The organism is Candidatus Enterovibrio escicola, assembly GCF_002464935.1.
GTDB classification, from domain to species: domain Bacteria; phylum Pseudomonadota; class Gammaproteobacteria; order Enterobacterales; family Vibrionaceae; genus Enterovibrio; species Enterovibrio escicola.
On record NZ_NBYY01000009.1, the window covers coordinates 115,344 to 230,686 of the forward strand.

The 115,343-nt window shown below is 40.2% G+C and carries 72 protein-coding genes, 1 tRNA gene and 29 pseudogenes (1 of these 102 only partly in view); 47 read left to right on the forward strand and 55 right to left on the reverse strand.

What is annotated here, in order from left to right:
- From carA to murJ, 8 genes are all read right to left on the reverse strand, one after another.
- Positions 1 to 346 carry the start of a glutamine-hydrolyzing carbamoyl-phosphate synthase small subunit gene (gene carA / locus BTN49_RS02190; RefSeq protein ID WP_097355826.1) on the reverse strand. 794 nt of this gene lie to the left of the window's left edge, so 346 of the gene's 1,140 nt are visible here — the first part of the coding sequence; it begins with the start codon at positions 344 to 346; the stop codon falls past the left edge of the window.
- 463 nt (positions 347 to 809) lie between these two features.
- Positions 810 to 1,628 (reverse strand): 4-hydroxy-tetrahydrodipicolinate reductase, encoded by an 819-nt coding sequence (gene dapB, locus BTN49_RS02195; RefSeq protein ID WP_097355827.1) that lies wholly within the window; start codon positions 1,626 to 1,628, stop codon positions 810 to 812.
- A gap of 208 nt (positions 1,629 to 1,836) precedes the next feature.
- Positions 1,837 to 2,781: a 4-hydroxy-3-methylbut-2-enyl diphosphate reductase gene (gene ispH, locus BTN49_RS02200; RefSeq protein ID WP_097355828.1), complete on the reverse strand. Its 945-nt coding sequence runs from the start codon at positions 2,779 to 2,781 to the stop codon at positions 1,837 to 1,839.
- A gap of 18 nt (positions 2,782 to 2,799) precedes the next feature.
- Entirely contained in the window at positions 2,800 to 3,231 is a 432-nt protein-coding gene (fkpB, locus tag BTN49_RS02205; RefSeq protein WP_097355829.1) for an FKBP-type peptidyl-prolyl cis-trans isomerase, read from the reverse strand.
- 148 nt (positions 3,232 to 3,379) lie between these two features.
- Positions 3,380 to 3,898: a signal peptidase II gene (lspA, locus tag BTN49_RS02210; protein ID WP_097355830.1), complete on the reverse strand. Its 519-nt coding sequence runs from the start codon at positions 3,896 to 3,898 to the stop codon at positions 3,380 to 3,382.
- 15 nt (positions 3,899 to 3,913) lie between these two features.
- A complete protein-coding gene (gene ileS / locus BTN49_RS02215) occupies positions 3,914 to 6,760 on the reverse strand; it encodes an isoleucine--tRNA ligase (RefSeq protein WP_097355831.1) in 2,847 nt (948 codons plus the stop codon).
- A gap of 31 nt (positions 6,761 to 6,791) precedes the next feature.
- Positions 6,792 to 7,724 (reverse strand): bifunctional riboflavin kinase/FAD synthetase, encoded by a 933-nt coding sequence (gene ribF, locus BTN49_RS02220; RefSeq protein ID WP_097355832.1) that lies wholly within the window; start codon positions 7,722 to 7,724, stop codon positions 6,792 to 6,794.
- Between the two features lie 60 nt (positions 7,725 to 7,784).
- On the reverse strand, positions 7,785 to 9,344 hold the full coding sequence (murJ, locus tag BTN49_RS02225) for a murein biosynthesis integral membrane protein MurJ (protein WP_097355833.1): 1,560 nt from the start codon (positions 9,342 to 9,344) through the stop codon (positions 7,785 to 7,787).
- Between the two features lie 297 nt (positions 9,345 to 9,641).
- Between murJ and rpsT the strand changes: the two genes are divergently transcribed.
- Positions 9,642 to 9,902 (forward strand): 30S ribosomal protein S20, encoded by a 261-nt coding sequence (rpsT, locus tag BTN49_RS02230; protein WP_097355834.1) that lies wholly within the window; start codon positions 9,642 to 9,644, stop codon positions 9,900 to 9,902.
- A 468-nt stretch (positions 9,903 to 10,370) separates the two neighbouring features.
- Here the strand turns inward: rpsT and BTN49_RS02235 are convergent, their stop codons facing one another.
- Entirely contained in the window at positions 10,371 to 10,619 is a 249-nt protein-coding gene (locus BTN49_RS02235; RefSeq protein ID WP_158523569.1) for a helix-turn-helix domain-containing protein, read from the reverse strand.
- Between the two features lie 391 nt (positions 10,620 to 11,010).
- Between BTN49_RS02235 and BTN49_RS02240 the strand changes: the two genes are divergently transcribed.
- A complete protein-coding gene (locus tag BTN49_RS02240) occupies positions 11,011 to 11,583 on the forward strand; it encodes a YajG family lipoprotein (protein ID WP_097355836.1) in 573 nt (190 codons plus the stop codon).
- 338 nt (positions 11,584 to 11,921) lie between these two features.
- Here BTN49_RS02240 and BTN49_RS13730 read toward each other — a convergent pair whose 3' ends face one another.
- Entirely contained in the window at positions 11,922 to 12,107 is a 186-nt protein-coding gene (locus BTN49_RS13730) for a hypothetical protein (protein WP_097355837.1), read from the reverse strand.
- Positions 12,108 to 12,626: 519 nt separating this feature from the next.
- Between BTN49_RS13730 and BTN49_RS02250 the strand changes: the two genes are divergently transcribed.
- Positions 12,627 to 12,809 (forward strand): hypothetical protein, encoded by a 183-nt coding sequence (locus tag BTN49_RS02250; protein WP_146679027.1) that lies wholly within the window; start codon positions 12,627 to 12,629, stop codon positions 12,807 to 12,809.
- A gap of 110 nt (positions 12,810 to 12,919) precedes the next feature.
- On the opposite strand, the pseudogene BTN49_RS21715 reads toward BTN49_RS02250, so the two are convergent.
- A pseudogene (locus BTN49_RS21715) lies at positions 12,920 to 13,666 on the reverse strand (transposase).
- On the opposite strand from BTN49_RS21715, the gene BTN49_RS14755 reads away from it, so the two are divergent.
- The 5 genes from BTN49_RS14755 to lgt all read left to right on the forward strand — a co-directional run bounded on the left by BTN49_RS14755 (position 13,603) and on the right by lgt (position 19,139).
- Positions 13,603 to 13,851, forward strand: coding sequence for a hypothetical protein (locus tag BTN49_RS14755; RefSeq protein WP_190319194.1), 249 nt, complete (start codon positions 13,603 to 13,605; stop codon positions 13,849 to 13,851). The pseudogene BTN49_RS21715 and the gene BTN49_RS14755 overlap by 64 nt on opposite strands.
- Before the next feature lie 313 nt (positions 13,852 to 14,164).
- Entirely contained in the window at positions 14,165 to 15,472 is a 1,308-nt protein-coding gene (gene brnQ, locus BTN49_RS02260; RefSeq protein ID WP_097355839.1) for a branched-chain amino acid transport system II carrier protein, read from the forward strand.
- A 261-nt stretch (positions 15,473 to 15,733) separates the two neighbouring features.
- Positions 15,734 to 15,994: a hypothetical protein gene (locus tag BTN49_RS12660; protein WP_146679029.1), complete on the forward strand. Its 261-nt coding sequence runs from the start codon at positions 15,734 to 15,736 to the stop codon at positions 15,992 to 15,994.
- A 1,520-nt stretch (positions 15,995 to 17,514) separates the two neighbouring features.
- A complete protein-coding gene (locus BTN49_RS02270) occupies positions 17,515 to 18,324 on the forward strand; it encodes a sulfite exporter TauE/SafE family protein (RefSeq protein ID WP_097355841.1) in 810 nt (269 codons plus the stop codon).
- Positions 18,325 to 18,338: 14 nt separating this feature from the next.
- On the forward strand, positions 18,339 to 19,139 hold the full coding sequence (gene lgt / locus BTN49_RS02275) for a prolipoprotein diacylglyceryl transferase (RefSeq protein ID WP_097355842.1): 801 nt from the start codon (positions 18,339 to 18,341) through the stop codon (positions 19,137 to 19,139).
- A 90-nt stretch (positions 19,140 to 19,229) separates the two neighbouring features.
- On the opposite strand, the pseudogene BTN49_RS14760 reads toward lgt, so the two are convergent.
- Together BTN49_RS14760 and nhaA are read right to left on the reverse strand one after the other, a co-directional pair.
- Positions 19,230 to 20,058: pseudogene (locus BTN49_RS14760) on the reverse strand (IS5 family transposase).
- Between the two features lie 152 nt (positions 20,059 to 20,210).
- Entirely contained in the window at positions 20,211 to 21,401 is a 1,191-nt protein-coding gene (nhaA, locus tag BTN49_RS02290; protein WP_097355845.1) for a Na+/H+ antiporter NhaA, read from the reverse strand.
- Between the two features lie 379 nt (positions 21,402 to 21,780).
- On the opposite strand from nhaA, the pseudogene BTN49_RS02295 reads away from it, so the two are divergent.
- Positions 21,781 to 22,125: pseudogene (locus BTN49_RS02295) on the forward strand (transposase); the annotation flags it as partial.
- On the opposite strand, the pseudogene BTN49_RS21720 reads toward BTN49_RS02295, so the two are convergent.
- Positions 22,113 to 22,514: pseudogene (locus BTN49_RS21720) on the reverse strand (transposase); the annotation flags it as partial. The pseudogenes BTN49_RS02295 and BTN49_RS21720 sit on opposite strands and share 13 nt — an antisense overlap.
- A 579-nt stretch (positions 22,515 to 23,093) precedes the next feature.
- On the opposite strand from BTN49_RS21720, the gene BTN49_RS02305 reads away from it, so the two are divergent.
- Entirely contained in the window at positions 23,094 to 24,239 is a 1,146-nt protein-coding gene (locus tag BTN49_RS02305) for a Na/Pi symporter (RefSeq protein ID WP_097355848.1), read from the forward strand.
- A 124-nt stretch (positions 24,240 to 24,363) separates the two neighbouring features.
- Here BTN49_RS02305 and BTN49_RS02310 read toward each other — a convergent pair whose 3' ends face one another.
- Positions 24,364 to 25,203 carry a thymidylate synthase gene (locus tag BTN49_RS02310; protein ID WP_097355849.1) on the reverse strand — a complete coding sequence of 280 codons (840 nt, stop codon included), beginning with the start codon at positions 25,201 to 25,203 and terminating at the stop codon, positions 24,364 to 24,366.
- Positions 25,204 to 25,610: 407 nt separating this feature from the next.
- Positions 25,611 to 26,478, reverse strand: a pseudogene (locus BTN49_RS21725) (IS982 family transposase).
- 43 nt (positions 26,479 to 26,521) lie between these two features.
- Between BTN49_RS21725 and BTN49_RS02320 the strand changes: the two are divergent.
- Positions 26,522 to 27,501 (forward strand): annotated as a pseudogene (locus BTN49_RS02320) (IS5 family transposase).
- A gap of 330 nt (positions 27,502 to 27,831) precedes the next feature.
- Here BTN49_RS02320 and ung read toward each other — a convergent pair.
- Both ung and BTN49_RS20045 read right to left on the reverse strand, forming a co-directional pair.
- Positions 27,832 to 28,512 carry a uracil-DNA glycosylase gene (gene ung / locus BTN49_RS02325; protein ID WP_097355850.1) on the reverse strand — a complete coding sequence of 227 codons (681 nt, stop codon included), beginning with the start codon at positions 28,510 to 28,512 and terminating at the stop codon, positions 27,832 to 27,834.
- Between the two features lie 305 nt (positions 28,513 to 28,817).
- Positions 28,818 to 29,727 (reverse strand): annotated as a pseudogene (locus BTN49_RS20045) (IS982 family transposase).
- A gap of 125 nt (positions 29,728 to 29,852) precedes the next feature.
- Between BTN49_RS20045 and BTN49_RS17090 the strand changes: the two are divergent.
- Positions 29,853 to 30,059 (forward strand): annotated as a pseudogene (locus BTN49_RS17090) (transposase); the annotation flags it as partial.
- Positions 30,060 to 30,279: 220 nt separating this feature from the next.
- Here BTN49_RS17090 and aceK read toward each other — a convergent pair.
- On the reverse strand, positions 30,280 to 32,007 hold the full coding sequence (gene aceK / locus BTN49_RS02340; protein WP_097355852.1) for a bifunctional isocitrate dehydrogenase kinase/phosphatase: 1,728 nt from the start codon (positions 32,005 to 32,007) through the stop codon (positions 30,280 to 30,282).
- A 407-nt stretch (positions 32,008 to 32,414) separates the two neighbouring features.
- Here aceK and thrA point away from each other — a divergent pair, with 407 nt between their 5' ends.
- Genes thrA through thrC form a run of 3 tightly spaced genes read left to right on the forward strand, consistent with a single transcriptional unit; the run spans position 32,415 to position 37,117 of the window.
- Positions 32,415 to 34,874, forward strand: a complete 2,460-nt coding sequence (gene thrA, locus BTN49_RS02345) for a bifunctional aspartate kinase/homoserine dehydrogenase I (protein WP_097355853.1) — start codon at positions 32,415 to 32,417, stop codon at positions 34,872 to 34,874.
- A gap of 3 nt (positions 34,875 to 34,877) precedes the next feature.
- Positions 34,878 to 35,837: a homoserine kinase gene (thrB, locus tag BTN49_RS02350; protein ID WP_097355854.1), complete on the forward strand. Its 960-nt coding sequence runs from the start codon at positions 34,878 to 34,880 to the stop codon at positions 35,835 to 35,837.
- Positions 35,834 to 37,117 carry a threonine synthase gene (gene thrC / locus BTN49_RS02355; protein WP_097355855.1) on the forward strand — a complete coding sequence of 428 codons (1,284 nt, stop codon included), beginning with the start codon at positions 35,834 to 35,836 and terminating at the stop codon, positions 37,115 to 37,117. The genes thrB and thrC overlap by 4 nt, the downstream gene beginning before the upstream one ends.
- A 216-nt stretch (positions 37,118 to 37,333) precedes the next feature.
- On the opposite strand, the pseudogene BTN49_RS17095 reads toward thrC, so the two are convergent.
- Positions 37,334 to 37,772, reverse strand: a pseudogene (locus BTN49_RS17095) (transposase); the annotation flags it as partial.
- A gap of 89 nt (positions 37,773 to 37,861) precedes the next feature.
- Here BTN49_RS17095 and BTN49_RS02360 point away from each other — a divergent pair.
- Positions 37,862 to 38,764 (forward strand): annotated as a pseudogene (locus tag BTN49_RS02360) (IS982 family transposase).
- Positions 38,765 to 38,805: 41 nt separating this feature from the next.
- On the opposite strand, the pseudogene BTN49_RS02365 reads toward BTN49_RS02360, so the two are convergent.
- Positions 38,806 to 39,239: pseudogene (locus BTN49_RS02365) on the reverse strand (transposase); the annotation flags it as partial.
- A gap of 729 nt (positions 39,240 to 39,968) precedes the next feature.
- Here BTN49_RS02365 and gltB point away from each other — a divergent pair.
- Positions 39,969 to 44,516 carry a glutamate synthase large subunit gene (gltB, locus tag BTN49_RS02370; protein WP_097355857.1) on the forward strand — a complete coding sequence of 1,516 codons (4,548 nt, stop codon included), beginning with the start codon at positions 39,969 to 39,971 and terminating at the stop codon, positions 44,514 to 44,516.
- The gene (locus tag BTN49_RS02375) at positions 44,509 to 45,978 is read left to right on the forward strand and encodes a glutamate synthase subunit beta (protein WP_097355858.1); all 1,470 of its coding nucleotides are present in this window, start codon (positions 44,509 to 44,511) and stop codon (positions 45,976 to 45,978) included. The genes gltB and BTN49_RS02375 overlap by 8 nt, the downstream gene beginning before the upstream one ends.
- A 47-nt stretch (positions 45,979 to 46,025) precedes the next feature.
- On the opposite strand, the gene BTN49_RS20050 is transcribed toward BTN49_RS02375, so the two are convergent.
- Positions 46,026 to 46,232: a transposase gene (locus BTN49_RS20050; protein WP_223823991.1), complete on the reverse strand. Its 207-nt coding sequence runs from the start codon at positions 46,230 to 46,232 to the stop codon at positions 46,026 to 46,028.
- Between the two features lie 713 nt (positions 46,233 to 46,945).
- Here BTN49_RS20050 and BTN49_RS20055 point away from each other — a divergent pair.
- Positions 46,946 to 47,245 carry a transposase gene (locus BTN49_RS20055; protein WP_158523571.1) on the forward strand — a complete coding sequence of 100 codons (300 nt, stop codon included), beginning with the start codon at positions 46,946 to 46,948 and terminating at the stop codon, positions 47,243 to 47,245.
- On the forward strand, positions 47,226 to 47,492 hold the full coding sequence (locus BTN49_RS20060; RefSeq protein WP_394336622.1) for a transposase: 267 nt from the start codon (positions 47,226 to 47,228) through the stop codon (positions 47,490 to 47,492). The genes BTN49_RS20055 and BTN49_RS20060 overlap by 20 nt, the downstream gene beginning before the upstream one ends.
- Positions 47,493 to 47,743: 251 nt before the next feature.
- Here the strand turns inward: BTN49_RS20060 and rppH are convergent, their stop codons facing one another.
- Together rppH and BTN49_RS21730 are read right to left on the reverse strand one after the other, a co-directional pair.
- Positions 47,744 to 48,223, reverse strand: coding sequence for an RNA pyrophosphohydrolase (rppH, locus tag BTN49_RS02395; RefSeq protein WP_097355860.1), 480 nt, complete (start codon positions 48,221 to 48,223; stop codon positions 47,744 to 47,746).
- 411 nt (positions 48,224 to 48,634) lie between these two features.
- Positions 48,635 to 49,420, reverse strand: a pseudogene (locus tag BTN49_RS21730) (IS982 family transposase); the annotation flags it as partial.
- 310 nt (positions 49,421 to 49,730) lie between these two features.
- On the opposite strand from BTN49_RS21730, the gene mutH reads away from it, so the two are divergent.
- Positions 49,731 to 50,411: a DNA mismatch repair endonuclease MutH gene (gene mutH / locus BTN49_RS02410; RefSeq protein WP_097355862.1), complete on the forward strand. Its 681-nt coding sequence runs from the start codon at positions 49,731 to 49,733 to the stop codon at positions 50,409 to 50,411.
- A 93-nt stretch (positions 50,412 to 50,504) separates the two neighbouring features.
- Here the strand turns inward: mutH and BTN49_RS21735 are convergent.
- The 3 genes and pseudogenes from BTN49_RS21735 to BTN49_RS02425 form a co-directional block, all read right to left on the reverse strand.
- Positions 50,505 to 51,327: pseudogene (locus BTN49_RS21735) on the reverse strand (IS982 family transposase).
- Positions 51,328 to 51,571: 244 nt separating this feature from the next.
- On the reverse strand, positions 51,572 to 51,805 hold the full coding sequence (locus BTN49_RS02420) for a hypothetical protein (protein ID WP_097355863.1): 234 nt from the start codon (positions 51,803 to 51,805) through the stop codon (positions 51,572 to 51,574).
- Between the two features lie 234 nt (positions 51,806 to 52,039).
- Positions 52,040 to 52,243, reverse strand: coding sequence for a transposase (locus tag BTN49_RS02425; protein WP_146679031.1), 204 nt, complete (start codon positions 52,241 to 52,243; stop codon positions 52,040 to 52,042).
- Positions 52,244 to 52,365: 122 nt separating this feature from the next.
- On the opposite strand from BTN49_RS02425, the gene BTN49_RS02430 reads away from it, so the two are divergent.
- On the forward strand, positions 52,366 to 52,575 hold the full coding sequence (locus BTN49_RS02430; protein WP_241896436.1) for a transposase: 210 nt from the start codon (positions 52,366 to 52,368) through the stop codon (positions 52,573 to 52,575).
- Positions 52,576 to 53,562: 987 nt separating this feature from the next.
- Here BTN49_RS02430 and BTN49_RS02435 read toward each other — a convergent pair.
- Complete coding sequence (locus tag BTN49_RS02435; RefSeq protein WP_097356053.1) at positions 53,563 to 54,003, reverse strand: PACE efflux transporter; 441 nt, start codon at positions 54,001 to 54,003, stop codon at positions 53,563 to 53,565.
- 484 nt (positions 54,004 to 54,487) lie between these two features.
- Between BTN49_RS02435 and BTN49_RS12670 the strand changes: the two genes are divergently transcribed.
- Together BTN49_RS12670 and BTN49_RS20070 are read left to right on the forward strand one after the other, a co-directional pair.
- Positions 54,488 to 54,790, forward strand: coding sequence for a hypothetical protein (locus tag BTN49_RS12670; protein WP_146679033.1), 303 nt, complete (start codon positions 54,488 to 54,490; stop codon positions 54,788 to 54,790).
- Positions 54,791 to 54,797: 7 nt separating this feature from the next.
- Positions 54,798 to 54,854 (forward strand): hypothetical protein, encoded by a 57-nt coding sequence (locus BTN49_RS20070; protein ID WP_394336628.1) that lies wholly within the window; start codon positions 54,798 to 54,800, stop codon positions 54,852 to 54,854.
- Positions 54,855 to 55,205: 351 nt separating this feature from the next.
- Here the strand turns inward: BTN49_RS20070 and BTN49_RS12675 are convergent, their stop codons facing one another.
- Entirely contained in the window at positions 55,206 to 55,409 is a 204-nt protein-coding gene (locus BTN49_RS12675) for a hypothetical protein (RefSeq protein WP_146679035.1), read from the reverse strand.
- Between the two features lie 266 nt (positions 55,410 to 55,675).
- On the opposite strand from BTN49_RS12675, the gene recJ reads away from it, so the two are divergent.
- From recJ to yaaA, 5 genes and pseudogenes are all read left to right on the forward strand, one after another.
- A complete protein-coding gene (gene recJ, locus BTN49_RS02445) occupies positions 55,676 to 57,403 on the forward strand; it encodes a single-stranded-DNA-specific exonuclease RecJ (protein WP_097355866.1) in 1,728 nt (575 codons plus the stop codon).
- Positions 57,404 to 57,671: 268 nt separating this feature from the next.
- Positions 57,672 to 58,770, forward strand: a protein-coding gene (prfB, locus tag BTN49_RS02450; RefSeq protein ID WP_097355867.1) for a peptide chain release factor 2 whose coding sequence is annotated in 2 segments (ribosomal slippage) — positions 57,672 to 57,746 and positions 57,748 to 58,770 — 1,098 coding nt in all. Because the reading frame shifts where the segments join, the coding sequence is not laid out codon by codon here.
- A gap of 26 nt (positions 58,771 to 58,796) precedes the next feature.
- A complete protein-coding gene (gene lysS, locus BTN49_RS02455; protein WP_097355868.1) occupies positions 58,797 to 60,305 on the forward strand; it encodes a lysine--tRNA ligase in 1,509 nt (502 codons plus the stop codon).
- 301 nt (positions 60,306 to 60,606) lie between these two features.
- A pseudogene (locus tag BTN49_RS02460) lies at positions 60,607 to 61,343 on the forward strand (IS982 family transposase).
- A gap of 506 nt (positions 61,344 to 61,849) precedes the next feature.
- The gene (gene yaaA, locus BTN49_RS02465; protein ID WP_097355869.1) at positions 61,850 to 62,632 is read left to right on the forward strand and encodes a peroxide stress protein YaaA; all 783 of its coding nucleotides are present in this window, start codon (positions 61,850 to 61,852) and stop codon (positions 62,630 to 62,632) included.
- Positions 62,633 to 62,879: 247 nt separating this feature from the next.
- Here yaaA and BTN49_RS02470 read toward each other — a convergent pair whose 3' ends face one another.
- The 4 genes and pseudogenes from BTN49_RS02470 to BTN49_RS02485 form a co-directional block, all read right to left on the reverse strand.
- The gene (locus BTN49_RS02470) at positions 62,880 to 64,400 is read right to left on the reverse strand and encodes an alanine/glycine:cation symporter family protein (protein ID WP_097355870.1); all 1,521 of its coding nucleotides are present in this window, start codon (positions 64,398 to 64,400) and stop codon (positions 62,880 to 62,882) included.
- Between the two features lie 242 nt (positions 64,401 to 64,642).
- A complete protein-coding gene (gene srmB / locus BTN49_RS02475) occupies positions 64,643 to 65,872 on the reverse strand; it encodes an ATP-dependent RNA helicase SrmB (RefSeq protein ID WP_097355871.1) in 1,230 nt (409 codons plus the stop codon).
- A 152-nt stretch (positions 65,873 to 66,024) separates the two neighbouring features.
- Positions 66,025 to 66,792: pseudogene (locus BTN49_RS02480) on the reverse strand (IS30 family transposase).
- Between the two features lie 123 nt (positions 66,793 to 66,915).
- Positions 66,916 to 67,836: pseudogene (locus BTN49_RS02485) on the reverse strand (IS5 family transposase).
- 421 nt (positions 67,837 to 68,257) lie between these two features.
- On the opposite strand from BTN49_RS02485, the gene BTN49_RS17115 reads away from it, so the two are divergent.
- Positions 68,258 to 68,362, forward strand: coding sequence for an IS1 family transposase (locus tag BTN49_RS17115; RefSeq protein WP_146679074.1), 105 nt, complete (start codon positions 68,258 to 68,260; stop codon positions 68,360 to 68,362).
- A gap of 334 nt (positions 68,363 to 68,696) precedes the next feature.
- Here the strand turns inward: BTN49_RS17115 and BTN49_RS13735 are convergent, their stop codons facing one another.
- Together BTN49_RS13735 and BTN49_RS21740 are read right to left on the reverse strand one after the other, a co-directional pair.
- Positions 68,697 to 68,864 (reverse strand): hypothetical protein, encoded by a 168-nt coding sequence (locus BTN49_RS13735; RefSeq protein ID WP_158523572.1) that lies wholly within the window; start codon positions 68,862 to 68,864, stop codon positions 68,697 to 68,699.
- Between the two features lie 270 nt (positions 68,865 to 69,134).
- A pseudogene (locus BTN49_RS21740) lies at positions 69,135 to 69,944 on the reverse strand (IS982 family transposase).
- 662 nt (positions 69,945 to 70,606) lie between these two features.
- On the opposite strand from BTN49_RS21740, the gene BTN49_RS02495 reads away from it, so the two are divergent.
- On the forward strand, positions 70,607 to 71,311 hold the full coding sequence (locus BTN49_RS02495; RefSeq protein WP_097355872.1) for a 5'-methylthioadenosine/adenosylhomocysteine nucleosidase: 705 nt from the start codon (positions 70,607 to 70,609) through the stop codon (positions 71,309 to 71,311).
- A gap of 86 nt (positions 71,312 to 71,397) precedes the next feature.
- Here BTN49_RS02495 and BTN49_RS02500 read toward each other — a convergent pair.
- A pseudogene (locus BTN49_RS02500) lies at positions 71,398 to 72,241 on the reverse strand (IS5 family transposase).
- A gap of 651 nt (positions 72,242 to 72,892) precedes the next feature.
- Here BTN49_RS02500 and tyrS point away from each other — a divergent pair.
- Both tyrS and BTN49_RS21745 read left to right on the forward strand, forming a co-directional pair.
- Positions 72,893 to 74,080: a tyrosine--tRNA ligase gene (tyrS, locus tag BTN49_RS02505; RefSeq protein WP_097355873.1), complete on the forward strand. Its 1,188-nt coding sequence runs from the start codon at positions 72,893 to 72,895 to the stop codon at positions 74,078 to 74,080.
- A 112-nt stretch (positions 74,081 to 74,192) separates the two neighbouring features.
- Positions 74,193 to 74,971: pseudogene (locus BTN49_RS21745) on the forward strand (IS982 family transposase); the annotation flags it as partial.
- A gap of 11 nt (positions 74,972 to 74,982) precedes the next feature.
- Here BTN49_RS21745 and BTN49_RS17125 read toward each other — a convergent pair.
- The 6 genes and pseudogenes from BTN49_RS17125 to BTN49_RS13745 all read right to left on the reverse strand — a co-directional run.
- Positions 74,983 to 75,800 (reverse strand): annotated as a pseudogene (locus tag BTN49_RS17125) (IS5 family transposase); the annotation flags it as partial.
- 125 nt (positions 75,801 to 75,925) lie between these two features.
- On the reverse strand, positions 75,926 to 77,956 hold the full coding sequence (gene recD / locus BTN49_RS02520; protein WP_097355876.1) for an exodeoxyribonuclease V subunit alpha: 2,031 nt from the start codon (positions 77,954 to 77,956) through the stop codon (positions 75,926 to 75,928).
- Positions 77,940 to 81,500: an exodeoxyribonuclease V subunit beta gene (recB, locus tag BTN49_RS02525; RefSeq protein ID WP_097355877.1), complete on the reverse strand. Its 3,561-nt coding sequence runs from the start codon at positions 81,498 to 81,500 to the stop codon at positions 77,940 to 77,942. The genes recD and recB overlap by 17 nt, the downstream gene beginning before the upstream one ends.
- 232 nt (positions 81,501 to 81,732) lie before the next feature.
- Positions 81,733 to 81,990, reverse strand: a pseudogene (locus tag BTN49_RS20075) (transposase).
- A 583-nt stretch (positions 81,991 to 82,573) separates the two neighbouring features.
- Complete coding sequence (gene recC / locus BTN49_RS02535; RefSeq protein ID WP_097355878.1) at positions 82,574 to 85,972, reverse strand: exodeoxyribonuclease V subunit gamma; 3,399 nt, start codon at positions 85,970 to 85,972, stop codon at positions 82,574 to 82,576.
- A gap of 845 nt (positions 85,973 to 86,817) precedes the next feature.
- On the reverse strand, positions 86,818 to 86,964 hold the full coding sequence (locus BTN49_RS13745) for a hypothetical protein (RefSeq protein WP_158523575.1): 147 nt from the start codon (positions 86,962 to 86,964) through the stop codon (positions 86,818 to 86,820).
- A gap of 514 nt (positions 86,965 to 87,478) precedes the next feature.
- Here BTN49_RS13745 and BTN49_RS02540 point away from each other — a divergent pair.
- Entirely contained in the window at positions 87,479 to 87,853 is a 375-nt protein-coding gene (locus BTN49_RS02540; protein WP_223823645.1) for a YebG family protein, read from the forward strand.
- A gap of 33 nt (positions 87,854 to 87,886) precedes the next feature.
- Positions 87,887 to 88,918: a 2,3,4,5-tetrahydropyridine-2,6-dicarboxylate N-succinyltransferase gene (dapD, locus tag BTN49_RS02545; protein ID WP_097355879.1), complete on the forward strand. Its 1,032-nt coding sequence runs from the start codon at positions 87,887 to 87,889 to the stop codon at positions 88,916 to 88,918.
- Positions 88,919 to 88,958: 40 nt separating this feature from the next.
- Here the strand turns inward: dapD and dnaJ are convergent, their stop codons facing one another.
- From dnaJ to grpE, 3 genes are all read right to left on the reverse strand, one after another.
- Positions 88,959 to 90,059, reverse strand: coding sequence for a molecular chaperone DnaJ (gene dnaJ / locus BTN49_RS02550; RefSeq protein WP_097355880.1), 1,101 nt, complete (start codon positions 90,057 to 90,059; stop codon positions 88,959 to 88,961).
- A 246-nt stretch (positions 90,060 to 90,305) separates the two neighbouring features.
- A complete protein-coding gene (gene dnaK, locus BTN49_RS02555) occupies positions 90,306 to 92,219 on the reverse strand; it encodes a molecular chaperone DnaK (RefSeq protein WP_097355881.1) in 1,914 nt (637 codons plus the stop codon).
- Between the two features lie 209 nt (positions 92,220 to 92,428).
- Positions 92,429 to 93,028 carry a nucleotide exchange factor GrpE gene (grpE, locus tag BTN49_RS02560; protein WP_097355882.1) on the reverse strand — a complete coding sequence of 200 codons (600 nt, stop codon included), beginning with the start codon at positions 93,026 to 93,028 and terminating at the stop codon, positions 92,429 to 92,431.
- Positions 93,029 to 93,221: 193 nt separating this feature from the next.
- On the opposite strand from grpE, the gene nadK reads away from it, so the two are divergent.
- A complete protein-coding gene (gene nadK / locus BTN49_RS02565) occupies positions 93,222 to 94,103 on the forward strand; it encodes an NAD(+) kinase (RefSeq protein ID WP_097355883.1) in 882 nt (293 codons plus the stop codon).
- Positions 94,104 to 94,329: 226 nt separating this feature from the next.
- Here the strand turns inward: nadK and BTN49_RS21750 are convergent.
- Both BTN49_RS21750 and gshA read right to left on the reverse strand, forming a co-directional pair.
- Positions 94,330 to 95,055: pseudogene (locus BTN49_RS21750) on the reverse strand (IS982 family transposase); the annotation flags it as partial.
- A 648-nt stretch (positions 95,056 to 95,703) separates the two neighbouring features.
- Entirely contained in the window at positions 95,704 to 97,260 is a 1,557-nt protein-coding gene (gene gshA / locus BTN49_RS02580; RefSeq protein ID WP_097356055.1) for a glutamate--cysteine ligase, read from the reverse strand.
- A gap of 510 nt (positions 97,261 to 97,770) precedes the next feature.
- Between gshA and BTN49_RS21755 the strand changes: the two are divergent.
- The 3 genes and pseudogenes from BTN49_RS21755 to BTN49_RS20090 form a co-directional block, all read left to right on the forward strand.
- Positions 97,771 to 98,560: pseudogene (locus BTN49_RS21755) on the forward strand (IS982 family transposase); the annotation flags it as partial.
- A gap of 29 nt (positions 98,561 to 98,589) precedes the next feature.
- A complete protein-coding gene (locus BTN49_RS02605) occupies positions 98,590 to 98,727 on the forward strand; it encodes a DDE-type integrase/transposase/recombinase (protein WP_097355888.1) in 138 nt (45 codons plus the stop codon).
- A gap of 486 nt (positions 98,728 to 99,213) precedes the next feature.
- A pseudogene (locus BTN49_RS20090) lies at positions 99,214 to 99,438 on the forward strand (IS1 family transposase).
- A gap of 409 nt (positions 99,439 to 99,847) precedes the next feature.
- Here BTN49_RS20090 and mutS read toward each other — a convergent pair.
- Complete coding sequence (mutS, locus tag BTN49_RS02615; protein ID WP_394336629.1) at positions 99,848 to 102,379, reverse strand: DNA mismatch repair protein MutS; 2,532 nt, start codon at positions 102,377 to 102,379, stop codon at positions 99,848 to 99,850.
- Positions 102,380 to 102,520: 141 nt separating this feature from the next.
- On the opposite strand from mutS, the gene BTN49_RS02620 reads away from it, so the two are divergent.
- The 4 genes from BTN49_RS02620 (at position 102,521) to BTN49_RS02635 (ending at position 105,162) form a co-directional block, all read left to right on the forward strand.
- Positions 102,521 to 103,021 carry a CinA family protein gene (locus BTN49_RS02620; protein WP_097355890.1) on the forward strand — a complete coding sequence of 167 codons (501 nt, stop codon included), beginning with the start codon at positions 102,521 to 102,523 and terminating at the stop codon, positions 103,019 to 103,021.
- Positions 103,022 to 103,572: 551 nt separating this feature from the next.
- The gene (locus BTN49_RS02625) at positions 103,573 to 103,908 is read left to right on the forward strand and encodes a DDE-type integrase/transposase/recombinase (protein WP_146679037.1); all 336 of its coding nucleotides are present in this window, start codon (positions 103,573 to 103,575) and stop codon (positions 103,906 to 103,908) included.
- Positions 103,909 to 104,658: 750 nt separating this feature from the next.
- Complete coding sequence (gene csrA, locus BTN49_RS02630) at positions 104,659 to 104,871, forward strand: carbon storage regulator CsrA (RefSeq protein ID WP_097355892.1); 213 nt, start codon at positions 104,659 to 104,661, stop codon at positions 104,869 to 104,871.
- Between the two features lie 198 nt (positions 104,872 to 105,069).
- Positions 105,070 to 105,162 (forward strand) — tRNA-Ser (locus tag BTN49_RS02635).
- Positions 105,163 to 105,251: 89 nt separating this feature from the next.
- Here BTN49_RS02635 and BTN49_RS17135 read toward each other — a convergent pair.
- Positions 105,252 to 105,567 (reverse strand): annotated as a pseudogene (locus tag BTN49_RS17135) (IS5/IS1182 family transposase); the annotation flags it as partial.
- A 201-nt stretch (positions 105,568 to 105,768) separates the two neighbouring features.
- On the opposite strand from BTN49_RS17135, the gene BTN49_RS20095 reads away from it, so the two are divergent.
- Entirely contained in the window at positions 105,769 to 105,984 is a 216-nt protein-coding gene (locus BTN49_RS20095) for a hypothetical protein (protein ID WP_150141200.1), read from the forward strand.
- A 265-nt stretch (positions 105,985 to 106,249) separates the two neighbouring features.
- Positions 106,250 to 106,564, forward strand: a pseudogene (locus BTN49_RS20100) (IS66 family transposase); the annotation flags it as partial.
- A 198-nt stretch (positions 106,565 to 106,762) separates the two neighbouring features.
- Here the strand turns inward: BTN49_RS20100 and BTN49_RS02645 are convergent.
- The 3 genes from BTN49_RS02645 to alaS all read right to left on the reverse strand — a co-directional run bounded on the left by BTN49_RS02645 (position 106,763) and on the right by alaS (position 110,240).
- Positions 106,763 to 106,918 (reverse strand): transposase, encoded by a 156-nt coding sequence (locus tag BTN49_RS02645; protein WP_097355894.1) that lies wholly within the window; start codon positions 106,916 to 106,918, stop codon positions 106,763 to 106,765.
- 346 nt (positions 106,919 to 107,264) lie between these two features.
- Positions 107,265 to 107,396 carry a hypothetical protein gene (locus tag BTN49_RS18885; RefSeq protein WP_263363538.1) on the reverse strand — a complete coding sequence of 44 codons (132 nt, stop codon included), beginning with the start codon at positions 107,394 to 107,396 and terminating at the stop codon, positions 107,265 to 107,267.
- 264 nt (positions 107,397 to 107,660) lie between these two features.
- A complete protein-coding gene (alaS, locus tag BTN49_RS02650; RefSeq protein WP_097355895.1) occupies positions 107,661 to 110,240 on the reverse strand; it encodes an alanine--tRNA ligase in 2,580 nt (859 codons plus the stop codon).
- A gap of 238 nt (positions 110,241 to 110,478) precedes the next feature.
- Between alaS and BTN49_RS21760 the strand changes: the two are divergent.
- Both BTN49_RS21760 and BTN49_RS02665 read left to right on the forward strand, forming a co-directional pair.
- Positions 110,479 to 110,966 (forward strand): annotated as a pseudogene (locus BTN49_RS21760) (transposase); the annotation flags it as partial.
- A 346-nt stretch (positions 110,967 to 111,312) separates the two neighbouring features.
- Positions 111,313 to 111,508, forward strand: a pseudogene (locus BTN49_RS02665) (transposase); the annotation flags it as partial.
- A 515-nt stretch (positions 111,509 to 112,023) separates the two neighbouring features.
- Here the strand turns inward: BTN49_RS02665 and BTN49_RS18890 are convergent.
- From BTN49_RS18890 to BTN49_RS02685, 3 genes and pseudogenes are all read right to left on the reverse strand, one after another.
- Positions 112,024 to 112,494: pseudogene (locus BTN49_RS18890) on the reverse strand (transposase).
- Between the two features lie 750 nt (positions 112,495 to 113,244).
- The gene (rpoS, locus tag BTN49_RS02680) at positions 113,245 to 114,219 is read right to left on the reverse strand and encodes an RNA polymerase sigma factor RpoS (RefSeq protein ID WP_097355900.1); all 975 of its coding nucleotides are present in this window, start codon (positions 114,217 to 114,219) and stop codon (positions 113,245 to 113,247) included.
- A 54-nt stretch (positions 114,220 to 114,273) separates the two neighbouring features.
- Positions 114,274 to 115,188: a peptidoglycan DD-metalloendopeptidase family protein gene (locus BTN49_RS02685; RefSeq protein WP_097355901.1), complete on the reverse strand. Its 915-nt coding sequence runs from the start codon at positions 115,186 to 115,188 to the stop codon at positions 114,274 to 114,276.
- Positions 115,189 to 115,343 lie beyond the last annotated feature (155 nt).

Sequence of the window (115,343 nt, forward strand, 5' to 3'; positions counted from 1 at the left end):
GAGTATCGATATCTGCGATACCAACAACATTTTGAGACATTAGGTAATCTGACAGAGATTGTTGACTACGGAAATTAGAGGCGATTAGGGTGAGATCGCGAATTACTAAGCCTTTAGCGTGTATTTTAGTGGATTCTTCGTCTTCAGTATTAATACCGGTATTACCAATGTGGGGATAAGTCAGTGTAATTATCTGTTGGAAATAGGAAGGATCAGTGAGAATCTCTTGGTATCCCGTCATCGACGTATTAAAAACAACTTCACCAACGGCAACCCCATCAGCACCTATGGACACACCGTAGAAAACGGTTCCATCTTCGAGGACTAAGAGCGCGGACTTACTCAAAACAACCTCCAAATAAAAATGCAAAAAGGTAAATAAGTGCGCATCTAATCATTCCCGATTAGTTGACAATACAACTTCAAGCCAAAATTTGACAAATTGTGCGAATTCTAGAGATGGATACCTGATGTGTCAATAACCTTGATACAAATGAGTATTACTTTTTGGTAAACTGACAAGTTTTAACCCCAAAACATATAAAAATCATACTAATACATGAAATGACAACAAATGCTTCGTTATGTACTTAATATGTTTCTAATCAAATTAAACTGCGTTAAGAGAAATTTCCTTTTCTTATCACACAGTAATTCTACACTCAGAATATAAATGCTAATTTATTGACGAATCACCGACGATCCTGTCATTCAACCATAAGAAATAATGAAACTATGTGTTTGTCTCTTAGAAAGGGAAAGTAGCTTACACTTAGAAAGACATAATAATGAAACAATGAAAAAAACATTTACTTACTGCATAGTAAATCTAGATCCAACACATCTTTCATAGTGAATAATCCTGTTTTCTTGGTTGCAATCCAAATTGCAGCACGTACTGCCCCGTTAGCAAACGTCATTCGATTCGTAGCTTTATGCGAGATCTCAATTCTCTCACCAATATCAGCAAACATCACTGTATGTTCACCCACAATATCGCCAGCACGGATCGTAGAAAAACCGATTTCATTTCTACGCCGTCCATTAGTTATACCTTCACGAGCATAAACAGCCACATCACTGAGCTTATTGCCCATAGCACCCGCAATTGCTTCGCCCATACCGATAGCAGTCCCTGATGGTGCATCAACTTTATAGCGATGATGTGCTTCAATTATTTCTATATCACAGTAATTCCCCATAACCTTCGCTACTTTTTCTAGCAAGTTGAAAACAAGGTTGACGCCTACACTGTAATTGGGTGCCATCACGATCCCAACCTCATTAGCAACAGCATCTATCTGTGCTTTTTGTTCATCGGTAAAGCCCGTGGTACCAATCACCAATTTTTTACCGTATCGTTGGCAAAGTACCAGACTCCTCAACGTCACAACAGGAGTTGTAAAATCAATAATCACATCAAACGTGTCCACCACCTTCTCTAAATCGGCGACAAGAGTGATGTCCCGTTTTCCAATACCCGCTAATTCGCCTACATCAGTTCCAATTAACGTCGATTCCGAACACTCACTTGCCGCGACTAGACTTGCACCTTCGATACCATCCGTCGCTTTAATTAACCGTAGTCCCATTCGTCCGGCAGCACCCATAATTGCAATTTTAACCATATGCATCCTCTTTTACACTACCTCTTTTGCTACCTTTATTGCCTTCAATTCCCCGTAGTCACAATGTTAACTACGCTTTACGTATTAAAGAAATAGGAACAATGCTTATAGAAAGTATAGTTTTCACTATACTATGTTCACTCAACAATGCATATTTAAGCCTCGTTGCGACAAGAAAATATACTATTTATTCACTTAATACGGTATATTAATTGACTCGCTTCATTTGAAGTTCACGGGGCACCTCAAAGAACATATTTTCCTCTCGACCTTTCACCTCTTCCACTTCCAGACCACCATACAATTTAATTTGTGAAATGATCAAGTTGACCAACTCTTCCGGCGCAGATGCACCTGCAGTTACACCAATTTTGACCTTATTTTTAAACCACTCTGGATTAACGTCTTCAGGACAGTCAGTTAAATAGGCAGGAGTACCTAGTTTTTTGCTCAGTTCACGCAGACGGTTTGAGTTAGAACTGTTCCTTGACCCTACGACCACCAGGACATCGCATTGCATCGCTAATTTACGAACCGCATCCTGACGGTTTTGCGTTGCGTAACAGATGTCATCTTTATGTGGGCCATGAATATTTGGAAAAACTTTTCTCAGCTCATCAACTACACTGATAGTTTCATCAACTGATAACGTTGTTTGACTCACATAATGTAACTCAGAAGGGTTTTTAACATGCAATGAATACACATCCTTGGTTGTTCCCACAAGGTACATACCTCCGTTTTTACTAGCATACTGACCCATAGTACCTTCTACTTCTGGATGTCCAGCATGACCAATTAACACCACTTCCATATCGTGGCGACTGGCTCTTGCAACTTCCATATGAACCTTTGTTACTAATGGACAAGTTGCATCAAACACTGTCAAAGTACGTGCTTTTGCCTCATTACGAACTGTTTGTGAAACACCGTGCGCAGAAAAAATCACGATGCTGCCATCAGGGACTTCTCTTAATTCTTCTACGAAGATAGCACCACGTGCTTTCAGCCTTTCCACTACAAAGCGATTGTGCACCACTTCATGGCGCACATAGATAGGGGGATGATACAATTCCAGTGCACGTTCAACAATGCTAATAGCACGATCGACACCTGCACAAAACCCTCGTGGGTTAGCTAGCAAAATCTTCATAAGAACATACTAGTCAGTTTAACTGACACTGATAATTTCCACATCAAATATGACCCGCTGACCAGCAAGCGGGTGGTTAAAATCTACCGTGACTGACTCACCAATTACGGCAGCAATGACGCCTATACTTTCCTTACCACTGGGTCCAGAAAATGAAACGATAGTCCCTTCGTCAACAGGAATATCACCTACAAACTTACTGCGATCCATATGTTTAACATTGTCTGGATTTGATACACCAAAAGCATAACTAGGTTCCAAGGTAAAACTTGCTATTTCTCCTTGTTTCAGTCCAAGTAGACATTCCTCAAAATTGTCTGTCAGATTACCGTCTCCTATGTTAAATTTAGCAGGTTTACCCACATTATGGGTACTGTCTGCGACCGAGCCATTTTCCAATTTAATGGAAAAATGCATAACCACTTCACTGTTAAAGCTAATTTGTGTCATTGATTACATCCTTAGCACTAACTAGAACAACTTAGCCCGTAAAATTCCAACGTCAATGAGGCTATCAACAAATTTATACGACACAAAGTTACCTTCAAAACGGACAGCGCTATTAATGTTATTTCTTTTACTATTACAGTACAGTAAATTACTTATTCGACCTCATTTTCCTGTTTTTTTTCGAGGTCAACACGCTATCCAGCATGATAAGACTCGCACCGATACAGATATAGGCATCAGCTAGATTAAATGTAGGCCAATGGCTACTACCTATATAAAAATCAAGGAAATCAACAACATACCCATACAAAAGACGATCGCGCATATTACCCAACGCACCACCAATAACCATTGCATAAGCGACATTGAGAACTCGGTTACTTGCAGGTGTTCGTCGCATCCAGTAGACTATAATTACTGATACGCTAAGCGCGATTGTAGAAAAGAACCAACGTTGCCAACCGTCAGCATCACCTAAGAAATTAAATGCTGCTCCATAGTTATGGACATACAGGAAGTTAAAGAAAGACAATACCTCAATACGGTTTGCCTCTCCATACGCCATAGCGTTCATTACCCAAAATTTACTACTAATATCTAACACGAACACCAGTAACGCCAACAAGAGCCAGTACACACCTGATTGCTTTGCTGTCAGAGATTCCATCTAGACCTCCTGTCCTTATACGAATTTACGTGTTTCGCCTTCCCCTATGATGTTGTTAAGGCAACGGCCACACAATGCTTCATAACCTTCGATAGTACCGACATCTGATACATGATGCCAACAACGCCCACACTTGTTGGCATCAGACTTAGTAACAACAATTGACAGTCCATCAGTTGTTGTTGACTGTGTAACGTCTGCCACTGTATTTATAGCAATAACGTCGGCTTTTGATGTCAGAAGGGCAAAACGTAATTCATTATCCATGCTTTGAAGCTTGGCTGCAAAACTAGGTTTCATATACAATGTGACTTCAGCTTCCAGAGAACTACCAATTTTCTTATCACGACGCGCTTGTTCCAACACTTTGTTTACCACACCACGAACACGAAGTAACTCTGACCAAAATGCGTTATTCAATGGTTCATTATCATTCAAACAAAACAGACCGTCATACCATACTTCAGTAAAAACAAACTTACTACGTACTGTTTTATCAGACTGAAACAATGGCATTTCATTCCAAATATCATCAGCTGTAAACGACATAATGGGTGCCATCCAACGCACCAATGCTTCCATGATATGGAATAATGCTGTTTGACAACTTCGGTGCGCATTACTACCTGCTTTTGCAGTGTATTGACGGTCTTTGATGATGTCTAAATAAAATGAACCCATTTCTACCGAACAGAATTGCATTAACCGCTGTGCCACTTGACGGAAGTTACACTCTTCGAATGCTTTTAAGACTTCTTGCTGTACTTCTAGAGCTTTACCCACAGCCCAGCGATCGATAACCATCATATTTTCTGCAGAAACCATATCCGTTTCTGGATGAAAACCATTTAAGTTTGCCAGCAAGAAGCGAGCTGTGTTACGAATGCGACGATACACGTCGGCACTACGATTCAATATTTCATCAGAAACAGTCATTTCTCCAGTGTAATCTGTTGAGGCAACCCATAATCGCAGGATATCACCACCCAATTTATTCATGATTTCTTGTGGAGAAACCACATTACCAATTGATTTGGACATCTTACGACCATGACCATCCACAGTAAAACCATGCGTAAGGACTTGCTTGTAAGGTGCTTTATTTTTAATTGATACCGATGTGATCAACGAAGACTGAAACCAACCACGATGCTGATCCGCACCTTCTAAGTACATATCAGCCTCGTAGTCACCAAACTCTTTATCTTGGTTTATAACAGCAAAATGTGTTACGCCTGAGTCAAACCAAACGTCGAGTGTATCCAACACTTTCTCATAATCGTCAGCATCGGCACCCAACATGACTGTTGCATCAAGATCCCACCATGCTTGCACACCCACTTTTTCTACTTCTAAAGCTACTTTTTCAATAAAATTAATAGTATTTGGGTGAAGTTCAGCCGTTTCCTTGTGAACAAATAGAGCCATTGGCACACCCCAAGTACGTTGACGTGAAATACACCAATCTGGACGGCCTTCCATCATCAATTCAATACAGTTTTGACCCCATTCAGGAATCCATTGAACATTTTTGATCTCTTTTAGTGCTTTTACACGCAACTCTGATTTTTCCATTGAGATAAACCATTGTGGTGTCGCACGGAAAATGATCGGTGTTTTATGACGCCAGCAATGTGGGTAACTGTGCTCATACATATGATGGTGCAACAATCCGCCATGCTCTTTCAATACTTGAATAACATGATCATTCGCTTGCAACACATGCTGGCCAGCAAACAATTCGGTATCTAAGAGATATATACCATTCCTATCAACAGGATTAGCCACTTCTAGGTTATATTTTTTACCTACTACGAAGTCTTCCTGACCGTGACCAGGCGCCGTATGAACCGCACCTGTACCTGTTTCAATAGTAACGTGCTCCCCTAAGATAACCGGCACGTCAAATTTATAGAATGGGTGATTAAAACGCAGTAATTCCAACGCATTTCCCTTACAGAAACCAAGATTATGGAAGTGATCAATACCCACACGATCCATCACTTTTTTTGCAAGTTCTGACGCCATGATCAACCGACGAGGTCTACTACCGTCAACTTGGAGCAAAACATATTCCCGATCACCAGAGACAGCTACAGCACGGTTTGCTGGTAACGTCCAAGGTGTAGTTGTCCAGATAACAATCGAAATCTCACCTTTCCCGTCATAATCTCTAGTTAAGTTGAACTTTGACAATACAGTCACTTCATCAGCCGCACGAAACATCACGTCAATTGACGGTGATACTATATTTTCATATTCCACCTCTGCTTCTGCAAGTGCAGAGGCACAGTCAGTACACCAATGAACAGGTTTAAAACCTTTTTCTAAATGGCCGTTATTCGCAATCTTACCTAGTGCACGTATGATGTTGGCTTCAGTATGGAAATCCATGGTTAAGTATGGCTTGTTCCATTCACCCAACACACCCAAACGTTTGAAATCTACCTTTTGACCTTCAACTTGTTGTTCTGCATATTCACGGCATTTCTGGCGAAATTCTGCTGCTGATACTTTTTTCCCAGGTTTACCAATTTCCTTTTCAACCATTAGTTCGATTGGTAGACCATGACAGTCCCAACCTGGGATGTAAGGCGCATCAAAGTTCGATAATGTCTTTGCCTTAATAACAATGTCTTTGAGGATTTTGTTTACAGCATGACCAATGTGAATATTGCCGTTCGCATAAGGTGGTCCATCATGAAGGATGAAAGATTTCTTGCCTTTTTTTACTTTACGGATCTCGCCATAAAGATCTTCTTCATACCAATGCTTGAGAATTTCCGGTTCACGCTGTACAAGATTACCTCGCATTGGAAATGCTGTTACTGGCAGGTTCAACGTATCTTTAAAGTCACTCATTGATTGTTCATCCGCATGGATATTGTAAACATTATTGACCAATCAGCCACGAACGGGCGGTCTGAGCATCAAATTCAATTTGGGTTTTTAGCTCATCAATTGAGCTAAACTTTTTCTCATCTCTCAGCTTATGCAGAAATTGCACTTCAACATGTCGACCATAGAGGTCTTTTGCAAAATCAAATAGGTGAACTTCCAATTGTTGGCATACACCATTTACAGTTGGTCGTGTACCTACATTGGCCACACCACTTAACCATTGATTCTTTTTGATACCACATACGTTTACCACGTAAACGCCTGAAACAGGAGATACAAGACACTTAATCGGTATATTTGCCGTAGGAAACCCCATCGCACGCCCAAGCTTCTTGCCATGAGATACTCTACCGCTGATACTGTAACGTCGACCTAACATTTGCTCGGCTGCATCTTGTTTACCAAGTGCCAACTCATGTCGAATAGCAGTACTACTGACACGCCGATCAAAAACACAGCAACTTTGCGTACTCGCCACTTCAAATTGTCCGGAATTTGCCTCTTGCTCTAAGTAACAAAAATCACCTTGACGCTTAGCGCCAAAGCGAAAGTCATCACCAACAACGAGGAACTTAACACCCAACTGTTCCATCAACAAGCAATGCACAAAATCATAAGGCGTCATCTCAGCAAATTTAGTATTGAAATCCACAACTAAAAGCCGCTTGACACCTAATTTCGCAAATTGCGTGTATTTGTCACGTAAACGAGTCAGCCTAGCTGGCGCTTGATCAGCGGAGAATAACTCTTCAGGTTGAGGTTCAAAAAGCATTACCGTAGACGGTAACCCTAATTCATGAGCCTTTGAGACCACTTGGTTTAATACTTGTTGATGTCCCAAATGAACACCGTCAAAATTACCGATTGTCAGTACACAGCCTTGGTGTTTGTCGCATATGTTATGAATACCCCTGATTAATTCCATAATGGTAAAATTACTTTCTCCTAGAAAGCAGAGAGATTATATATTACACGCGCAGATCGTTCAGCCGTTGGTGCGGAGTTGATGTGGACGTACACCTAAAATGAGTAACGATACAAAATAAGTGATAATTCCTGCACCAATTAGACCTGCACAAATTTGCTCGCGACCTCTCAACCCCATAGACAACCACTCAGTATTAGTGGGCATCCACCAGTACAACAGACACCCCATCAGCACAGAACCAAACATTAAACGAACAGTGAAGATGATCGTCTCCTTTCTCATGCGGTATACACCCTGATTATGCAGACCTTGATACAACAAGGCTGCGTTCACTAACGCTGATACCGACGTTGACGTGGCCAAGCCGATGTATCCATAAAATAAAGCACAAATCGGATTAAGCATTATATTGGTAACCATAGCAATAATGCCATAGCGCACAGGGCTTTTGGTGTCTTGGCGCGCAAAATAACCGGATGCTAATACTTTAATCAACATAAAACTCAGCAGACCCGAAGTGTACGCCATCAAAGACAGGGATACTGCATCCACATCTGCCTCCCTAAACTCACCACGCATAAAAAGCACCATCAGCAATGGCTTTGCCAGCAACAAAATACCCACCATCGCGGGAAGACCAAGCAGGAAAACCATTCTTATCCCCCAATCCATGGTGTTGGTGAATTGTTCTACAGATTGCTCAATATGCCTTTTAGATAATGTAGGTAAAATTACAGTTGCAATAGTAATACCAAACAATCCCAGTGGGAACTCCAGTAAGCGATCAGAGTAATAGAGCCAACTTATAGAACCCGTAGATAAAAAACTCGCAATAAAAGTATCGAAAAGCAAGTTTACTTGGCTCACAGAGACACCAAATAATGCAGGGATCATTAAGGTACGGATCTTAACCACAGCTGGGTGCATCCAACCCCACTTAGGTCGAACTAACATCCCTTCTCGATAAAGAAAGGGTAATTGAAATGCAAACTGAGTCATACCCCCTAAAAACACACCTATTCCCAACCCTATCTCTGGTTGTTCAAGGTTGGGAGCAATCCAGATAGCCGCTGAAATCATGCCTACATTTAAGAAAACAGGAGTGAACGATGAAACAGCAAACCGTCCAAGAGTGTTCAAAATTGAGCATGACAACGCTACGAATGAAATAAACCACAAATACGGAAACGTGATTTTTAATATGAGCGAAGCAAGTTCAAATTTGTATGCAGAGGAACCCTCGTTAACCCAATCAATAAACCATCCTGCACCAAATAACGCCGCAATCACTGGCGATGCAATAACACCCATTAAGGTGACCAGCGTAACTAATACCCCGAGTGTACCAGACACGTACGCAATTAATTCGCGAGTTTTATTTTTATCTTCACTGGCTTGATATTCTGAGAGTACAGGCACAAATGCTTGCGAGAAGGCACCTTCAGCAAATAATCGACGCAGGAAGTTAGGAATTTTATTGGCGAAGAAAAACACATCAGCAGTAGCCCCTGCTCCCAAAAGGTTCGCAATCACCACATCCCTCACCAAACCCATGATCCTAGATACCATCGTCATGCAACTAACAACTATTCCAGAACGAAGCAATTGTTTTGACACATATATCTCCTTAAAATGGTCGCCCTCTTATTAATTCCCTAGTGGTTTACTTCCACCATACTGACGATAACTTTTTTGAAAAAATAGTTCATTTTACTCATAGACGGCTTACTTCAGGCGAATAATCTTGATAGGGTTTTTCGCCATATTAACCGCGATAGTCACTATCCGCCAATGCTAGAGAGTCTAGCGTGCGTATGGTTGATCTCTGCATAAATGAATTGACAACACAAGTGTTCCGAGGCATATTCCTTGACCTAAACTGTCACCGAATATAATAATATTGGAGTTATACCCTTGGCGAATATTAAATCTGCTAAGAAGCGGGCAATTCAATCAGAGAAGTGCCGCCAGCATAATGCAAGTCGTCGCTCAATGATGCGCACCTACATGAAAAAAACCATCGCAGCCATCGTAGCGGGTAACAAAGAAGTGGCCACTATAGCATATAGTGAAATACAATCTATTCTTGACCGGATGGCTACTAAAGGCCTGATCCACAAAAACAAGGCTGCTCGTAATAAAGCAAACTTAATTGCTAAAATTAAAGCTATGTGATAACTCTTAGTGTTTAAATAAAAAATTGCAGAAAGCCGTTTTTTATTTATTTTTCATAATGCAGTACTCATTTAGGCACTAATCTTACCTCCAATAGAGTATTGTAATGTTAGAGTACGATAATACAGAATCACAGCGATAAAATAGCATTTCAGTATAAATTAGATAAGGAGCGTTAAAGCATAGCATCCGTCAGATGAAATACACAGGTGTTATATCGTGCATCGCCATCAAAGACTCTAAAAAATAACGTTTGGAGAGCTATATCTAAAACTCGCTCTAACACGTGTATTGAAGATGTGATCTATCTCGGCAATTTCCTCATCATTGACCTCGTTGTGGTCAGTTTCCTTTATCTGACGTTAGGGTTGTGAACTCATGGAAAGTGTGGAATTGACAATATCAACAAACGTCTCCATCACTGTACCTGCCTGCTTATTTGGTATCTTTAACTAAGGGCAGCAGCATTTATTGGCTGTACCCACCACAATAGTTGTGCCTAGGTGTAGAGTTGGAGCGGGTTCCTTTATCCTGTTTTAGTGCAAAGCGATGATAGCATACGCCTTGAAAATTGTTTGGGATATGGCTCTTTCTTTCTCGACTGATAGTGGAGTGAACACAAGCAAGTATTTGAGCAATCTGGTTAAATGAATCACCCTCAACTAATCGTTTCTCAATATAAAATCGGTCATTATCATTTAACTGTTTACGAACCATGCACATCTCCAAGCAAAAATGAGGATACGGAGGTGTACTTTAGTCTGGCTGATTCACCGCTAGGTTGTGCATTCCAGATGACGGAGGACGTTTTAATAGTGTTTATTATAATGACAAGAAATAGGAATTTTACACATGAAAAAGCTATCGAAGACATCACTCGCTATGGTCAAATCTGGTATACAGCTTCCATAGCAGTATCCTGATAATTGACGTTTGTTTTACGAATGTCATCTCTGAATTTCACGCCTTTGATAACCTCCGCGAGTAATTTAAAACCTCGCAGCCTACGTCAGTTAACCTCAGATCTGCATACGTCATTGTCTCCCACAGAAAATTTGTTATTATCGTATCTCTTCAAATGGACAAAATTAAAGGGATCTGTTAACCCATGAAAATAATTCTACTTGTCTCAGGGCTGGTTTTCGGTCTGAATGCTTGCTCTACACCTCCGGTGTATCCGATAACTATAGCACCCCAACCAACCATATCGTCTGCTCCTGTCGCTCAAAATAAATCCGTCATGGTCGATAGTCGTGATCTACGTATCGCACAATTTGTGGCTTTCGTCGATAATGGTCGAGAAAATGTCCAACCTATTCATGCCACATCAAACATTCTTGACGTCCTTGAAGATGTATTAATTCGTCAGCTGAACTCTCAAGGTTTTTATGTGAATACCGATGGTATTGGAAAACTTCGTCTAGATTTGCTTGATGCACTTGTCAAAGTAAAAAACTCCGTGTTTTCACATGAAATGACCACAAATGTACAAATTCAGCTCGTTGCAGAAACTAAAAATAATAAGCTGGTTAAGCGTTATACTGGGAGATCAACCATAGAAGGAACAATGAATGCGTCGGTTGAAGACATTGGAGTTGCATTAAACAGCCTGCTTGAAGTGGTACTAAAGGACATTGCCCGTGACGAACAGATGATAACCTTCCTAAACGAGAATTTCTAATGCATATAATACTTAAATCCGTGTTTACAAAACTCCTATTGTTTGGTGCCACAATACCCTCAACCCTCATGGCCTGTATACTTTATCATAAAAGTCAACGCACAGTCATGTAGCTTAATACAGAAACTTTGCCCTCCATCATTTGAAATGCACAGATATCATATCTTAAACCACCATTAAATACTTTAAAAAATATCGTTAGGAAAGCAATATCCAAGACTCACTCTACCACGTGTATTCACGATATGTTCTATCTTAATCAATTTCCTCATTATTGACCTCGTTGAAATTAGTTTTCTTTGACAAAAATCGCCTTATCAGACCATTGATATGCTAATTTAGCCCTGATCATTTGATCTATAAAGGTCTAGCAAAACAGAAATAATCGTCTTTGATTTTAGCGCTCTCTTCATGACCTCTGTACGCTGTATCGTTGTCTGACGTGATGGTTTTAAGTCATGGAAAGTGGAATTTACAATATCAATAAACGTTTCCACCACTGTACCCCCCTGCTTATTAGGCATCTTTCTGATGCAGCAGAGTTTATTGGCTTTATCCACCAAGGTAAGCAGAAAAGATTTCTGTCACGTTCCGACGACCGTGTCATTACTAACTAACCAAACTCGACCTTATCGTCTGCAATATCAGTCCATTTCTCAATGCAAATACGGTTCTTTATATTTTACCTTATCGTCGCTGCTCATTTTAATTTTGTAGGGTTTGCTATGCCAAGGAATGTCCTTGTATAGGACACCGTCATTACTTCTGTCATGCCATATACACCGGTACATCGTGCTTTAGGCGGTCTAAGTTCACCTCTAATCACATAGGGTAACGTATGCGTGCTGAGACGCTCATGAATGCACCTCCCTCCGTTACCTGAAATATACATGTGTGTAAACAGGATAGTGTTTATCACAAACGTTTATTAACCGAAACAGAAATGTATCGTTATAAGCAGTTGCTCAGGGCGTTGTTTCCCCAAATATTTGCACTAATCACAATTCCTACGATTAGATCATTATGGAATTAAGTGGAAGGTGATGATGGGAAAGGTCAAGCACAAAATCAACAACTGGAAACAATATAATCAAGCATTAGTAAACCTTGGCTCAATGACTTTTTGGATAAACGACGCTGCCATTAAGGCATGGCTTTGCCAAAGCATCACGGTCATCATAACAGTGAATTTATATCTTTCTATATTACGATTAAAACGACATTGATGGTAAAAGATATTTTCACTCTCCCACTTCGTGCGTTAACAGGCGGCCTCAATTCGGTTTTACGTTGAAGAATATCCCGCTGAAATTCCATAGATACACTTGCATTAACCTCAGATTTGCATAAGCGCTTGCTTATCAAACCAACTCATCTTGATGCTCAGCTTCTTTGGTTGAAATGAATACGCGATACGCCCCACCAGCAAATTGACCATTAAAGATGATATAACTACACGGTGCCGAGAATTCTCGATTTGAGATATATGTTTTAGTTGGCCAAAAACGGTTTCAATAATAAATCGTTTCTGGAGCATCAGGCGGTTACAAAGTTTCATCACTTTGGGTTTCATATTTTTTCACACCCGTTATCAGTGTAACTCCCTTATCTACAAGTTCCCGCTACAATGGATCAGAGATATAAACTTTATCCCCGTAGAACCACCCCGTCGTTTCTTCTCATCTCTTCGCGTTACCTTTAAAAAACTGATGTTTAAGAATGCGTAGGTTGTAACAAACCTATAGCTTGGATGAATCAACGAAGGTAATCACTGACGGTGAGTGAGGTAAAAGCAAAGCGGAACCAAAAAATCTTGCATGAGCTTGAGCATCCTTGTGTAGCTAACTAATTTAGGAAATTCGTTCGTGAGGTAACGGCAAACAAAGTGGATAAAATAGGTCTTGCAGTCTCAATACCCAGATTGATAGAAAGCTATCACTATCGTCATCACTTCGCTAACTGAGAGGCGAAAAGGCTTGTTTCTTTGTTTGATATCGGAAGAAATTAGGTGTTTTTCCTATGCAGGGAGGAAACTCTGGTAGAAGTCGTCGACATCGACGAAAACAGCGGCTAAGTTATTCATTCCCAAGTCCTTCGGAAGTCAATAGTTTATTTCAAACGATCAGATCGCGACTTGGGTATTTAGTTCATTTCTTATCTGCAGTTCAGGTTAATTATAATGCTCAAGTTAGTGAACCACTTGAAAATATGAAAGTGATAAATAAAATTTCAAGACTCGGTATTCCTGTTAGCCAGCAGACAAATTAAGACTATAAAAAATATTGGGATTAGTTCGTTATAGGCCTGATTTAATCAACAACGCTGTTTGACTGGACAGTGGCGGATTTCAAACCTGAATTCAGGTATTCTCCCTTAATTCTTCTACAAAGAATTGAATAACAGGATAAAAATTACTTTCTTAACTAAAAGTTTTGCTATCACTATTTTTAATAATCTATTGTCTGTATGGTCATAATCGGGCATCATCTTGTGCAACAAATCCTACGATTAGTACATACAATTAGAACTTTTAGGCAATTGATGACAAATCAATTATACGCACACACGAAGGTAGTACGAAGTGAGAGATAATTTAAAGGCTAATGATATACTGGCACTAGGGTTTATGACTTTCGCGTTTTTCCTCGGGGCAGGCAATCTAATTTTCCCACCGCAAGCAGGATTGCTCGCAGGTGAGCATATGTTTTCAGGTATGCTAGGTTTTCTGATTACAGCAGTGGGTCTTCCCTTGATTGGTATCATCGCAATCGCTGTATCCGGAGGTTGTTGGAAGGGATTAACCCGTGATCTTCCTGTCTCAGTGGCTACATTGATGGCGGTATTAATTTTTATCATCATCGGTCCTGCATTCGCGGCGCCACGTGCGGGTCTAGTTGCTTACGAAATGGGATTTAAGCCGTTTCTGAGTGATGAAAGTGAGCTTGAATTGGTACTCTTCTCTGTCTCGTTTTTCACCATTGTCATGTTTTTATCTCTGTTTGAAGGAAAATTGATTGACACTATTGGTAAACTATTAACACCCATCTTGTTTGTGTCACTGTCTATTCTTGCTATTTCCGTCATAGTAAACCCCTTAGGTGATATCGGTGCCGCACAAGGCACGTACATTGATCAAGCATTTACCACAGGTTTCCTTGAAGGTTATAATACTATGGATACCTTAGCTGCCTTGATGTTTGGCATGTTGATTGTGGATGTAATCCGTAAAAAAGGCATCAACTCTGATGCACAGACGTGCAGGTATCTAATATTGGCAGGGGTGATTGCCGCAGTGGGTCTGACGATTGTTTACGTATCACTATTTTATTTAGGCGCAACCGCATCAACTGTAGCGATTGGTGCAACAAATGGTGGCTCAATTTTGTCTTCATACGTGACGGTTCTGTTTGGTTCTACGGGACAAATTGTCTTATCAACCATTATTATTCTGGCATGTCTGACCACGGTTATAGGCCTTGTATCAGCATGTGCTGATTACTTTAGTATCTTAAGTGATAAATTCAATTATCACCAATGGGTTGTGATTCTGTCGATTGCTTCTGCAGTTGTGTCAAACGTAGGTTTGACACAATTGATTGCAGTTTCAATTCCTGTATTATTTTGCTTATATCCAGTTGCGATCGCTCTGATTGCGTTGACCTTCCTTCGTAGCTTCATGCCTAACCCAATCCTAACATATCGTGTAGTGTTGGGGGTGTCATTAATGTTTACATTGATTGATGCTGCGAAAGTTGGTGGTGTTGATATGTCAATGTTTAGTGGTTTGCCACTGTTTAACTATGGCATGGTATGGCTGGTTCCGACTTTGATTGCTATGATTGTGATGCGCTTTGTCGATCCAAAAAAATGCCAGTCATCTTACGCTTAACCTTATGCCTATCGCGTTTGATTGTAAATTCGGTAACAAGCTAAAAGTGAGAACCTACTATTGTGCTTAATACCAGTTCATCAATTGGTAGATTCGTCGATTTTATCAAGGATTAATAATATCCTCAGATGTATGTTTTTTTGCATGCATCTGGATGCTATACTCGCGGTAATTGGCTTTATTTTCATAACAGGAGGATCAGTCTACGCGTTATGAAAGTGAGATTGACAAAGAAAAAACTAGGGACTCAACGTGTGAAGGTTGAGTACGCTTCCGCGTAAAAATACAACTGTTTACATCAGTAGGTTGGAACACTGCAAAGATTTCTTAAAATCAGCGCATCCGTTAAACGACTTTCAGGCACTGTCCAAAAGACTACGAATAGCTGGAGAAGCTAAAGCCATTGAAAATAAGGATTCAAACGGCTACTTTTCAACCACTGCAACCCTAAAGATCATCAAAAATTTCATCAATTTTACTTATCAGCACACCTTTCAAGGTGCCACCTATGTTGAACAGTAATTTGGCGTAAAGTATATAATTATAGGCATGAATAAATTCCTCCATCACAATGACTTCCGACATAAAGTGCCTAGAAATATTCCCCGAAATTTTTACGTAAAAAACAACGGGATTACATCCGTCACTATGATAAACACAAAGTACACTGCAGCAAGTATGAAATCATTGTATTCATTTATGCTGTCCATCTAGTGTAAATGATAAAGATCACCCATGGATGGATATGTACAGGATAAGATAAAGCACTTGAAACCACAACTCTATGCAGTAGACTGAGCATTATTGATGCGTTAAACATTGCTAATATTGAAAGTACAGTTATAAGCGGATATGACATCATCGATGGTCTAAATATTGTTAGTCTTTTCTGCAAGTTAAAAACTGACTTACCCATTGACTCATACACTGCATATAATCTCGGATCGAATGGGATATTACCGAAGTGACTTCATTATCCCAAAGCGACTACCTAAAGATCTGAGCGAAGAATAAATTAAGAAGCTGTCTGAAGACTATGATGTAGGTAATATGAAAAAGCGCAAAAAGAAAGAATTATGGAGTTGTTGTATAACCACTGGTGGTTTATTTGAACTTCTCATCCTAACCATGGAAAATGTAAGTTTGCGCTATGGGATGGTGCGAGTAATTGTTAAATGAGGAAAAAAACTGTTAAATGAGGAAAAAAATATTTGGCGACTCTAGCATTTAGTTCATTTCTTATCGCAGCTCAGGTTATTTATTTCGAGTTATCAGAAGAACAAAGGTGCGATATTTTCATGCAAAGAGTCTTGTAGACTACAAAGTAGAAGTCAATAAGATTGTTGCTGATAAAGGTTATGACAGCACATTATTCAAAAAATATGTAGAGCTTAAAGGTGGAAAGAGCATCGTTGCTAAACAAAATTATGGGAGAGATATCGATAAAAGTGGTATAGACTTATCTCTATATAAGTATCGTCATTTAGTAGAGAACTCCTTTGGGAAATTCGACCCTATCATTCAGTTCTAACTATAAATGACAAATTAGGAAGAAATTGTGTCAGCATAGTATCATTGGCATTTATATTAATGTGGTTGTTGTTATATTGTTGGACGAATTTTGTACAGAAAAGATCAAAAGCATCTAATAACCTGAAACAATGATTATCAGGTACTCATCGGAAAAATGTTCTCTTTAACTGATCTATATCATACATGTCATCTTCCAGATTTTGTCGTACTGGTTCAAATAGTAAGGTATCGAAAGCAGTACAACGGCCTATTTGTATCTGTGTTGAATTTTCGGTTGATCTAATTGGTGCAATGCTACTGGTGGCTATCGCCAGCTTAGTATGGATACTGACAGTATGGCCAAGATTAATTATCTTACTTAGTCACATCCCTTGTGATGCGTGATAGCAACATGTTAACGCGGTACTTGATCTTTCAGTGGCTAGTGATGCTACTTTATAGGTTAGAAGATGTATTTAAGCGGTATAAGTTTGGTGACATCACGAGGGTAGGAAAACAGGAATACACTCATGATGGATACTACCATGTGGTTTTTCGTTGTTTGTCTAGTTTTAGGCTGCTGTGTAGGATTACTAGCGGGATTACTGGGAATCGGCGGCGGTTTGCTCATTGTGCCCACATTGTCATCTGTACTGCCATGGGCGGGTATTTCTTCACCAATACTAATTATGCCTATGGCGTTGGCGACTTCTTTAGCTAGCATTGTTATCACTTCCTTGTCTTCTGCTTTGTCCCACTATCGATTGGGAAATGTACAGCCTTATGTGATTAAGGCCCTCCTGCCAAGTCTTTTGATGGGTGGGGTTATAGGTAGTGTGATTGCCGACCGTTTACCTGTCAATTACCTACCACGTATATTTGGTGGGATCGTGTGGATGTTGGCGCTTCAAATGATGTTTTCATTACGTGCTGAAACAGCACGAGCACTTTCCTTCACTACAGCCCATGTATTAAATGGCTGCATTATAGGGATTCTTTCTAGTTTAGTGGGTATCGGTGGTGGTTCTTTTACTGTGCCTTATTTGACTTACTGTGGTATTAAAATGCATAAAGCTATTGGTACAGCATCTTTTTGTGGGGTATTCCTTGCTGCGGCAGGCATGTCTAGCTTTATCGTTCTTGGTCTATCACAACCGGAACCGTTATTCAAGTACAGTGTTGGATATGTTTACTTACCCGCATTGATTGGTATCACAACCACTTCAGTATTTACAACGAAATATGGTGCTAAACTTGCTTCACGTTTATCAACTTCCATTATTAAGCGAATATTTGCTGTATTTTTGCTTTTGGTGGGAGCTCGTATGTTTTTAACCTAAGGAAAATATAATTAATGTCTTTAAAATTTCCGCAAATAGATCCAATTGTGATTGAAATTGGTTCAGTCGCTGTTCGCTGGTATGGATTGATGTATCTGGCTGGATTGGTCTTTGCTTTCTGGTTGGCAAACTGTCGTGCAGATAAGCTGGGTAGTGGTTGGACACGTGATGAAGTCAGTGATCTTCTTTTTGCTGGGTTTCTTGGGGTAGTTTTCGGTGGTCGCATTGGTTATGTGTTGTTTTATCAATTTGATGTCTTCCTCAACAATCCCTTATTCTTGTTTAAGGTCTGGATGGGAGGAATGTCTTTTCATGGTGGTCTATTGGGCGTGATATTTGCCTTAGTATGGTTCTCCTCCCGCACAAACCGTAATTTATTCGTGGTTTCCGATTTTATCGCACCGCTCGTACCATTTGGCTTGGGTGCCGGTCGATTAGGTAATTTTATCAATGGCGAACTTTTGGGACGTAAAACTGATGCGGCGTGGGGCGTAGTATTTCCAATCGACAATCCTATTGTACGTCATCCGTCACAACTCTATGAATTGATGCTTGAGGGTGTTGTATTGTTTTTTATCCTAAATTGGTTTATTCGTAAGCCACGTCCAATGGGGGCAGTATCAAGCTTATTCTTGATTGGGTATGGTGCATTCCGTATTATTGTGGAGTTTTATCGAGAGCCAGATGCGCATTTGGGGTTGTTTGGAGATTGGATTAGCATGGGACAAATCTTATCAGCTCCGATGGTTATAACTGGAATCTTGATGATGGTATGGTCTTATCGTTGTCACCTAAATACACAGGATGCTACCTAAAACCGTATTCTAGATGTAGTTTGTCTTGGGCTTTCTCTTGAATTAAGGAAATAGCCTCAAATCTGTATAAGAGAGTCTTTTTCAAGTTGGTTAATTACGAAGAATAAGTTTAGGGCTGAGCAACTGTTTATAGCGAAGCATTGCTGTCTCTGCTAATGAGCGTTTATGATAATCCTTGTTTTTTTTCCACTCCACCAGTTTAGCCTCTTTTAAAGCCTTGACAGCTTCATTTCTAGAATGCCCTTTCTCCCAGTACCCCGCGTTGCTTCGAGGTGGAATACAGGGCGTTATTTCTTTGTTCTTCAGTACGTGGTGACACGCTCTTGTGTCATAGGATCTATCAGCACTTACTTGCTGTATCTTTCGTCGTAATGAGTTAAGCAATATAGGTAAAACCTCACTTATCACCCACAAAAACTAGGATAACTTCTGCAGCAATAAACTCCTGAGTAGACACATTAACGGCAAGATGCTGTTTGCGCCAGATCCGTCGCTTCTCCTTCCCATGTTTACGCGTTTCTCATTCACCTTCGTCGTATAATTTTAAGCTTGTGGCATCAATAACGATGTGGGAGACTGCTCCTCGACTCGGCAAAGGGTACTTAACTTCTATGATCTTCGAACGCTTACTAATGCAAGTGTATGTAGGGGATTCCAGCGGGACATTCATCAACGTAAAAACTGAATTGAGAAAGCCTTCTAATCCATGAAGTGGGAGCTTGAAAATACCTTTCACCATCAGTACCGTTTCAATTTTGGTATCCGAAAATATAAAGCCACGGTTACGATGACCGTGATGCTTTAGGCGACACCACGCCTTAATAGCAGCGACGTTTATCCAAAAAGTCACTGAGCTACGGTTTACTAATGCTTGATGATATTGTTTCCAGTTTTTGATCTTGATCTTTCCATTTCCCACCATCACCTCCCACTTAACTCCATGATAATCTAATCGTAGGAATTGTGATTAGTTCAGATATTTGGGAAATAACACCACGGTAGCCACCAAAATATACCTATTGAATAAATGAGTAGTTTGTTGATAACACTAATACATTCAACAAAATACAGCTAATAATCAATACGAACCTTCTTTTCATCACAATTTTCATCTACCTCATTCGATTCCAGTAACACAACATTCAGCAAGGAATATCCTGCTAGAGCCGAAAGAGTTGAACCCATTAAGATGCCTAGTCTCGAGAGTGTAATGTAGCTTTCACCAACCCCAGAAAATGCCAATGATGAAATAAAGATCGACATCGTAAAACCAATTCCACACAATAATGACACTGCAAAAATCTGTTTGAAATTCACTTTTTCAGGTAGCTTTGCTAGACCGATCTTCACAGATACCCAGCAAAACATAAATATACCTAAGGGCTTACCCATCAACAATCCTAGTGCGATACCAATCGGTAAGGTATTGGTTAAGCTAGCTAACGACACACCTTCTAGGGATACACCAGCATTAGCGAACGCAAACAGTGGAAGAATCAAGAATGCCGCATAAGGGTGAATCGCATGTTCCAGCGTTTTTAGTGGTGACTTTCCATTTTTCTTACCCTCAAGCGGAATGATAAAACCAAGTATTATACCAGCAAGTGTTGCATGTACACCCGACTTAAGAACACTGAACCACAATATCAGTCCAATCAACATGTACCATTTAATATCCGTCACATTTTTATTGTTCATCAAATATAATGCTACGGTTGAAAGAAAAGCTATCGTCAATGCTATCAATGACAGATCACTGCTATAGAAAAAAGCGATTATGACAATAACACCCAGATCATCAATGATTGCCAACGCCAACAAGAACACTTTTAGTGATAGAGGGACTCGCTTTCCCAGCAGTGCCATCACACCCAGTGCAAATGCAATATCAGTTGCCGAGGGTATCGCCCAGCCACTTGCGGTCAGAGGGTCATTAAAATTAAAGGTCAGATACACTAACGCAGGAAACAACATACCGCCAATAGCTGCAATGGCTGGGAAAATAGCCTTTTCTTTCGTATTGAGGGCACCTTCTATTAATTCTCTCTTCACTTCAAGACCAATTAGAAGGAAAAAGATAGACATTAGGCCATCGTTTATCCAATGTCCTATAGACAAACCTGCTATATAGCGATGCAATACACTCTCATAGAGTAATTGCAATGGGGAGTTTACAATGCATATTGCTAGTATTGCAGCAACCATCAGCACTAAACCACCGGCTGACTCCATTTTGAGAAACTGACGAATTACATCAGTCATTTAAAGCACTCCATTATAATTTGTCATTCGTAATTATTAATTACTAGGGGCAGTTAATTTTTGCTGTACAAAACTCGTACAACAATACAACGGCAGCCAAATTAACATACATGCCAGTGATACTATATCGACGTCATTTCTCACAATTCTTCATATCTAGTTGAAACTGAATGATATTATTTAATCATCCTACAGGAATTTCCTACTAAATGACTATTCTTATATAGAAACTAGTCTATACCACTTTTATTAATATCTCGCCCATAATTTTGCTTAGCAATGACAATCTTTCCACCTTTAAGCAGCGTTATTTCCAACATATCTGAACTAATCGCAATTCCTACGATTAGATTATCATGGAGTTAAGTGGGAGGTGATGATGGGAAATGGAAAGATCAAGATCAAAAACTGGAAACAATATCATCAAGCATTAGTAAACCGTAGCTTAGTGACTTTTTGGATAAACATCGCTGCTATTAAGGCATGGTATTGCCTAAAGCATCACGGTCATCGTAACCGTGGCTTTATATTTTCGGATACTAAAATTGAAACGGTACTGATGGTGAAAGGTATTTTCAAGCTCCCACTTCATAGATTAGAAGGTTTTCTCAATTCAGTTTTTATGTTGATGAATGTCCCGCTGGAATCCCCCACATACACTTGCATTAGTAAGCGTTCGAAGATCATAGAAGTTAAGTATTGTTTACTGAGTCGAGGAGCAGTACCTTTAACAACCTGATATCTGAGAATGCGGAGGTTGTGACAAACCTGTAGCTGGGACGAATCAACGAAGGCAATCCCTGTTGGCTTTTCCTGACGGTGAGTGAGGTAAAAGCAAAGCGGAACCAAAACACCTTGCATAAGCTTGAGAATTCTCGTGTAGCTGAATAATTCAGGAAATTCGTTGGTGAAGTAGCGACAAACAAAGTAGATGTAATAGGTTTTAAAGTCTCAATACCCAAATTGATGGAAAGCTATCACTATCGTCATCACTTCGCTAACTGAAAGGCGAGAAGGTTTGTTTCTTTATTTAACACCGAAAGCAATTAGGTGTTTTTCCCGATCAGAGAGGAAAGTCGAGCAAAAGCCATCGACATCAACGAAAACAGCGTCTCAGTTATTCATGACCAAGTCCTTGTCCAGTCAATAGTTTATTTCAAATGATCAGATCGAGACTTGGGCATTCAGTGCATTTCTTATACGTAATTCAGGTTAATTACAATACTCAAGTTAGTTAAGCATTGGTAAATGTGAAAGCGATGAACAAAGTTCTAAGACTCGTTATGCTTGTTCACCAGCAGACAAATTAAGACTGCAAAAAGATTTGGATCAGTGCGTTATAGGCCTGATTGAATCAACAACACCATCACAATATCCAAAATGTTTAACGAATAAACATGATGTATCTACAAAGATAATTTTATTATTACCATAAACAAAAAGACTTTCTCCGAGATGTAACCCAAACACAGCCTATTTAAATAAAAGGCGAGCAGTTGCACAACGTCGATAAAGAATCATAGTAATCTGTTTAATAACGATAAAAATACAAGTTCTTGTCCTAAGTTATATCAATCCTATTGATAATAGAAAGGTATCAGTAGTCCAATTGTAATATTAGTGCAATATTTTATCCCTACTATCGCTTTCAGGTCCTTTCATTGACATACAACTGACACGGAGATTTCTTTTATGACATCCCAAGCCTCGACTGCTGCACCGATTAACAGCTCTAATAATTGGGTACGTTGGGCCAATCTGGCATTAATGCTTTATACACTACTTGTTGCAGTATCCATGGTTGGTAGTGGTTTCAAATGGGCAGTAGGAAAGGAAGCAAATACATTATTCTTATTTGCTTCTCACCCTGTTGCTAGCCTGATGATCGGTATCATTGCAACTGCATTGATCCAATCCTCAAGCACTGTTACATCCATTATCGTGGGTTTAGTCGCGGGGGGCCTACCAGTTGAAACAGCCATCCCAATGATAATGGGTGCCAACATCGGTACTACCGTTACTAATACGGTAGTAAGTATGGGACATGCACGTTGCAAAGATGAATTCCGTCGTGCGTTTACCTGTGCGACTATCCACGATTTTTTCAACTTGTTGGCCGTTTCTATCTTTTTGCCTCTAGAAATCATGTCTGGTTTTCTAGAAAAGATCTCAGGTTGGCTTGTTGCCCCGCTGATATTTGAGGGCAATTTGAGTATGAAAGGCTTAGACTTCATGGGTACTTTGACGACACCTTTAGTGAATAGTACTAAAGATATGTTGTCTACCCTTACAGGTAACTGGGGTGCAATAGCATTAATCGTCATCGGCATTACATTGATCTTCGTATCAATCACCATGATGGGAACCCTGATGCGTTCTTTAATGGTGGGTCGTGCAAAAGAACTCCTACACAGTGCAATCGGTCACAGTCCAATCCACGGCATCTTATCAGGCACTATCGTCACTATATTAGTTCAATCTTCGTCAACGACAACTAGCCTAATGGTTCCATTGGTCGGAACAAAAGTTTTAAAAGTACGTGATGTTTACCCATTTACTTTGGGTGCAAACATAGGTACGTGTGTCACAGCACTGCTGGCAGCAACCGCTGTAACGGGTTTAAACGCTGTATTCGCAATGCAAATTGCTTTGGTTCACTTAGCGTTCAACGTGCTGGCAACACTGCTAATCTTCGGTATCCCATTCTTGCGTGAGATCCCCTTGAAATGTGCAGAAGTACTGGGTGAAATCGCAGCAAAAACCAAACTGGCGGTTATTGCTTACTTAGGGCTGGTATTCATAGCCATACCTGCAGGTATTTTATTAATGACCAAATAAATCCGTCAAGTCCACTTAAGACGTTTCTTTGAGTCTCCTTGGAAGAACCTACCCTTCATTTCATTCCAGCCCATAAGAAGGACTCAGTACCTTAAGTGATCCGCGTTTATATAACGTTGTATTACTAAATCGCAATCGGAGCTCTAATCATAGACTGTGCTTCGTAGCCTTCAATCTCGAAGTCTTCGAACCTATACCCAAAAATTGATTCAGGCTTACGCTTTATCTTCAGCGTTGGTATAGTCCTAGGTGAGCGCTTCAGTTGCTCATATACTATCTTATCGGTCAGATGATTCCGATAGATATGAACATCACCAAAAGTATGAACAAAATCGCCGACTTCTAAATCACATTGCTGTGCAATCATATGGATAAATAATGCATAGCTTGCTATATTAAACGGGACACCAAGGAAGTAGTCTGCGCTACGCTGATAAAGCTGACATGATAATTTTCTATCAACAACATAGAACTGAAATAAGCAATGACAGGGCGCTAACGCCATTTTTCCTTGTTCAACGTTTTCTTGGGGACTCATTGTCTCATTCGGCAAATCTGCAGGATTCCACGCAGTAATGATGAGCCGCCGAGAATTTGGTTTAGTTTTGATTTGATCAATTAGCTCAGTTATTTGATCCACGCTAGAACCATCATGGCAAACCCAAGAGCGCCATTGCGCGCCATATACAGGGCCTAAATCACCAGTCTTTGTTGCCCAATCATCCCAAATAGACACCTGATTTTCTTGCAGATATCTGATGTTGGTATCCCCATTTAAAAACCAAAGTAGTTCATGAATAATGGCACGTGTATACATTTTTTTTGTTGTGAGAAGAGGAAAACCTTGCCTAAGATCAAAACGCAATTGACGACCAAACACAGAGCGGATACCTACACCCGTACGATCGCTCTTATCATTACCCTTATCGATTATATCCTGCATCAAATCAAGATATTGCTTCATACATATTTCCTTTCGTTATCTCGCTCTCTAGCGGGATATTTATTTAATGACACAAAAGTCTAAATTCAAGTTTGAAGTACGATACTTTATAATCAAACTACTGATGCCATATTTTTAATAAATAACGGCTCACTGCTTGAATAGTAAATAGTTTTTAGGCCGATGATTATTCCTTACTTGAATGAAGATATTATCTCTAATTTCAAGACTATTCTTAAGTCTATACCTTTATTTACCTAGTGTCTCAAAAGCCCATCAGCATTCTTATTTTCCCCTCATTCCTATGAACAGTTAGGGTAAACAAAATAAATCTCAGTATCCAAAGCTTTTGCTATATCTTCATGATGAGCGAATGCTCGGCCATAATCGTGTAGACATGTTTCTTGTGTGGTATCAATAAATCAACCTCAGATCTGCATAAATGCTTGCTTATTAAACTTAGTCATCTTAATATTCGGGTTCTTTAATTGAAATAAATACGCTATAAACCCCGCCATCAAGTTGCCCATAAAGCTGGTTTAACTCCGGTGCCGAGAATACTCAATTCGAGATATATTTTTTAGTTGGTTAAAAACGGTTTTAATAATAAATTATTTTCGGAGCATCAAGCAATTCCAAAGTTTCATCATTTTGGGTTTCATATTTTTTTCATACCCGTTATCAGTGTCACTCCCTTGTCTGCAAGTTCTCGCTCCAATGGACCCCAAATATAACCTTTATCTCCGTATAAACACCAAAAAGCTCGTCAACCATTTCAAATACAGGCTTTCTATCATCCATGCTAACTGTCGTCACTTTGACTGAGATAATGCCACCTTAGTCATTGATAATAAAGTGTGATTTGAAACCGTATAACCACCACATCGTTCCTTTTCCTCGCTTCACGGTACCTTTAAAAACCTGATGTCTGAGAATGCGTAGGTTACGCCAAACCTGTAGCTTGGACGAATTAACGAAGGCAATTCCTGTCGGCTTTGCCTGAGGGTAAGTGAGGTAAGAGCAAAGAGGAACCAGAACACCTTACATGAGTTTGAGCATCCTCGTGTAGCTAATTAATTCAGGAAATTCGTTGTGAGGTAGCGACAAACAAAGTGGATGTAATAGGTTTTGAAGTTTCAATATCCAGATTGATGGAAAGCTATCATTATCGTCATCACTTCGCTAATTTTTCGTTGAAAAGGCTTATTTCTTTGTTTGATACCGGAAGAAATTAGGTTTTTTCCATGCAGGAAGGAAAGTGTGGCGTTGTTTCCAAAATATCTGAACTACTCTCAATTCCTACGCTTAGATCATCTTGGAGTTTAAGCAGGAAGTGATGATGGGAAAGGGAAAGGGAAAGGGAAAGGGAAAGCACAAGATCAGCAACTGGAAACAATATAATCAAGCATTAGTAAATAGTGGCTTAGTGACTTTCTGGATAGACGTTGTTGCTATTAAGGTATGGCCTTGTATAAAACATCACGATCCTCGTAGCCGTGAGTGTATATTTTCGGATACCGCGATTGAAACAGCACTGATGGTGAAAGGTATTTTTAAACTTTCACTTCATGGATTAGAAGGCTTTCTCAATTTAGTTTTTACGTTGATGACTGTCTCGCTAAAATCCCCTACATACACCTGCATTAGGAATGCGTTCGAAGACCGTAAAAATTAAGTACAGTTTGCCGAGGCAAGGAGCTCTCGACCACATCGTTATTGATGCTACAGGCCTAAAAGTATACGACAAAGGTAAATGGAAAATGCGTAAACAAGGTAAAGAAAAGCGACGGACCTGGCGCAAACTTCATCTTACCGTTGATGTGTTTACTCATGAGGTTATTACTGCAGAAGTTAGCCTAGTTTTTGTGGGTAACAACGAGGTTTGACCTACATCGCTTAATCCCTTACGACGAAAAATACAGCAAGTCAGTGCTGATGGAGCCTATGATACAAGAGCATGTCACCACGTACTAAAAAACAAATGAATAACGCGCAGTATTCCACCTCGAAGCAACGCGGGATTCTAGGAGAAAAAGCATCCTAGAAATAAAACTGTAAAGGCTTTAAAAGAGGACATACTGGCGGAGCAAAAAAGGACAGGGGTTATCACAAACGCTCATTAGCAGAAACAGCAATGTTTCGCTATAAACAGTTGCTCAACCCTAAACTTACTCTTCGTAATTACAATGCTCAAGTTAGTGAAGCGCGGGCAAATATAAAACAATAAACAAAGTTCTAAGACTCGCTATACCTGTTCGCCAGCAGACAAATCAAGACTGTAGAAAAGATCTGTATCAGTGCATTATAGGCCTGATTTAATCAATAACACCTATGTCAACGGTCAACGGTAAAAAAGAGAGAATTATAGGAGAATAATCGACGATTAGAGTATCAACACTGCAAGGCACTACATTTAAATTCCTTACCGTGAGAGAAGAGTGTGCCACTTTCGGTAGTTGGTTTCTTTTTTTACTATGCTAGACCAATAAGTAGCGTAGTTATTATCTACATTAAGACCCATCTATCAATATTATCTAGGAACATATTTTACATTTCCATTTTTTATACGGTTTTTTGAGCAGGAATAAGCAAGTGAGAAAGATTTGAGACCTGCATCATTGATGAGATGATTTTAATCAATAGAGTAGTTCAGTTATCCAACTCAGGCTGCCAATTAATCGGAGTTTTACCCATCTGTAACAGGAGTAGGTTGGTTTGGGAAAAATGACGACATCCAAAGAAACCACGATGCGCAGAAAGTGGTGAGGGGTGTGGTGCTTCCAAAACATGATGACGGTTACGGTCAATTGCTAGACCTTTTCTACGGGCATGCATACCCCACAATAAAAAGATTACTCTTTCACAATGTTGTTCAACCATTTCCATTACACGATCTGTAAAGGTTTCCCAACCTAGGTGGGCGTGTGAATGAGCGTTACCCTGTTCAACCGTCAATACGGTATTAAGAAGTAACACACCTTGGTTAGCCCAACTTTTTAAGAAACCATGATTCGGTATGAAAAAGCCTTCAATATCCTGAGCTAACTCTTTATACACGTTCATCAATGACGGGGGTTGCTTAATGCCGGGCAATACCGAAAAACAAATACCATGTGCTTGATTTGGGCCATGATATGGGTCTTGACCAAGGATCACCACCTTCACATCACCGAGTTCTGTAAAACGAAGTGCGTTAAATACATCTTTCTTTGATGGATAAATCACTGTTCCTTGCTGACGTGCCCTTGTCACATAGGCCATGGTTTGCCGAAAGTAGTCACGACCTTTTTCCTGACCGATCATTTCTTTCCAAGTTTTCCTTCCAGTCATGCTTACACTGTCCATATCTAATGAAAGATTCGTATTTTAACTTCTCAAGACACCCGATATTATAACTTATAATGGACACAAGTAGATGGATTTAACTACCCAACACACTGACTTTATGATTATCCCTTTCAATGAAACGACATAAAACTAAATATTTTTATATAAATGCTTCAGAACATGACAGATCAATGTCACCTTATCCTAACCTTTCCTCTCGATCATATATTCAATAAATTGGTTATGCTTTAAAGGCAATATGGCATATTGATCTTTAATGAGTATTTCTTAATTAGCATGGCGAAACGTTATAAGCAACCTAGGATCTGCATAAGCGCTTTCTTATCAAACCTAGTTATTTTGATGCTCAGTTTCTTTGGTTGAAATGAATACGCGATAAGCCCCGCCAGTAACTTGACCATAAATCTGATACAACTACGGTGCCGTAAATACTCAATTTGGGATATGTTTTTTAGTTGGTCAAAAACGGATTTAATGAATAAATCGTTTCCGGAGAATCAGACGGTCCCAAAGTTTCATCACTTTGGGTTTTATATTTTTTTCATACCCGTTATTAACGTCACTCCATTTTCTGCAAGTTCCCACTCCAATGCATCAGAGATATAACCTTTATCTCCGTATAAACACTCCCAAATCTCGTCAGCCATTTCCGATACAGGCTTTCTTTCATCCATCTTATCCGTCATCACTTTGACTGAGATAATGCCACTTTGGTCATTGACCATAAGGTGTAATTTGAAACCGTAGAACTACCCCATCGTTTCTTTTCCTTGCTTTGCGGTACCTTTAAAAACCTGATGTCTGAGAATGTGTAGGTTGTGATAAACCTGTAGCTTGGATGAATCAACGAAGGCAATCCCTGTCGGCCTTTCTTAGCGATGAGTGAGGTAAGAGTAAAGAGTAAAGAGTAAAGAGGAACCAAAACACCTTGTATGAGATTAAGCATTCGCGTGTAACTAACTAATTCAGGGAATTCGGTGGTGAGGTAGCAGCAAACAAAGTGGATGTAATAGGTTTTGAAGTCTCGATACTAAGATTGATGGAAAGCTATCACTATCGTCATCACTTCGCTAACTGAAAGCTGAGAAGGTTTGTTTCTTTGTTTAACACCAAAAGAAATTAGGAGTTTTCCCATACAGGGAGGAAAATCTGGCAGAAATCGTCGACATCGACGAAAACAGCGTCTAAGTTATTCATGTCCAAATCCTTGTGCAGTCAATAGTTTTTTCCAAACAATCAGATCAAGATTTGGTCATTGAGTTTATTTCTTATACGCAGCTCAGGTTAATCACTTCACCAAAAATAACCTAACCTACAACGGCATGCTTAGAACCATATTAACTGATAATTGCTGGGAACTATTACTCCAACTAATGAAGATCTCTAATTGTCTTTATGATGAATCAGAACAAAAAATGACTTTTGAAGGTATTCACTAAGGTATTCACTATCGGATGCGAACTGGTATTCTATCACGAAATTTACCACGTTCATTTGAAGAGTGGAGAAGTGTATATCGATGCTTTAATTTTTAGTCTAAAAAATGGTTCATGTATACAATAAGCTGTAAGGTGAGGTAGTCTGCTGGGTAACATGGAAGCATTGGTGTCTACCATTACAGATACCCTGCTTTTTAACAGGGCTTTATCACCTTTTAAAAGCAGGCATTTTGTACAAAAAGCTACTTATTGAATACATAAATAAGAAAAATGGTATCCTACCACACACGGATAGTGATGTAGTGAGGATTCACATTTCAGGTTTGAGTGCTATGAAACGCGATTTTTCACTGTACGGGAAGACGTCGCTGAACAGTCCTTGCTTAATATTACTTTGCAATCTTTTCCAATAATCTGCATCGAATAAATTAGGATGAAGTTCATTAAATAATAAGCAGATCTTTGGATTGATCAACAAGAAAGTGCGGAATTCTTCAGGAAATACGTCATTTTCACCCACGCTGTACCAAGGTTCCGCTGCCATCTCGTCTTCTGGGAAGCGAGAAGGTGGGATGTGCCTAAAGTTTATTTCAGTTAGATACGAGATTTCATCATAATCGTAAAATATCACACGATTATGGCGTGAGACACCAAAGTTTTTAAAAAGCATATCACCAGCAAAAATATTTGCGGCTGCAAGCTGTTTTATAGCATCTCCATACTCTTGAATTGCAGTTCTTAGCCCTTTTTCATTAGCTTGATCAAGATAAATATTGAGTGGGATCATGCGTCGTTCCATATAAAGATGGCTGATGTGTATTTCTTTACTGGTCAGCTTTACATTGGACTGTGCAACATCGAGTAATTCTTCAATAAGCTCCTCGCTAAATCGGTGTCGAGGCATAATAAAGTGGCGATAGTCCAAGGTATCCGCCATTCGTCCGACACGATCATGTTCTTTTACTAGTTGATACTTTTCCTTGACGATTGCATGTGTAATGTTTTTCTGAGGGGCGAAACGGTCTTTAATAATCTTGAACACAAAACCGTATGATGGCAGTGTAAAAACAGACATGACCATCCCTTTAATACCTGGGGCGATAACGAACAAGTCATCCGAATTATCGATGTGATAAAGAAACTCACGATATAGCTCTGTTTTTCCGTGTTTTTGACAGCCAATAGAATTGTACAACTGAGCAGGTGTCTTGTGTGGCATTAATTGGCCAAGAAAGTCCACCAAGGCGGCAGGGACGGGAGCGTATACCATAAAGTAAGAGCGCGCAAAGCCGAATATCACACTAATATCATCAGAATCAGAGACACAGGCATCAACAAAAAGTTCTCCTTGTGCATTGATTAGAATTGGCAGTACCAATGGACGTATTTGGTTAACCGTCTCAATTCTACCAATAATATATGCTGCTTTATTACGGTAAAAAGGTTCGCGTATCATGTCGATGATTACGTCATTTATTAGTTGAGAACTAAGTTGATTCTGCAACGCCGCTACAATATGGTGGACATCTCGGGATTTATTTTCCCACTTGATGCTGAATGGTGTGTCGTCTAACAACCTTTCCACAGTATGTATAAGGTTATTATTACTGGAATAACGCTTTAAAAGCGGAGTGAGGTATTTGGGAATGCGACCACCTTGTGAACTATTAACGAATAGCTTATTGCGTTGAATATGGCGATGGTCAAAGATTCGACAGTAAACGGAATTAAAAAAACTCTCGGCAATGTCGTATCGAGGATAATCATCAAGAAGTTGACAATACGCACTTTTCACGCCCATGAAGAAGGAAGGTGTAGCATGCTGTTTATTGAGCATAGTTTTTAATTGCTGAGATACCAAACCAACATGGTGGTCGTAGAAATTAATCCGTTTTTTTAACGCCTGTTGTATGGTTTTCCAAGCCTGTTGTTCGAAGCGTTCTTGTGCGCCAGCAGTGACATCGAGGAAACGACCATACATTGCATCTGAGCCTTGTAATATTGTTGCAGCAACGAGCCTTTCTATTTCCTCATCCAAGCTCCATTCCTTATATACATAATACGTTTTAACCGTACATTCCAATTAACTATGGCATCATTATCCGTTATTACGCAAGCATAAAGAGTAATAAGACTGAACTTCCTTATTACATAAAGGGACTAACTAGATAATTGAAAATTGCGCTGTTTTTGAGAGATAACTTAAATTCTTATTGACCTTGTCACTTCTATTCGGTAAAGGTTGTAAAAAACAGAGCAATGAAGTCTATATAAACATGCTGCAATGAGCCCACCATCATATCTATGATTGCCTGCGTTATTTGCGTCGGTGTGGGCTGATATATACCGAATATTCAAAAAAGCCCGCACAGCAAAATAAGGTGCGGGCTTTTTTATTATTTTATTAGTGAGTTAGGAAGATCAGGACATAGCCGGAGAATCAGGATGCGAGTTTTAAAGTTTGGTGGCACTTCCCTAGCCACTGCGGAAAAGTTTAATCGCGCCGCAGATATTATTACTCATAATATCTGTCATAGTGACGTTTCAGTGGTACTTTCTGCACCTGCAAATATTACCAATGGTTTGGTGTCCGTGATTAAAAACACTATCCTGCATGGTGAAGCTGAGAGTCAGGTTTTTGAGATCAAATCTATTTTTAATAGGTTGTTCGATGGGCTGGGGGAGATGGAAGGGACGTTTGATAAAGCGTTACTTTATCTAGAGTTAGATAAAATACTTAATCAGCTTATGCTGTATATCCAAGGTATTAAGTTGTTCGGACTTTGCCCTAATAATATTTATGCACGTATTATAAGTAAAGGTGAACGCTTGTCTATTATCACCATGTCAGTATTATTGAAAGCACGTGGTTACAGTACCTTCATTATTGATCCTGTACATTACCTGTTGGCGAAGGGCGATTACCTTGAAGCTATGGTGGATATAGAAGTCTCTTCTGTAAATTTCAGACGCGAACCTATTCCTAGAAAACATATTGGATTGATGCCAGGATTTATCGCTGCTAACGAGCAAGGTGAACTGGTAACACTAGGCCGAAACGGATCTGATTATTCTGCGGCAGTACTAGCGGCTTGTGTTCGTGCCGAGTGTTGTGAAATATGGACCGACGTTGATGGAGTATATAGTTGTGATCCAAGGTTAGTACCAGATGCCAACCTATTGAGCTCACTGAGCTACCAAGAAGCAATGGAATTATCCTATTTTGGTGCCAAAGTTCTGCACCCAAAAACTATCCTTCCTATTTCACGTTTCCACATTCCTTGTTTGATCAAAAACACAAACAACCCACAAGGTGCAGGTACTTTAATCAGTAATGACGGTGGTGAAGATAATCTCGCCGTTAAAGGGATCACAACCCTAAATAAGTTGTGTATGGTTAACGTGTCTGGACCAGGTATGAAAGGTATGGTGGGAATGGCATCCCGTGTTTTTAGTGCAATGTCCATTGATGGTATTTCAGTTGTATTAATCACACAGTCATCATCTGAGTACAGCATCAGTTTTTGTATTGAAGCGAACGATAAACAAGTTACTCAAAGTCTACTACAAGACAACTTCGAACTGGAATTAAAAGATGGTCTGTTAGAGCCTGTTGAGTACATTGATGATGTAGCGATAGTGTCCCTAGTGGGGGATGCCATGCGCACAGAGAAAGGCGTTGCTTCTCGGTTTTTTACTTCGCTGGCGGAAGTAAACATCAATATTGTTGCCATTGCGCAAGGTTCCTCAGAGCGTTCTATCTCTGCCGTTATTCCTAATGATAAGGTGTCGGAAGCAGTCAAAGCCTGTCACGAAAACCTCTTCAATAGTAATCACTATCTTGATGCTTTCATTATCGGTGTCGGAGGGGTTGGCAGTGAGTTACTGGAACAAATGAAACGACAACAAGCCAAACTGGCAGATCAAGGCATTGTGATTCGTGTTTGTGGGTTGGCGAATAGTCGAGGTATGTTATTAGACAGCAAAGGCATCGATCTTAATTTCTGGCGCGATGCGTTGGTAAACGCGGATGAACCATTCAGTTTTCCACGCATGATGCGTCTGGTTCAGCAAAATCACATTATCAATCCTATTTTGATTGATTGTACATCAGATCAGGTAATCGCTAATCAATATGTAGACTTCTTATCTTCAGGCTTTCATGTCGTCACCCCGAATAAAAAAGCGAACACTACAAGTATGGAATACTACCAACAACTTCGTAATGCTGCACGAAGAAGACGTCGTAAGTTCATGTATGACACAACGGTCGGTGCTGGCCTTCCGGTTATCGAAAACCTGCAAAATCTAATTGCTGCAGGTGACGAGCTCGTGAAATTCACTGGTATATTATCAGGTTCACTATCTCACATTTTTGGTAAGCTAGACGAAGGAAAAAGTTTTAGTGAAGCCACGATTACTGTACGTGAAAGCGGATTTACTGAACCAGATCCTCGCGATGATCTGTCTGGTATTGATGTAGCTCGTAAACTTTTAATCCTTGCGCGTGAAGCGGGCATGCATCTAGAGCTAGAAGATGTTAAAATTGAACCCGCGTTACCACCAAACTTTGATGTATCAGGAGATGTCGACTCATTTATGAGTAAATTACCAGAAGCTGATGCCTACTTTGAAAAACTGGCTAGAGATGCTCGTAGCGAAGGTAGAGTGTTGCGTTATATTGGTAAAATTGAGCATGGTCTGTGTTCCGTAAACATCCAATCAGTTGATGTGGACGATCCAATGTTCAGGATCAAAGAAGGTGAGAATGCATTAGCTTTCTATAGCCGTTACTATCAACCAATCCCCTTAGTATTGTGTGGCTATGGTGCAGGAACTCAAGTGACAGCAGCGGGTGTATTCGCGGATTTAATGCGTACACTTGGCTGGAAATTAGGAGTGTAAAACATGAGTGTTGTGGTTTATGCACCGACTTCTGTCGGTAATGTCAGTGTGGGTTTTGATGTGTTGGGTGCTGCTGTATCACCTATCGATGGCTTTTTACTCGGTGATCGAGTTAAAATATCAAGTGGCGGTGATATGATGTTTCAGCTAGAATGTTTGGGATATTTCGCTGATAATTTACCTACCAATCCTAAAGAGAATATCGTTTACCAGAGTTACCTTGTATTTTGCCGAGAAATGGAAAAGTGGAATTTACCAGTTCGTAATGTGTTAATGACCCTAGAAAAGAACATCCCGATTGGATCAGGTTTGGGTTCAAGTGCTTGTTCTATCGTTGCTGCACTGGATGCATTAAATCGCTTTCATGACCAAGCATTGAATGACACGACACTGCTCGCGCTCATGGGCGAAATGGAAGCGATGATTTCTGGCTGCTTACATTATGACAACGTCGCACCTTGTTATCTTGGTGGATTGCAATTGATGATTGAGAAAAACGGTATCATCAGCCAGCAAGTCCCATGCTTTGACGAATGGTATTGGGTAATGGCGTACCCAGGTATTGAAGTTCGGACTGCAGAAGCTCGAGTACTCCTTCCCACCCAATATTTTCGGCAGGACGTGGTCGATCACGGCCGATATCTTGCTGGCTTTATCCATGGTTGTTACTCTAATCAACCAAAACTAGCGGCTAGTATGATCAAAGATGTAGTGGCGGAGCCATATCGCGAAAAATTATTACCTGGTTTTATAGAGGCAAGGCGTTATGCCAAAGATGCAGGTGCACTGGCAACAGGGATTTCTGGATCAGGTCCTACACTGTTCAGTATAACAAATGAAAAAGTCGTTGCCGAACTCGTGGCCAAGTTACTGAAAGAGAATTATGTTCAGAATGATGAAGGATTTGTTCACATTTGTCGATTAAATAATAAAGGATCGACAGTTACAGGAAGTGAACTATGAATCTTTACAATATTAAGGCAAATGATGAACAAGTCACGTTTGGACAAGCCGTAAAACAGGGTTTTGGTCGTAATCAGGGGCTATTTTTTCCAAAAAAATTACCGTGTTTTGATGATATTGAAGCTTTGTTAAGTAAAGATTTTGTTTCCAGAAGTAGTGATATTTTATCAGCATTAATCGGAGATGAATTATCAGTAGAAACTGTACAGTCATTGGTTAAAAATGCATTCCAATTTCCCGCCCCCTTGGTACAGGTACAAGATTCCATACATGCATTAGAGCTGTTTCATGGACCGACCTTGTCGTTCAAAGACTTTGGAAGTCGCTTCATGGCACAATCACTGCGCGAACTATCTGAGGGCAGGAAAGTAACAATTCTTACCGCGACGTCGGGAGATACTGGAGCCGCGGTCGCTCATGCATTCTACGACATGGATAGTATCGATGTCGTAATCTTATACCCGAGAGGAAAAATAAGCCTATTACAAGAGAAACTCTTTTGCACTTTAGGGGGAAATATTCATACGGTGGCTGTCAACGGAAACTTTGATGACTGTCAGATGATGGTGAAGCAGGCATTTGCTGATGCGGAGCTTCGTACTTCAATTGGTTTAAATTCAGCGAATTCTATTAACATCAGTCGGTTGATGGCGCAAATATGCTATTATTTCGAAGCTGTATCACAACTTACATCTGAACAGCGTAGAAATTTGGTGATCTCCGTGCCAAGTGGTAATTTTGGTAACTTGACAGCCGGTTTATTAGCAAAGGCGATTGGCCTACCGATAAAACGTTTTATTGCAGCCACCAACGTAAACGACACAGTGCCTCGTTACTTACGAACCGGTGAATGGATGCCGGCGCCAACCATTCATACGCTTTCGAATGCAATGGATGTAAGCCAACCGAACAACTGGCCAAGGATTGAAGAACTTTTCCAACGTAAAGGGTGGGGTCTTAACGAATTAGGTTTTGGTGCTGTTACTGATGAAAAGACGGTAGAAACTTTGAAAGTGATGTTTAATGCTGGTTATCTATGTGAACCTCATGGAGCCGTTGCCTATCGTCTTCTCGAGCAGCAACTAAAGAAAGAGGAGCATGGCTTGTTCTTGTGTACAGCGCATCCTGCTAAATTTAAAGAGTCAGTTGATATCATTTTATCACATGATATTTTATTACCAGCGATGTTAGCAAAACATGAAGTAATGGAATTGTTGTCAGTAGAAAAAGATGCTGAGTTTCCACAAATAAGTGCTTACTTGAGGGATATTGCAAAATAACAGTTTATGATCCAGTACCCAGTGAAAGGATGAAATGCATAAATAAAAAAATGGATAATGGCTGGTTTTTATAACGTTAACCCTTACAGATACTGAATAAAAGTCTGTTGGCGGACATTAAGTTTCTCTTCCAGTCATTAGCCCGTTAAAGGGCGTTCTTGATAAAATCAGGCCTATAACTCACTGATATAAGTCCTTTTTACAGTCTTAACTTATCTACTGGAGAACATGTATACCTAGTCCTAGAACTTTGTTCATCGCTTTCACATTTGCCAGCACTTCACCAATTGGAGCATTGTAATCACGAAGAGTGAGTTTAGGGCTTAGAAACTGTTTATAGCGAAGCAGTGCTATCTCTGCTAATGAGAGTTTGTGATAATCCCTGTCCTTTTTCCACTCTGCCAGTGTGTCCTCTTTTAAAACCTTTACAGCTTCATTTCTAGGATACCCTTACTCCCAGTACCTGCGTTGCTTCGAGGTAAAATACTGGACGTTATTCCTTTGTTTTTAGTACATGGTGACATGCGCTTGTATCATAGACTCCATCAGCACAGACTTGCTGTATCTTGGGTCGTAATGGGTTAAGAAATGTAGGTAAAAGCTCATCTTTACCCATAAAAACTAGGCTAACTTCTACAGTAATAACTTCATGAGTAACCTGAGCTACGCATCAGAAATAAACTAAATATCCAAGTCACGATCTGATCGTTTGAAATAAACTATTAACTGAACAAGTACTTGTGAATGAATAACTTAGACGCTGTTTTCCTCGATGTCGACGACTTTTGCCAAACTTTCCTCCCTGCATGGGAAAACAACTAATTTCTTCCGGTATAAAACAAAGAAATAAGTCTTTTTACCTCTCCGTTAGCGAAGTGATGATGATAGTGATAGCTTTCCATCAATTGGGGTATCGAGACTTCAAAACCTATTACATCCACTTTGTTTGCTGATATCTCACCAACGAATTTCCTGAATTAGTCAGCTACACGAGAATGCTCAAGCTCATGCAAGCTGTTCTGGCTCCTATTTGTTCTGTGTTTTTTGTTATTTGCTCTTACCTCACTCACCGTCAGGCAAAGCCAACAGGGATTTCCTTCGTTGATTCGTCTAAGCTACAGATTTGTCACAACCTACGCATTCTCAGACATCAGGTTTTTAAAGGTACCTCGAAGCGCGGAAAAGGAACGATGGGCTGGTTCTACGGTTTTAAATTACACCTTATTATCAATGATCTCGGTTGGTATTATCTCAGTCGAAGTGACGACGGATAACATGGATGATAAAAAGCCCGTATCAGAAACTTCTGACGAGCTTTGGGATGTTTATACGGAGATAAAGGTTATATCTCTGGTCCATTGGAACAGGAACTTGCAGACAAGAGAGTGACACTGATAATGGTTATAAACAAATATGAAACCCAAAGTGATGAAAATTTGGAACCGCCTGATGCTCCGGAAACAATTTATTATTGAAACCGTTTTTGACCAACCAAAAAACATATCCCAAATCAAGCATTTTCGGCACCGTAGTTGTATCAGCTTCATGGTTAACTTGCTGGTGGGACTCATCGCGTATTCATTTCAACCAAAAAATCCGAGCATCAAGATGACTGGGCTTGATAAGCAAGCGCTTATGCAGATCTAAGATTGAGTAGACACATCAACGTCAAGATGAAGTTTACGCTAGATACGCCTATTTTCCTTACCGAGTTTACGCGTTTTCCATTTACCTTCTCCGTATACCTTTAAGTTTGTGGCATCAATAACGCCGCAGACGATAGCTCCCAGACTCGGCGAACGGTACTTAACTTCTACGGTCTTAGAATGCTTACTAATGCAAGTGTATGTAGAGGATTTCAGCAGGACATTCATCAACGTAAAAACCGAATTAAGAAATCCTTTTAATCCACGAAGGGGAAGCTCAAAAATACCTTTCACCATCACTGCCGTATCAATCTTAATATCCAAAAATATAAACCCACGTCCACGATGACCTGATGCTTTAGAAAAAGCCATGCCTTAATGGCAGAGATGTCTATCTAAAAAGTGACTGAGCCACGGTTTAGTAATGCTTGATTATATTGTTTCCAGTTGCTGATCTTGTACTTGGTCTTTCCCATCATCACCTCCAGCTTAACTCCATGATGATCTAATCGTAGGAATTGCGATTAGTTCAGATATTTTGGGAAACAACGCCCTTTAAAACTCATTCTATATTCTGGTCTATCAAAAATATATCTATGCTCTTCATTAGTTGGAGTAACGACTTTTAGTGATTATCAGTTAACATAATTCTAAGCATGATTTTATAGGTTAGGTTGTTTTTAGTAAAGTGGTCATAATACTTAATCATCTGTTCAAAAATACTCATTAAAGGTCAGCTCACCTTAATAAATTACAAGAAAAAACTTCCCCTAATCAGACATTACCCCCTAGTAAAATTACTATTCACAAGACCTACTTAATAGCTATTCTATATTTAGAATATTCGCAAGTAAAATCGGATATAACAATTCACTGCATAATAGATTGTTAATTTTCAATAGTAATTGAAATCCGAGATATGTAGGATATCTGTAGTTACGCCTACTTTATAAACAATGCAATTCGCAAAAAATCGCTCATGCTTAGCAACAAATTCGGCATTCTGGAAAAAGCGCAGCGCGCCTGCATAGTTTTACAAAACTACAAGGTTACTTTTATTGGTCATGATAATTTGATTCGGTTGCTGTGGATCGACACTTTTGTTGATTTAAACATAGTAGTCGCTATGACCATGCCCGTAAAAGGTATGGCTAGGGAATATAAATTCCCCCACTGCATTTGTGTCTACTGGAAGGACGTAAAAAATGACAGATTCAGTGCTACGCACAGAAGGGCTCTATGTACCAGAAATGGAACATGATACATGTGGTATCGGCTTCATTGCCCACCTAAAAAACAGAAAATCCCATGTAATTATTACTCAAGCACTTGATATGTTGGCACGTATGGAACACCGCGGTGGTCAAGGCTGCGATCCCTGTAGCGGTGATGGCGCTGGTATTCTGTTACAAAAACCCCATGAATTCTTACTAGAAGAAGCTCGAAATATCGGATTCCAACTCCCGCAGTCGAACAAGTACGGTGTAGGTGTGATGCTTTTTCCTAAAGACGAAAACAAACGCGAGCAATGCCGAGAAATCTTTGAGCGGAACACAACGCTCCTAGATCTCGAAGTCATTGGTTACCGAGTATTACCAACCGACAATTCAATGATCGGAGTCGACCCCTTAGGTACGGAACCACAATTTGAGCACGCCTTTATTACATGCAGTAAATACTTTTCACTCGATGAGCTTGAGCGTAAACTATTTGTATTGCGTAACTACACTGTTCGTGTGTGCCTCGAAAGCGTATCAAATATTGGTGATGATTTTTATATCAATTCACTCTCCGCCAAAACAATGGTTTACAAAGGTCAGCTAACAACAAAGCAAGTACCTCAGTACTTCTTAGATCTGCAAAACACATCTATGGTAACGGCACTGGCGCTAGTTCACTCCCGCTTCTCAACTAATACTTTCCCGAAATGGCGTTTAGCGCAACCTTTCCGTTATATTGCACACAACGGCGAAATCAATACGGTTCGTGGAAACCTAAACTGGATGAAAGCACGTGAAGCGTTACTGGAATCACAACTGTTCAATAAGCAAGAATTAAAAATGCTTCTTCCTATTTGTCAAGAAGACGCATCAGATTCCGCTAACTTTGATATGGCATTAGAGCTGCTAGTGCTCGCTGGCCGCAGTCTGCCACACGTTCTCATGATGATGGTTCCCGAGGCATGGGAAGAAAATAGCAACATGGATCCGAAACTCCGTGCGTTTTATCAATACCACGCCAACGTGATGGAACCTTGGGATGGTCCTGCATCACTTTGCTTTACTGACGGTTTAAAAGTAGGAGCAATGCTTGACCGTAACGGTCTACGGCCAAGCCGTTATACCATCACCAAAGATGATTACCTCATAGTAGCATCCGAGTCTGGTGTCGTAGACATTGAACCTGAGAATATTCACTTCCGTGGACGCTTACACCCAGGGCGAATATTTATTGCCGATTTAGAACAAGGACGCATTATCTCTGATAAAGAAGTAAAGGACGAAATTGCTTCCGCTCAACCTTACAAAAAGTGGGTTGAAAAAAACTTGCTCCGACTGGATAAACTGCCAGAAGCTGGTACCAAACATCAACAACCATCTCCTGAACGCCTGCTGCACCGGCAGCAAGCTTTTGGTATGACAACAGAAGAAGTAAACGAAATCTTGGTAACAATGGCAAAAGAGGGTAAAGAACCACTTGGTGCAATGGGGGCTGACTGGCCATTAGCCGTGCTATCTCATCAATCCCAGCATTTGTCTAACTATTTCAAACAACTATTTGCTCAAGTGACCAACCCACCGATCGATCCGATTCGTGAACGCATGGTAATGTCTCTTAAAACATATTTGGGTAGAGATCAAAACCTGCTGATTGAATCGGAAGAACACTGTCGTAAAGTTGAGCTAGAAAGTCCAATTTTAACTAATGCCGAATTAGAAAAACTGCGTGAGATCGATAACGAACACCTACAAGCAAAAACGTTGGATATCGTTTTCGGTGCCAGTGGTAACTTGGGAGAACTTGAACGTGCGTTAAAGCGTATTTGTCAGTATGCTGAAGATGCTGTTATCGACGGTTACTCCATTATCTTGCTGACTGACCGTGCGGTAAACTCAAACCACGCAGCTATCCCTGGCATGCTTGCCGTCAGTGCCGTTCATCACCATCTTATCTGCAAAGGTCTGCGTGCTAAAACAGGAATTGTCATCGAAACTGGTGACGCGCGTGAAACTCATCACTTTTCTACACTCGTTGGTTTCGGTGCGAATGCTATTAACCCTTACCTAGTCTACGAGACTTTAGTCGAACTACAGCGTACAAAAAAACTCGACCCTGAGGTCGATGTGAATACACTGTTCGAGAACTACCGAGCATCTATTAACGCAGGTCTGCTGAAGATCTTCTCGAAAATAGGCATCTCTACCTTCCAATCTTACCACGGCGCACAGATTTTCGAGGCACTTGGCATCAGCAAAGAAGTTGTTCAAAAGTATTTCACTGGTACCGTTTCACGTATTCAAGGACTTAGCATTGACGATATCGCCAGAGAAGTCTTAATCCGTCATCGAATAGGTTACCCAACGCGTGAGATCCCCGTACAAATACTGGATACTGGTGGTGTATACCAATGGAAACAACGTGGTGAAAAGCATTTATTCAATCCAGAAACCATCCATTTACTGCAGAGTTCCACTCGGAATAAAGACTTCACGCAATTTAAAAAATACTGCTACGCTATAGATAAACAAGGCGATAATGCAGTGACACTGCGTAGCCAATTTGATTTCGTGAAATATACTGGAGATAATATTCCTCTGGAAGAGGTTGAACCCATTGAGAGCATTCTGAAACGCTTTGCTACAGGTGCGATGAGCTTTGGATCTATCTCACACGAAGCACACTCTACGTTGGCAGTTGCCATGAATAGGATTGGAGCAAAATCTAACTCCGGTGAAGGTGGTGAAGATCCTAACCGTTTTGAGAAGAAAGAAAATGGCGACTGGGAATGTTCCGCCATCAAACAGGTCGCATCTGGTCGCTTTGGCGTGACATCTTATTATCTGGCTAACGCCTCTGAAATCCAAATAAAAATGGCTCAAGGCGCCAAACCTGGTGAAGGAGGTCAACTACTCGGCCATAAAGTGGATGATTCGATTGCGCACACACGTCACTCCACTCCTGGGGTAAGTCTCATTTCACCGCCACCACACCACGATATTTACTCTATCGAGGATCTGGCTCAGCTGATCTTTGATTTGAAAAATGCCAACCGTAAAGCACGTATCAATGTCAAGTTAGTGTCAGAAACTGGTGTAGGTACTATTGCTTCCGGTGTTGCAAAAGCAAAAGCAGACGTGGTTTTGATTTCGGGTTCCGATGGAGGTACTGGTGCATCACCACTGTCATCAATTAGGCATGCTGGGCTTCCTTGGGAGCTTGGTCTTGCAGAGACACACCAAACACTACTGAAGAACGGACTGCGTAACCGAATTGTCGTTCAATCTGACGGTCAAATGAAAACACCTCGTGACCTTGTAGTGGCAACATTGCTAGGTGCAGAGGAATGGGGAATTGCAACAGCGGCACTGATTGTTGAGGGTTGTATCATGATGCGTAAATGTCACCTCAACACCTGCCCTGTTGGTATTGCAACTCAAGACAAAACTCTGCGCGACCGCTTTAATGGTCGCGTTGAAGACATAGTGACCTTCTTCACCTACATGGCAGAAGGTTTACGTGAAGAAATGGCCAAAATGGGATACCGCACCATCAATGAAATGGTCGGTCAATCCCAACACCTAAAAGTGCGCAGTGATATCGGTCATTGGAAATATAAAAATCTTGACCTCAGTGTCATTCTCCATAAAGAAAAACCACGCAAAGGTGATGGTATGTTCTGCCAACGTAAGCAAGATCACGCACTCGAATCTGTACTAGATCTCAGTCTAATTGCAGCTGCAACCAACGCGTTACACGGAGGACAGAAAGTCGATGCCCAGTTCACTATCGTCAACACCGATCGCAGTGTCGGTGCAATGCTATCGAATGAAATTTCAAAGATCTACAAAGACCGAGGCTTACCTGAACAAATGAACGTGAAGTTCAAAGGCTCAGCAGGCCAAAGCTTTGGCGCCTTTCTAGCGAAAGGCGTCACCTTCGAAGTAGAGGGGGATGCGAATGATTACTGGGGTAAAGGTTTATCCGGTGGAACTTTAATTCTATATCCTGATTCCAAGAGTAACATTATTGCCGAAAAAAACATCGTTGTAGGTAACGTCTGCTTCTATGGTGCAACCTCTGGTGAATCCTTCATTCGTGGTGTAGCAGGGGAGCGTTTCTGTGTACGTAACTCAGGTGCCAAAGTGATTGTGGAAGGTATAGGTGATCACGGTTGTGAATACATGACTGGCGGTTTTGCTATCATTCTCGGTCAAACTGGCCGCAACTTTGCCGCTGGTATGAGTGGTGGCATCGCCTACATTTGGGATGAATTTGGAGATTTTGAAACAAAACTAAATGCTGACCTAGTTGATCTTGATCCCTTGGATACAGAAGACATTAAACTACTTAAAACAATGATCGAAAAACACCAAGCCCTCACAGGCAGTTCAGTGGCTAAAACCTTTATTTCAAACGTTGATGAAAACCTAAAACGTATCATCAAAGTTATACCTCGCGATTACAAAGCCGTCATTGAACAACACAAAATACAAATCGATAATAAAGAAGAAGTGGAGGTTGTCAATGAGTAAACCACCTGGATTTTTAGAATTTAGCCGTGAATTGCCCGCCAATAAATACCCTGATGTTCGTATTCAGGACAACAAAGAGTTTGTCCTAAATGAAAAGTTTGGCAAAAAAATTAACGAACAATCGGCACGCTGTATGGATTGTGGTGTACCATTCTGTCACAATGGTTGCCCTATCGGTAATATCATCCCAGAATTCAATGATGCAGTTTTTAGAGATAGCTGGGAGGAAGCATGGCAAATCTTGAGTTCAACCAACAACTTTCCTGAGTTCACCGGCAGGATATGCCCAGCACCTTGTGAAAGTTCTTGTGTGTTGGGTATTAACCAAGACCCAGTCACCATTTGTAATATAGAAAAAACCATCGTTGAAACCGCCTACCGAGAAGGCTATGCAAAACCAAAAACCCCAAGATTCCGTGCTGGTAAAAAAGTCGCCATCATAGGTTCTGGTCCTGCTGGACTTTCTGCAGCAGAACAGCTGAACAGCGCAGGCCATAGTGTTACTGTGTTTGAGAGAGACGAAAAAATTGGGGGTTTACTACGTTTTGGTATACCCGACTTCAAACTTGGAATGGACATCATAGATCGCAAGATCAACTTGATGGAAAAAGCAGGCATTAAGTTTGAAGTAAATACCCATGTTGGTGTAACTGTCAACGCTCAGCAAATTCGTCAAGACTATGATGTAGTATTGCTGACTGGTGGTTCAACTGTGCCACGAAATTTGCCTATTCCTGGAAGAAATTTAAAAGGTGTTCATTTTGCTATGGAGTTTTTGGGTCAAAATAACCGCAGAGCAAATAACATGGATCTGAAAACAGAGGAACTCCATGCTAAAGATAAACACATTGTAGTTATTGGTGGTGGTGATACAGGCTCTGACTGTGTTGGCACCTCAAACCGTCATGGGGCAAAAAGCATTACTCAAGTTGAAATTATGCCGATTCCACCGGCGAATCGTCCAGCTAACATGCCGTGGCCTCAGTATCCCACGATCATGCGTACATCTACTTCACACGAGGAAGGCTGCAACCGTCATTGGAACATTCTGACCAAAGAGTTTATCGGTGATACAGCGGGTAATATCAAAGCCCTCCGTATTGCCGATGTCGTATGGAAAAATAAGGTGTTAACCAAACACCAAAGCTTCCAAGAGGTAGTGAACTCTGAACGTATCATCTCATGTGATATGGCTCTCCTTGCGATGGGTTTTTTGCATCCTGAGCCACATGGTGTATTGGCACAGCTTGACGTTAAATTGGACAACACTGGAAACGTGGCGACTAAAAACTTCTTGACAGATAAAGAAGGCGTGTTTGCTGCAGGTGATATGCGAACGGGGCAATCTTTGGTTGTATGTTGTATCAATGAAGGACGAGAATGTGCACGGGCCATTGATACCTACCTGATGGGTGATACATATCTTGAGGCTAAAGCTGACTCTTTAATGCTCTCCGCATAATCATAAATCAGTGTTATCCTCCAATTTTATCAGTTCTATAAGCTAGATCAAAATAAATTGGCATAATCCACATGCTGATAAGATAACTCGTCAATGGAACAGCGCTCTTTCCTTCTTATAGACTTCACTTCTGCCCATTTATGTTCTATTGGGTTAAGATCTGGACTGTAAGGAGGAAGCCTATCTAAAGTACAACCACGAACTTCAAGTGTGTCGCTACACTTATGAAAACTCGTATTATCCATAACAATCATAGCTTTCTCTAGAACTTTTGGAAGTAAATCTTATTCGATCTATTCATAAAACACTTCCGTATTGACGCCTCTAATTACTAAGCTAAGCGTTAAAAACGTATGATTGATGATAACGCCAATGGCGTTATCTCTTCCTTTCGAGTGCCCATAATGAACTCCATAGCATGGACTTCCTTTTTCCGAGGAACCCTGTGTTCGAGGCATACTCTTGGCAAACCAACTTTCATATAAATTACCTGAGCTATATAACTTGGCCTTTTTCTTTTCAGAATGTTAACTGAATACAGTTGCCCTAAATGATCTTCAGATCTATATGAAGATGGTTAACCTCAGGTCTGCGTAAACGCTTGCGTATGCAGACCTGAGGTTAAGTTCTCTCGCGATGCTGAAGGGAAATATGAAGGTGAATCCGATATGAATATATCCTGTGCAAACACCTGCTAATTTTGCGGGTTACTAAATCGGTACAACAGTGTCAGAGTTAATGGTAATCGATATAACCTCAGCCAGTAGGATGCCGACCCAACGGAATTGTTTTCCAAACATCTAAACTAATCGTAATTCCTACAATCAGATCATCTTGGAGTTAAACAGAAGGTGATGATGGGAAAGGCCAAGCCCAATATCAGCAACTGGAAATAATATAATCAAGCATTAATAAACCGAAGCTCAGTCACTTTTTGTATATACATAGCTACCATTAAGGCATGGCATTGTCTAAAACATCACGGTTAACGTGGACGGGGTTTATATTTTCGGATACTGAAATTGAAATGCCACTGATGGTGAAAAGTATTTTCAAGCTCCTACTTCGTGGATTAGAAGGCTTTCTCACTTCGGTTTTGACGTTGATGAATGTCCAGCTAAAATTCCCTACATACACTTGCATTAGTCAGTATTCGAAGACCGTAAAAGTTAAGTACCTTTTGCCGAGTTTAGGAGCTATCGCCCACGTCATTGTTGATGCCATAGGCCTAAAAGTATGCGACGAAAGTGAATGTAAAAACGCGTAAACACGGTAAGGATAATTGGCGTATTTGGCGCAAACTTCATCTTGCCGTTGATGTGTCTACTCATGCGGTTATTGCTGCAGCAGTTAGCCTAGTTTCTGTGAGTGACAAAGGAGGTTTACTTACATTGCTTAACCCATTACGACGAAAGATACAGCAAGTCAATGCTGATGAATCCTATGACACAAGAGCTTGTCACAACGTACTGAAAAGTAACGCCCGACCTAAAGGTCTAAGACGGGACAAGTAAGTCTCAAGAATAAAACCCTTTCATAACCCTTAATTCATATCCCTATTTTTCATAGGGAAGCGATATATACAGGGCGGTGTTTTGTTTCAGTTTCTATACCTGTTCCGGTAGTTAATGTATTGAACTCGTGCTTCACGGCGCTAAACGCCACAACATGTTGCACAATATTCCTCAATTTCGTAAACAGATACCACTCATTATAAACTTTTAGTTTTTTCTATACTTCATTTGCCTCTGTTCTTCACTTTTTTCTAACGAAAAGGCAATGCAATGTCTACAAATTCTTTCATCACACACCGATAAACGTCGCGTTTAAACAACACCACCTGCCTGATTGGGTACCAATAACTCACCCAACGCCAACTGTCGAATTCAGGTGTATCTCCTCGCTCCATATTCACTTTTGAGTCGTCACATTCGAGTTTCAGTAAAAACCACTTTTGTTTTTGTCCTATACACACTGGTTTTGAATCCCAACGAATAAAACGTTTAGGCAACTTATAACGTAGCCAATGTCGACTTGTTGCCAAAACAAGTACGTCATTATTAGACAATCCAACTTCTTCGTACAACTCTCTAAACATAGCTTGTTCCGAGGTTTCTCCTTCATCTATGCCACCTTGAGGAAATTGCCAAGAGTTTTGTCCAAATCGACGAGCCCAAAGCACCTGACCGTGGTTATTACAAATGACAATCCCAACATTAGAACGATAGCCATCGCGATCTATCACTAAACAACCCCAAATATAATTTATATTTAACTATGATTTTTTCATACTATATCCACAATGGTAAACAAACATTACATATGAAGCGCATCTTTTTGGTATCCTCCTAATCTTTTAGAGAAAATAAAATAGCTTTCCTGAAGTTATACTAGTCCAGTGCGACAATGCCCACATTTATTCACGCTTTCTGTGGATAGATTTGTGAAGAAAAACCTTTAAGCCTTCATTGCACAGAGATATTGAATATCTCATCAAGATAACTTAAAGTACGAGTTAAAAAATAACATTATATTTAACAATAAGATGAATTGATAAAATCAGAAAGTTAATCCACCAATTATACCATACTTAGACACAGGATCTTAGATCGGTCAAAGATCCAGCAAAGTGGGAGTTACCCCTTAAATAACCTGAGATCTGCATAAGCGCTTGTTTATCAAGTCGCGTCGTTTTAATGCTTGGTTTCTTTGGTTGTAATGAAGACACGATCAGCCCAACCAGCAAGTTGCCCATAAAACTAATACAACTACAGTGCCGAGAATGCTCGATTTGCGAGATGTTTTTTAGTTGGTCAAGAACGGTTTCAATAATAAATCATTTCCGGAGTATCAGGCGGTTTCAAAGTTTAATTACTTTTGGTTTCATATTCTCTTTCATACCCATTATCAGTGTCACTCCCTTGTCTAAAAGTTCCCTCTCAAATGAAGCAGAGATATAACCTTTATTTCCCTATAAACACCCCAAAAACTTGTCAACCGTTTCTAATACAGGCTTTCTATCATCCACGTTAGCCGTCATCACGTTGACTGAGATAATGCCACCTTGATCATGGATCATAAGGTATAATTTGAAGCTGTAAAACCACCCCATCGTTCCTTTTTCTCGCTTTGCTATACCTTTAAAAATCTGATGTCTAAGAATGTGGAGGTTACGACAAACCTGTAGCTTGGACGAATCAACGAAGGCAATTCTTGACGGTGAGTGAGGTAGCAGTAAACAAAGTCGATGTAACGGGGTTTTAAGTTTTGATACCCCGATTGATGAAAAACTATCACTATCGTCATTACTTGGCTAACTTAAGAGGTAAAAAAGCTTGTTTCTTTGTTTGACACCGGAAGAAATTAGGTGTTTTTTCCATGCAGGGAGGAAAGTCTAGCAGAAGTCGTCGACATCGACGAAAACAGCGTCTAAGTTATTCATGCCTAAGTCCTTAGGCAGTTAATAGTTTTTTTTAAACAATCAGATCACGATTTGGGCATTTACTTCATTTCTGATGCGCAGCTCAGGTTAAATAATGAGAAAATTCTCGCCTAAAACCTATAATTCACCTAAAATCAAGTTCCAATAATACCGTATAAACACATAGGACCATAAGTCCGATGTTCTTCCACCATCCGAGATGGAATAACTCCTCCTACACATATAACGCCAATGACCTATGGAAGATCATTAGTTTTCTTTAACCTAGACGGTTAACGTTCTCACAAACCTAGATTGAAAGGAAATAGCCATGATCTCACCCCCTACCTCTGAAGCCGAATTACTTAATCGCGCCTATAGCATTGCTGGTTTTACGTTAAATGAACTTGCCACACAAAACAACTTAATTTGCCCGCAGGATCTTTGCAGGGAAAAAGGCTGGGTTGGTATGTTATTAGAAAGATGCCTCGGCGCAATAGCAGGTAACAAACCAGAACAAGACTTTCAGAATATTGGTATTGAATTGAAATCCATCCCCATCAGTTATATGGGAAAACCGTTGGAAACCACATTTGTCTGTATTGCCCCTTTTATTAAGGTACAGGGACTCACTTGGGAGAACAGCCATATACGCAATAAATTATCTAAAGTACTGTGGATTCCCGTCGAAGGAGAACGGGAAATACCTATCAGGGATAGACATGTCGGAACACCATTAATATGGCAACCTTCCGCTGAAGAAGAAGCCCAACTTAAGGTTGATTGGGAAGAGTTAATGGAATTTATCGTCTTGGGGAAAGTACATAAGATCAATGCACGACACGGTGAATACTTACAATTAAGACCTAAAGCAGCAAATAGCAAAGAGCTAACTATAGCTTACGGTGACAGAGGTCAGCCAATAAAAACCCTGCCAAGGGCATTCTACTTACGTACACAATTCACGGCTAGAATTCTCTCCCATTACTTTACGTTACCAGAAAATAAATAGATTAAAAGAACCTGCATTTTCAAGTTGTTTTATTATAATCTTTGCCATCAATAGGTGTTGTTTATTAAATCCACCTCAGATCTGCATAAGCGCTTACTTATCAAACCTAATCATCTTGATGCTCAACTTCTTTGGTTGAAATTAATACGCGATGTGCCCCGTCAGCAAGTTGCCTATAAAGCTGATACAACTACAGTGCCGAGAATGCTCGCTTTAGGATATGTTTTTTAGTTGGTCAAAAACGGTTTCGATAATAAATCGTTTCCGGAGCATCAGGCGGTTCCAAAGTTTCATCACTTTGGGTTTCATATTCTTTTTCACACCCGTTATTAGTGTTACTCCCTCGTTTGCAAGTTCCCGCTCCAATGGAGCAGAGATATAACCTTTATCTCCGTATAAATACCCCCAAAGTGCGTCAACCATTTCCGATATAGACTTTCTGTTATCCACGTTAGTCGTCAGTCACTTTGACTGAGATAATTCCACCTTGATCATGGATAATAAGGTATAAGCTGAAGCTGTAAAATCACACCATCGTTCCTTTTCTTCGCTTCGCGGTACCTTTATCTGAGAATGTGTAGGTTGTGACAAACCTGTAGCTTGGATGAATCAACAAAAGCAATCCCTAAGGGTGAGTAGGGCAAGAGTAAAGCGGAACCAGAACAGCTTGCATGAGCTTGAGCATTCTCGTGTAGCTGACTAATTCAGGAAATTCGTTGGTGAGATATCAGCAAACAAAGTGGATGTAATAAGTTTTAAAGTCTAGATATCCAGATTGATGGAAAGTTATCACTTCGCTAACTGAGAGGCGAAAAGGCTTGTTTCTTTGTTTGACACCGGAAGAAATTAGCTGCTTTTCCCATGCAGGGAGGAAAGTCTGGCAGAAATCGACGAAAACAGCGTCTAAGTTATTCAGGCCAAAGTCCTTATGCAGGAAATGGTTTTTTTAAACGATCAGATCGCGACTTAGGCATTTACTTCATTTCTGATGCTCAGCTCAGGCTAATTATGAAAAGTAAGTTTAGGGCTGAGAAACTGTTTATAGCGAAACATTACTATCATTGCTAATGAACGTTTGTGATAACCCATGTCCTTTTCCACTTCACCAGTTTGTCCTCTTTTAAAGCCCTTATAACTTCATTCCTAGGATCTCCTTCCTCCTAGGACCCTGCGTTGCTTCGAGGTAGAATACTGGGCGTTATTTCTTTGTTCTTCAGTACATGGTGAAATACTCTTGTGTCATAGGCTTCATCAGCACTGACTTCCTGTACCTTTCGTCTTAATGGGTTAAGAAATATAGGTAAAACCTCATTATCACCCACAGGAATTAGGCTAACTGCTGCAGCAATAACCGCATGAGTAGACACATCACGGTAATATGAAGTTTGCGCCAAATACGCCAATTATCCTTACCGTGTTTACGCGTTTTCCATTCACTTTCGTCGTATACTTTTAGGCCTATGCATCAATAATGACGTGGGCGATAGCTCCTAGACTCGGCAAATGCTACTTAACTTTTACGGTCTTCTAATACTGACTAATACAAGTGTATGTAGGGAATTTTAGCTGGACATTCATCAACGCAAAAACTGAATTGAGAAAGCCTTCTAATCCAAGAAGTGGGAGTATTAAAAAATACCTTTTACCATCAGTGTCGTTTCAATTGAATTATCCAAAAATATAAACCAACGGCTACGATAATCGTGCTGTTTTAGACAATGCCATGCCTTAATAGCAGTGACGTCTATCCAACAAGTCACTGAACCAGAGTTGATTAATACTTGATTATATTGTTTCCAGTTGCTAATTTTGTGCTTGGCCTTTCCCATCATAACCTTCCTCTTAACTCCAAGATGATCTGATCATAGGAATTGCAATTAGTTCAGATATTTGGAAAACAACACCTATATATGACTCCCTTGAAAGAACTCTCGCCGAAAAAAGGGTTACTATCATCACAAATACAAGGAAGAACAGGAAACCAAAGCTGATGAAGATTTGGGATCGTCTTCTGTTTAGAAAACGATTTATCATCGAGACAGTCTTTAATCAACTAAAAAATATATCCCAAATAGATCATTTTCGGTACCGAAGTGGAGTGAGCTTTATGGTTAACCTTAATTACTGGACTCATTTCTTATACGTTATAACCAAAAAAACCTAGCCTTGAAATTACTCGGTTTGAAAAACCCACGCTTATACAGATCTGGATTAATTAAAAATTATGGCATCAAAATAGATACCTGATGTCACCGCGGTGATAATTGATTTACTTATGCCATATAAAAAGCATGTCCATACGATTACGACAGATAATGGGCACGAGTTAGCTCATCACGAAAAGATGGCAAAAGCTTTGGATATTGAGATTGACTTTACCCACCCTTCATCATCCATAGAAATGAGGGACAAATAAAACACTAATGGGATTTTAAGACACTACGTAATGAAGCGCTAGATTCCAAACAATTTTCACGACATATACTATCATCGCCTTGCATCAGCATAGGCTTTAGAAACCCACTCCAACGCTACGAACGGGCTATAAAGTACGATGGGATGCCAAGTGAAAGTAGAAAGTACAATTTAACAGTTATAGATGGCATGACATTTCAGACGAGAAGACCGAGTTTGTTCAGTTCGCAATTAACATTAACACTGTCGTCGGAACCTAGCACAAATCTTTTTTCTTATCTTAGTGGATAAAGCCAATAAACTCTGCTACATCAAAAAAATACCCAATAAGCAGGCAGGTACAGAGATCGTTAGTCATGAAGAGGTTGCTGAAATCAATGATACTGATTTCTATTTTGCCAGATCGTATCGGTCAAGTGATCGTGGATTGAATGAACATTACAATGGTCTGATAAGGTACTTTTATCCAAGAGAACTGGTTTTAACGAGATCAATAATGAGAGAATGGTCAAAATAGAATACCCGTATATTTCAGATGACAGATGGCGAAGGAAAAGACTTAAGAATGGTTACAGATGAATAGCTTACCTTCTCTCAATCAAGGGTCAATCATAGCCGTAATAAACGTTTTACTATAGGTAGTTCCCGTTATTTTTAGAAAAATTGCATAGCAATTTGATTAAAATCATCGCATTCCAAACTGGAATTTAGATGTAACCGACTGCCGTCAGTTTCTTTATTGTTTGGTTTCATGTTTGGTTTCATGTTTGAAATCTACAGGAAATAATTTGTCGTAAGCAACGTTATAGAAGTAGGCATAAAACAAATAGAACACCACTAGCACGATATCCATCAAGAATGCTTGCCAATATTTAATGTTCAACCACCATGCCATTACTGGGATAGTTATCCATAAAAGTCCTAATTCAAATAATATAGCATGTAATATCCGATGTTTTTGTTGTTTATTTGTGGTACCCACCCACTTCAGCATGACCTTATCGAACCAAATATTATAAATATAGTTCCAACCTGTTGTCATCAGTGAAAACGCTATACCAAGTACACCTATATGAGAAACATCAAAACCACATAGGCATATGATCCCAAGGATCAAGATCAATCCAATTATTTCGAATGCTACAGCACTTTTAATACGATCTACGGTGGTTTTCATCATTATTTCTCCAGTTGATAGCGTATCTATATCCACAATTGAAGACTGAAAAGGTTATGTCCTATTTATAAATAGGATAGGTAAATAGAACATCAGTATGATGTGTTCATTATTTAATCACTGAGGAAAGTCCTGTCAGTAATACTCGTTCTAAAGATGCAGTGCTTTGATTTCAGCAGAACGTTTATTTTAGTCGACTCTATTTTCCACATATTTAAGGCCAGATGCTTCAAACTAGCCAAGATTGCTGCAGTATTTTCGTGATAAGTCTGGTATCAACGCTATTGAGCTAATGTAATAAGCCTGAACTTTGTATAAGAAATAAACTAAATGTACAAGTAGCGATCTGATCGCTTGACTTAAATCATCAGTCTGAAAAGGACTTTATCATGAATAATTCAGACGCTATTTTTACCGATATCAACGATTTTATTAGGTTTTACTTCCTCCTTGGGGGAAACAGCGGATTGCAAGTTTCAAAGCAATGAATAAACCTTTTTACCTTCCAATCAGTGAAGTCATAACGATTATTGTATCTTTTCGTCAATCTATCTTTCCTGATTTTAAAACGGACTACACTCACTTTATCTGCCATCATATAATAGTAAAATCCCATGATGTGGTAAACTCTACGCGGATGCTTACGTTAATGAAAAGTGCTCTGGTTCCCCTTTTTTCTTATCTGACTCACCGACAGGCAAAACCTACGGGCAACACGTTCGTTGATTCTGCCAAGCTACAGATCTATCACAATTTAAGTATTCCACGGCATTGCAGGTTTGGCTAAACAAGGTTTGGGAACGATAGGATGGTTTTATAGCTTTAAACTTCACCTTATCATCAATTACTAAATTGGTATTTTTTCGGTAAAGGTAACAACAACCAATATTAATGACAGAAAACCCATGCCAGATATGGCCGATAATTTCTGGAGATCAATCTATGTGGAAACAAAGAAATAGACCAAGCAACTTGAATATGCTCGATTTTAAAAGTCATTAGTGCATCCAATTTTAGGCGAATTTACATAGAAATAATCAACCTCAGATCTACATAAATTGGCAGAGCTGAAGTCTAGTAAGAAGGAAAGAGCGCTGTTCCATTGACGAGATGTTTTATCAGCATGTGAATTATACCAATTTATTTTGATCTAGCTATAGCATCCAAGAGGAATCTCGGATACCAGCATTGTTCATAGCAAGTTAAATAATTTGCTCTGTTTTCCGCCTGATAAGCCATGTGTGTATATCCAAGCTAGAAGCATCGGCTACATGCCTAGCAACGATAACGGTGGTATCTATCACCGCCGATACCCTGTTTTTTAACCGTTTTTGTGTGCTGGCAAAACGATATTTAACATCATAGATAACTATAATGATCACCATGCAAAGGTAGATATATGACACGCAGGAAAACCCATTAAATAGATGATTAGTTTATAAACTAGAATCGATGTTCGTTTCCGATTATTATGTCTATAATAACAGACTAAAGTTCTTGTTTGTCTAATTATCTCGCGATACTTACACCTTGTATTTTTGGCTCTAACTCTGGAATGAAAGCTTTTTACACGACCGCTGTTTGATTTTTAGATGCTTAGATTTTTATAAACTGAGTCCTGTAAACGCCCGTTTTATGGGCTTATTTTCCTCTTAATACAGGTCTAGTTCTCATGAACAAAATTAAACGTCGCCAACCTACTCCTAATTCTGTGTTTCCTGATTCAATCCCACTCTTGCTTCAACGCATTTATTCTAACCGTGGGGTAACAAACGTAGGTGAATTGGAGCTCGGTGCCAAAGGGCTTCACAGCTACAAAACACTGCATGGCATCGAACGTGCTGTATCTTTGATTGCCTTGGCTATTACTGAAGATCGAAGGATCATTATTGTAGGAGATTTTGATGCGGATGGTGCAACAAGTTCTGCGCTCTCAGTGAGAGCATTGCACATGATGGGATATCATAACGTGGACTATTTGGTTCCAAATCGTTTTGAAGATGGTTATGGGTTAAGCCCTAAACTGGTAGAAAAAGCTGCAATCAAAGGCGCAGAACTTATTATGACAGTCGATAATGGCGTGTCTGCGATTGAAGGCGTAGCGGCGGCAAAAGCTAGGGGTATTAAGGTGGTCGTGACTGATCATCATCTTCCTGGGTATGTACTCCCTGATGTGGATGCCATAGTAAACCCAAACCTTAGTGAGTGTAGATTCCCGTCTAAATCCCTGGCAGGGGTGGGAGTTGCCTTTTATTTGATGCTAGCATTACGTGCTTATCTACGTGACATCGACTGGTTTTCCGATAAAGGCTTTATAGAACCCAACCTTGCTGAATTGCTCGATCTTGTTGCATTAGGAACCGTAGCCGATGTGGTAGTTTTAGATACTAACAACCGTATTTTAGTACACCAAGGTTTGATGCGTATCCGAGCAGGTAAATGTCGACCTGGTATTCAAGCGCTGATTGAAGTAGCAAACCGCAACATGACAACGCTGGTTGCGAGTGACTTTGGCTTTTCGTTGGGACCAAGACTTAATGCAGCGGGTCGCTTGGATGACATGTCCTTTGGTGTGGAGTTACTATTATCTGAAGATTTATCAGTAGCTCGCCAAATGGCGAGTAAATTAGATGCTTTAAATCAAACACGTAAAATAATTGAACAAATCATGATAGGAGAAGCAATGGCGATTTGTGAACGCCTACAATGGGGTGAACAATCACATCTACCAAGTGCCCTTGCATTGTATCAACGTGAATGGCACCAAGGCGTGATTGGTATTGTCGCTTCTCGTATCAAAGATAAGTTCCATCGTCCGGTAATCGTATTCACGGATGATGAGAAAGGTATGATTAAAGGATCAGCCCGTTCAGTCTCAGGTTTGCATATTCGTGATACACTAAATCTCATTGATACCCAACATCCAGGGTTAATTAAGAAATTTGGTGGCCATGCAATGGCTGCGGGGTTAACCCTTGATAAAGTCGATTTTGAGTATTTTTCTCGTTTACTTGATGAAGCAGTACAAAATGTGATTACTGAAGATGAGTTGAAAGGTATATACCTTACTGACGGAGAATTGCTCCCAACAGAGATTTCTCTAGATATCGCAGAAGTATTACGCGCTCGTGATCCGTGGGGGAAGGGTTTTCCAGAACCCTTGTTCGATGGAAAATTTAAAATAATACACCAAAAACTGGTGGGTAGGAAACACCTCAAAATGAGGCTTAAACCTTTGATGGGTCGGCAAATAGTCGACGGTATAGCTTTCAACGTTGATTCACATAGTTGGCCAAATCCATCAGCTCAATTGGTGGAACTAGTATATCGCCTAGGTGTAAATGAATTTTGCGGTAACCGAAATGTTCAATTGATGGTTGAACATATGAGCGTGATATAACTAGTTCAAATTTTAGGTGTGAGAAACAAAAGAATGAAGCAGGTAGAGAATGTAGAAACAGTTCAACTGTCTATTATGGAACTGCTTGTGTTTTTCCTAGAGTTTCGGACTAGTTGCAATTTTTCCAAAAATTTCTTTCTAGGAAATTAAACCTATCCGATCTATGGCCATAAATCTTTCCTGTTTGATCTCTATCAAACTCTATTTATTATGGTAGAGATTCGATAGAATTAGAGAATCAAGACTAATTATAACTGCAAAAGTGACCATGTTTGAAATCAATCCGATTAGAAATCGCCTCTTAAACATTACGGAACGTACCAATGTCCTTAGGGGGTTTCTTTGACTATGAATCAAAAAAAGAGCGTCTAGACGAAGTTGATGTCGAACTGGAACAACCTAATGTGTGGAACACTCCTGAATGTGCAAAAGCCTTAGGCCGTGAGCGTGCATCGCTTGAATATGTGGTAAAAACTATCGTTTATCTGGAAAAAGGTGGCGAATACATCTGTGAATTACTGGAACTGGCAATTGAAGAAAACGATCAAAATACCTTTGATGAAATTGAACCTGAACTACGTAAGTTAGAATCTAGGCTCGAAAAGCTTGAATTCCGGCGTATGTTTCCAGGTGATCATGATAGTGTCGACTGCTATATAGATCTGCAGGCAGGTTCGGGCGGTACGGAAGCACAGGATTGGACATCGATAATGTTACGCATGTATCTGCGTTGGGCTTATTCGAAGGGCTTTACATCGGAAGTAATTGAAGTATCAGTGGGCGATGTAGCCGGATTGAAATCAGCGACTGTTCGTATCAGTGGGGAATTCGCATATGGCTGGTTGCGTACTGAAACGGGCGTTCACCGTTTGGTACGTAAATCTCCATTTGATTCTGGGCGTCGTCGCCATACTTCGTTTGCGTCGGCATTTATCTATCCGGAAGTGGATGATAATATTATTATCGATATCAATTCCTCTGATCTGCGTATTGACGTTTACAGGGCTTCAGGCGCGGGTGGTCAACATGTTAATACTACCGAATCAGCGGTTCGTATTACGCACGTACCAACCAACACTGTGGTACAGTGCCAAAATGATCGTAGCCAACACAAAAATAAAGACCAAGCGATGAAACAACTTCGGGCAAAACTATTTGAGCTGGAAACACACAGACAAAACGCGGAAAAACAAATGAGCGAAGATGCCAAGTCTGATATTGGTTGGGGTAGACAGATCCGTTCTTACGTTCTGGATGACTCGCGAATTAAGGATCTACGTACTGGCATTGAAAATCGTAATATTCAAGCGGTACTTGACGGTGATCTCGACAAGTTCATTGAAGCCAGCCTGAAATCAGGGTTGTAATTTTTAAGTTAATTTGAAGGGTTACTATGGATGAGCAATCCCAAGACGACAACAAACTGATTGCGGAGCGTCGCGGAAAACTAAACCACATTCGTCTCTCCTGCAAAGCAAATGGGCACCCGAACGATTTTCGTCGTGAGCACAAAGCAGAAGATCTTCTGGTTAAATTTGGCAAAAAGAGCAAAGAAGAGCTAGAAACACTTAAATATACAGTGACTGTTGCTGGTCGTATTAGGGTTAAACGTGGTCCTTTCTTTGTTCTACAAGATGTGAGTGGACATATTCAAACATATGCATCGAAAGACGTTCAGAAAGATCTAAAAGAAAAATACCACGGTCTAGACATTGGTGACATCATCGGTGTGAGAGGTACTCTGCACAAATCTAGCAAGAGTGATCTGTATGTGAATATGGAAGAATACCAGTTACTAACGAAGTCACTGCGTCCTCTACCAGAGAAATATCATGGATTATCGGACCAGGAGCAACGGTGCCGTCAACGTTATGTTGATCTGATCGTAAATGAAGATTCTCGTAATGTGTTTATTGTGCGTTCGAAAGTGGTACAGGCAATTCGTAACTTCATGACCGATAGAGATTTCATGGAGGTGGAAACTCCGATGATGCATAATATCCCTGGTGGTGCGTTAGCCCGTCCATTTGTTACCCAGCACAATGCTCTCGATCAAGAAATGTATCTGCGTATTGCACCTGAGTTGTACCTGAAGCGTCTAGTTGTGGGTGGTTTTGAACGTGTATTCGAGATTAATCGTAGCTTCCGTAACGAAGGTCTGTCTACGCGTCACAATCCAGAGTTTACTATGATGGAATTCTATATGGCGTATGCAGATTACAATGATCTGATGGATTTAACCGAAGAAATGTTAAATACCATAGCAACCGATGTGTTAGGATCTCCCATTATAACTCACGGTGATATAGAAGTAAATTTTAGTAATCCATATGTTCGTATGAGCATGCTAGATGCGATTAAACACTACAATCCAGATAACATGCTTATTCAAACACTAACGTATGAAGGCGTTCAGGATCGTGATCTGCTGGAGAGTATCGCAAGTGGTCTAGGTTTTCACGTTAAAAAGTTCTGGAACTGTGGTCAATTACTAGAAGAAATATTCGGTAAAACCGTAGAATCTAAACTGATCCAGCCCACCTTCATCACTGAATATCCCACTGAAATATCACCATTGGCTCGTCGTAATGACAAGAATGCACTCATCACAGACCGCTTCGAATTATTTGTTGGGGGTCGTGAAGTTGCTAACGGTTTCTCTGAGTTAAATGACGCAGAAGACCAAGATTATCGTTTTAAAAGACAAGTTAACGCAAAAGAGTCCGGTGATGACGAAGCGATGTTCTACGATGGAGATTATATAAATGCATTAGAACATGGCTTACCACCAACAGCAGGTCAAGGTATTGGTATTGATCGTTTAGTGATGTTGTTCACAAATACCCACACCATTCGTGATGTAATTCTGTTTCCCTCTATGCGTCTTCAAAATAGAATATAATTGTCTTCTTCACCTTGAAAAATAGCGAAACAAAGAATCCCGTTTATTTATCTCATGTCCTCTCGTGTGATTCATGATCTTTCGCTACATGAAAGATGTTGGTGAATGTTCACTATTTGAAAGCTTTCTAACGTTTCTATGCCACTTGTTCTAGCATGAATTCAGATAATAACTGCGATACTTATCGTATAACGTAAAAGAGAACGTTAACTAACCTGATCTACGCATAAAAAATGAACTAAATGCAAAAGTCGCGATCTGATCGTTTGAAAAAAACTATTCCCTGTATCAAGACTTTGGCATGAATAACTTAGACGCTGTTTTCGTCGATGTCGACGACTTCTGCCAGACTTACCTCCCTGCATGGGAAAAACACCTAATTTATTCCGATGTCAAACAAAGAAACAAACCTTCTCACCTCTCAGTTAGCAAAGTGATGACGATAGTGATAACTTTCCATCAATCTGGGTATTGAGACTTTAAAACTTATTACATCCGCTGTGATCTTACCTCACTCACCAACAGGTAAGGCCGACAGGGATTACCTTCGTTCATTCATACAAGATACAGGTTTATCACAATCTACGCATTCTCAGACATTAGGTTTTTAAATGGACCTAGAAGCGAGGAAAAGGCATGATGGGGTGGTTCTACGGCTTTAAATTATACCTTATTATCAATGATCAAGGTGGCATTATATTAGTCCAAGTAACTGACAGCTAACGTGGATGATAGAAAACCTGTATCGGAAATAGCTGATAAACTTTTGGGGTGTTTATACGGAGATAAAGGTTATATCGCTGCTCCATTGGAGCGGGAACTTGCAGACAAGGAAGTGATACTAATAACGGGTATGAAAAAGAATATGAAACCTAAAGTGAAAAACTTTGGGATTGCTTGATGCTTCGGAAACGATTTATTATTGAAACCGTTTTTGATCAACTAAAAAACATATCCCAAATCGAGCATTCTAGGCACCATAGTTGTATCAGCTTTATGGTCAACTTGCTGGCAGGGCTCATCGCGTATTCATTTTAACCAAAGAAGCCGAGCATCAAGATAACTAGTTTTTACAAGCAAGCGTTTATGCAGATCTGAGGTTAATTACGTGGATAAATAAATATCTAGTCGGCTTTGACGCCCCTAAGAATAGGGCACAATATGTACCCTCTTGTCGTACTTGAAGGATGCTATTTGATATACTGACTGACTGTCTTGTTGTGTGGGCTATGGCATATACGTGGTGGGTTTTATTGTTTTGATAAACATTATATCTATACAACTTCTCTAGGCAAGGTGGTGGAATTGGCTAGCACCGATACACGTAACTTAAACAGAGCAAAGTTTCCTAGCCACATAACCATCAATATCTAGATATTTTTAATCAGAATGAGTATCTCATTTTAGTTAAAATTTCCGATGGGGTTCGAGTAGAAAAGAAGGAGTAGGAAGATTAAATCTAAACCATCTGGAAAGGCATGCTTCGTTATATAGATTTTTTCTATGATAAACTCTAGTAATATAAAAATGAAAGGAATAACATTATGTTGGTTGTGGTTTCTCCTGCAAAAAGCTTAGATTTTAAATCACCATTGGCAACAAAACGTTTTACACAACCTATGCTGATCAAGCATGCTGAAGCTCTGATTGAGGTCTGTTGTAAACTCACGTCTGCCGATATTTCAGATCTGATGAATGTTAGTGATAAAATTGCAGGTTTTAATGCGATACGGTTCTCAGAATGGGATCCAAAATTCACCACAGAAAACTCACGTCAGGCGATACTAGCATTTAAAGGGGATGTATATACAAGCCTTAAATCAGAAACTATGAGTGATGCAGACTTCTCTTGGGCTCAAAATCACTTGCGCATTTTGTCAGGTTTGTATGGTTTGCTCCGTCCGCTAGATTTGATGCAACCCTACCGTTTGGAAATGGGCACGAAGCTGTCGAATGAACGTGGTAGTAATCTGTATCAGTTCTGGGGAGATATCATCACCAACAGATTGAATGAGGTGATATTAAGCCAAAATGATTGCATTCTAGTAAATCTCGCGTCGAAGGAATACTTCAAAGTAATCAAACCTATGATGTTAAAAGCACCCGTTATTACGCTTGTCTTTAAAGATTACAACAAGGGTCAGTATAAAGTGGTTAGTTTCTTTGCTAAAAAAGCCCGTGGTATGATGGCGCGCTATATCATCGATAAGCGTATTGATAGTGTGGAAGGGTTGAAGGCATTTAACCGAGCAGGTTACGAGTACTACGCTGAAGAATCAAGCGACAAAGAGATTGTGTTCATACGAAAAAATAATAATAGTATTTAACTTGAGGGATAAAAAATCCTACTCGTTTCATAGACAGGATTTCAAGCACCAACCCTATATACCTGAATAAGATGAAGGTAGTCGGCTTCAGAGCTCAACAGTTTATTTTTCAAGGAAAACACACAGTCTATTTGCTATCTAACAGCCATCTAACACCGACATAAGTGCATTCCGTAAAACCCGTTTACTGGCGTTATCCTAGGTGTCATTTTTTGTCCGATTTTATAGACATACTTATAAAGTCAGATTAATTAATTTCAGTTTCTTCAGACGATTTCTGATTACAAATACCACGTTCATGACGGCGCTCCCAATAGTCTGCATTTTTAATCCCCAATTTAACAGGATCGAAGGCATAATTAACCAAGCCTTCTTTTTGCTGACGTTCATAATCCTTCAGTGCCTTTATTGCTGGTTTACTGATGAAGAAAATGGTTATAATCCCTACGATATTAAGCCACGCCATCAGACCAACACCTATATCTCCTATAGCCCACGCTAAATTCGCGGTTCTGATTGTACCATAGAAAGCGACTGACACTAATATCACTCTCAGTACAAATGTCAGGTATGGAATTTTAATTCTTCTTCGAAGATATGCCACGTTAGTTTCCGCGATATAATAATACGCTAAAATGGTAGTGAACGCGAAAAAGAATAGCACGATTGCAATAAATAGTTTACCAAAACCAGGCAGAGTCCTTTCAATGGCAAGCTGCGTAAATATAGGGCCATTAGCCATGATGTCAGATGCCATATTTTGAATGATGAATCCTTCAGTTCCGTGTACATTGTATGCACCCGTGATCAGTATCATAAAAGCTGTCGCTGAGCAGATCAGAAGAGTATCAATGTAAATTGAAAAGGCTTGTACTAACCCTTGCTGTGCGGGATGCTCCACATTTGCCGCCGCCGCCGCATGTGGGCCTGTTCCTTGTCCTGCTTCATTGGAGTAAATGCCACGTTTAACACCCCAACCAATTGCTGCACCGAATCCCGCCATTGGTGAAAAAGCATCGGCGACAATTAGATAAATAATGTTGGGAACTTCAGTAATATTGAGTAAAATAATCACAAACGCGATAATGACGTAAGCCAGTGCCATAAAAGGAACTACGATTTGGGTGAAGTTAGCGATACGTTCCACACCTCCAAAAATGATTAAGCTGAGCATCACTGAAATAACGGCACCCGTGATGATTTTTGCTGTGCTGAAAGTTCCGATGGCGGTATCAATCATATCACCTGAGCCAAAGGCAGCTTCGATAGCATTACCGATGCTGTTTGACTGAACACCTGGCAGCAGTACACCACACGCAAATATGGTCGCTATCGCGAAAATCCATGCATACCATTTTTTACACATGGATTTTTCAATGTAGTAAGCAGGGCCACCTCGAAATTCGCCGTTATCTTCTTCTTTATAAATTTGTGCTAATGCCGATTCGGTGTAGGCAGTTGCTGCACCTAGGAAGGTAACCACCCACATCCAAAATACGGCTCCAGGACCACCAAATCCAATTGCCGTTGCAACCCCTGCAATGTTACCGGTACCGACCCGACCAGAGAGTGATATTGCTAGCGCTTGAAATGAGGAAATGCCTTTTCCAGAGCTTTTCCCTGAAAATATCAGATGACGCATTTCGTTGAATTGACGCAACTGAACAAAGCGTGTCAGGATAGAATAGAACAATCCCGTACTTAAACACATGTAAATTAGGACTGGACTCCAAATTATGCTATTTAGAACATCCACAAAAGATTGCATTACAAGATCCTTTTTATTATGATTCTCTGATCAGAATAGTTTTTGATCGATGATCAGGATTAGTCCTAAATGCTATTCATTATTAATATAATCAGTTATGATTATCGTCTTCACTCGTAAAATACGTATTCCAATACGAATAATTTACTTGGAAACAGAGCGATTGAATAAACACATTAGGATGTGAAGCTGGAAGCTGATTAACACGATTTTATGGAGTTACATCCTAATAAGCTATTCAGTTATTTTGCTTTCTTATTCCTCATTTTTACTTTCTCGGTAGTGACTTTATTTCGCACTTTTTTCTTTTTCTTTTTAAAGTTCGGTTTTTTATGTGACGGTTTTAGCCCTTCTACATAACGTTCCTTTATCGCCTCATCCATATAACGACTAATGCGATCCATCATGGATTGATCGTGTGCTTCTACCAAGGAAATGGCACTGCCTTTTTTACCAGCCCGGGCGGTACGACCAATACGGTGTAAATAAACTTCGGCTGTGTGTGGCAAATCGTAGTTAATAACATGGCTGATATCCAGAATGTCGATCCCGCGTGCAGCGACATCAGTAGCTAGTAAAATATTAATTTCACCATTGGAGAAGCGCCTGATGGCATTGATACGTTTAACTTGTGCCATTTCGCCTTGCAGCCAACCACATTTAGTTTTGCGAGCTTCTAGGACATCACGTAGTACGGCCAAACGTTCGCGGGTTTTCACAAAGATGATTGCACGTTGAACTTGGTCTGCCAGTATTGTAGTTAGCAATGTGTTTTTGTGCTTTAGATCATCACAGCGAAGGTACCATTGTGTGATTTTTTTACGTTCACGACGTGGTGGTGATACAGTTATTTCGACCTGATTGGTGAGGATCTTTTGTTTGAAATCAAGTATTCCTTTACCTTCAAGCGTTGCTGAGCACAGAAAACTCTGTTTACGCCCGTGACATTCTTCTGACACGCGATCAACGATTGAGCTAAAGCCCATGTCCAACATACGGTCAGCCTCATCTAGTATCAAACTTTCTATCGCGCGACAGTTGAAACGTTCAGCTTCAATGTATTCCATCAGACGACCAGGCGTCGCAACTACGATATCTTGGGTTTTACTGAGGGCCTCTGCATGTTTTTGATAAGAGATACCACCAGTGATGGTCATGATTTTCAATACGGTATGTTTCGCCAGTTCACAGGCATGATCCGCTACTTGGTTCGCTAGTTCACGGGTTGGAGTTAGGATTAATACCCGTGCAGAGCCCATTTTATTTCTCGGAAAATCTAGCAGATGTTGCAGTGCTGGAAGCAAAAACGCAGCGGTTTTACCTGTTCCTGTTGGTGCTGAAGCCAGTATATCACGGCCGTCCATAGCATGAGGAATTACATCAGCCTGAATTGATGTTGGTCGCTCAAAGCCCATTTCTTTCAGCGCTAAGAGGAGTTGTGGATCCAGTTCTAGTTCAGCAAAAGTTATCATGTGTTCTTTCTCCACCAAAAATAAGGAGCGAAATATAGAGGCTCTTTCAAGTACGATTATCACGTTGTGATTATAAAACCTCTGGTTAATGCAATTAAGGTTGTCGGAATACGCCTAAATTCAGGTCTGAAGTGTGTTAATTTTAAATTAAGCTACTTACGTAATTTTTTAAAAACAACGGTAAACTTCTTAAACCCTAAACGTTTCTTAGGCCGATGATCGATCCCTACTTGAGCCAAGGTAATCTCTTTATTGGTGAACATTCTTAAATCTGTCTCCTTTCTTTACGTACGGTCTCAAAAGCCCATTAGCATTTTCTCCTCGTTCCCCTTAAAAATAAGGGTGGATAAAGTAAATCTCAACATCCACAGCTTTTGCTATCTTTCATGATGAATAAACTCTCGACTATTATCTGCCATAATCGTATGGTCATCCTTTTTGTATGGAATTAGTAAATCAATTATCGCTGTAGTGACATCCTCTGCCGATTTTAATGCCACTGTTTTAATTAAATAAAACCAGCTCTTACGTGCTAATATCATGACGATAGATCTTGCCTCCTTACTATTTATCGGCTGCGACAAAATAATAAATCCACTAATGGTGGACGGACGCTCCTACATTAGTTAGTGCGTGCGATATCTAGTCAGAGACTCCAGTTGTTTTCAAGTAACAGATAAACGAAAACTCTTTTATTTATTGATATCTTGTAGTTGCTTGTTAGCTTACGATTATTCACCGATATATTTTGAGCAATTTTAGAGCAATAAGTAACCGTTATTACGGTCACCTTTTCAGCTCTCAATAAACTGGGAAACTCTGAAGCTTGATTTCCTTTGCGATATCCGCCACTGGAATTCCACGTTTTAAAAGAGCTTTAATTTGGTACTTCTTCCCGCAACCAACTGCTGATAATTTATGCTAGTACTGCTTATTTTCTTGGAGAGAAGAGCGTACTACTTTCTAGAATTGGCTGATTTTGTTGATTGAATTAGGCCTATAACGTACTGCTCCCAATCTTTTTTACAGTCTTAATTTATCTGCTAGCGAACAGGTATACTGAGTCTTATAACTTTATTCATCCCTTTCATATTTACCAGCGCTTTACTAACTTGAGCATGGCAATTACGAAGAGTGAGTTCAGGAGCAAACAACTGTTCATAACGACACATGGCTGTCTCTGCTAATGAGCGTTTATGATAATCCCTGTCCTTTTTCGACTCCGACGGTTTGTTCCTTTCAACGCCTGTACAGCTTCATTTTTAGAATTTCTTTCCTCCCTGTACCCCGCGGTACTTCGAGGTGGAATACTGGGCGTTATTCCTTTCTTTTTCAGTACGTGGTGATATGCTCTTGTGTCATAGGCTCCATCAGCACTGACTTGCTGTATCTTTCATCGGAATGGGTGGAAAAATGTAGGTAAAACCTCATTGTCACCTACAGAAACTAGGCTGATTTCTTCAGCAATAACTTCATGAGTAGACACATCAACGGCAAGATGAAGTTTGCGACAGATACGTCGCTTCTCCTTGCCGTCTTTATGTATTTTCCATTTGCTTTCTCCGTATACTTTTAGGCCTGTGGTATCAATAACGACGTGGATAACTGCTCCTCAACTCGGCAAACGATACTTACTTTCTACGGTCTTCGATCGCTTACTAATGCAGGTGTATGTAGGAAATTTCAGCAGGATATTCATCAACGTAAAAACTGAATTGAGAAAGCCTTCTAATCCCCGACGTGGGCGCTTAAAAATACCTTTCACCATCAATGCCGTTTCAATCGAGATATCCGAAAATATAAACCCATGCCCACGATGACCATGATGCTTTAGACAATACCATACCTTAAAATACCATACCTTAATAGTAGTGTCTTCTATACCAAAAAGTGACTGAGCCTCAGTTTACTAATGCTTGATTATATTGTTACCAGCTGCTGATCTTGTGCTGGGCCTTTCCCATCATCACCTCCAGCTTAATTCCATGATGATCTGATCGTAGGAATTGTGATTAGTTCAGATATTTGGAAAATAACACCAATTAAGACTGTAAAAAAGATTTGGATCAATGCATTATGCATTTAATTTAATCAACAACACTTAGTTGGCTTACTCTATCTACGATAGAGCATAAGTATCTCAGTTATTATCTGAATTTGGGGGTATGCTTGGGAGCCTAGATTAAAGAAAAATCATTACTCACGCATTTTGTTATTGTGGAAGAAAAATATTCAATTTATTTATCAATCGGTTATCCATATTTAATGTTACATTTTGATAGATGAAGGGTCTCAATATATACGATATCCTTTCCGAAGATAAAATAAATTGTTGGCAATCTCTATAACACAACTCATAATAAGAGGGGCAATTTAACCCTCTAGATACACTTTAAACGACTCAATCTGAAAACGATTAGATACTTAAAATTAACGGAAATACACGACAAAGTGATTGCTACATTCATTGAACGTGAATATTCCATTTAAATCATAATCAACTTATTAAATACATGAGCAAATATAATCAAACATCTAACAGTTACAATTCTATATTTCATACCACGTCTTCCGTAGACTCTAAATAAAGGATAACTATTGCAAGTCTATTTACATGGTTGTCTTAGCATCCTACCTTTAGCGAAATTTTCGTATAAATTCAATACGTTTTTAGGTGTAACTTGGAACGAAAACAGTTTACTTTTCCATAATAGTCCCAATCACCCACCGAGCTACCCTACCACTTCCTTCAATTCATTGTGATACCGTACCTTTCTGTGCCTCTTGTTGCAGAAAACTGATTTGAATCATACCCCATTTATATTCATGGCAAGATCACGCTGCCAATGCTTAGGTTATCCTCACCGGATCCCTGAAATAACAGTATGGGGGCTGTCGTCAATCGTCCTTGTTTACCCCACCAATCAGACGTTGACCCTGAGGTAGATTGATATGCTGTGATTTCTACAATAAATCTATATTCTCCAAGCATTCTCTTCCTGTTATTACACCCCTTTATAGTCGAATAACATCGCACGTTGCAAAACTCTAGTTTGATATTCATTAGCATTGATCTCTTCACGGGCGATACAATGCGCTAATTTACGGTGTTGTTGATTAAATCGATCTTATAACGCACTGATCTCAATTCCTTTTACAGTCTTAATTTGTCTGCTGGAAAATAGGCATACCGAGTCTTAGAACTTTGTTCATCGCTTTTACATTTGATAGCGCTTCACTAACTTTATCATTATAATTAACCTCAGGTCTGCATAAGCCCTTGCTTATAAAACTGAGTCATCTTGATGCTCAGCTTCTTTAGTTGAAATGAATACGCGATGAGCTATGCCAGCAAGTTACCCATAAAACTAATACAACTACGGTGCTGAGAATGCTCGATTGTGATATATTTTTTAGTTGGGTAAAAACGGTTTTAATAATAAATCATTTTCGGAGTATCAAGCGGTTCCAAAGTTTCATCACTTTGGGTTTCATATTTTTTCATACCCGTTATCAGTGTCACTCCCTTGTCTGCAAGTTCCCACTCAAATGGAGTGGCGATATAACCTTTATCTCCGTATAAACACTCCAAAGCTCATCAACCATTTCCGATACAAGCTTTCTATCATCCAAGTTAGCCGTCGTCACTTTGACTGAGATAATACCACCTTGGTCATTGATAATGAGGTGTAATTGGAAACCGTAAAACCACCCCATCGTTCCTTTTTCTCGCTTCGCAGTACCTTTAAAAACCTGATGTCTGAGAATGCGTAGGTTGTGACAAACCTGTAGCTTAGACGAATCAACGAAGGTAATCCCTGACGGTGAAATAAATTGGAACCAGAAGAGCCTGTATGAGCTTGAACATTCGCGTGTAGCTAAGTAATTCAGGAAATTCGTTGGTGAGTAAGAAGAAAACAAAGTGAATGTAATAGGTTTTGAAGTATCAATACCAAAATTGATGAAAGATTATCCCTATCGTCATCACTCCGCTAACTGAGAGGTAAGAACGTTTGTTTCTTTGTTTGACACCGGAAGAAATTAGGTGTTTTTCTCATGCAGAGAGGAAAATCTAGTAGAAGTCGTCAATATCGACGAAAACAGCGTCTAAGTTATTCATGCCAAGTCCTGATTCGGTCGATAGTTCTTTTTAAACGATCAGATTGTGACTGGGGCATTCAGTTTATTTCTTATGCGCAGCTCAGGTTAATTTATCATCGATGACCGTTCTTTATTAACGAGAAAATACATTCCAAATAGAGCATTATCGATACCGAATTGGGAGGAGATTTATAGTCCACCTGAATTTCTAAACTTATTATTTAACCGTTCCACACAAAAAACCTAACCTTAAGGTCAGTGGTGAAAGTTATTGCTTTAAAGGTAAAAAGGAAACAAGTGTAGTACCTGCAATCTTAGACACTGGAAATAAGTGAAATTAATTACATTGGTAAGTCAATTCTGGATCCGCTATAATAGCGTAAAATAGATTAATTTAAGTCGGCGTTAATATCCCTTACCAGATCTCCAGAAGTAGATTCTTTCCGGTAGAAATACCGTGCGCAATTCAATCTTGAAGATCGACGTGATTGATAAAAGTAGACAGCTACAGTAGGCATTTTAAACTCACTTCAAATCTTGCCCAACGAAATCGTGCTTACACGGGTATTTTTATCCCCAAATTTGCTACCATCCTACATCCAGCACATTCCTGAAAACTAAATGAGAATAGACATGAAGATTGGTATCATAGGAGCCATAGACCAAGAAATTAATCTACTAAAATACAAAATCAACAATTGTCAACTACAAGAAATTTATTGCCTCAAATTCTATACTGGCACACTTAACAATGTGGATATCATTCTTCTTCAATCAGGCATTGGTAAAGTAGCCGCTGCCATTGCTACCTCGGTACTGCTTGATCGATTTAAACCCTCCACGATCATTAACATCGGTTCTGCCGGAAGCTTCGATTCTTCTTTGGATTTAGGTGATATCGTGATGGCCACCGAGGTGGCATATCACGATGTCGACGTCACTGCTTTTGACTACATTATAGGTCAAATGGCTGGTCAACCTGCGACTTTCACATCTGATGAAAGATTGATGGAAGTTGCAGAAAAAGCACTAACCTCAATGGTACCCATACCGCATGCCGTTCGTGGTATGATCTGCACAGGTGATAGTTTTGTTCACACCGATAAGCATAAAAACTACATTCGTAAACACTTCCAGAATGTGATAGCTGTTGAAATGGAAGCGGCTGCTGTTGCCCAAACATGTCACCAGTTCAGAGTACCCTTCGTGGTGATACGAGCTATTTCCGATCTAGCCGACAAAAAGTCACCAACGACGTTTAAAACGTTCCTACCATTGGCAGCAAAAAACTCGAGTACACTGATAGAAAAAATGATCTATTTACTTGATTCAGGATGACTGAAATCACCACACATTTTGATATCTTGCCGGTGTTGTGGATTAAATCAGGCCTATAACGGACTGATCCCAATTTTTTTACAGTCTTAATTTGTTTGTTGGCGAACAAACATAGCGAGTCTTATAATTTTATTCATCGCTTTCATATTTGCCAGCCATTTACTAACTTGAGCATTATAATAACGAAGAATGAGTTTAGTCCTGAGCAACTGTTTATAGCGAAACATTGCTGTCTCTGCTAATAATTGTTTGTGATAAGCCCTATCCTTTTTCCACTCCGCCTGTTTGTCTTCTTTCAACACTTTTACAGCCTCATTTCTAGGATGCCCTTCCTCCCAGTACCCCGCGTTGCTTCGAGGTGGAATACTGGGTGTTATTCTTTTTTTTTTCAGTACGGGGTGACATGCTCTTGTGTCATTGGCTCCATCAGCACTGACTTGCTGAGTCTTTCGTCGTAATGAGTTAAGCAATGTAGCTAAAACCTCATTGTCACCTACAGAGACTAGGCTGATTTCTTCAGCAATAACTTCATGAGTAGACACATCAACGGCAAGATGAAGTTTACGCCAAATACGCCACTTATTTTTATCCTGTTTACGTGTTTTCCATTCGCCTTCACCGTATACTTTTAGGCCTGTGGCGTCAATAACGACGTGCTCGACAGCGCCTCTAGTAGGCAAACGGGACTTAATTTCTATGGTCTTTAATCTCTTGCTAATGCACGTGTGTGTATGGGATCTCAGCGGATACTCATCAACGGAAAAACCGAATTGAGAAAGCCTTATAATCCACGAATAGAGAGATTAAAAATATCTTTCACCATCAGTGTTCTTTCAATTACGGTATCCAAAAAGTGACTGAGCTTCGGTTTACTAATGCTTCATTATATTGTTTCCAGTTGCTGATCTTATGCTTGGCCTTTCCCCTCATCACCTCCCGCTTAATTCCATGATGAACTAATCGCAGGCATTGCGATTAGTTCAGATATTTGGGAAACTACACCTTCAAAACTCTCACGGCAGACAACAGTACAGAATTCGCCGGTCAATAAGGAGGTTGCTAAAATCAACAGATGTTGATTTAAATTTTACTAAACCTTATCGATCAAGTGATCGGAGACTAAATGAGCATACAGATGGTCTGACAAGGAAACTCTCACCAAGAGGAACTGACTTCAACGAAATCAGTAATGAGGAAATTACCAAGATAAAACATAGCCTAAACACACGTGGTAGAGCGAGTTTTTGGTATCGCTCTCCGAACAATGTTCTTTCAGAGTATTTAATAGCAGTTTAAGATATAACACCTGTGCATTTCACTTAACGGAGGGCGTAGCAGTTCCGAGTTTATGTGATCTCGGACTCGACCATCACGAGTTGTATCCTGATAAGTTTCGAGTGTTTATTTTTACTTCTTAAGTCAAAGTCAGTTTCATTGCGCGTAGCCTGATCTTCATTTGATTAAAAATCAAGAATATTCAAGTTGATTGAGTATATAAGTCTAACTGATTTCAAGAATCATAGCGATTCAAGTAATATGTTATTTTACGAAAGATTTCTTATTTTGGAGGAGCGATAAACTATGACGAGTATTGAGGCCGCGTTAGCTGAAATTAAACGTGGTGTGGAGGAATTGATTACAGAAGAAGCGTTAATTACAAAACTAAAAGAGAACCGTCCTCTTCGTATCAAGATGGGTGCAGATCCAACGGCACCCGACATTCACTTGGGTCACACTGTGATAATAAATAAACTGCGTACATTCCAAGTGTTGGGTCATGAAGTAATCTTCCTCATCGGTGACTATACCGCAATGGTCGGAGACCCAAGTGGAAAAAATTTCACACGCCCTACGCTGAGCCGTGAGCAGGTTCTGAGTAACGCAGAAACCTACAAAGAACAGATTTTCAAAATTCTAGACCCTGAAAAAACCCGTATTGAATTCAACTCAAACTGGTTACGGCAGTTGGGGACTGAGGGTATGATCCGTCTAGCAGCAAGCTCTACGGTTGCGCGGATGCTTGAACGTGACGATTTTAAAAAGCGTTACAGCAACAAGCAACCAATCTCTATTCACGAATTCATTTACCCGTTGCTGCAAGGATATGACTCAGTGGCTCTGGAAGCTGATATTGAATTAGGAGGTACCGATCAGAAATTTAACTTATTGATGGGGCGTGAATTGCAGAGAAAAAACGATCAATCTCTACAGATTGTGATAACGATGCCTCTGCTGATAGGTTTGGACGGAGTTAGAAAGATGTCCAAGTCAGCCAATAACTACATTGGTATTAGCGATGCACCTGATGAGATGTTTGGTAAGATAATGTCTATTCCAGATGATTTGATGTGGAATTACTATGAACTGCTATCTTTCCGATCGTTGAACGAAATTGAGCAGTTAAAAACTGATATTATAAACGGGAAAAATCCCCGAGATGTGAAAATTGCGTTAGCGAAAGAAATTCTGGTACGTTTCCACCTTGAAGTGGATGCGGAAGTGGTAGAAGCAAATTTCAACAACCGTTTCCAGAAAGGTGCAATACCGCATGAAATATCTGAGTTTTCCTTCCACCATGGTTTAGCGATTGCCAACCTGCTAAAAAATGCAGATTTGGTAGGTTCCACCTCAGATGCAATGCGTATGATCCGACAAGGAGGTGTGAAGATAAATGGAGAAAAAGTTGATGATACCAAGCTAATACCTGCTGTAGGTACTGCGGTTTACCAAGTCGGTAAGCGTAGATTTGCTCGTATCACGCTGGCATGATCATAAAATATACGCCTATTCAATACTGCTCTTATCTGATAATCAACTCTTCAGCACTTCTTCTCAATCGACTTCCTGTTTAAGAAAAGTACCTGATGTTTTACGGTGTTAAAGAAAAAATAAGCCTTCTCTCCTCTCAGTTAGCGAAGTGATGATAATAGTGATATCTTTCCATTAATCTGGGTATCGAGACTTTAAAACCGATTACATCCACGTTTGTTTACCGCTATCTCACCAATGAATTTCCTGAATTAGTCATCTAAACGCGAATACTCATGCAAGGTATTTTGGTTCCTCTTTGCTATTACCTCACTCACCGTAAGGCAAGGCCGACAGGGATTGCCTTCGCTAATTCGTCTACACTACAAGTATATCACAACATACCATTCTAAGACTTCAGGTTTTTAAAGGTATCTCGATGCGAGGAAAAATAACGATGGGGTGGTTCTACGACTTCAAATGATACCTTATATCAATGATAAAAGTGGCATTATCTTAGTCAAAGTGACGACGGTTAACGTGTATGATAGAAAGCCTGTATCGGAAATGGTTGACGAGCTTTGACGTGTTTATACAGAGAGAAAGGTTATATATCTGGTTCATTGGAGCGGAAACTTGCAGACAAGGGAGTGACACTGATAACGGGTATGAAAAAACATGAAACCCAAAGTGATGAAACTTTGGAGCCGCCTGATGCTCCGGAATCGATTTATTATTGAAACCGTTTTTGACCAACTAAAAAACATATCCCAAATTAAGAATTCTCGGCACCGTAGTTGTATCAGCTTTATGGGCAACTTGATGGCGTGGTTCATCGCGTATTCATTTCAACTAAAGAAGCCGAGCATCAAGATGATTCAGCTTGATAAGCAAGCGCTTATGCAGACCTGAGGTTAATTACAAAGAGTAAGTTTAGGGCTGAGTAACTTTTTATAGCAAAACATCGCTGTTTCTGTTAATGAGCATTTGTCATAATCTCTGTCCTTTTTCTACTCCGCCAGTTTGCGATCCTTCAACACTTTTACAGCTTCATTTCTAGGATGCACTCCTACCAGTACTCCGCGTTACTTCCAGGTGGTATAGTGGGCGTTATTCCTTTGTTCTTCAGTATGTGGTGACATGCTCTTGTCCCATGGGCTCCATTAGTACTGACTTGTTGTATCTTTCGTCGTAATAGGTTAAGCAATATAGGTAAAACCTCATTGTCATCCACAGAAACTAAGCTAACTTCTGTAGAAATAACCTCATGAGTAGATACATCAACGGCAAGATGAAGTTTGCGCCAGATGCACTGCTTCTCCTTACCGTGTTTACGCTTTTTCCATTTACCTTCATAGTATATTTTTAGACCTGTAGCATCAATAACGACGTGGGCGACAGCTCCTCGACTCGGCAAACGGTACTTAACTTTTATGGTCTTCAAACGCTTACTAATGCAGGTGTATGTAGGGGATATCATCGGGACATTCATCAATATAAAAACCGAATTTAGAAAGATTTTTAATCCACGGAATGGGAACTTAAAGATAGCTTTCACCATCAGTGTCATTTCAATCTCGGTATCCTAAAATATAAACCCACAGCCACGATGACCGTGATGCTTTAGAGCATGCAATACCTTAATAATAGCGATGGCTATCCAGAAAGTCACTAAGCGACGGTTGACTCATGCTTGATTATATTGTTTCCAGTTGCCGATCTTATGCTTGGCCTTTCCCATCATCACCTCCCGCTTAATTCCATGATGATCTGATCGTAGGCATTGAGATTAGTTCAAATATTCAGAAAACAACGTCACCTGATATTCAATAAGGACTCGACAACCAACAGCGATGGAAAAAAGCCCTAACATAAGTTTAAAGGGGTAGACAACGCCTCTGCGAGCCCGCTGAAACGATGCGTTTTACGTCTAACAGCGATCTCCAAACTGGAGCAGGTGGCATAAATATCTAGCATTTCTATTGCTCGCGTTACCCCAGTATATACTAGTTCCCGTGTCATCACTGGTGTCGGCATTGGTGGTAAGACTAGGATAATGTGAGAAAACTCCGACCCTTGAGATTTATGGATAGTTATTGCATACGCTGTTTTATGCTCTGGTAAGCGACTTGGCAGGAAAGTTTTAAGTCTACCATTCGGCATTTCAAACACCACCCGCAAACTATCCTCCTGCTTAACAACGATACCAATATCACCATTATACAAACCGAGACCATGATCATTTTGAGTAACCATGACGGGTCGACCAAGATAAGATTTTTCTTTTCCAAGAATGATAAGCCTTTCTTTCACAAGTGCATTTTCGATTTCACGATTAAAACCCGCAACACCAAATTGACCTTCAGAAAGTGCACATAACAAGCGCACCGCGGAAAATTTATGGAGAACTGCTGACATCGTTTCTCCCATCGATAACGCGTTAAGGTACTCACGATATCCTTCAACTGCTTGATGAACCGCAGCTGTATACACATCACTATCCATCTCATGAAATGCAATGTCATCATAGCCTTGTGCAAAGATCTGTTGTAGACGACGTGAGTCTCCGGCATTGATCGCAAACGCCAATTGACCGACACCTGACTTGGTATGGAATCGATAACTTTTTTTTAGCAAACAAACACTGTCAGTTACAGGCTGGTTCGCGTTGAAGCATGCCAAAGAAAAGCCTGTTAAGGCTGAAAGTTGTTCCGCACATGTCGCACTATAAATATTTTTTGCATTTATACAAATATCACCCAGCACTGCCCCCGCTTCCACTGAAGCCAGCTGATCGCGATCTCCCAATAAAATAACCCGAGCATGATCAGGCAAGGCTGACAGCAATCTGGCCATTAAAGGCAAATCGACCATCGAAGCTTCGTCCACTACCAAGATATCTAAATGCAGCCTGTTACCTTCGTAGTGTCGGAATTTAACTCGGTTCATTATAACGCCCAATAGGCTGTGAATAGTTGATGCTTGTATAGGAATTTTCTCCCGAAGACTTTGAGATACCGGTAAATTCACCAACGCCTGACTTATAGATTTAGCCAAGCGATTAGCTGCTTTCCCCGTGGGGGCTACTAACTTAATTTCAAGGTCAGTCGGTTTATCACTGCTAAAAATCAGTGCTGCGAGCAACTTAGCAACCGTAGTGGTTTTTCCAGTTCCAGGTCCACCAGAAATTACAGAAAATCGATAGCACAAGGCCACAGCTGCCGCAACCTTCTGCCAATTCAACCGCATACTATCTGGTATCAACGCAAGGTATTCACTCATATTAACATTAATTTTCAACAAGGCTACGAGAGCCCCAAAATCAACCTGTTCTGGTGAGGTTATATCAAGGTAATCTACCAGCTTTTGCTGCCGATCAACGTGGCTAAGATTCACATCACTTTCCCAATCAGCATAGTGTATTTTTAGATCTGCAATATCTGGTGCAAACAAATCATCCAGTATTGATTTAGGATCGCACGCTACTTTGATAAGTACAGCACGCTTTTTAATTTCATTGGCAACACAACGTTCAGCACACCAATAGCGGTGTAAATAGAGTCGTGTACCATCAAGCACTAGAGGTGAAGCTGTATCACCATTCCCAACAACTGAAACCCGTAAGAACATATCTATAGCATTTTGAGGCTTAAGTAATTCTACCACACGAGCAGAATCAGAGGCAGGTAGATCAAACAATCTAGCCACATCTAGAGACGATAAATCGATACAGACGTTCCCTTTACCCAGTTCATAACTCACCAATGCTGCCCATCCCACCATGGCTATATCTAAGTCACCCAATTGTTGTCCAATAAAAAGGGCGAACTGACGGTCAATAGCACGAATAGTTCGACGATGATAGAGGAACTGAAGCAATTCACGACTCGTCAGCATTACTTACTCCATTATTAAATAACGTATCTAACCCATCAATCAGAGCTTTCGAAGGTTTAATATAGAAAATACCGTGTTGCATATCCGCTTCAATTCCACGGATAAAAAGGTAATACACGCCACCAAAATGTTTCGTAATATCGTAATCTACAAGTCGCTGACTTAGAAATCGGTGTAGAGCTAGTGAATAAATTTGGTATTGGAAATCATAGCGATGCTCTACCATGGCAGAAGCGAGTGCGTCTTTAGTATAATCAGCAGATGAATCACCTAAGTAGTTCGATTTCCAATCCACCACATAATAGCGACCTTTCCAGCAGAAGACTAAGTCAATAAAGCCTTTTAGCATTCCACTGACGGTATCAAATTTAAGATCCCCCGCCTTCGCGGAAAGGGTGTCATAGCGTTTAATATGGCGATTAACACGATTACACTGAAGACTATCCAATGGCATGATAAATTCCATTTCCGTCAGTCGTGCCACATCATCGATTTTGGACAGTGTTAACCCGTCATTCAGAGGATGTGACACCACATCAGTCAGCAGTTTTTGTAGCACAGGAGTCCACGCCTCATCGTAGTTTTCCAGCGAAAGCGCATGGCGAATCATGTTTTCCACGTCTTCGTGGTACATATCTTGCCAGAATGAAACATGTTCAAACAAGGTATGCAGAAAGGTGCCATGTCTCTTACCACAGGGAAACTGAAAGATGGATGCGCAAGTCTCAAGGGTCTTATCAGATTCTAAAAGTAGTTCTTCTTTTGCATATACATCAAACTTTGTAAGTTCAGACAACGACGAGGGATACCCTTGATTTACCAGTCTCGAGTAGCTGGTTAGTTTCCAGTGATTACGAATAGAACCTTTAAAAATGCGAGCGGACAACAAATTAGTATAACCATCTATAAATGGCAATTTTCCCATTTCATTACAGGGGGGAGGCGTAACCCTCATATGTACTTGTCCTTCTAATAGCGAGGAAACCGCAGTATGCAGTCCTTCCACATCTGCAGGTATCCCTCGTTGTATTAGATATCCCATAGCTGATTTGTGCAACCCAGTATCCCCATAAGACCTACGACCATTTTTCAGTGGAGCAAGACCTATGAAACAACCGTATATTGCACGAGTGAGCGCGACATAAATCAGGCGAAGATCTTCGGCTAAACGCTCTCTATCTGACATCTCAATAGCAAATTCTGAGTTCGTCAACTCCAAGACCGGGGTACTGTCATTTTTATGAAAAAATGGACGATCAGACGGACGAAAGTTGCAAGAAAATGGCAGATAAACTAGACCGTATTCCAGCCCTTTTGACTTGTGAATGGTGACGATTCTTACTAAATCACGTTCAGACTCCAACCGTACTTGTTGTTCTTCGCAGTTACCATTGGGACTGTCGATATGATCTACTAACCAGCGAAGAAGCGCATGATGGCTATCTAGAGTCTGGCTTTCTTGTTGTAGTAATTCACCCAAATGAAGTAAATCCGTAAGTAATCGGTCGCCATTTTCCTCACATAATAAGCGTTCGGCAATCATACGGTGCTGTATCACTTTCCTCAGCATAGGCAGAACACCCCGATTAAACCATATCGTTTGATAGGTAGAAAATTCAATCACCACACGTTCCCACATTTCCTCATCATGGTTCAATGTGTCGATATCTTTCGCAGTGAGAGCAAACAATCTACTGGCAAGTGCAGTACGTAATGCACGATCATTATCAGGGGTCAATACCGCAGTTAACAAACGTTGAAGGTCTAGGGCTAACGGGCTGACAAAGACACTGTCTCGGTTCGACAAATACACCGACAAAATATCTTGCCGTGCCAACGCCTGCTTAACTTTGACCGCTTCACTTCTCGTTCGTACCAGCACCGTAATATTATTGGCCTTCACTTTAATATTCCGTTTTCCGTTGTAAAAATAAGCACGCTTTTCTATTGCTGCACCAAGTATTTGATGAATACTACTGGCTGTGGCAGAAGCCATTTTTTCTTCATAGTCATTTTTTGTTTGTAGGTCGGTGCCTTCCTCCAACCAAAACGTCATTGCCACCTGAGTTTCACCGTTCAAACTCCAATAGCGACAGTTTGAGTTAGGCGAATGTTCAACTGCTAGGAACGGGATATCCTCTTCATAGATAAACGGAGCATAAGCATGTTTAAAGACATGGTTTACTGCCGCAACCATGTCTGCCGTCGAACGCCAGTTAGTAGAAAGATTATAATGGTTTTCTACCTGACGACGCGCATGAATATAAGTAAAAATATCAGCACCACGGAACGCGTAAATAGCCTGTTTTGGATCACCTATCATAAACAAACCACAATGTGGTGAATTTGCATATATATCACTAAAAATTTGATATTGCTGTGGATCAGTATCTTGGAATTCATCGATCATCGCAACGGGGTATAAGGTACGAATACAAGTGGCAAGTAGTTTCCCATTGTCTTTCCGAAGAGATTCAGCCAGTTGCGATAATAATTCATCAAACGAAAGCCTACCAGATCGACGTTTTTCCTGTGCAAGAAGGTAGCGTACTTCTCGGATAGCGTGAGCAGTTAACATATCTTTCAATGTAAACGGTTTTGCAAGTAATCTATCAATTGCTTCAAACACAGGATGTTGAGGGGCTTCGCCTTTCTTAGTTTTCTCAGACAATGTATTCGCTGAAAATCGATTAAACTTGGTAGGAAGACAGTAATGAGACGTCGGTTGATTGGCCCACTTGCTTATTTCAGCTAACCAATTTGGCAATGTACGTTTATTATAAATGCGCTTATCCACACCAGAACTGTAAATTAACAATTCCAAATTGTTTACAGCTTCGAGCCATTTTATTTTTACGTCATCGATACGTTGAAGATTTCTTTTGTGCAAAGCAGCCAAATCATCAGGCATAAGTGGAGCACTTATAGTCACCAACGGCCCCGAGAGGTACATACTAATTTCTTTCAACAATGCAGAGGGTCCATTCCAATAACCACTAACCACACCAACAAGTGATCTCGCAAGTGGATAAAATTGTTGCCGCCAAAAGTCTGCGACCGCACGCTCATGCAGGGCTGTTTCGTCGGTTAAAAACTCGGTGGTAAACAAACTGCCTGATTCAAACGCATTTTGAGCCAACATGCGCCGGCAAAACCCATGAATAGTGTAGATGGCAGATTCATCCATTTGTCGCTCTGCTTGAAGCAACAATCGTTCTCCATCAGAGTGATTTGCCATTGCATCAAGCAATGGCTGTATCGCAGGATTACCACTTTTTCCCCTACTAAATGCCAAACGCGCATCATGTATCCGTTCACGAATTCTATTTTTTAACTCTTGTGTCGCCGCCTCAGTAAAAGTTACCACTAATATCTTGTCGACGGTAAGCGGGATTTGATGTGCCGTTTCTTTCGAGCCATGTCCAAGTAGTAAACGGAGATAAAGCCCAGCAATCGTAAAGGTTTTTCCCGTACCTGCAGAAGCTTCAATTAATCGCTGACCATGAAGCGGAAAAGACAGGGTATGGAGAGTTTGGTTTTGCATGAGTAACCGACTCGATATTGAAATATGCCTGTTATTTTATCAGTGCATCGACAATTTGTAATGTAAATAGACCTACTAATGCTATTTACAGATTAAGAGATACATAAGCTGATAAACCTCAGATCTGCATAAACACTTGCTTATCAAGCCGAGTCATCTTGATGCTCGGTTTCTTTGGTTGAAGTGAATACGCGATAAACCCATATATTAAATTGACCAAAAGCTGATAAAATCACAGTGCCGAAAATGCTCGATTTGGGATATGTTTTTTCATACCCGTTATCAGTGTCACTCCCTTGTCTGCGAGTTCCTGCTCCAATGGATCAGAGATATAACCTTTGTCTCCGTATAAACACCCTTACAGTTCGTCAGTCATTTCCGGTAAAGGCTTCCTATCATCCACGTTATCCGTCGTCACTTTGACTTAGATAATGCCACCTTGGTCATTAATAATAAGGTATAATTTAAAGCCGTCTAACCACCCCATCATTTCTTTTCCTCGTTTCTAAGCACTTTTAAAAACCTAATGTCTAAAAATGCGTAGGTTGTAATAAACTTGTAGCTTAGACGAATAAACGAAGGCAATCTCTAACGGTGAGTAAGTTAAGAACAAAGCGGAACCAGAACAGCCTGTATGAGCTTGAGCATTTGCATGTAGCTGACTAATTCAGGATATTCGTTGGTGATTAAAAAGAAAACAAAGTGGATGTAATAGGTTTTAAAGTCTTAATACCCAAATTGATGGAAGGTGATCCCTATCGTCATCACTTCGCTAACTGAGAGGCAAAAAGGCTTGTTTCTTTGTTTAACACCGGAAGAAATTAGGTGTTTTTCTCGTGCAGAGAGGAAAATCTAGTAGAAGTCGTTGATATTGACGAAAACAGCGTCTAGAAAACAGCGTCTAAGTTATTCATGCCAAGTACCTATTCGGTCAATAGTTCTTGTTAAACGATCAGATTGTGACTGGGGCATTCAGTTCATTTCTTATGCACAGTTCAGGTTTACTAAAGAACTGCAGCAAATAACATTTAGACATCTCGCTTTGTTTTCATAATTCAGATTGACAATTTTCGTTAGACTGTTTTCTCTTCTCCCAGAAGCACAGGTAACAAAACCTGAGTACTAATATTGAACATTTCATCCAATAAGGTATTTGATGCTTCAGGCCAAACACGAGCAACGTATGGATTTTCCCTTTCCCCTATTTGTAGAAATTTCCCTTCATATACGCTGCGCATTTTTTGCCTCACCTTATCGCGTGCAGCTTCATCCGAAGCCCAGTGACCTTTTTTATCGATACATGCCTGTAAGCCCACCATTGCTGTATTCGGTAGATAAGGGTAAGGACGCTCAATACCCTCGAAATAACCTTCCAAATAGCATGCCAAGCCACGAAGTGCCTCTTCAGGAGATATTGGAGCAAAAATTATATCATAATCGACGCCAAAGAATCTGGTTTCAAGTCCCTCGCCAGAGGTACACTGGCAAAGATGGTCAATCCATGTAGCTAGTCTGTCGCTAACTCTAACCTTTCCGCTGCGATACAATATACGGCCAGAATGATATCTCTCATCCAGCCAGCCCTGTAATTTAACTGTACCACGGGTGGTTGGCACTTGAATATTAACCTCTAAGGCATCTCGACGATCGTTAAATAGTGGCTTCAGCACGCCATATTGTGCCAGTGTAGATTCTTGTTCACTTTCCAGTATCAACTCACCAAAAGAGCTTAACGGCAGTGTTCCTGATGCTTTTTGATGTTGTGCAAAAGTAGTCAGTGACTCCTTGTCACTACCTTTTTCAATCAAATGGGAAAGCAAGGCGTCATGTAATTGATATCGATGCAGGTTATCCAATGTAAAAGGCTCAGTATCTTCCATTTCCCCATCCAGTGTTTCAAAAAATACTTTTAACCGCCGATTAAAAAAATATTGCACTGGTAAGTGCCAAAAGCGCTGTAGTTCAGTAAGTTCAAGAACATCTGAATTAAAATCGCTATCAACATCTAAGACATCATCACTAAAGAAAGGCGAAGCTTGTTCACCTTCCCCCTTGGCGGCAGCTAACCACTCATTAGCATAGCTTGCACGTGAACCGATAAACGCATCGCGGCTAAATGGCACTAAAGGATTATAGTGTACCAAATGTGCCAACAGGTATTTGCTAGATTCTATTTCTGCCAAAGGCTGATCACCCTCGACACAGTAACCATGACGACAATAATCCAACAATTCGGTCACCAAGATTGATGGAACTTTCTCCGAATTATCTTGCACAGATCGACCCACATAACTGATGTAAAAATACTGTTTTGCAGATTGTAGTGCTTCAAGGAACATATATCGGTCATCGTCACGACGTGTACAATCACCCACTCGCGAACGGCCCGACATTAAATCAAAACCAACTGGGGCAATAATGCGGGGATAATCACTATCGTTCATCCCCAGCAAACACACCACACTAAATGGGATAGAACGCATAGGTATCAGTGTACAAAAGTTAACCTGTCCGGCGAGAAAGCTCTGACTGATCGGTACCAAGACTAGTTTTTCTTTCAGGTAAGCACGCACAATAGCGAGCGAAATCGAACCGCTAAAGCATGCATTTTTAAGTTCTGTTAACCAGTTATCCAACTGATCACGGATATGCCGACCAACAAGTTTTTCATTATTATCAAGTGTGAACATATCGTCAAAGAGTGACGTCAATATTCGTACCCATTCCTCACCAGTTTTCTCCTGAATTAACAGTAATTGCACAGTGAGCAGAACATGAAAAAATTCACCCAGCTTACCCGCCACATCAGCTTCGAGTCCTTGCACTTCGTCATATGCTAGCACACCGTTAAACAATCCAGTTGCACTCTGCATGGCATAGCCCAATAACATTCGGTTTAATCCAAAAATCCAAGTGTTTTGATATTGCTTAGGGAGCGAGAAATGTGATGCTGTGGTATCATTTAAACCCCAACGAATACCTGCTTCTTTTACCCAAAACTTCACTTTCTCGAACTGTTTATTATCAAAAGAAAAACGACGCAATACTGCAGGAAGTTCTAGGATTCCAAGCAACTCAGAAGCACTACAACGGCTATCTGGTAAATGAAGTAAATCTATAAATGTGCTTAAAATCCTACTTTCCTGATTGGTGGAGTGATCAAAAATAGAAAATGGAATAAAGCGCTCATCAGGTGCATTGCCAAATACAGCTTGGATCATAGGACTGTATGCGGTAATGTCTACTACCATCACCACGATATCTCGCGGTGTAAGCATTTGATCACTTTCAAACATTTCCAGTAATCGATCATGCAGAACTTCAACTTCTCGCATAGGACTATAGCAAGCCTCTATCAATAGCGAACGATCATCGATTGATATCCCTATTTTGCTCTCACTGTGAGTAATTTCATGTAAGTTCCCAGGTTCGAGGAGATCCAAAATATCTGCCTGTATATGATGAAGTAGAGAGTCTCGTGACACACTTATAAATCCCTGATCTACTTCATGACAGGAAAGTTCAGATATCATCAACAGAGTGTCATATCCTAATTTACCCATCGATGCAAGAAGGCTGTTTCCTACTTCAACATTGTTGACTTCAGTCGTCAACATAACGGAAAACTGAGACCGTTCTTTTGATGCCGTCCTACGGCTTATACGTTCTTTCTGCACCGTCTCATGATGTGCCAGATAACGTTTATCTCTAATATCTCCCCAATAGTAACGACAGGGGTTGGTAAACATGTAATGCACATCGATGTGTTCACCCAATAAATTAAGCGTCTCTAAGTAACGCGGAGGAAGTGCAGAGACTCCAAATATGAACACACGTTCAATACCAGATAGCCATCCGAGCTTTTTGGATTGAGGTTTCAGAGCATCAATGAATCTTTCATATAAATTCGCACTGTGAAAAGGTGATTGCCCCTGCTCTAAAGTGTAATCATAAAGTGCACGCCATAACTGGGGTTGCCAACGTTTTTCACCTTCAAGCTCAGGCACCATGTCTTCACTCTCCCACGCTTTTATCCATTCAGGACGATACACCAAATATTGGTCGTAGAGCTCGGAAATCTTGCACGCAAGATGATAGGTTTTTTCTTTATTCTCATCTCCATCTTCAAGATAGCGTTTAAGTTCTAAAAAATCTGGGTTATTAAGCTGTTCCGGTAACACCTTCATCAGCTTCCACGTCATAACTTCTTTATTAAATAAACTGCGTTGTGGTACATCAGATAGGATCTTAGTAAACATCTTCCAAATGAAACTTGCTGGCAAAGGAAATTCAACATTAGCAACAATTCCTTTTTCTTTCGCCATTTCAAACTTGAGCCACTGCGCCATGCCAAGACTTTGAACCAAAATCAGTTCTTTCTGTAATGGGTTGCTCAGTGGCTTTTCATGAATGACGGCAAGTAACAGGTTTTTTAGCAGATCTAACTGATTCGAATGATAAACAGTAAACACAGATCAACTCTCAAGATCGATGATGGAGAGATAATGGCTGAATGGTTTCAATAGTACAATGTGATACAATGATAAAATATAAACTTTGGTAGTTTCATGAAACAAATAGACTCACGAGATGTCGGTTTTTTAATCATCACACAGCGACCGTGGAAAATTTCTACTGTAGAGAAATAAGTCAGCGATATTGTATCAATATATATCCAACAACTAAAGTTGCAACAATCAGTTACAAAAATAAAATAATTGGAAGTTGATGGCAATATTCAATATCCATATTAATGGACTACATCCAATCCACTGTTTTATAGGGAACGGTTGAACTAGTTTCCATAAGTGAATGTAAATGCGGCGTAGATCGGTAAAAATGACAATTTTTTCAGGCGTAAAAATGATCCAATCACTGCTGTAATAAGAAACACAAGACCAAGCAATACAGCGATGATAAATGACGAAGGCAACTGACTGTTAAATAGCCAATCAGAAAGAGGTTTGAAAGAGTCATAGTAGGTCTAACACCCTGAAGTATTTTTCTACAAAACTTGAGTTTAAATCTGAAAAGCTACACTTTCTAATCAAGTTGATAATGCCATTCATTTTAAAGAAATCGAATGATGCTTAAATTATATACATAATTTTGTCCCTTTCTTTATAAATGGTATCAGAAGTCCATTAACATTCTTATTTAGCTCTCGTTTCCATGAAGAATAATGGTAGGCAAAGTAAATCTTAACATCCAAAGCTTTTGCTATCATCTCATCATGAATAAACTCTCATCTATTAATTTCCGGAATCGCATAAACGTGATTTTTGCATGGCATAAATTCTTTATGCAACTGATAATTCTATTCAAACGATTTAATCGCGACTTGAATATTTAGTTTATTTCTTATACGCAGCTCAGATATTATTAGGTAACAAAAGACACATTGCTTATAATAGGTTTTAAAATCACGAAACCTAGATTGATGAAAAGAGACTACAATCATCATGACTTCACTGATTGAAGGGCGAAGAGGTTGTCTCTTTGTTTTAGCACCGAAAATCAGGTATTTTTTCTAGGAAAAAAGGAAATCCTGACACAAATTGGCAAAAACAGCGTTTGAATTATTCATGCTAACATCTTTATGCAACTGATAATTTTACTTAAGCGATCAGATGACGACTTGGTAATTTATACCAAAATAACTTGTTATTGATCAATATCAGAAGTCGTAGATACGTTCGGTTTGAGATAAATCCTCATAGGAGAGATCAGTTTATTTCACAAGGATCTAACAATAAAATTATCGCAATAACACCCTCCTATAGGTTAAGTTTACTGACGCAACACTTAATCTTATCCATTTTTGATGGAACTCAACACCTACAAAGGGATAAATTAATCCTGACATACAGGATAGATAGGTCTCTAATAACCTTTCCAAGGTCATCAAACTAATTGAGGCTAAATTAAACATTCTACTCTAATAAGTAGACAATAAACAAACTATAGGAAAATTAACCATGCCCGTAATAATCAAATACGCGGTGGATCGCAATGGAGAAAAGAAAATAACTTTTACCTCTAGAACTGAAGCAGATTCCTATGACAAAATGCTCGAAATGGATAATGGACTGTTTAAATTATTGGGTAAAAGCAATGTAGTTACTAATGCAGATCTCAACGTTAAGGACTTACAATGTTCTTGGTTCAAAACTAAGAAGATATACTTTGTTCGTTGGATACTAAGTGTAAACCCACAACAAAACCGACAAAAAAGAAAGCGAAGAACATTAAAAATGATGATGTTCAAGCTGCCTAAAATATCAAAATTTTTCTTCATTCAATCTTCGACCTTACCACCTTCACTTATATACACTAGTATCTGCTGTCGATAAACCTAGAAATATAGACGAGGAGAGTTCCCGAGCATGGAAAGTTATGCACTAGCATTTGGTATCGCCACTAAAAACAAAGCCGGAAAAATTATTGAAGCTTTTTTCCCAACCCCTGTACTCCATCCATCAGATGAACTGTATTTCAGTTTAGCTAATATAGTAGCTTACAAAGAAGGCAACAATGTTTGTGAGGTACAAACAACACAATGTGAAGAAATTTCCTCTGTATTTTTCTCAGCTAATGAAAAAGAATCCGCTGCATTTACAATAAAAGCCGCCACGTCAAACCAACCATTGATCTTAATTTTCCTCTCGGCAGACGAAAAACCTACAAGTATTGCTGAAAGCTTCCTGAAGCTTCAGTTGATTTCCCACCGCATTGTTAAACCACACAGCATTATTTTAGATGGTATGTTCAGTCTTATGCATAACATTGCATGGACTAGCCAAGGCGCTATCGATCTACCTGAACTTGCTGAACGTCAAATGAAAGCACGATTAAATGGCAAAACGCTAACTGTACATTGTGTCGATAAATTTCCAAGGATGCTGGACTATGTTGTTCCATCAGGTATTCGTGTTGCTGATGCTTCACGAATTCGTTTGGGGGCATATGTAGGTGAAGGTACTACAGTGATGCATGAAGGGTTCATAAACTTTAATGCAGGCACTGTAGGTGTAAGCATGGTTGAGGGTCGTATTTCTGCAGGTGTGATGGTAGGAAAGGGTAGCGATATCGGTGGCGGGGCATCCATAATGGGTACACTAAGTGGAGGTGGTCAGCTCATCATCTCTATCGGAGAGAACAGTCTATTGGGTGCAAATTCTGGCCTTGGTTTCCCGTTGGGTGACCGTTGCACTATCGAATCAGGTCTTTATGTTACTGCGGGTACAAAAGTCACAATACTTGACCCAAGCGGAAACGAAGTAGCGATCGTAAAGGCACGAGATTTGGCGGGTAAGTCAGATCTATTATTTCGACGCAATTCAGTATCAGGAAAAATAGAATGTAAAGATAACAAATCAGCGATTAAATTAAATCCAGATCTTCACGCCAACAACTAAATATTCGGTAAAATATAATCTTTGATATCTGGCTCTTACCTTAGTTTGTCAGATCATCAAAGAACTTTTTGACACCATCAAAGAAGCCCTCTGACTTAGGCTTGTGCTTTTTAGCTCCACTGCCACCTAGGGTTTCTTCGAACTCTTTTAATAGCTCTTTTTGCTTACCGATAAGATTTACTGGTGTTTCAACAACCAGCTTACAGATCAAATCACCGATGCCACCACCACGTACTGATTTAACACCTTTACCACGCACTCGGAACATGCGACCGGTTTGTGTTTCAATCGGTACTTTCAGGCTTACACGACCATCCAGTGTTGGAACTTGAACTTCACCACCAAGCGCAGCCATAGTAAAACTGACTGGAACTTCACAATAAAGATTATTACCATCACGTGTAAAAATTTGATGTTCACACACGTGAACTTGAACATACAGATCCCCTGCGGGTAAGCCGTATTCTCCAGCTTCACCTTCACTCGTCAGACGGATACGATCACCCGTATCAACACCTGCTGGAATTTTAACACTAAGTGTTTTATTTTTTTGGACACGCCCTTGGCCATGACAGGAACTACAAGGGTCTTTAAGAATTTTGCCACGACCATGACATGTTGGACACGTTTGTTGTACTGCAAAAAAACCTTGTCGCATTTGCACTTGGCCTTGGCCGTGACAGGTTCCACACATTTGAGGTGAAGTTCCCTGCTTAGCACCGTTGCCTCCACAAGGCTCGCAGCTTACATACGTTGGAACATCAATTTCTCGGGTAACACCACGCACTGCGTCTTCCAAAGATAGTTCTATGTTGTAACGCAGATCCGAACCGCGACGGCTCCCCCCAAAAATATCACCAAATACATCACCAAAGATATCGCTAAAGTCTGCACTACCGCCACCCATGGTACCTTGTTCAAATGCAGCATGTCCATGTTGATCATACGCAGTGCGCTTTTTGTCATCAGTGAGGATTTCGTACGCAAGCTTTACTTCTTTAAATTTGTCGGATGCCGTTTCATCACCAGCATTCCGATCAGGGTGGAACTTCATGGCTAGACGTTTATACGCTTTTTTGATATCGCGCTCACTGGCACTACGGTCTACGCCAAGCACTTGATAAAAGTCACGTTTTGACATTTTTTAGTCGTCACCTGTTTTATACTAAGCGAACCTTAACCCGCTTCGTATCATACAACCACGGGCAGAGAAGTATCCTCCTACGCCCGTGTGGAATAGAACTGCTGTACCCATTTATTTTACTTGGAATCTTGAAACTACAGCTTTATTATTCCCAATCACATAGTTTAACTATGTCCCGTAATTCACTTACTTCTAGCTTTGCTACAACTGCAATTAATTTTAATTTAGATAAATTCGCTAACTTTATCTTTTATCGTCTTTAACTTCCTCAAACTCTGCATCGACGACATCATCTTCTTGCTTCGCTTTTACGGGAGAATCTTGCGACTGTGTTGCTTGTGCCTGCTGTTGTGCAATTTCCATTAACTTCTGAGAAACTGCGACCAGTGCTTGCACTTTTTCATCAATTACTGTTTTATCTTCACTTTTACGTGAATCTTCCAAATCAACGATTGCCGCTTCGATCTTCTCCTTGTCATCAGCGGGAAGAGCATCACCTACTTCTCCAACTTGCTTACGAGTACTATGTACCATTTGATCAGCTTGGTTGCGAGACGCCACTAGATCTTCAAATTTTTTGTCAGTTTCCTTATTAGCTTCCGCTTCTTGAACCATGCGTTCGATTTCTTCGTTGCCCAAACCACCAGATGCCTGAATCGTGATCTTTGTTTCTTTACCTGTAGTTTTATCTTTAGCTGACACATGGAGAATACCATCAGCATCAAGGTCGAAGACTACGTCAATTTGCGGCATACCACGGGGGGCAGCTTGGATACCCTCCAAGTTAAACTGGCCAAGAGATTTGTTATAGATAGCTTGTTTACGTTCACCTTGAAGTACGTGAATAGTCACTGCACTTTGGTTATCCTCAGCTGTTGAAAATACCTGATTTGCTTTAGTTGGGATTGTGGTGTTCTTCTCGATTAGCTTAGTCATCACACCTCCCATGGTTTCAATACCCAAGGACAGTGGGGTAACATCAAGCAGCAGAACATCTTTCACTTCACCGGACAGGACGCCCGCTTGCACCGCTGCACCAACTGCAACTGCTTCATCAGGATTCACATCTTTACGCGCTTCTTTACCGAAGAACTCAGCCACTTTAGCCTGAACCAAAGGCATACGTGTTTGACCACCAACCAAAATAACATCATTGATGTCACTAACTGATAAATCTGCATCTGCTAGAGCAACTTTCAATGGATCCAGTGTACGTTTAACAAGATCCTCAACCAAGGACTCGAGCTTGGCTCGCGTTACTTTCACGTTCATGTGCTTAGGACCAGATGCATTTGCAGTGATGTACGGTAGGTTCACGTCGGTTTGAGTTGTTGAAGACAGTTCAATTTTTGCTTTTTCTGCAGCTTCTTTTAGACGCTGCATCGCTAGTGGATCTTTTCGCAGATCAATTCCTTGATCTTTCTTAAATTCATCAACTAAATAATTAATCATGCGGTTATCAAAATCTTCACCACCCAAATGGGTATCACCGTTCGTCGCCAATACTTCAAAGGTTTTTTCATTTTCTACTTCATCGATTTCGATGATTGAGATGTCGAATGTACCACCACCCAAATCGTATACTGCGACAGTTCGATCTCCACCTTCCTTATCCAAACCATAAGCCAGTGCTGCTGCAGTTGGTTCGTTGATGATACGCTTAACCTCAAGACCTGCGATACGTCCTGCATCTTTGGTGGCTTGTCGCTGTGCATCATTGAAGTATGCAGGAACCGTAATTACGGCAGCAGTGACTTCTTCACCCAAGAAATCTTCTGCTGTTTTCTTCATTTTTTTCAGAACTTCGGCAGAAATTTGAGGTGCGGCCATCTTTTCGCCTTTCGCCTCTACCCAAGCATCTCCATTATCAGCTTTAACGATTTTGAACGGCATTATCTGAATATCACGCTGTACTTCTTCGTCTTCAAAACGACGCCCAATCAATCGTTTGATTGCATACAACGTACTTTCTGGATTAGTTACAGCTTGACGTTTTGCTGGTTGACCCACCAATGTTTCACCATCCTGAGTATATGCAATGATCGACGGTGTTGTACGATCACCTTCAGCGTTCTCGATAACACGTGGTTTGCCACCGTCAAGCACAGCGACACAAGAGTTGGTAGTGCCCAAGTCGATCCCAATGATCTTACCCATTTGGTTTTCTCCGAAATTCGTCTTATATGTTACGTTGATATCTAATATGGGGTGTCGGTATTCATGGTTCAACCCTAACAAAGAAAATTTTTTATTTCTTTTCTGTATCTGATGACAGTTAAAATAAGGGTATATTTTTTTATTTTAGCATCTCAAGGATAAAAATCTGCAACCTAGGAACTAGATAGTTTCTTATTCTTGCAATAGATTTATATTTTTTCGTCAACGTTAGCCTCAGCAGCTTTAGATACCATAACCATCGCTGGACGTACGACACGTCCGTTTAATGCATAGCCTTTTTGCATCACAAAAATGACCGTATTTGGCGCATGGTCAACACTTTCCTGAATCGACATCGCTTGATGCAATTCTGGATTGAAAGGTTCTCCTTCTGGATTTAGCTCTATCAGTCCAAATCTCTCCACCGTGATTTTCATTGTTTTCAGTGTAAGTTCCACGCCTTCCAACATAGGCTGAAGCTCTTCGTTCTCCCCGTCTGCCATCTCAAGAGCACGTTCCATGTTATCAATCACTGGCAACAACTCATTGGCAAAGCGTTCAAGCGCGAACTTACGTGCCTTATCAATTTCTAACTCAGTTCTACGACGAATGTTTTCTATATCCGCACGGGCACGTAATAGAGTATCTTGCTGTTCTTTAACCTTTTCTTCACTGATTTCAAGCGCCACTTCAAGCTCGCTGATCCGAGTAATCATTGTAGATATTTCGGCATCAGGTTCATTTTCTACTTTCACATGCACTGTTTTATCATGAGATGCTTCTTGGATCTTATTTTCTTCTTTATTCATAACTCATGCTCTCTCCGACACGATATTCTGTGTTAACGCCCCAATCTTAAAGATATGGGAAAATTAATTTCAATAATTTCTCTTATTATGGGGATGTATAGTTGTGTTTCAAGGTGGCATACTTGGCAAAACACGACAAGTCTAAAAGCATCACTTACATATAGAGCAACTAAACAACCTAGGATCAAGTAAGATGTCAAAGAGTTTTAACACTATTGCTCTGGTCGGAAAACCCAAAAATCAAGATGCAATTGCAACTCATAAGAGCCTTTACCATTGGTTAACTAAGCAAGACTATCGCACATTGGTCGACAGTCGACTTGATAACTACTTACATATCCCTACTCAGGATTTTCATGATCTGCTTTCTATCGGAGAGAAGGCAGATCTTGCTATTGTTATTGGAGGCGACGGTAACATGCTAGGTGCCGCCCGTGTCTTGTCGCATTTCGACATTTCAGTGATTGGCGTAAACCGAGGTAATCTCGGATTTTTAACCGACATTGATCCAGATAATTACAAAGACGTCCTTTTTTCTGTTCTTACCAATGATTATGTCGAAGAACAACGTTTCCTGCTAGAAGCCGAAGTACGTAGTCATGGTCAGATCACAAGCCACAACACCGCACTAAACGAAGCCGTACTTCATCCAGGGAAAGTGGCACACATGATTGAGTTCGAAGTGTACATTGATGATAACTTCGCATTTTCCCAGCGCTCAGACGGACTGATTATCGCAACGCCAACAGGTTCAACAGCCTATAACCTTTCTAGTGGTGGCCCTATCTTATCACCCAGTTTAGATGCAATTTCCTTAGTACCTATGTTTCCACACACGCTCTCAAGCCGCCCACTCGTGGTGGATGCAAAATGTCATATCAAACTGGTTGTATCACCTGATAATGGCAGCACACTGGAAGTTAGCTGTGACAGTCAAGTATCTCTTCCCGTAAATCCTGGCGATGAAGTTCATATTTATCGCAGCCCCTCATTTTTACGACTGATACATCCAAAAAATTACAGTTATTATAAGACACTACGTACTAAACTTGGCTGGTCTAATAAATTATTTTGAGCTTTCTTTTTTAATATCGTTACAAATTCCTCATCATTAACACCACGGAATAACCTACTGTAGATAAACACAGTTTGTGCTGTTCATATCAACAAAATAATAAATATCGGTGTTTAAGTCTACCACTGCACATTACAATTCAGAACCTTACGTTTGTAAAATTAACCTCAGATCTGCATAAGCGCTTGCTTATCAAGCAAGTCATCTTGATGCTCGGCTTCTTTGGTTAAAATGAATACGCGATAAACCCCGCCAGCAAATTGGCTATAAAGCTAATACAACTACGGTGCCGAAGATGCTAGATTTTAGATATGTTTTTTAGTTGTTCAAAAACGGTTTAAATAATCAATTGTTTCCGGAGCATTAGGCAATCACAAAGTTTCATCACTTTGGATTTCATATTTTTTACACCCGTTATCAGTATAACTCCCTTGTGTGCAAGTTCCCGCTCCAATGGATCAGAGATATAACCTTTGTCTCCGTATAAACACCCCTAAAGTTCGTCAGTCATTTCCGGTACAAATTTCCTATCATCCACATTAGCCATCGTCACTTTGACTGAGATAATACCACCTTCGTCATTGATAATGAGGTGTAATTTGAAGCTGTAAAACCACCCCATCGTTTCTTTTCCTAGTTTCTCAGCACCTTTAAAAACCTGATATCTGAAAATGAGGAGGTTTTAACAAACCTGTAGCTTAGACGAATCAACGAAGGTCATCCCTGTCGGTTTTGCCTGACGGTGAGTGAGGTAAAAGCAAAGTAGAACCAGAACACCTTGCATGCGCATGAGCATTCACGTGTAGCTGACTCATTCAGGAAATTCGTTGCTGAGGCAGAGGAAAACAAAATGGATGTAATAGGCTTTGAAGTCTCGATATCTAGATTGATGTAAAGCTATCACTATCGTCATCACTTCACTAACTGCCAGGCGAAAAGGCTTGTTTGAATAGCCTTCTATTATCAAATATGCCGCCAAACATGGAAAATTACCACACGCTCTCTGACATTCTACTATTAATCGTTTGTGGTGTTATTACAGGATATGCAGGTTGAAGAAGAATAAAAGACTTTGGTACCGATCATCTCAATTAGCTCAAATTAAGGATGGGTCCCTCCGTTAGGTAAAATAAACGACAAAGTGATCGGTACATTCATTGAATGTGAGTATTACCTTTAAATCATAATAAACCCATTAAATACATGACCTGATGAGAAGGGAGGTGCTCTCATCACGGATACACGCAAAACATGAAACAAAAGATAATGAAGCTTTCGGCTAGTCTAATGCTGAGAAATCGATTCATCATCGAAACAACCTTTGATTAACTTAAACATATATCCCAAGTAAGGCATTTGTGACACTGAAGTTGTATGAGTTTAATGGTCAACCTAATTGCTAAATTCATTACGTATACGTTCCAACCACAAAACCTAGCCTTAAAATTATTCAGCTTGAAAAAGCCAAGCTTATACGGATTTGAAGTTTCTTATTTCGACTCTCTAACCAAAATAGACATAAATGCACACTGGTAAACAGCTAATAAGGGAGGTAGGACTCAATGATAAACTTGAATTCGCGCAATGAAAGTATATCTCATTAAGGAGATAAACTACCACCAAAATACTCCGCTAGGTACTGTTCAAAGTTCACACCGTCACTCTGCTCCACGTTTCGCTGACGTTGAAGGCTCGCTTCACTTTCTTTTCGGAATTGTGCTTCGGTGAATTTTAAATAGTCACCCTTAGAGAAAAGAGCAGCATTGTCAGCGGCAATCCCCAACCCGACCTTGCTAATACTCTCTTGGGAGATAATCTTTTTTAGCAAACGTGCTGACAACGTTTTTTCAGGATAATCGAACCACGTCACTAAATCTCGGCAAACTGACTGGTATTTATCACCTCCATATGCTTTATCCATGACGACAGAAAGATCAGTTAAGTCTGCAAAAACACGATGCCCCCACTCAGTTTGGGTTAGCTGCTCACCGTTACAACCAATTTGTAAAGTTAGATTTGGCTTACGTCCTCCCATCACCACTTTATCCCAGTTTTCACGCCAACATCGAAGTTCACAATCCGCCATCAATTCTGATGGCGACAATACACACCAAATCACGAACAAATCAAGGAAGTAAACTTGTGTTTCATCAATACCTATCGGGCTGAATGGATTAACATCAAGAGAACGTACTTCAATGTACTCCACACCACCCCGTTCTAGTGCATCTGACGGTTTTTCCCCACTCTTCGTCACCCGTTTAGGGCGAATTGGCGCATACAGTTCGTTTTCAATTTGCAGCACATTCGTATTAAGTTGACAATAGCCAGATGCATCTTTCACACCAATATCGGCAAACTCTACCGATGGTGTTCGCATTGCATCCCGTACACCCTCCAAGTATTGCGCAAGGTTATCAAACCCAATTTTCAATACACCCTGTGTGCTATTTGTATAACCAAAATCACTCAAACGAAGTGACGTTGCATAGGGCAAGTAGTATGTCCCTTCCTTACCAATGGTTTCAAAGTTCATAGCCCTCTCTGTATTTTTGATGAACGAACCACAAAGTGCAGGTGACGCACCGAACAAATATGGAAGTATCCAACCAAAACGGTAGTAGTTTCTGATCAATCCCAAATACGCATCAGATATATATTCTTGAGTTGTGTACGTTGTCTGATCTCTAATCCACAGTTGCCAAAAACTTTGAGAAAATGAGAAGTTGAAGTGTACACCGGAGATAACCTGCATGATGCTATCATAACGATGTTTTAGACCTTTACGGTAAAGAGTTTTCATTCGACCCACGTTTGATGTGCCATATTGTGCCAAGTTTATCTCATCTTGATTTCCAACATAACAAGGCATGGACAGTGGCCACAGCATTTCGCCATCAAGTGAACGATATGTAAATCTGTGGATATCCTGTAACTGAGTCAGTGTTTCAGATACTGAATAGCTTACTGGGGTGATAAATTCCAGCAGTGATTCAGCAAAGTCAGTAGTTATCCACTTGTGCGTTAAGGCTGATCCTAATACCGGAGGATGGGCAGAAAGCGACAATGTTCCTTCCGACGTGATACGCAGAGCTTCGCGTTCAATACCTCGTCCAAGACCCTTTAGCGCATTGGGATGTTCAGACAGCGCCGCCAACCGTTGAGAAAAACTAATCAAGGCTGTACTCATTTATATTAGAAAAGACTAAAACCGACAAGCTTAATCACTCTGATCAGTAAAAGCCATCTCATTGTTTTAATTCATGAGCTCACTATACCAAAACAACTTGAAGAAGCTCAATTTTAGAGGTCATCAGTGCATTCAATTCGAGAACGACTCTCATAGAAATCAGTTTAGTTCACGGGAGTTTAACGAAGAAATAGACATTTATCTGCCCACGTAAAAAACGTTTACTTACTCTATAAACTTGATGTTATCCCTTTTTAAGGGAGCGCACTCCCCTTATATAAGGGATGCTTTGATCATGACATCAGTAAATCTCGCTGAAACCTGCACTCCAAATTATTTTAGGATAAACGTAGGAAGTTCGATTTTATCGCAAACTGAAGTGCTAAGTTAGTTTGAACTACGCATAAGAAATTAACTAAATGCCAAAGTTGCGATCTGATTGTTTAAAAAAACTATTGACTACATAAGAACTTGGGCATAAATAACCTAAACACTGTTTTCGTCAATGTCGACGACTTCTGCTGGACTTTCCTCCATGCATGGAAAAAACATTTAATTTCTTCCGGTATCAAATAAAGAAACAAACCTTTTCGCCTCCCAGTTAGCGAAGTGATGAGGATAGTGACAGTTTTCCATCAATTTTGGTATCGAGACTTTAAAACCTATTACATCCACTTTGTTTGCAGCTACCTCACCAACGAATTTCCTGAATGAATCAGCTACACACAAATACTCAAGCTCATGCAAAGTGATTTGGTTCCGCTTGGCTTTTATCTCACTCACCGTCAGGGATTGCCTGTGTTGATTCATCTAAGCTGCAGGTTTGTTACAACCTACGCATTCTCAAACATCAGGTTTTTAAAGGTGCTGCGACACGAGGAAAAGAAACGATAGGGTAGTTTTACGACTTCAAATTACACGTTATTATCAATAATAAAGGTGATATTATCTCAGTCAAAGTGACAGTGGATGATAGGAAATCTGTACCGGAAATGACTGACGAACTTTAGGGGTGTTTATACGGAGACAAAGGTTATCTCTCTGATCCATTGGAGCGGGAACTTGCACACAAGGGAGTTATACTGATAACGGGTGTAAAAAAGAATAGGAAACCCAAAGTCATGAAACTTTGAGATCGCCTGATGCTCCGGAAACAATTGATTATTGAAACCGTTTTTGATCAACTAAAAACATATCCCACATCGAGCATTCTTGGCACCGTAATTGTCTCAACTGTATGGTCAACTTCCTGGCTGGGCTCATCGCATAAAGAAGCCTGTCGCATCTTCGTAACGGATGGACGAGATATATATCAAGGTAAAAGATCAGTGGAAGTATTACCCTTTGGCTGTTAATAAGTTCGGTAATATCATTAATTTTCTACTGTACAAACACCGTGATGAGAAAGTAATTATACCTTCTTCAACAAGGTAATAGCCCATAACTGTGGTCATGTATTTAATAGGTTTTTCTGCGTATAAAATGACTTTCTTTTGCATAGTGATCATGAGAGCTATCCTTGACGTTCAATGTTGTTTTTACCCGCAAAAAAACAGTTAAAAAGCAGGATATCGGCCTTGCTGGACACTAACGATATCGTTGCCAAGCATGTTGCTGAACCTTCCAGCTTAAATACATATAAAGGGCTTATAAGGCGGAATTAAAAGAGCAACTTGTTGAACTTGCTATGAATAATTCGGTTGGCCGCGTTTTAAAAAACTTACACTACACTGTATAAGCACATTCCCTCTTGATGTACTAGAAGTGGTGCTTATCTGCGAAGTAGATGAGCAATGGTCTTTCTTAGGTAATAAAAATACCCCTCGCTGGCGCGAGGTATGCTTGGGAGCCTTGATTGGAAAGAATCATTGCTCACGTATTAAGGTGTCGTGGAAGAAAGATATTTAATTTACTTTTTAATTGGTTACCCATATTCAATATTTTATTTTAGTGTCGGGCGGTTTCAATGTGTACGAAATCCTTCCCGAAACTAAACACATTGTTGGCAAATTCTATACACCACGCATTGAGAGGGAAAATTTAACCCTCCGTACACGCTTGAAATAACTCAACCGAAAAACTATTGAATACTCAAAATCAACGGAAATGCACGAAAAGGTGATCTGTATATTCATTAAACGGTAGTATTACCTTTAAACCATAATCAACCTATTGAATACATGATCATAAGGGTTTACCTGAAAAGATGTGATTAATAAGAGTGGTGCCAATGCGTGAGCGTTGCATAATATCAAACTCTAGTTTACGTGGAGGATGCTCAACTTAATTTAAGTATTCAAGTTAGACATTTTAACAACCTAATCGAACAGAACTACCGGAAAGTCAAAGGTAAGATGCATCAGTTCCTAGAATGGAAATTAGATAAAGGAACCACCGCAATAACTTGCTGGCATAGAGCTGTGATCGATGATTAGAAATAGACAACTCAAAAACCCAAAGAATTTATATGGTTGGGATAAATTCTACGCGCTTACCGTCTAATTTTATTTAAAAATCAATATGCTTCTACTTCTGCATAATTTTTTAATTAAACCTAAATTAGTGCCTTCAAACGATACAAAGCGTCTAATGCTTGGCGTGGGGTCAAATCATCTAATTCTATCTCAATTAAAGCTTTTTCTGCATCGCTTAGCTCCATAATCGCATATAATTGTGATGCGGGGAGATGTATATCTTCACCTGTTACCACGTTATATCCACTAGCTTCGAGTTGTCGGAGCTTGTGTTTAGCACGTTGAATCACTGTTTTTGGCACTCCCGCTAGTCCTGCTACAGCAAGACCATATGATTTGCTAGCTGCCCCTTCCTGAACAGCATGCATAAATGTAATTGCATCACCGTGTTCGATTGCATCAAAATGTACGTTTACTAGGCCACTTATCTGACCAGAAAGCTCTGTCAGTTCGAAATAGTGTGTTGCAAATAAGGTCATGGCATTGAGTTCTTCTGCCAACCACTCCGCACTCGCCCATGCTAGCGATAAACCATCATAAGTACTTGTTCCTCTACCAATTTCGTCCATGAGGACGAGACTGTTTTCAGTGGCATTATGAAGAATATTAGCGGTTTCTGTCATTTCGACCATGAAGGTAGATCGCCCCGATGCCAAGTCGTCGGATGCACCGATACGGGTGAATATACGGTCAACCGTTCCTAAGGTTACCGATTTTGCTGGTACATATGAACCAATATGTGCTAACAAGGTTATCAACGCTGTTTGACGCATATAAGTTGATTTACCACCCATGTTAGGTCCCGTAATAATGAGCATACGACGGTTTAGATCTAAAATGGTTGGGTTAGCAATAAACGGTGCATTGAGTACTTGTTCTACCACTGGATGACGCCCATCCTTAATATTGATACCACGAGTGTCTGTGAATATGGGTCGACAATAATTAAGCGTTTCTGCACGTTCTGCTAGGTTTGCTAACACATCCAGTGTAGAAAGTGCATCTGCTGCAGATTGCAACATTTCTAAATGTGGTAACAACTTATCAAATAGATCTTCCCATAGTTTTTTCTCAATCGCTAACGCTTTAGTTTTCGAGTTAAGTACTTTATCCTCGTGCGCTTTTAATTCGGGAATAATATAACGCTCAGCGTTTTTTAGCGTCTGTCTACCCACATAATGTGGGGGCACTAAATGACTTTGACCACGGTTAACCTGAATATAAAAACCATGTACTTGGTTGTAGCCAACTTTTAAGGTATCAATGTTATGGAGTTCCCGTTCCCGTTGCTCGAGTTCTTCAAGAATACGGGTTGCACCCTCGGCCAATTCACGCCAGTCATCTAATTCTGAGTTATAACCTGTCGCTATCACACCTCCATCACGAATCACCACTGGAGGTACTTCTACAATTGCCTCTTCCAAGAGGTGTGTTAGTTTAGGCATAGGTGCTGAAGCGTATTTCAACGGAGTAATAGAGTCGTCAGAGAGTTCATCAAGCAGCATTTTTATCTCTGGAAGTTGTTGCAAGGCACTGCGGAGTTTAGCTATGTCACGAGGGCGTGCTGAACGTAGCGCCAAGCGCGCCAGAATGCGTTCCATGTCACCGATAGGGTTCAAGGCACGGGTAAGCTCAACATACATACCGGATTCTTTAAGCACGTCTATAGCATCCAATCGTTCATTGATGATAGTGCAATTACGGACAGGCTGATGGAGCCAACGTTTAAGCAAACGGCTACCCATGGGGGTAGTGGTTTTATCTAACACGGAAGCTAAAGTGTTCGCAAGCCCACCAGATAGATTTTGGGTAAGCTCTAAGTTACGACGGGTTGCCGCATCTAGTATCACCGATTGAGCTTTATTCTCTTTCACCAAGGTACGAATATGTGGCATCGCAGTCCGTTGAGTATCTTTGATGTATTGCATCAAACATCCGGCAGCAGCAAGTCCGAGTGAACACTTTTCCACACCAAAACCTACTAAATCTCTAGTGTTGAATTGCTGGTTGAGCTGCCGTTTGGCTGTATCGAGATCAAATTCCCAAATAGGTCGACGTCGGCTTCCTTTACACATTCCGATGAGAGAAATATGGGTAAAGTCTTCTGGATATAATAATTCTGCAGGCTGTGTACGTTGAAGTTCCGCCCTCATTTCTTCTTCGGTATTTGGTTCGCTCAACAAGAAACGACCAGAGGTGATGTCAAGTGTGGCATAGCCAAAACGGTCTCCGTGCATAAAAATAGAGGCAAGCAGGTTATCAACACGTTCACTAAGTAGTGCTTCATCTGAGACAGTTCCTGGCGTAATGATACGTACCACTTGTCGTTCTACCAGACCTTTCCCGATTACCGAATCTCCAATTTGCTCACAAAGTGCTACGGATTCTCCCATTTGAACTAAACGTGCTAGATATCCTTCAACTGCATGGTAGGGGACACCAGCCATCGGTATAGGTACACCTGCAGACGCGCCGCGTTTGGTTAGAGAAATGTCGAGAAGTTCTGATGCACGCTTTGCGTCATCATAAAAAAGCTCATAGAAATCACCCATTCGATAGAAAAGAAATTCTTGAGGATGTTGAGCTTTTAATTTTAGGTATTGTTGCATCATAGGTGTGTGGTGTTCTACTACTTGTTCTGTCACGGTTTACCTGCGATATTACAAAATGTGGATAATATGATAAGGATACTAGAATCGCTGTAAAGTGTCCTCCTCACGATGCTGGAAAAATGAAGTAAAGCAGAGGGAATAATGGAATATTTATTAAAATTGGCCATGCAAATTGGCATTTTTCTGAGAAATTCAGGTGAGATTGTGACAACTGCAGAGTCTTGTACCGGTGGCGGTATTTCGTATATACTGACGGAAATTGTAGGGAGCTCGGCATGGTTTGAACGTGCATTTGTGGCTTACAGCAATGAGGCTAAATATGAATTGCTCGGGGTAAAGGAAGAAACACTAGTAACTTGTGGCGCCGTCAGTGAAGAAGTGGTAGCTGAAATGGCATGTGGTGCAGTGAGCGCCTCCAATGCAGATTATGGCCTTGCCGTAAGCGGCATTGCTGGTCCCCTAGGTGGTAGTGAAGCCAAACCAGTTGGCATGGTATGTTTTGGTTGGGCAACGAGGTCGGGAGTGGTGACTGAAACTAACCTCTTTAAGGGAGATAGGTATGTGATTCGTCGTAATGCCATCGCTCACAGCTTATGCGGATTTCAGTCCTATCTTGAAAACCAACAATCAGAGCGAGAATAAAATACATATCAATTAACCACTATCGGGAGCAAATAAATCTAAGAAGACACCGTGCTTGGGTAGAAGAGACTAACCAACTCCATCCCTCTCCCACAAAACACACATTTTAAGAAATGAAGACCTGCTACCTCTTAGAAAAGATCTGCTACAGCTGGATACGTTTGGTGTCGCTCATCATTACATCTACCAAGTCGCCTGCTGACATAGCTATCACTTCCATACCCCTTCTTACAAGCTCGCTATAACTTCAAGGCCATAAACCCAAAATGCAAACGCTTCTAATTGGAGTGATTATGGAAAGGAATACGAAGTTATCTAGACAAAATTAAGACAACTTGCCAATAGTTCACTCTAGGAAACAGGTGAACGCCTATTTTGACCATACTTTCCCGTATATAACATTTTCCTCATTTCAGACAATCTTTCCCCTTAGAACTAAAGTTAACTCTATGTTACCCTTGACCGCAACCCAAGCATTTAGGTAAGTGGCAAAGCCCTTTGCTGGAACAGCAGGCTCGTCGAATAAAAAACCTGTCGTCTCTTCGTGGTGGATGAACGAAACATATATCGACGTAAAAGGTAAGTGGAAGTATTACTATTTGGCTGCTGATAAGTTTGATAATGTCAATAATTCTCTACTGTGCGAACACAGTGATGAGAAAGTAGCTAGAACCTGCTTCAACAAGGACATTAACCATAACGGTTTACCTAGAAAGGTGGTAATTGATAGGAGTTGTACCAATTTGCTAGCGCTGCATAATATAAACATCCAACTCTGCTTTACAGGAAGGATGCTCAACGTGATTGAAATGCTTCAAGTTAAGTATTTGAATAACTTGCTCGAGCAAAGCTACCGGAAAGTAAAGGTAAAATGCATCAGTGCCTAAGATGGAAATCAGATAAAGGAGTCACCGCAACACTCACAGGCAGCCTAATTGAATCTAAAAATTAGTATGTTTCTACTTCTGTATAACTTTGCGACAAAATCTTTTTTGGAGGGAACGTATAAGCAACGGATCAAGCAAGCAGCTTGATCATAAAACGCACACCACTTCAGTGCCGAAGAATGCCCTATTTGGGATATATTCTTAGTTATTATCTGAATTCAAGCATAACTGAATGAACAAACCTAAAAATGGTCCCAGATGAAAATAGGAGCTTCCCTCAAATAGGGATCAATCAGGGTCTAGGAAATGTTTAGGGTTCAACCCGTCTACCGTTATTTTTAAAGAAATATCATTACCAGATTGGTTGTAAGGTGTCGCACTTCAGACTCGGATGCAAGGTCAACTACTATCTCGATGAGAATATGTGTCCAACAGACAATATATCCTATCTTAATCTACACTTGCTATCCAGATCTTCTGGATACAAAAACCACAATGTATATATTTATTATGCAAAATATCATTGACTAACTGGAGTTGGCCTAATATATAAGCCATATTGAAAATATTAAACTCATACAAATAATAAATGCATGAGTGAATACCTGTCCAAAGGACACTAAACAAAGGAAAATAGTAGTTAAAAATTCCTTTAGTAGTTTAAGATGCCATGTAAATTTACTTCGTGCAGATATGCAGACCGAACAAACTCAATAAAAAGAAAGTTGTAATTATTCAAGGAATAGAAAAATGCTTATTTTGACTCGTCGCGTAGGTGAAACGCTGATGATTGGTGATGAAGTAGCCTTGACTGTACTGGGTGTAAAAGGCAACCAAGTACGTATTGGTGTGAATGCACCGAAAGAGGTATCAGTACACCGTGAAGAAATCTACATGCGTATCCAAGCTGAAAAAGGTAATGCTGCTCCGTCTATTGGTCATTTTTATGCAAAACGTATTTAGAATTTCCAAAACCTCGATCCAGACAAGCAGTCTTTATGTTATTGTCTAATAGCTAATTTAAACAGAGATCAATGAATTTAGTACGCAGTTCATTATCAATCTGTCTAGGAAATGAACAAACACCTTATAGGTGTTGATTTCTCAAGATAAAGTGTTTGACATATCCGTGGCTCGAAGTAATATGACCATCCGCAAGTCGGTGAGGTGGCCGAGAGGCTGAAGGCGCTCCCCTGCTAAGGGAGTATATGGTTTATAGCCGTATCGAGGGTTCGAATCCCTCCTTCACCGCCATTTTTACCTTGCCTGTTTTTCATATATCAGGGTGGCGTTATTGATCAAATCAGACCCATAATGCACTGATCCAAATCTTCTTTACAGTCTTAATTTATCTGTTGGCAGACAGGCATACCGAGTCTTATGACTTTATTCATTACTTTTACATTTGCTAGTGCTTCAGCAACTTGAGCATTGTAATCACGAAGAGTAAGTCTACTAGGGCTGAGTAACTGGTTTATATCGAAACGTTGCTGTCTCTTATAATGCGCGTTTCTCATAATCCCTATCCTTTTTCCAATCCACCAATTAATCTTCTTTTAACGCCTTTACAGCTTGATTTCTAGGATGCACTTCCCAGTCTCCCGTATTGCTTAGAGGTGGAATACTGGGTGTTATTCCTTTGTTTTTCAGTACGTGATGACGTAATCGTTCACCAGTCCCCCATTGAAAAGAAATAAGTGATAATCATATCCCACTCGACAATTCCTATTGAGTGATCTTCTCAGTCTACCAAACTGACTTCATGAAAAAAAAAGCATTATTAAAATAAACTACCCACGGTAGAATCACTAGGTTCCGAGCAAGCCAACACACTCATCCGTGAATTATAGAACAAGCTTTGTGAGTAATGAAAATAGGTTGCCTGCTAGTTCAAGGAACTCATCAGGCTCTCCATCATCAGACACCCCCGCAGCGAAGAACGCGCAAAAAAATCTCAAAAAACCAGTAAGCGAGTTCAAAGAAACTGATTACATCGTGTGTTATCAGCCAGATACCTGCTACACCCAATACGGTGGGAATTTTATTCCTAATACGGAGTTTACCCATTATCATTAAGTCTTTGAGTTACCCAAAGCATCGTTGGATATTACTAAATATCAGTTATTTTATGGTCGGTGCCAGCACTATAACCATACCGTCCGAGCCAATTTGCTAGATGATGTCCCATCAAGTCAGTTAGGCCCTCGGTTGCTTAGCAACATTGCCGTTTTATCTGGGCCAATATCACCTAAGTGTCCATAACATCCAGCGCCTTTTTATGGATCAATACGGTACGTATTTTTCTATCGGACTGATTAGTTAAGCCCGAGGACGAGTCAGTAGTATGTTAACACCGTTGCATCAGGCGCTGAATGACCCTATAAAACAATCTGCTGTTATTCATCTAGATGAAACAATGCACAAACGAAATAGGGAAACGGCTACCCGATGGATCTCACTCCTCAGTGGTAGTAATGCGGTATATCAGACCATTCGTTATCGTCGTAATGAGGAAACAGCAAAAGAACTGCTGGATGAACAGTGCCACGCGATAGTGATAACCAACCAATGTGGTAGTTATAACTGGCTAGATCCTACGCGACACCAGTTCTGTTCAGTTCCATTCACCTGTTCTGTCCGTGGTGGAAACTTGTAAGAAACATGAGCTATCTGCATTGGATGTCATTAGTAATATAGTGTCATCGATAATCGGCAAGCAATCCTATCTCAACGTGTTTAATCTCATAAATACCTAATCAAACCACCTCTGGTGAACGCTTACGGTCAAAAACGATTTCAATAATAAATCATTTCTAGAGCATTAGGAGGCTCTAAAGTTTCATCACTTTGGGTTTCATCTTTTTTTCACACCCCTTATTAGTATCACTCCTTTGTTTGCAAGTTCCCGCTCCAACGGATCAGAGATATAACCTTTATCTCCGTATAAACACTCCAAAATCTCATCAGCTATTTCCGCCACAGGATTTCTATCCTCCACGTTATCTGTCATCACTTTGACTGAGATAATACCACTGTGGTCATTGTGTAATTTAAAACCTTAGAACCATCCCATCGTGCCTTTTCCTCGCTTCGTGATACTTTTAAAAACTGATATCTGAGGATGCGTAGGTTGTGATAAACCTATATCTTAGACAAATCAACGAAGGCAATCCCTGACGGTGAGTGAGGTAAGAGCAAAACGGAACTAGAACACCTTGCATGAACTTACAGATTCGTGTGTAGTTAATTAATTCAGGAAATTTATTGGTGAGATATCGGCAAAAAAAGTGGATGTAATAGGTTTTAAATCTCGATATCCCGATTGATAGAAAGCTCTCATTATCGGTATTACTTCGCTAACTGAGAGATGATAAAGTTTGTTTCTTTGTTTGTTTGAACATCGAAAGAAACCAAGTGTTTTCCCATGCAGGGAGGACAGTCTGGCAGATGTCATCGACATCAACGAAAATAACGTTGAAGTTATTCATGCCCAAATCCTTATGCAGTTACTAGTTTATTTCAAACGAGCAGATGGCGACTTTAGCATTTAGTTAATTTCTTATGCGCAGTTCAGGTGACGCTAGAAAGTTCCTGAAGAGCAAAGTGCTATTCCTCAAATAAACCGTGTGGTTTAGTCTCGGTTGTATCCTGTAGACGAAAATAACTTGAAGATACCATGCTATTTTAATAGTGATGGTCACTCCAGAAAATTAGGGATTTTGTACGAAAAACCACTTATCTAATACATAACCCTAGAGACGTTCAGATAGCCATACTGTCACAGAGTCCAGCGCCATTGATAATGCGCTAGCATTACTGCCACCCGCTTGTGCCATGTCAGGACGGCCACCACCTCTACCACCTACTTGCTTGGCAACCATGTTCACCAACTCACCCGCATTTATTTTACCAACAATATCGTTGGTAACACCTGCAAGCAACGTGACTTGGTCGTTAGTTACGTTACCTAGGAACACTACACCACTACCCATCTGGTTTTTCAGATCGTCAATCATGGTTCGCAGCACTTTTCTATCAAAACCATCCAATCTACAAATCAGGACGTTAACACCCTTAATTTTCGTCAACTCAGTCATAAGACTTTCACTTTTCTGTACAGCTACTTTTTCTTTTAATTGTTGGATTTCTTTCTCAAGCACTTTAGCTCGATCCTGATATTTATTTATCTTCTGAATAAATTCTTGCTGTTGTCGATAGAAAGCATTTTCAGCACCCTGCCCTGTTACTGCTTCAATACGGCGAATACCTGCTGCAATACCGCTTTCTGATATAATCTTCAGCATACCAATATCGCCAGATCGACTCGCGTGCGTACCACCACAAAGCTCGATAGAAAAATCACCTATAGTCAAAACACGTACCTGTTCGTCATATTTCTCGCCAAACAGGGATATTGCACCTTTTTTTTTCGCGGCGTCGAGGGACATCAACTCGGTCGAGATGTCATTATTCTGACGGATTTGTGCATTCACTAGTTTCTCAACGGCACGCATTTCATCCGGATTAACAGCTTCCGGATTAGAAAAATCAAAACGTAATCCCTCCTTACGAACCAAGGAACCTTTCTGTTGGACATGTTCACCCAATACAACACGCAGAGCTTCGTGAAGCAAGTGGGTAGCGGAATGGTTAAGTGCAATTGCCAGACGGTGCTCAGCATCTACTTTTGCCTTTATGGTGTCACCCACGGATAGATTTCCGTCTACTAGATTGCCGTGATGGCCAATCACTGAACCGTATTTCTTGGTATCAATAACTTCGAACCTACCAGCATCAGTGCTGAAAAAACCTACGTCTCCACTTTGGCCCCCTGATTCTGCATAAAACGGTGTTTGATCCAAAACAATCACTGCTTCGTCAGGCATTGAGAGGGTCTCAGTGTACATACTACCCACGGAGATATATGTGATCATGCCATGACTCTCTGTCGTGCCGTATCCCATAAATTCAGTGTTGTTGTCAACTTGTATAACTAAGTTATGGTCATTGCTAAATTGGCTCGCTTCACGAGCATGTCGACGTTGTTCTTCCATCGCAGTTTCGAAGCCTTTTTCGTCGATGCTCAATCCGCGCTCACGTGCTACGTCGTTAGTCAGATCTATAGGGAAACCATATGTATCGTAAAGTTTGAACACGCTTTCGCCATCTAACACACCACCTTTAATATTTTCCAACGCATCGTTCAGAATTGCCATACCACGGTCAAGGGTACAAGCGAAGCTTTCTTCTTCAATTTTTAGCACTTTCTCAACTAAACCTTGCTCTTGTTTCAGTGCTTCACCCGCCATACCCATAACTTCTACAAGGGGACCAACCAATTTATATAAGAATGCGCCATTTACACTCAGTTTATTTCCATGGCGAACTGCGCGACGAATAATACGGCGTAACACATAACCACGACCTTCGTTTGATGGCATTACTCCGTCTACAATCAGGAATACACATGAACGAATATGATCGGCTACAACCCTCAGAGATTGATTAGACAAGTCTTCATGGCCAATCACGTCAGCTGCTGCTTTAATTAACTTCTGAAAAATATCTATCTCATAGTTAGAATTAACGCCTTGAATAATAGCAGCAATACGTTCAAGACCCATACCCGTATCTACGGAAGGCTTAGTCAATAATTCCATTGTGCCATCGGCATGACGGTTATATTGCATAAATACGTTATTCCAAATCTCAATGAAGCGATCTCCCTTTTCTTTTGTAGAACCGGGAGGACCACCCCAAATATGATCACCATGGTCAAAGAAAATTTCGGTACACGGGCCACAAGGACCTGTATCACCCATTTGCCAAAAGTTATCTGACGTATAAGGAGCACCTTTGTTGTCATCAATACGTATGATACGGTCTGCTGAAACACCAATCTTTTCGTTCCACAATGAAAACACTTCGTCATCTGTTTTGTAAATGGTTACCACCAGTTTATCTTTGGGTAGTTTCAAAACATCGGTTAAGAATTCCCACGCGTAACTAATAGCACCTTCTTTGAAATAGTCACCAAAACTAAAATTACCTAACATTTCAAAGAAAGTGTGGTGACGAGCAGTAAAACCCACGTTTTCAAGATCGTTATGTTTACCACCTGCACGAACACATCGCTGAGCTGTAGTAGCACGTGTATAATCACGTTTCTCGATACCAAGGAAGCAATCTTTAAACTGGTTCATACCTGCGTTTGTAAACAACAGTGTTGGATCATTTACAGGTACGAGCGAAGAACTCGGCACGATTTTATGCCCTTTACTTTCAAAGAACTTAAGAAACGCTGTGCGAAGCTCGTCAGTACTCATGTACATTGGATAATCCTGAAGTTAATGTTAAATCGCATTTAGTGCGACCGACTAGAGTCATTTAGTACCCATTGTAACCAACCAGACCAGTTGCGGAAAGAGGTGGAAAGAAGTTTCCGTGCTGTACAAGCCATAAGAGGTGGATGTTTTTGTTTTTCAGGAATCAATATTCCTTTTTTAGAGGAAGATGACAGGGGTAATTCATTTACGATGCCTTACTGTCAATTTAAATCTTGGTTAGCTAAAAAGTATCACAAAGCGAGGAAAAGGAACGATGGGGTGGTCCTACGGTTTCAAATTACACCCTATTATCAATAACTACAGTGGCATTATCTTACGTCAAAGTGATGACGGATAACGTGGATGATAGAAAACCTCTGGCGGAAAGGGTTAACGAGCTTTGGGGGTGTTTATGCGGAGATAAAGGTTATATCTCTGATCCATTGCAGCGGGAACTTGCAAACAAGGGAGTGACACTGATAACGGGTGTAAAAAAAGATGAAACCCAAAGTGATGAAACTTTGGATCCGCCTAATGCTCCGGAAATGATTTATTATTGAAATCGTTTTTGATTAACTAAACAACACATACCAAATCGAGCATTCTCGGCACCGTAGTTGTATCAGCTTTATGGTCAACTTGCTGGCGGGGCTTATCGCGTATTCATTTCAACCAAAGAATCCGAGCATAAAGATGACTAGGTTTGATAAGAAAGCGCTTAGGCAGATCTGAGGTTAGTAAAAAAAGACCAACCGAGCAGAACTTTATTGAAAGAGGGGATGAATAGCTTAACGTCTTTCATCGACATGACTTTTGAACAATCAGCATCATCCGTCTCTCCAAAGACAGGAGAGATATTGATTAAACTTTAATCTTTTTGTATTTCGTATAGGACGATATGAATTCAGTATACACCCTTACTAGATTTTGAATGTGAGGTAGATTAAACGAAACAGAGCAATCTTCCTCATAGAGAAAATCTTAAAATATCAACCCCTTTATATACCCTCTCTTATCGGGTAATGGTTTACGGCGAACTTACTGAATTTTTTCGAAAGAATGGGCGTTGTTAATTAAATCAAGCCTAAAAGTATACGACGAAGGTGAATGGAAAACACGTAAAAACGTGTAAGGAGAAGCAGCGTATCTGACGCAAACTTCATCTTACCGTTGATGTGTCTACTCATGAGGTTATTGCTGAAGCAGTTAGCCTAGTTTCTGTGGGAGACAATGAGGTTTTACCTATATTTCTTAACCCATTACGACGAAAGATATAGCAAGCCAGTGCTGAAGGAGTCTTTGATACAAAAGCATGTAACGACGTACTGTAAAATACCAAATTTACATTCAATGCAATCTTTTTATACTACAACACCGCCCCAAATAGTTGCGGTGTTGTAGTGTATGAAAATACAGAAACAAAAGAACCTAGTTTGACATCTTCCCCTACGTTCGCGCTTCGTGACTATCGAAATAGAGGATGTAAAATGCGTTATTATTTATATGTATAGGGTCTCAACAAATCAAGGCAATAATCATAACGTTACCGAGCTTCATAAACTAGAAAGCCCGCTTAATGAACTGCTGGAACAAGGCGTATAGCTGTTATTGGTTCAAGCTATAGAAGCCGAGGTTTAATCCTTGCTCGATAATTTTACATCACTCCAAACTAACGGAAAGCAGGGAGTGGTTCACAAGGACCATTTTCCTGAACGGCACCTACAAACTTAGCTCGGTGACATGACCGTCAAAGTTCTAAAGGTTCGAGATAGAATAAAAACCATATCAATTAACCACTATCGGAAACAAATAAATCAAGGAATACACCATTCTTTGGGTAGGAAAACCGAACTAACTCCATCCCTTTCCCACAAAATACACATTTTAGGGGATTACGACCTGCTACTTCTTCGAAGAACTCTACATAGCTGATACGTTTGGTGTAGCTGATCATTGCATCTACCAAGTCTCCTGCTGCCCTCGCTGTCACTTGAAGAGCATAATATCTCACTCGTTGAAATCCTTTAGGAAGAATGTACTGAACTAGCCTGCCAACAAATACCTGAGCATCCACTGTCTCATACGTTTTCAACTTCGTTTTATATCATTGATAGTAATACCTAACTTGATGACAGTCATACCCAACTATCCTAGATAAGCCTATCGGCGGTGATGACAAATATTGGGTTAGGTATCGTATTAACCCTCGGTAGCTTTTGCTTGGGACTTTATTTTTACGACCCTTGTTAGGGTGGCATATAAACCATCAGGATAATTAATCCGTAAGGTTCTTATCACATATTGACGCGCAGAAAACTCAATCGCCATTAACTTCAGTAAGTATTTTTGCCAAAGTAATCGTAGCTGAGATAACGATAAATGCTGAAATCCTTTCCAATCCTAGTTTGAAGGAAAGAATGCACTTTCAGTCAGTATCACATATAAATGCGATTGTAGTTACCATGATGACTATAGGCATAGATGACAACAATGACGGCGATTTAACAAGCATCAGTCTTAAAGTATGCCTGAATCAACTCTGATAATCAGGCGGACGCCTATTTTGACCATACTCTTCCGTGCATAACGCTTTCCACAGTGCGGATAAGCTTTCCCCTTACAACTAAAGTTAACGTTATATTACCCTTAACCGAAACCAAGCATCGCTAAGTGGAAAAACCATTTTCTGAGCTTCCACACTTAAGAATCTTAACAAATCATGAATAATAATAATCGGTATCATAGCGGGGATGACTGGATACGAATATGACCAAATTCGTAGTAAAAAGATGTTTAAAGAGAAGCAACTTCGATTGGATACCTTTCAAATTAATTCATACATTTTATCTGTTCAATCGTGCTAAATGTATCACAGAAAGGGACATGCCTTCAGCCCCACTACATATAGTTTCTAAGAGGAAATTCCTAGATAAAATGAAACAAAAAGAGACCATAAGACAAGAAGGAATTTTCAAAACATCCAACATACGACCACAATTTAGATTGTTAATCAATGTTTCGTATTAAACAAAGATTCAATATTTAATCCTTGGTGAGTCAGCATATCACGAAGACGTCTCAGCCCTTCCACTTGAATTTGACGAACACGCTCGCGCGTCAAACCGATTTCTAGACCAACATCTTCCAACGTTGATGCCTCATGGCCAAGTAACCCAAAGCGACGCGCTAGTACTTCTCTTTGTTTTGGGTTAAGTTCTTGTAGCCAATTCACAATAGACTTTTTCATGTCATCGTCTTGGGTTGTGTTTTCTGGACCGCCCTCTTTCTCGTCTGGGATGATATCAAGCAAAGCTTTTTCAGAGTCTCCACCAATCGGGTTATCCACGGAACCAATTCGCTCGTTAAGACGTAGCATACGGTTAACATCCGCAACTGGCTTATCGAGCTTCCCTGCAATATCTTCGGCTGTAGGTTCGTGATCAAGTTTTTGTGCTAATTCACGAGCCGTCCGCAGATAAACATTTAATTCCTTAACCACATGAATCGGAAGACGAATAGTCCGCGTCTGATTCATAATTGCACGTTCAATCGTTTGGCGTATCCACCACGTTGCATATGTTGAAAAACGGAACCCGCGCTCGGGATCAAATTTTTCAACAGCACGGATTAATCCAAGATTACCTTCCTCTACGAGATCAAGAAGAGCTAGACCACGATTAGAGTAACGCCGAGAAATCTTAACCACCAGACGTAGGTTACTTTCAATCATACGTTTCCTAGCCTCTTCATCACCACGTAAGGAACGGCGGGCGTATAGCACTTCCTCTTCAGACGTTAACAATGGGGAATAACCTATCTCGCTAAGATAGAGCTGTGTTGCGTCTAAAGCCTTAGATGAAGCAGTAAGGGAAATTGACTCTTCAGCTTCCTCTGTTGATTCAATCTCATCTATCGATTCGATATCTAGTTCCTCAATAACTGCATCGTCAACAACCAGATCTTCTGCGGTATTACTCTGACTCATAGCACCTCTCAATTTGGCGTAGCAGCAAGACAGCACAGCAAAAACTGTCACAGTTTATCGCTTGGGTAAGTACCTCAACGGGTTTACCGATTTTCCTTTATATCGTATCTCAAAGTGTAAACGGACATTGTTCGTACCTGAACGACCCATCGAAGATATTTTTTGACCCTTTTTGACACTCTGTCGTTCTGAAACAAAAATATGATCATTATGTGCATAAGCGCTTAGGTAATCATCATCATGCTTAATGATAACTAACTTGCCGTATCCACGTAGCGCATTACCCGTGTAGACTACCTTACCATCAGCCGATGCCTCGATGCTCTGACCACGTTTGCCTGAAATATCAATTCCCTTATTTCCTAATTCTGAGCTAGAAAAACCAGATACAATAATCCCTTGTGTTGGCCATTTCCAAGACACCTTTTTATTTAACCCTGCAGGCTTGTTTGTAGATCTATCAACATCTGGTCTATTTTTCATTACAGACAAACTGTACTCCTTCGCTTTTTGCTCTTCAACCAGTTTCTTGTTTTGGAACAGAGATCCAGAGTTATGCTTAGGAGCACTTTTTTGATTATTTTTCGTAGAGTTAGACGATAATACTGTGGTAGGTACTGGTGCTGTAACAGCTGTAACAATAGTATCTGCTGACTTAATGGGGACTGCTGTTTTTTTGCCATAAGTAGGTGAGGTATACTTTTTCTGCCAAATATTTAACTTTTGTCCAGGGAAGATAATATACGGTGATACAATATTATTAGCACTGATGACCTCACTAACATCCTTGCCAGTGACGTAGGCAATATAATATAACGTATCTCCTTTTTGTACAGTATAATAGCTGCCACGGTAGCTTCCACGCACGATTTCCTCATAGTCAGATCCAAGATTAGAGACTGGTGCAGGACTCAATCCTACACATGCAGTTATACACACTAGAAAGTGTAAGAAAAATAGAATCTTCAATTAAATTGAAACTCCTACCATCTAGGTAGACCTACACAAGAACTCATAATTTACTTGCAACAATAGAAATGAAACATATAGCTTCTACTGCCAAGATTTCTATATTGTTACCTTTCCATGTCACTTTATAAAGCACTTGATCTGCTTTTCCAAGA

What these genes read in the sequence shown, in the direction of transcription:
- thrB (WP_097355854.1), top strand. Translation starts at nt 34,878, where the DNA reads ATGAGTGTTGTGGTTTATGCACCGACTTCTGTCGGTAATGTCAGTGTG.
- BTN49_RS14755 (WP_190319194.1), top strand. Translation starts at nt 13,603, where the DNA reads ATGCAGGGAGGAAACTCTGGTAGAAGTCGTCGACATCGACGAAAACAG.
- BTN49_RS20050 (WP_223823991.1), bottom strand. Translation starts at nt 46,232, where the DNA reads ATGATTGTTATGGATAATACGAGTTTTCATAAGTGTAGCGACACACTT.
- lspA (WP_097355830.1), bottom strand. Translation starts at nt 3,898, where the DNA reads ATGGAATCTCTGACAGCAAAGCAATCAGGTGTGTACTGGCTCTTGTTG.
- csrA (WP_097355892.1), top strand. Translation starts at nt 104,659, where the DNA reads ATGCTTATTTTGACTCGTCGCGTAGGTGAAACGCTGATGATTGGTGAT.
- srmB (WP_097355871.1), bottom strand. Translation starts at nt 65,872, where the DNA reads ATGATAACTTTTGCTGAACTAGAACTGGATCCACAACTCCTCTTAGCG.
- ribF (WP_097355832.1), bottom strand. Translation starts at nt 7,724, where the DNA reads ATGGAATTAATCAGGGGTATTCATAACATATGCGACAAACACCAAGGC.
- nhaA (WP_097355845.1), bottom strand. Translation starts at nt 21,401, where the DNA reads ATGACTGATGTAATTCGTCAGTTTCTCAAAATGGAGTCAGCCGGTGGT.
- mutH (WP_097355862.1), top strand. Translation starts at nt 49,731, where the DNA reads ATGATCTCACCCCCTACCTCTGAAGCCGAATTACTTAATCGCGCCTAT.
- BTN49_RS02435 (WP_097356053.1), bottom strand. Translation starts at nt 54,003, where the DNA reads ATGAAAACCACCGTAGATCGTATTAAAAGTGCTGTAGCATTCGAAATA.
- BTN49_RS02310 (WP_097355849.1), bottom strand. Translation starts at nt 25,203, where the DNA reads ATGAAGCAATATCTTGATTTGATGCAGGATATAATCGATAAGGGTAAT.
- lysS (WP_097355868.1), top strand. Translation starts at nt 58,797, where the DNA reads ATGGATGAGCAATCCCAAGACGACAACAAACTGATTGCGGAGCGTCGC.
- BTN49_RS13745 (WP_158523575.1), bottom strand. Translation starts at nt 86,964, where the DNA reads ATGATGATTGTAGTCTCTTTTCATCAATCTAGGTTTCGTGATTTTAAA.
- BTN49_RS02540 (WP_223823645.1), top strand. Translation starts at nt 87,479, where the DNA reads ATGCCCGTAATAATCAAATACGCGGTGGATCGCAATGGAGAAAAGAAA.
- yaaA (WP_097355869.1), top strand. Translation starts at nt 61,850, where the DNA reads ATGTTGGTTGTGGTTTCTCCTGCAAAAAGCTTAGATTTTAAATCACCA.
- recD (WP_097355876.1), bottom strand. Translation starts at nt 77,956, where the DNA reads ATGCTGACGAGTCGTGAATTGCTTCAGTTCCTCTATCATCGTCGAACT.
- thrA (WP_097355853.1), top strand. Translation starts at nt 32,415, where the DNA reads ATGCGAGTTTTAAAGTTTGGTGGCACTTCCCTAGCCACTGCGGAAAAG.
- BTN49_RS02620 (WP_097355890.1), top strand. Translation starts at nt 102,521, where the DNA reads ATGGAATATTTATTAAAATTGGCCATGCAAATTGGCATTTTTCTGAGA.
- grpE (WP_097355882.1), bottom strand. Translation starts at nt 93,028, where the DNA reads ATGAATAAAGAAGAAAATAAGATCCAAGAAGCATCTCATGATAAAACA.
- mutS (WP_394336629.1), bottom strand. Translation starts at nt 102,379, where the DNA reads ATGATGCAACAATACCTAAAATTAAAAGCTCAACATCCTCAAGAATTT.
- tyrS (WP_097355873.1), top strand. Translation starts at nt 72,893, where the DNA reads ATGACGAGTATTGAGGCCGCGTTAGCTGAAATTAAACGTGGTGTGGAG.
- BTN49_RS18885 (WP_263363538.1), bottom strand. Translation starts at nt 107,396, where the DNA reads ATGAATAACTTCAACGTTATTTTCGTTGATGTCGATGACATCTGCCAG.
- BTN49_RS02625 (WP_146679037.1), top strand. Translation starts at nt 103,573, where the DNA reads ATGAACGAAACATATATCGACGTAAAAGGTAAGTGGAAGTATTACTAT.
- dnaJ (WP_097355880.1), bottom strand. Translation starts at nt 90,059, where the DNA reads ATGTCAAAACGTGACTTTTATCAAGTGCTTGGCGTAGACCGTAGTGCC.
- thrC (WP_097355855.1), top strand. Translation starts at nt 35,834, where the DNA reads ATGAATCTTTACAATATTAAGGCAAATGATGAACAAGTCACGTTTGGA.
- lgt (WP_097355842.1), top strand. Translation starts at nt 18,339, where the DNA reads ATGTCTTTAAAATTTCCGCAAATAGATCCAATTGTGATTGAAATTGGT.
- BTN49_RS02605 (WP_097355888.1), top strand. Translation starts at nt 98,590, where the DNA reads ATGGACGAGATATATATCAAGGTAAAAGATCAGTGGAAGTATTACCCT.
- BTN49_RS02250 (WP_146679027.1), top strand. Translation starts at nt 12,627, where the DNA reads ATGATGGGAAAGGTCAAGCACAAAATCAACAACTGGAAACAATATAAT.
- nadK (WP_097355883.1), top strand. Translation starts at nt 93,222, where the DNA reads ATGTCAAAGAGTTTTAACACTATTGCTCTGGTCGGAAAACCCAAAAAT.
- BTN49_RS02305 (WP_097355848.1), top strand. Translation starts at nt 23,094, where the DNA reads ATGACATCCCAAGCCTCGACTGCTGCACCGATTAACAGCTCTAATAAT.
- ileS (WP_097355831.1), bottom strand. Translation starts at nt 6,760, where the DNA reads ATGAGTGACTTTAAAGATACGTTGAACCTGCCAGTAACAGCATTTCCA.
- BTN49_RS02270 (WP_097355841.1), top strand. Translation starts at nt 17,515, where the DNA reads ATGATGGATACTACCATGTGGTTTTTCGTTGTTTGTCTAGTTTTAGGC.
- fkpB (WP_097355829.1), bottom strand. Translation starts at nt 3,231, where the DNA reads ATGACACAAATTAGCTTTAACAGTGAAGTGGTTATGCATTTTTCCATT.
- dapD (WP_097355879.1), top strand. Translation starts at nt 87,887, where the DNA reads ATGGAAAGTTATGCACTAGCATTTGGTATCGCCACTAAAAACAAAGCC.
- recB (WP_097355877.1), bottom strand. Translation starts at nt 81,500, where the DNA reads ATGCAAAACCAAACTCTCCATACCCTGTCTTTTCCGCTTCATGGTCAG.
- dapB (WP_097355827.1), bottom strand. Translation starts at nt 1,628, where the DNA reads ATGGTTAAAATTGCAATTATGGGTGCTGCCGGACGAATGGGACTACGG.
- BTN49_RS02375 (WP_097355858.1), top strand. Translation starts at nt 44,509, where the DNA reads ATGAGTAAACCACCTGGATTTTTAGAATTTAGCCGTGAATTGCCCGCC.
- dnaK (WP_097355881.1), bottom strand. Translation starts at nt 92,219, where the DNA reads ATGGGTAAGATCATTGGGATCGACTTGGGCACTACCAACTCTTGTGTC.
- BTN49_RS02235 (WP_158523569.1), bottom strand. Translation starts at nt 10,619, where the DNA reads ATGGTTCGTAAACAGTTAAATGATAATGACCGATTTTATATTGAGAAA.
- BTN49_RS13730 (WP_097355837.1), bottom strand. Translation starts at nt 12,107, where the DNA reads ATGCCTAATAAGCAGGGGGGTACAGTGGTGGAAACGTTTATTGATATT.
- rpoS (WP_097355900.1), bottom strand. Translation starts at nt 114,219, where the DNA reads ATGAGTCAGAGTAATACCGCAGAAGATCTGGTTGTTGACGATGCAGTT.
- BTN49_RS02240 (WP_097355836.1), top strand. Translation starts at nt 11,011, where the DNA reads ATGAAAATAATTCTACTTGTCTCAGGGCTGGTTTTCGGTCTGAATGCT.
- BTN49_RS12670 (WP_146679033.1), top strand. Translation starts at nt 54,488, where the DNA reads ATGAATAAACCTTTTTACCTTCCAATCAGTGAAGTCATAACGATTATT.
- gltB (WP_097355857.1), top strand. Translation starts at nt 39,969, where the DNA reads ATGACAGATTCAGTGCTACGCACAGAAGGGCTCTATGTACCAGAAATG.
- BTN49_RS02470 (WP_097355870.1), bottom strand. Translation starts at nt 64,400, where the DNA reads ATGCAATCTTTTGTGGATGTTCTAAATAGCATAATTTGGAGTCCAGTC.
- ung (WP_097355850.1), bottom strand. Translation starts at nt 28,512, where the DNA reads ATGACTGGAAGGAAAACTTGGAAAGAAATGATCGGTCAGGAAAAAGGT.
- recJ (WP_097355866.1), top strand. Translation starts at nt 55,676, where the DNA reads ATGAACAAAATTAAACGTCGCCAACCTACTCCTAATTCTGTGTTTCCT.
- ispH (WP_097355828.1), bottom strand. Translation starts at nt 2,781, where the DNA reads ATGAAGATTTTGCTAGCTAACCCACGAGGGTTTTGTGCAGGTGTCGAT.
- alaS (WP_097355895.1), bottom strand. Translation starts at nt 110,240, where the DNA reads ATGTACATGAGTACTGACGAGCTTCGCACAGCGTTTCTTAAGTTCTTT.
- BTN49_RS02495 (WP_097355872.1), top strand. Translation starts at nt 70,607, where the DNA reads ATGAAGATTGGTATCATAGGAGCCATAGACCAAGAAATTAATCTACTA.
- BTN49_RS02645 (WP_097355894.1), bottom strand. Translation starts at nt 106,918, where the DNA reads ATGACAGATAACGTGGAGGATAGAAATCCTGTGGCGGAAATAGCTGAT.
- BTN49_RS02425 (WP_146679031.1), bottom strand. Translation starts at nt 52,243, where the DNA reads ATGATGGGAAAGGCCAAGCACAAAATTAGCAACTGGAAACAATATAAT.
- BTN49_RS13735 (WP_158523572.1), bottom strand. Translation starts at nt 68,864, where the DNA reads ATGCTTGGAGAATATAGATTTATTGTAGAAATCACAGCATATCAATCT.